Annotated in this window: 134 protein-coding genes and 3 pseudogenes (2 of these 137 running past the window's edge); 125 read left to right on the forward strand and 12 right to left on the reverse strand. The window is 35.1% G+C overall.

Annotated features, from left to right (window positions below):
* The 26 genes and pseudogenes from Ami3637_RS14675 to Ami3637_RS14800 form a co-directional block, all read left to right on the forward strand.
* A protein-coding gene (locus tag Ami3637_RS14675; protein WP_162363213.1) for an RHS repeat-associated core domain-containing protein crosses the window boundary here: on the forward strand, positions 1-4,240 show its 3' portion. It extends 1,688 nt beyond the left edge of the window; the window shows 4,240 of its 5,928 coding nt (coding positions 1,689-5,928); the start codon falls outside the window, past its left edge; it ends in the stop codon at positions 4,238-4,240.
* A gap of 24 nt (positions 4,241-4,264) precedes the next feature.
* On the forward strand, positions 4,265-4,528 hold the full coding sequence (locus Ami3637_RS14680; RefSeq protein WP_162363214.1) for a hypothetical protein: 264 nt from the start codon (positions 4,265-4,267) through the stop codon (positions 4,526-4,528).
* 67 nt (positions 4,529-4,595) lie between these two features.
* Complete coding sequence (locus Ami3637_RS14685; RefSeq protein WP_162363215.1) at positions 4,596-4,880, forward strand: hypothetical protein; 285 nt, start codon at positions 4,596-4,598, stop codon at positions 4,878-4,880.
* A gap of 12 nt (positions 4,881-4,892) precedes the next feature.
* Positions 4,893-5,408: pseudogene (locus Ami3637_RS14690) on the forward strand (RHS repeat-associated core domain-containing protein); the annotation flags it as partial.
* Between the two features lie 86 nt (positions 5,409-5,494).
* Positions 5,495-5,914, forward strand: a complete 420-nt coding sequence (locus Ami3637_RS14695) for a hypothetical protein (RefSeq protein WP_162363216.1) — start codon at positions 5,495-5,497, stop codon at positions 5,912-5,914.
* Positions 5,915-5,981: 67 nt separating this feature from the next.
* Complete coding sequence (locus tag Ami3637_RS14700; RefSeq protein WP_162363217.1) at positions 5,982-6,284, forward strand: hypothetical protein; 303 nt, start codon at positions 5,982-5,984, stop codon at positions 6,282-6,284.
* On the forward strand, positions 6,285-6,833 hold the full coding sequence (locus tag Ami3637_RS14705) for an RNA 2'-phosphotransferase (protein ID WP_162363218.1): 549 nt from the start codon (positions 6,285-6,287) through the stop codon (positions 6,831-6,833).
* A gap of 652 nt (positions 6,834-7,485) precedes the next feature.
* On the forward strand, positions 7,486-7,722 hold the full coding sequence (locus tag Ami3637_RS14710) for a hypothetical protein (protein ID WP_162363219.1): 237 nt from the start codon (positions 7,486-7,488) through the stop codon (positions 7,720-7,722).
* A 98-nt stretch (positions 7,723-7,820) separates the two neighbouring features.
* On the forward strand, positions 7,821-8,279 hold the full coding sequence (locus Ami3637_RS14715; protein WP_162363220.1) for a YdbT family protein: 459 nt from the start codon (positions 7,821-7,823) through the stop codon (positions 8,277-8,279).
* 934 nt (positions 8,280-9,213) lie between these two features.
* Complete coding sequence (locus Ami3637_RS14720) at positions 9,214-9,813, forward strand: hypothetical protein (protein WP_162363221.1); 600 nt, start codon at positions 9,214-9,216, stop codon at positions 9,811-9,813.
* Positions 9,814-10,345: 532 nt separating this feature from the next.
* A complete protein-coding gene (locus Ami3637_RS14725; protein WP_162363222.1) occupies positions 10,346-10,843 on the forward strand; it encodes a hypothetical protein in 498 nt (165 codons plus the stop codon).
* A 134-nt stretch (positions 10,844-10,977) separates the two neighbouring features.
* The gene (locus tag Ami3637_RS14730; RefSeq protein WP_162363223.1) at positions 10,978-11,454 is read left to right on the forward strand and encodes a hypothetical protein; all 477 of its coding nucleotides are present in this window, start codon (positions 10,978-10,980) and stop codon (positions 11,452-11,454) included.
* 190 nt (positions 11,455-11,644) lie between these two features.
* Complete coding sequence (locus Ami3637_RS14735) at positions 11,645-12,703, forward strand: hypothetical protein (RefSeq protein WP_162363224.1); 1,059 nt, start codon at positions 11,645-11,647, stop codon at positions 12,701-12,703.
* A 226-nt stretch (positions 12,704-12,929) separates the two neighbouring features.
* Entirely contained in the window at positions 12,930-13,259 is a 330-nt protein-coding gene (locus Ami3637_RS14740; protein ID WP_162363225.1) for a hypothetical protein, read from the forward strand.
* 278 nt (positions 13,260-13,537) lie between these two features.
* The gene (locus Ami3637_RS14745; RefSeq protein ID WP_162363226.1) at positions 13,538-14,188 is read left to right on the forward strand and encodes a hypothetical protein; all 651 of its coding nucleotides are present in this window, start codon (positions 13,538-13,540) and stop codon (positions 14,186-14,188) included.
* Between the two features lie 377 nt (positions 14,189-14,565).
* A complete protein-coding gene (locus Ami3637_RS14750; RefSeq protein WP_162363227.1) occupies positions 14,566-14,802 on the forward strand; it encodes a hypothetical protein in 237 nt (78 codons plus the stop codon).
* Positions 14,803-14,927: 125 nt separating this feature from the next.
* Positions 14,928-15,257 (forward strand): hypothetical protein, encoded by a 330-nt coding sequence (locus Ami3637_RS14755; RefSeq protein ID WP_162363228.1) that lies wholly within the window; start codon positions 14,928-14,930, stop codon positions 15,255-15,257.
* An 89-nt stretch (positions 15,258-15,346) separates the two neighbouring features.
* Positions 15,347-17,068 (forward strand): RHS repeat-associated core domain-containing protein, encoded by a 1,722-nt coding sequence (locus tag Ami3637_RS14760; protein ID WP_162363229.1) that lies wholly within the window; start codon positions 15,347-15,349, stop codon positions 17,066-17,068.
* Between the two features lie 27 nt (positions 17,069-17,095).
* On the forward strand, positions 17,096-17,383 hold the full coding sequence (locus tag Ami3637_RS14765; protein ID WP_162363230.1) for a hypothetical protein: 288 nt from the start codon (positions 17,096-17,098) through the stop codon (positions 17,381-17,383).
* A gap of 679 nt (positions 17,384-18,062) precedes the next feature.
* Positions 18,063-18,674, forward strand: coding sequence for an HNH/ENDO VII family nuclease (locus Ami3637_RS17665; RefSeq protein WP_243158032.1), 612 nt, complete (start codon positions 18,063-18,065; stop codon positions 18,672-18,674).
* 14 nt (positions 18,675-18,688) lie between these two features.
* Positions 18,689-19,156, forward strand: a complete 468-nt coding sequence (locus Ami3637_RS14775) for an ankyrin repeat domain-containing protein (protein ID WP_162363231.1) — start codon at positions 18,689-18,691, stop codon at positions 19,154-19,156.
* A gap of 1,856 nt (positions 19,157-21,012) precedes the next feature.
* Positions 21,013-22,341, forward strand: coding sequence for a Y-family DNA polymerase (locus Ami3637_RS14780; protein WP_330586681.1), 1,329 nt, complete (start codon positions 21,013-21,015; stop codon positions 22,339-22,341).
* Positions 22,338-22,757, forward strand: a complete 420-nt coding sequence (locus tag Ami3637_RS14785) for a YolD-like family protein (RefSeq protein WP_162363232.1) — start codon at positions 22,338-22,340, stop codon at positions 22,755-22,757. Before Ami3637_RS14780 ends, Ami3637_RS14785 begins: the two co-directional genes overlap by 4 nt.
* Positions 22,758-23,068: 311 nt before the next feature.
* On the forward strand, positions 23,069-24,232 hold the full coding sequence (locus Ami3637_RS14790; protein ID WP_162363233.1) for a PucR family transcriptional regulator: 1,164 nt from the start codon (positions 23,069-23,071) through the stop codon (positions 24,230-24,232).
* A gap of 172 nt (positions 24,233-24,404) precedes the next feature.
* Complete coding sequence (locus Ami3637_RS14795; protein ID WP_162363234.1) at positions 24,405-25,424, forward strand: ornithine cyclodeaminase family protein; 1,020 nt, start codon at positions 24,405-24,407, stop codon at positions 25,422-25,424.
* A gap of 22 nt (positions 25,425-25,446) precedes the next feature.
* Complete coding sequence (locus Ami3637_RS14800; protein WP_162363235.1) at positions 25,447-26,568, forward strand: aminotransferase; 1,122 nt, start codon at positions 25,447-25,449, stop codon at positions 26,566-26,568.
* Between the two features lie 152 nt (positions 26,569-26,720).
* Here the strand turns inward: Ami3637_RS14800 and Ami3637_RS14805 are convergent, their stop codons facing one another.
* Positions 26,721-27,902 (reverse strand): PucR family transcriptional regulator, encoded by a 1,182-nt coding sequence (locus Ami3637_RS14805; protein ID WP_162363236.1) that lies wholly within the window; start codon positions 27,900-27,902, stop codon positions 26,721-26,723.
* Positions 27,903-28,211: 309 nt separating this feature from the next.
* Here Ami3637_RS14805 and Ami3637_RS14810 point away from each other — a divergent pair, with 309 nt between their 5' ends.
* The 10 genes from Ami3637_RS14810 (at position 28,212) to Ami3637_RS14850 (ending at position 37,460) form a co-directional block, all read left to right on the forward strand.
* On the forward strand, positions 28,212-29,333 hold the full coding sequence (locus tag Ami3637_RS14810; protein ID WP_162363237.1) for an aminotransferase class I/II-fold pyridoxal phosphate-dependent enzyme: 1,122 nt from the start codon (positions 28,212-28,214) through the stop codon (positions 29,331-29,333).
* A gap of 13 nt (positions 29,334-29,346) precedes the next feature.
* On the forward strand, positions 29,347-29,487 hold the full coding sequence (locus Ami3637_RS17135; protein ID WP_202931061.1) for a hypothetical protein: 141 nt from the start codon (positions 29,347-29,349) through the stop codon (positions 29,485-29,487).
* A gap of 162 nt (positions 29,488-29,649) precedes the next feature.
* A complete protein-coding gene (locus Ami3637_RS14815) occupies positions 29,650-30,360 on the forward strand; it encodes an ornithine cyclodeaminase family protein (RefSeq protein WP_202931062.1) in 711 nt (236 codons plus the stop codon).
* Between the two features lie 76 nt (positions 30,361-30,436).
* On the forward strand, positions 30,437-31,738 hold the full coding sequence (locus tag Ami3637_RS14820) for a GNAT family N-acetyltransferase (RefSeq protein WP_162363238.1): 1,302 nt from the start codon (positions 30,437-30,439) through the stop codon (positions 31,736-31,738).
* A 615-nt stretch (positions 31,739-32,353) separates the two neighbouring features.
* Positions 32,354-32,644, forward strand: coding sequence for a GNAT family N-acetyltransferase (locus Ami3637_RS14825; protein WP_162363239.1), 291 nt, complete (start codon positions 32,354-32,356; stop codon positions 32,642-32,644).
* Between the two features lie 179 nt (positions 32,645-32,823).
* Positions 32,824-33,462 (forward strand): hypothetical protein, encoded by a 639-nt coding sequence (locus tag Ami3637_RS14830; RefSeq protein WP_162363240.1) that lies wholly within the window; start codon positions 32,824-32,826, stop codon positions 33,460-33,462.
* Positions 33,463-33,876: 414 nt separating this feature from the next.
* Positions 33,877-34,296, forward strand: a complete 420-nt coding sequence (locus Ami3637_RS14835) for a hypothetical protein (protein WP_162363241.1) — start codon at positions 33,877-33,879, stop codon at positions 34,294-34,296.
* A 135-nt stretch (positions 34,297-34,431) separates the two neighbouring features.
* Positions 34,432-35,799 (forward strand): hypothetical protein, encoded by a 1,368-nt coding sequence (locus Ami3637_RS14840; protein ID WP_162363242.1) that lies wholly within the window; start codon positions 34,432-34,434, stop codon positions 35,797-35,799.
* A 162-nt stretch (positions 35,800-35,961) separates the two neighbouring features.
* Positions 35,962-37,242, forward strand: coding sequence for a hypothetical protein (locus Ami3637_RS14845; RefSeq protein ID WP_162363243.1), 1,281 nt, complete (start codon positions 35,962-35,964; stop codon positions 37,240-37,242).
* Positions 37,239-37,460 carry a hypothetical protein gene (locus Ami3637_RS14850; protein WP_330586682.1) on the forward strand — a complete coding sequence of 74 codons (222 nt, stop codon included), beginning with the start codon at positions 37,239-37,241 and terminating at the stop codon, positions 37,458-37,460. The genes Ami3637_RS14845 and Ami3637_RS14850 overlap by 4 nt, the downstream gene beginning before the upstream one ends.
* A 306-nt stretch (positions 37,461-37,766) precedes the next feature.
* Here the strand turns inward: Ami3637_RS14850 and Ami3637_RS14855 are convergent, their stop codons facing one another.
* The gene (locus tag Ami3637_RS14855; RefSeq protein WP_162363245.1) at positions 37,767-38,009 is read right to left on the reverse strand and encodes a hypothetical protein; all 243 of its coding nucleotides are present in this window, start codon (positions 38,007-38,009) and stop codon (positions 37,767-37,769) included.
* Between the two features lie 146 nt (positions 38,010-38,155).
* On the opposite strand from Ami3637_RS14855, the gene Ami3637_RS14860 reads away from it, so the two are divergent.
* The 32 genes and pseudogenes from Ami3637_RS14860 (at position 38,156) to Ami3637_RS15005 (ending at position 64,876) form a co-directional block, all read left to right on the forward strand.
* Positions 38,156-38,590, forward strand: coding sequence for a hypothetical protein (locus Ami3637_RS14860; protein WP_162363246.1), 435 nt, complete (start codon positions 38,156-38,158; stop codon positions 38,588-38,590).
* Positions 38,591-38,858: 268 nt separating this feature from the next.
* A complete protein-coding gene (locus Ami3637_RS14865; RefSeq protein WP_162363247.1) occupies positions 38,859-42,512 on the forward strand; it encodes an ATP-dependent DNA helicase in 3,654 nt (1,217 codons plus the stop codon).
* Positions 42,513-42,795: 283 nt separating this feature from the next.
* Entirely contained in the window at positions 42,796-43,044 is a 249-nt protein-coding gene (locus Ami3637_RS14870) for a PF20097 family protein (RefSeq protein WP_162363248.1), read from the forward strand.
* A gap of 165 nt (positions 43,045-43,209) precedes the next feature.
* Positions 43,210-43,581 carry a hypothetical protein gene (locus Ami3637_RS17670; protein WP_243158033.1) on the forward strand — a complete coding sequence of 124 codons (372 nt, stop codon included), beginning with the start codon at positions 43,210-43,212 and terminating at the stop codon, positions 43,579-43,581.
* Positions 43,557-43,796 carry a hypothetical protein gene (locus tag Ami3637_RS17675; protein WP_243158034.1) on the forward strand — a complete coding sequence of 80 codons (240 nt, stop codon included), beginning with the start codon at positions 43,557-43,559 and terminating at the stop codon, positions 43,794-43,796. The genes Ami3637_RS17670 and Ami3637_RS17675 overlap by 25 nt, the downstream gene beginning before the upstream one ends.
* Before the next feature lie 169 nt (positions 43,797-43,965).
* Positions 43,966-45,330, forward strand: coding sequence for a protease inhibitor I42 family protein (locus Ami3637_RS14880; RefSeq protein WP_162363249.1), 1,365 nt, complete (start codon positions 43,966-43,968; stop codon positions 45,328-45,330).
* 135 nt (positions 45,331-45,465) lie between these two features.
* Positions 45,466-45,720, forward strand: coding sequence for a hypothetical protein (locus Ami3637_RS14885; RefSeq protein WP_162363250.1), 255 nt, complete (start codon positions 45,466-45,468; stop codon positions 45,718-45,720).
* 236 nt (positions 45,721-45,956) lie between these two features.
* Positions 45,957-46,196, forward strand: a complete 240-nt coding sequence (locus Ami3637_RS14890; RefSeq protein ID WP_162363251.1) for a hypothetical protein — start codon at positions 45,957-45,959, stop codon at positions 46,194-46,196.
* 112 nt (positions 46,197-46,308) lie between these two features.
* Positions 46,309-46,617, forward strand: a complete 309-nt coding sequence (locus Ami3637_RS19185; RefSeq protein WP_162363252.1) for a TIGR04104 family putative zinc finger protein — start codon at positions 46,309-46,311, stop codon at positions 46,615-46,617.
* Positions 46,618-46,966: 349 nt separating this feature from the next.
* Positions 46,967-49,918 carry an AAA domain-containing protein gene (locus Ami3637_RS14900; protein WP_162363253.1) on the forward strand — a complete coding sequence of 984 codons (2,952 nt, stop codon included), beginning with the start codon at positions 46,967-46,969 and terminating at the stop codon, positions 49,916-49,918.
* Positions 49,919-50,111: 193 nt separating this feature from the next.
* A complete protein-coding gene (locus Ami3637_RS14905) occupies positions 50,112-50,453 on the forward strand; it encodes a hypothetical protein (protein WP_162363254.1) in 342 nt (113 codons plus the stop codon).
* A gap of 215 nt (positions 50,454-50,668) precedes the next feature.
* Entirely contained in the window at positions 50,669-51,631 is a 963-nt protein-coding gene (locus tag Ami3637_RS14910; protein ID WP_162363255.1) for an immunoglobulin-like domain-containing protein, read from the forward strand.
* 518 nt (positions 51,632-52,149) lie between these two features.
* Positions 52,150-52,317, forward strand: a complete 168-nt coding sequence (locus Ami3637_RS19265) for a DUF4003 family protein (protein WP_456298125.1) — start codon at positions 52,150-52,152, stop codon at positions 52,315-52,317.
* A 6-nt stretch (positions 52,318-52,323) separates the two neighbouring features.
* A complete protein-coding gene (locus tag Ami3637_RS14920) occupies positions 52,324-52,512 on the forward strand; it encodes a hypothetical protein (RefSeq protein WP_162363257.1) in 189 nt (62 codons plus the stop codon).
* A 32-nt stretch (positions 52,513-52,544) separates the two neighbouring features.
* On the forward strand, positions 52,545-52,961 hold the full coding sequence (locus Ami3637_RS14925; protein WP_162363258.1) for a hypothetical protein: 417 nt from the start codon (positions 52,545-52,547) through the stop codon (positions 52,959-52,961).
* Between the two features lie 420 nt (positions 52,962-53,381).
* Positions 53,382-53,633: a PF20097 family protein gene (locus Ami3637_RS14930; protein WP_162363259.1), complete on the forward strand. Its 252-nt coding sequence runs from the start codon at positions 53,382-53,384 to the stop codon at positions 53,631-53,633.
* Between the two features lie 111 nt (positions 53,634-53,744).
* The gene (locus tag Ami3637_RS14935) at positions 53,745-54,209 is read left to right on the forward strand and encodes a GNAT family N-acetyltransferase (protein ID WP_162363260.1); all 465 of its coding nucleotides are present in this window, start codon (positions 53,745-53,747) and stop codon (positions 54,207-54,209) included.
* Positions 54,210-54,331: 122 nt separating this feature from the next.
* A complete protein-coding gene (locus Ami3637_RS18790) occupies positions 54,332-54,472 on the forward strand; it encodes a hypothetical protein (RefSeq protein ID WP_330586684.1) in 141 nt (46 codons plus the stop codon).
* Between the two features lie 21 nt (positions 54,473-54,493).
* Positions 54,494-55,213, forward strand: a pseudogene (locus Ami3637_RS14940) (MBL fold metallo-hydrolase); the annotation flags it as partial.
* A 66-nt stretch (positions 55,214-55,279) separates the two neighbouring features.
* A complete protein-coding gene (locus tag Ami3637_RS14945; RefSeq protein WP_162363261.1) occupies positions 55,280-55,765 on the forward strand; it encodes a prolyl-tRNA synthetase associated domain-containing protein in 486 nt (161 codons plus the stop codon).
* Positions 55,766-55,904: 139 nt separating this feature from the next.
* On the forward strand, positions 55,905-56,429 hold the full coding sequence (locus tag Ami3637_RS14950) for a GNAT family N-acetyltransferase (protein WP_162363262.1): 525 nt from the start codon (positions 55,905-55,907) through the stop codon (positions 56,427-56,429).
* 824 nt (positions 56,430-57,253) lie between these two features.
* Complete coding sequence (locus Ami3637_RS14955) at positions 57,254-57,601, forward strand: TIGR04076 family protein (protein ID WP_162363263.1); 348 nt, start codon at positions 57,254-57,256, stop codon at positions 57,599-57,601.
* Between the two features lie 90 nt (positions 57,602-57,691).
* Entirely contained in the window at positions 57,692-57,913 is a 222-nt protein-coding gene (locus Ami3637_RS14960; RefSeq protein ID WP_162363264.1) for a DUF2700 domain-containing protein, read from the forward strand.
* 20 nt (positions 57,914-57,933) lie between these two features.
* Positions 57,934-58,620: a GNAT family N-acetyltransferase gene (locus Ami3637_RS14965; RefSeq protein WP_243158035.1), complete on the forward strand. Its 687-nt coding sequence runs from the start codon at positions 57,934-57,936 to the stop codon at positions 58,618-58,620.
* A gap of 135 nt (positions 58,621-58,755) precedes the next feature.
* Positions 58,756-59,421, forward strand: a complete 666-nt coding sequence (locus Ami3637_RS14970; RefSeq protein WP_162363265.1) for a GyrI-like domain-containing protein — start codon at positions 58,756-58,758, stop codon at positions 59,419-59,421.
* Positions 59,418-59,654, forward strand: a complete 237-nt coding sequence (locus Ami3637_RS14975; protein WP_162363266.1) for a hypothetical protein — start codon at positions 59,418-59,420, stop codon at positions 59,652-59,654. Before Ami3637_RS14970 ends, Ami3637_RS14975 begins: the two co-directional genes overlap by 4 nt.
* A gap of 76 nt (positions 59,655-59,730) precedes the next feature.
* Positions 59,731-60,498 carry a metallophosphoesterase gene (locus Ami3637_RS14980; RefSeq protein WP_243158036.1) on the forward strand — a complete coding sequence of 256 codons (768 nt, stop codon included), beginning with the start codon at positions 59,731-59,733 and terminating at the stop codon, positions 60,496-60,498.
* A 136-nt stretch (positions 60,499-60,634) separates the two neighbouring features.
* Positions 60,635-61,405 (forward strand): hypothetical protein, encoded by a 771-nt coding sequence (locus Ami3637_RS14985; protein WP_162363268.1) that lies wholly within the window; start codon positions 60,635-60,637, stop codon positions 61,403-61,405.
* Between the two features lie 211 nt (positions 61,406-61,616).
* Entirely contained in the window at positions 61,617-62,558 is a 942-nt protein-coding gene (locus Ami3637_RS14990) for a hypothetical protein (RefSeq protein WP_162363269.1), read from the forward strand.
* 29 nt (positions 62,559-62,587) lie between these two features.
* Complete coding sequence (locus Ami3637_RS14995) at positions 62,588-63,226, forward strand: phosphodiester glycosidase family protein (RefSeq protein ID WP_162363270.1); 639 nt, start codon at positions 62,588-62,590, stop codon at positions 63,224-63,226.
* Positions 63,214-64,053: a phosphodiester glycosidase family protein gene (locus Ami3637_RS15000; RefSeq protein WP_162363271.1), complete on the forward strand. Its 840-nt coding sequence runs from the start codon at positions 63,214-63,216 to the stop codon at positions 64,051-64,053. Before Ami3637_RS14995 ends, Ami3637_RS15000 begins: the two co-directional genes overlap by 13 nt.
* 163 nt (positions 64,054-64,216) lie before the next feature.
* A complete protein-coding gene (locus tag Ami3637_RS15005; RefSeq protein WP_202931063.1) occupies positions 64,217-64,876 on the forward strand; it encodes an oxygen-binding di-iron domain-containing protein in 660 nt (219 codons plus the stop codon).
* A 335-nt stretch (positions 64,877-65,211) separates the two neighbouring features.
* On the opposite strand, the gene asrC is transcribed toward Ami3637_RS15005, so the two are convergent.
* The 4 genes from asrC to Ami3637_RS15025 form a co-directional block, all read right to left on the reverse strand.
* Entirely contained in the window at positions 65,212-66,174 is a 963-nt protein-coding gene (asrC, locus tag Ami3637_RS15010) for a sulfite reductase subunit C (protein ID WP_162363272.1), read from the reverse strand.
* A gap of 15 nt (positions 66,175-66,189) precedes the next feature.
* Entirely contained in the window at positions 66,190-66,987 is a 798-nt protein-coding gene (gene asrB / locus Ami3637_RS15015) for an anaerobic sulfite reductase subunit AsrB (RefSeq protein ID WP_330586686.1), read from the reverse strand.
* Positions 66,984-67,994 carry an anaerobic sulfite reductase subunit AsrA gene (gene asrA / locus Ami3637_RS15020; protein WP_162363273.1) on the reverse strand — a complete coding sequence of 337 codons (1,011 nt, stop codon included), beginning with the start codon at positions 67,992-67,994 and terminating at the stop codon, positions 66,984-66,986. The genes asrB and asrA overlap by 4 nt, the downstream gene beginning before the upstream one ends.
* Before the next feature lie 120 nt (positions 67,995-68,114).
* On the reverse strand, positions 68,115-68,783 hold the full coding sequence (locus tag Ami3637_RS15025) for a Crp/Fnr family transcriptional regulator (protein ID WP_162363274.1): 669 nt from the start codon (positions 68,781-68,783) through the stop codon (positions 68,115-68,117).
* Between the two features lie 160 nt (positions 68,784-68,943).
* Here Ami3637_RS15025 and Ami3637_RS15030 point away from each other — a divergent pair, with 160 nt between their 5' ends.
* The 23 genes and pseudogenes from Ami3637_RS15030 to Ami3637_RS15135 all read left to right on the forward strand — a co-directional run bounded on the left by Ami3637_RS15030 (position 68,944) and on the right by Ami3637_RS15135 (position 86,737).
* Positions 68,944-69,396 (forward strand): GNAT family N-acetyltransferase, encoded by a 453-nt coding sequence (locus Ami3637_RS15030; protein WP_162363275.1) that lies wholly within the window; start codon positions 68,944-68,946, stop codon positions 69,394-69,396.
* A gap of 67 nt (positions 69,397-69,463) precedes the next feature.
* Positions 69,464-70,257, forward strand: a pseudogene (locus Ami3637_RS15035) (AraC family transcriptional regulator).
* Between the two features lie 116 nt (positions 70,258-70,373).
* Complete coding sequence (locus tag Ami3637_RS15040) at positions 70,374-70,919, forward strand: DUF6144 family protein (RefSeq protein WP_162363276.1); 546 nt, start codon at positions 70,374-70,376, stop codon at positions 70,917-70,919.
* 54 nt (positions 70,920-70,973) lie between these two features.
* Positions 70,974-71,381, forward strand: coding sequence for a nuclear transport factor 2 family protein (locus tag Ami3637_RS15045; RefSeq protein ID WP_162363277.1), 408 nt, complete (start codon positions 70,974-70,976; stop codon positions 71,379-71,381).
* Positions 71,382-71,394: 13 nt separating this feature from the next.
* The gene (locus Ami3637_RS15050) at positions 71,395-71,739 is read left to right on the forward strand and encodes a cupin domain-containing protein (protein ID WP_162363278.1); all 345 of its coding nucleotides are present in this window, start codon (positions 71,395-71,397) and stop codon (positions 71,737-71,739) included.
* A 66-nt stretch (positions 71,740-71,805) separates the two neighbouring features.
* The gene (locus tag Ami3637_RS15055) at positions 71,806-72,483 is read left to right on the forward strand and encodes an LNS2 domain-containing protein (protein ID WP_162363279.1); all 678 of its coding nucleotides are present in this window, start codon (positions 71,806-71,808) and stop codon (positions 72,481-72,483) included.
* 55 nt (positions 72,484-72,538) lie between these two features.
* Positions 72,539-73,216 carry a YjgB family protein gene (locus Ami3637_RS15060; RefSeq protein ID WP_243158037.1) on the forward strand — a complete coding sequence of 226 codons (678 nt, stop codon included), beginning with the start codon at positions 72,539-72,541 and terminating at the stop codon, positions 73,214-73,216.
* A 28-nt stretch (positions 73,217-73,244) separates the two neighbouring features.
* Positions 73,245-73,751 (forward strand): GNAT family N-acetyltransferase, encoded by a 507-nt coding sequence (locus Ami3637_RS15065; protein WP_162363280.1) that lies wholly within the window; start codon positions 73,245-73,247, stop codon positions 73,749-73,751.
* Positions 73,752-73,842: 91 nt separating this feature from the next.
* Positions 73,843-74,223, forward strand: coding sequence for a BlaI/MecI/CopY family transcriptional regulator (locus Ami3637_RS15070; protein ID WP_162363281.1), 381 nt, complete (start codon positions 73,843-73,845; stop codon positions 74,221-74,223).
* Entirely contained in the window at positions 74,220-74,516 is a 297-nt protein-coding gene (locus Ami3637_RS15075) for a M56 family metallopeptidase (RefSeq protein WP_162363282.1), read from the forward strand. The genes Ami3637_RS15070 and Ami3637_RS15075 overlap by 4 nt, the downstream gene beginning before the upstream one ends.
* A complete protein-coding gene (locus tag Ami3637_RS15080) occupies positions 74,480-76,009 on the forward strand; it encodes a M56 family metallopeptidase (protein WP_162363283.1) in 1,530 nt (509 codons plus the stop codon). Before Ami3637_RS15075 ends, Ami3637_RS15080 begins: the two co-directional genes overlap by 37 nt.
* 50 nt (positions 76,010-76,059) lie before the next feature.
* Entirely contained in the window at positions 76,060-76,401 is a 342-nt protein-coding gene (locus Ami3637_RS18795) for a maltose acetyltransferase domain-containing protein (RefSeq protein ID WP_330586688.1), read from the forward strand.
* On the forward strand, positions 76,356-76,700 hold the full coding sequence (locus Ami3637_RS18800; protein ID WP_330586689.1) for an LbetaH domain-containing protein: 345 nt from the start codon (positions 76,356-76,358) through the stop codon (positions 76,698-76,700). The genes Ami3637_RS18795 and Ami3637_RS18800 overlap by 46 nt, the downstream gene beginning before the upstream one ends.
* Positions 76,701-76,897: 197 nt before the next feature.
* The gene (locus Ami3637_RS15090) at positions 76,898-78,025 is read left to right on the forward strand and encodes a cation:proton antiporter (protein WP_162363284.1); all 1,128 of its coding nucleotides are present in this window, start codon (positions 76,898-76,900) and stop codon (positions 78,023-78,025) included.
* 140 nt (positions 78,026-78,165) lie between these two features.
* Entirely contained in the window at positions 78,166-78,585 is a 420-nt protein-coding gene (locus Ami3637_RS15095; RefSeq protein ID WP_162363285.1) for a hypothetical protein, read from the forward strand.
* Between the two features lie 179 nt (positions 78,586-78,764).
* Positions 78,765-79,463: a TVP38/TMEM64 family protein gene (locus tag Ami3637_RS15100; protein ID WP_162363286.1), complete on the forward strand. Its 699-nt coding sequence runs from the start codon at positions 78,765-78,767 to the stop codon at positions 79,461-79,463.
* A 111-nt stretch (positions 79,464-79,574) separates the two neighbouring features.
* Positions 79,575-80,198: a manganese efflux pump gene (locus tag Ami3637_RS15105; protein ID WP_162363287.1), complete on the forward strand. Its 624-nt coding sequence runs from the start codon at positions 79,575-79,577 to the stop codon at positions 80,196-80,198.
* Positions 80,199-80,285: 87 nt separating this feature from the next.
* Positions 80,286-80,693 carry a hypothetical protein gene (locus Ami3637_RS15110; RefSeq protein WP_162363288.1) on the forward strand — a complete coding sequence of 136 codons (408 nt, stop codon included), beginning with the start codon at positions 80,286-80,288 and terminating at the stop codon, positions 80,691-80,693.
* Positions 80,694-80,725: 32 nt separating this feature from the next.
* A complete protein-coding gene (locus tag Ami3637_RS17680) occupies positions 80,726-81,706 on the forward strand; it encodes a hypothetical protein (protein ID WP_243158038.1) in 981 nt (326 codons plus the stop codon).
* A gap of 212 nt (positions 81,707-81,918) precedes the next feature.
* On the forward strand, positions 81,919-83,778 hold the full coding sequence (locus Ami3637_RS15120) for an APC family permease (protein WP_162363289.1): 1,860 nt from the start codon (positions 81,919-81,921) through the stop codon (positions 83,776-83,778).
* A gap of 135 nt (positions 83,779-83,913) precedes the next feature.
* Positions 83,914-85,161, forward strand: coding sequence for a D-alanyl-D-alanine carboxypeptidase family protein (locus Ami3637_RS15125; RefSeq protein ID WP_162363290.1), 1,248 nt, complete (start codon positions 83,914-83,916; stop codon positions 85,159-85,161).
* 186 nt (positions 85,162-85,347) lie between these two features.
* Positions 85,348-85,830: an RNA polymerase sigma factor gene (locus Ami3637_RS15130; protein WP_162363291.1), complete on the forward strand. Its 483-nt coding sequence runs from the start codon at positions 85,348-85,350 to the stop codon at positions 85,828-85,830.
* Positions 85,831-85,840: 10 nt separating this feature from the next.
* Positions 85,841-86,737 carry an anti-sigma-V factor rsiV gene (locus Ami3637_RS15135; RefSeq protein WP_162363292.1) on the forward strand — a complete coding sequence of 299 codons (897 nt, stop codon included), beginning with the start codon at positions 85,841-85,843 and terminating at the stop codon, positions 86,735-86,737.
* 62 nt (positions 86,738-86,799) lie between these two features.
* On the opposite strand, the gene Ami3637_RS15140 is transcribed toward Ami3637_RS15135, so the two are convergent.
* Positions 86,800-87,243: a MarR family winged helix-turn-helix transcriptional regulator gene (locus Ami3637_RS15140; RefSeq protein ID WP_162363293.1), complete on the reverse strand. Its 444-nt coding sequence runs from the start codon at positions 87,241-87,243 to the stop codon at positions 86,800-86,802.
* An 18-nt stretch (positions 87,244-87,261) separates the two neighbouring features.
* The gene (locus tag Ami3637_RS15145; RefSeq protein ID WP_162363294.1) at positions 87,262-87,585 is read right to left on the reverse strand and encodes a DMT family transporter; all 324 of its coding nucleotides are present in this window, start codon (positions 87,583-87,585) and stop codon (positions 87,262-87,264) included.
* A 151-nt stretch (positions 87,586-87,736) separates the two neighbouring features.
* On the opposite strand from Ami3637_RS15145, the gene Ami3637_RS15150 reads away from it, so the two are divergent.
* Positions 87,737-88,279 (forward strand): nitroreductase family protein, encoded by a 543-nt coding sequence (locus Ami3637_RS15150; RefSeq protein ID WP_162363295.1) that lies wholly within the window; start codon positions 87,737-87,739, stop codon positions 88,277-88,279.
* Between the two features lie 36 nt (positions 88,280-88,315).
* Here the strand turns inward: Ami3637_RS15150 and Ami3637_RS18025 are convergent, their stop codons facing one another.
* Positions 88,316-88,438, reverse strand: coding sequence for a hypothetical protein (locus Ami3637_RS18025; protein ID WP_279286676.1), 123 nt, complete (start codon positions 88,436-88,438; stop codon positions 88,316-88,318).
* 246 nt (positions 88,439-88,684) lie between these two features.
* Between Ami3637_RS18025 and Ami3637_RS15155 the strand changes: the two genes are divergently transcribed.
* From Ami3637_RS15155 to hypB, 24 genes are all read left to right on the forward strand, one after another.
* The gene (locus tag Ami3637_RS15155) at positions 88,685-89,170 is read left to right on the forward strand and encodes a type 2 periplasmic-binding domain-containing protein (RefSeq protein WP_162363296.1); all 486 of its coding nucleotides are present in this window, start codon (positions 88,685-88,687) and stop codon (positions 89,168-89,170) included.
* Positions 89,167-90,156, forward strand: a complete 990-nt coding sequence (locus tag Ami3637_RS15160) for a hypothetical protein (RefSeq protein ID WP_162363297.1) — start codon at positions 89,167-89,169, stop codon at positions 90,154-90,156. The genes Ami3637_RS15155 and Ami3637_RS15160 overlap by 4 nt, the downstream gene beginning before the upstream one ends.
* Before the next feature lie 166 nt (positions 90,157-90,322).
* Complete coding sequence (locus Ami3637_RS15165; RefSeq protein ID WP_162363298.1) at positions 90,323-90,583, forward strand: sugar ABC transporter permease; 261 nt, start codon at positions 90,323-90,325, stop codon at positions 90,581-90,583.
* On the forward strand, positions 90,580-91,062 hold the full coding sequence (locus tag Ami3637_RS15170; RefSeq protein WP_162363299.1) for a carbohydrate ABC transporter permease: 483 nt from the start codon (positions 90,580-90,582) through the stop codon (positions 91,060-91,062). The genes Ami3637_RS15165 and Ami3637_RS15170 overlap by 4 nt, the downstream gene beginning before the upstream one ends.
* Entirely contained in the window at positions 91,059-91,928 is an 870-nt protein-coding gene (locus tag Ami3637_RS15175) for a carbohydrate ABC transporter permease (protein ID WP_162363300.1), read from the forward strand. Before Ami3637_RS15170 ends, Ami3637_RS15175 begins: the two co-directional genes overlap by 4 nt.
* Positions 91,929-92,069: 141 nt before the next feature.
* A complete protein-coding gene (locus Ami3637_RS15180; RefSeq protein WP_162363301.1) occupies positions 92,070-92,858 on the forward strand; it encodes an efflux RND transporter periplasmic adaptor subunit in 789 nt (262 codons plus the stop codon).
* Between the two features lie 14 nt (positions 92,859-92,872).
* A complete protein-coding gene (locus Ami3637_RS15185; RefSeq protein WP_162363302.1) occupies positions 92,873-93,061 on the forward strand; it encodes a hypothetical protein in 189 nt (62 codons plus the stop codon).
* Positions 93,045-93,401, forward strand: coding sequence for a hypothetical protein (locus tag Ami3637_RS15190; RefSeq protein WP_162363303.1), 357 nt, complete (start codon positions 93,045-93,047; stop codon positions 93,399-93,401). Before Ami3637_RS15185 ends, Ami3637_RS15190 begins: the two co-directional genes overlap by 17 nt.
* The gene (locus Ami3637_RS15195; protein ID WP_330586942.1) at positions 93,389-94,123 is read left to right on the forward strand and encodes a hypothetical protein; all 735 of its coding nucleotides are present in this window, start codon (positions 93,389-93,391) and stop codon (positions 94,121-94,123) included. The genes Ami3637_RS15190 and Ami3637_RS15195 overlap by 13 nt, the downstream gene beginning before the upstream one ends.
* The gene (locus tag Ami3637_RS15200; protein ID WP_162363788.1) at positions 94,104-95,189 is read left to right on the forward strand and encodes an ABC transporter ATP-binding protein; all 1,086 of its coding nucleotides are present in this window, start codon (positions 94,104-94,106) and stop codon (positions 95,187-95,189) included. Before Ami3637_RS15195 ends, Ami3637_RS15200 begins: the two co-directional genes overlap by 20 nt.
* Before the next feature lie 112 nt (positions 95,190-95,301).
* Positions 95,302-95,817, forward strand: a complete 516-nt coding sequence (locus Ami3637_RS15205) for a MarR family winged helix-turn-helix transcriptional regulator (protein WP_202931064.1) — start codon at positions 95,302-95,304, stop codon at positions 95,815-95,817.
* A gap of 134 nt (positions 95,818-95,951) precedes the next feature.
* Positions 95,952-96,434: a GNAT family N-acetyltransferase gene (locus Ami3637_RS15210; RefSeq protein ID WP_162363305.1), complete on the forward strand. Its 483-nt coding sequence runs from the start codon at positions 95,952-95,954 to the stop codon at positions 96,432-96,434.
* 38 nt (positions 96,435-96,472) lie between these two features.
* Positions 96,473-97,183 carry a GNAT family N-acetyltransferase gene (locus Ami3637_RS15215; protein ID WP_162363306.1) on the forward strand — a complete coding sequence of 237 codons (711 nt, stop codon included), beginning with the start codon at positions 96,473-96,475 and terminating at the stop codon, positions 97,181-97,183.
* A gap of 118 nt (positions 97,184-97,301) precedes the next feature.
* The gene (locus Ami3637_RS15220; RefSeq protein WP_162363307.1) at positions 97,302-97,898 is read left to right on the forward strand and encodes a TetR/AcrR family transcriptional regulator; all 597 of its coding nucleotides are present in this window, start codon (positions 97,302-97,304) and stop codon (positions 97,896-97,898) included.
* Positions 97,895-98,668 (forward strand): flavodoxin family protein, encoded by a 774-nt coding sequence (locus Ami3637_RS15225; protein WP_162363308.1) that lies wholly within the window; start codon positions 97,895-97,897, stop codon positions 98,666-98,668. The genes Ami3637_RS15220 and Ami3637_RS15225 overlap by 4 nt, the downstream gene beginning before the upstream one ends.
* 279 nt (positions 98,669-98,947) lie before the next feature.
* Positions 98,948-99,586 (forward strand): cyclase family protein, encoded by a 639-nt coding sequence (locus Ami3637_RS15230; protein WP_330586691.1) that lies wholly within the window; start codon positions 98,948-98,950, stop codon positions 99,584-99,586.
* Positions 99,587-99,869: 283 nt separating this feature from the next.
* On the forward strand, positions 99,870-100,811 hold the full coding sequence (locus Ami3637_RS15235; RefSeq protein ID WP_243158039.1) for a nucleoside hydrolase: 942 nt from the start codon (positions 99,870-99,872) through the stop codon (positions 100,809-100,811).
* An 18-nt stretch (positions 100,812-100,829) separates the two neighbouring features.
* Positions 100,830-101,882, forward strand: a complete 1,053-nt coding sequence (locus Ami3637_RS15240; protein ID WP_162363310.1) for a biotin synthase BioB — start codon at positions 100,830-100,832, stop codon at positions 101,880-101,882.
* Between the two features lie 92 nt (positions 101,883-101,974).
* The gene (locus Ami3637_RS15245) at positions 101,975-103,060 is read left to right on the forward strand and encodes an ABC transporter substrate-binding protein (RefSeq protein WP_330586692.1); all 1,086 of its coding nucleotides are present in this window, start codon (positions 101,975-101,977) and stop codon (positions 103,058-103,060) included.
* 195 nt (positions 103,061-103,255) lie between these two features.
* Positions 103,256-104,134: an ABC transporter permease gene (locus tag Ami3637_RS15250; RefSeq protein WP_330586693.1), complete on the forward strand. Its 879-nt coding sequence runs from the start codon at positions 103,256-103,258 to the stop codon at positions 104,132-104,134.
* On the forward strand, positions 104,127-104,930 hold the full coding sequence (locus Ami3637_RS15255) for an ABC transporter permease (RefSeq protein WP_162363311.1): 804 nt from the start codon (positions 104,127-104,129) through the stop codon (positions 104,928-104,930). Before Ami3637_RS15250 ends, Ami3637_RS15255 begins: the two co-directional genes overlap by 8 nt.
* 15 nt (positions 104,931-104,945) lie before the next feature.
* Positions 104,946-105,974 (forward strand): ABC transporter ATP-binding protein, encoded by a 1,029-nt coding sequence (locus Ami3637_RS15260; protein WP_162363312.1) that lies wholly within the window; start codon positions 104,946-104,948, stop codon positions 105,972-105,974.
* Positions 105,975-106,506: 532 nt separating this feature from the next.
* Complete coding sequence (locus tag Ami3637_RS15265) at positions 106,507-106,674, forward strand: hypothetical protein (protein WP_162363313.1); 168 nt, start codon at positions 106,507-106,509, stop codon at positions 106,672-106,674.
* Positions 106,634-107,278 carry a hydrogenase nickel incorporation protein HypB gene (gene hypB / locus Ami3637_RS15270; protein WP_162363314.1) on the forward strand — a complete coding sequence of 215 codons (645 nt, stop codon included), beginning with the start codon at positions 106,634-106,636 and terminating at the stop codon, positions 107,276-107,278. Before Ami3637_RS15265 ends, hypB begins: the two co-directional genes overlap by 41 nt.
* Positions 107,279-107,337: 59 nt before the next feature.
* Here hypB and Ami3637_RS15275 read toward each other — a convergent pair whose 3' ends face one another.
* Positions 107,338-107,697 (reverse strand): winged helix-turn-helix transcriptional regulator, encoded by a 360-nt coding sequence (locus Ami3637_RS15275; protein ID WP_330586694.1) that lies wholly within the window; start codon positions 107,695-107,697, stop codon positions 107,338-107,340.
* Positions 107,698-107,826: 129 nt separating this feature from the next.
* On the opposite strand from Ami3637_RS15275, the gene Ami3637_RS15280 reads away from it, so the two are divergent.
* The 3 genes from Ami3637_RS15280 to Ami3637_RS15290 all read left to right on the forward strand — a co-directional run bounded on the left by Ami3637_RS15280 (position 107,827) and on the right by Ami3637_RS15290 (position 109,440).
* The gene (locus tag Ami3637_RS15280) at positions 107,827-108,228 is read left to right on the forward strand and encodes a pyridoxamine 5'-phosphate oxidase family protein (protein WP_162363315.1); all 402 of its coding nucleotides are present in this window, start codon (positions 107,827-107,829) and stop codon (positions 108,226-108,228) included.
* A 17-nt stretch (positions 108,229-108,245) separates the two neighbouring features.
* Complete coding sequence (locus Ami3637_RS15285) at positions 108,246-108,866, forward strand: DUF362 domain-containing protein (RefSeq protein ID WP_162363316.1); 621 nt, start codon at positions 108,246-108,248, stop codon at positions 108,864-108,866.
* Positions 108,867-108,972: 106 nt separating this feature from the next.
* A complete protein-coding gene (locus Ami3637_RS15290; RefSeq protein ID WP_330586695.1) occupies positions 108,973-109,440 on the forward strand; it encodes an FMN-dependent NADH-azoreductase in 468 nt (155 codons plus the stop codon).
* 223 nt (positions 109,441-109,663) lie between these two features.
* Here the strand turns inward: Ami3637_RS15290 and Ami3637_RS15295 are convergent, their stop codons facing one another.
* Both Ami3637_RS15295 and Ami3637_RS15300 read right to left on the reverse strand, forming a co-directional pair.
* Positions 109,664-111,109, reverse strand: a complete 1,446-nt coding sequence (locus Ami3637_RS15295) for a sensor histidine kinase (protein ID WP_162363317.1) — start codon at positions 111,107-111,109, stop codon at positions 109,664-109,666.
* A 4-nt stretch (positions 111,110-111,113) separates the two neighbouring features.
* Positions 111,114-111,809, reverse strand: a complete 696-nt coding sequence (locus Ami3637_RS15300; RefSeq protein ID WP_162363318.1) for a response regulator transcription factor — start codon at positions 111,807-111,809, stop codon at positions 111,114-111,116.
* A gap of 172 nt (positions 111,810-111,981) precedes the next feature.
* Here Ami3637_RS15300 and Ami3637_RS15305 point away from each other — a divergent pair, with 172 nt between their 5' ends.
* The 6 genes from Ami3637_RS15305 to Ami3637_RS17685 form a co-directional block, all read left to right on the forward strand.
* On the forward strand, positions 111,982-112,815 hold the full coding sequence (locus tag Ami3637_RS15305; RefSeq protein ID WP_162363319.1) for a hypothetical protein: 834 nt from the start codon (positions 111,982-111,984) through the stop codon (positions 112,813-112,815).
* A gap of 184 nt (positions 112,816-112,999) precedes the next feature.
* The gene (locus Ami3637_RS15310) at positions 113,000-113,569 is read left to right on the forward strand and encodes a PadR family transcriptional regulator (RefSeq protein ID WP_162363320.1); all 570 of its coding nucleotides are present in this window, start codon (positions 113,000-113,002) and stop codon (positions 113,567-113,569) included.
* Positions 113,566-114,297 carry a 4Fe-4S binding protein gene (locus Ami3637_RS15315; RefSeq protein ID WP_162363321.1) on the forward strand — a complete coding sequence of 244 codons (732 nt, stop codon included), beginning with the start codon at positions 113,566-113,568 and terminating at the stop codon, positions 114,295-114,297. The genes Ami3637_RS15310 and Ami3637_RS15315 overlap by 4 nt, the downstream gene beginning before the upstream one ends.
* A 202-nt stretch (positions 114,298-114,499) precedes the next feature.
* Positions 114,500-114,646: a hypothetical protein gene (locus Ami3637_RS18805; protein ID WP_330586696.1), complete on the forward strand. Its 147-nt coding sequence runs from the start codon at positions 114,500-114,502 to the stop codon at positions 114,644-114,646.
* A complete protein-coding gene (locus Ami3637_RS18990; RefSeq protein WP_334297057.1) occupies positions 114,583-114,762 on the forward strand; it encodes a hypothetical protein in 180 nt (59 codons plus the stop codon). Before Ami3637_RS18805 ends, Ami3637_RS18990 begins: the two co-directional genes overlap by 64 nt.
* Before the next feature lie 134 nt (positions 114,763-114,896).
* Positions 114,897-115,343, forward strand: partial view of a hypothetical protein gene (locus Ami3637_RS17685; RefSeq protein WP_243158040.1) — the 5' portion only. 375 nt of this gene lie beyond the right edge of the window; the window shows 447 of its 822 coding nt (coding positions 1-447); it begins with the start codon at positions 114,897-114,899; the stop codon falls past the right edge of the window.

Below are 115,343 nucleotides of genomic sequence, written 5' to 3' on the forward strand. Positions count from 1 at the left end.
AAACGAAACGGCGGATTATTACAGCTATGATAATAAGGGAAACCTCACAAGCTACAGTACACCTAAAGAGGATACACCGGAGAGCAGGCAGCTTTATACGAAAACCACCTGGTATGATCCTGCATACAACGTGAAGGTAGGAGAGGTATACAGAAAAGATCAGAATACAACAATTACGGCCATCAACATTCTGGACCCTAAAGGCAAGGATATCATAGAAACAGATATTTATGCTAACGGCGTATTCCAGAAAAAAGCCACCTTTGAGTACGATGCAAATCACAACCTGATTGCAAGTAGAATCTACGATACGGGGAGCAACAAGCTATTAAAGACAGAAACCTACGGATATGATGAAGAAGGTCTTTATCAGGTCAGAAGCACGCTGGAGAAGATACAGCTTGGTAAAGACCGAAAGGAAAATATCATCCAGGAATACCGGCATGACCGATACAGCGGAGAGCTGCTGTCACAGACCGACCCGAAAGGAAATGTGACCAAATATACCTATGACAAGCTGGATCGAGTTCTGGTTTTGACCAATCCAGATAGAACCACAATCAACTATGCTTATGATGATAAAAACAACATTCTCACCACTGTGGATGAAGCCGGAGAGTCGATAAAGTATTCCTATTCCCCAATTGGTAACCTTTCAGAGATTGGTTATCCAACAGAAGGCATTACAGCAAGGAAAAAGACCTATGATTCCTATAACCGTCTTATGACGGATGAAAATGCAAACGGTACAAAAGCCGTCTATTCCTACGACGGTCTTTCAAGACTGACAGCTGTTTCCCTTTATGACAAAACAGGCACGTTGTTGTCAAGAAAAGAAGTGGCCTATGACTTTGCGCACAGGGAAAAGAAAACAAATGCCATGTATACCAAGGTGAGTATCACACAGAAGGGAAAACTTTCTGGCAGGGAAACCTCTGGAGGAGCCATTCAAACACTTCAAGCAGCAGAAAGTGACCTTGTCAAAAACTACTATTACAACCGATACGGGGAACTGGAAAAAGAAGGTCAGATTTCGGATGAGGGCGAGCTTACAGAAAGCTATACCTACGACCTTGCCGGAAATGTACTGACATACAGGGATAAGCTGGGGCAGAAATCAAGCTATCAGTATGACATTTTTGACAACCTGATTAAAGAAACCAATCCAAAGAACCTTTCCACCGCTTATCATTACGATGGACTTTTCAACGTGGACAGGGTAACCGATGCAAACGGTATAAACTACCGCTACAAATACAATCAGGTTGGACAGCTGATTTCAGAGGAACTTCCCTATCAGGGGCAGGAAACCTCAGTAAGCTATGCAGAATATGACCGGACCGGAAATCTCATAAGAGATATCAACGCTCTGGGACAAAAGCAAGATTACAGTTATGACCCAAGAGGGCGCCTCCTTTCCGTAACCCAGTATGACCAGGGGAAAAAGGAAATCAGAACTCTTTATGACTATGATAAGGCAGGAAGACTTCTAACCGTCAGAAAGGGCGTGACAAAAGATGGAGATAATTCCTGTCAGAAGCTGAGATATGAGTACAACGGACTTGGCGACCTGCTATCAGAGACTGACGAGAGTGGAAACACTACCCACTATGAATACGATAATGAAGGTCAGCGTATCAAGCAGACTGACCGAAACGGAGTTATAACCAATTTCACCTATGATGGACTGGGAAGACTGACCCAGAAGAAAAACAATCAGGACCAGGATAAAAACGCCGTTACCTTTGAATACAACCTCCTTGGAAACCTGATTCGGACAACGGATGAAACAGGCACCACCGATTACAGCTACGATCAACTGGCAAGAGTGATACAGGAGCAGATTATAGGAAAGAATCAAGGGGAAACTGCAGGCTCCGGGATTGTGGTGAAAAAGTACGGATACGATAAACTTTCAAGAGTAACAAGCTTTGAAATTTACAACAACAGTACTCTTGAACAGGGGGTAGAATATGGATATAATGAGTTAGGACAGATGACGTCCCTACGGGAGGGCGGAGCAAACTACGGGTATGAATATGACAAGGTGGGACGGCTTGTAAAAGAAATTAATCCTGTGACTAATGTGGATACCACCTATACTTACTATACCTCTGGAGATGTGAAAAGTATCCTCACGGATCGAATGGAAAACAGCGCATTTGAATCCATTTCTACAGCTCCTGCCATAGAGGAGACAGAATACGAATATGACAAACTGGGTAACGTCCTTACTAAACTGGAAAACAAAGTAAGCTATACTTACAGCTACGACAGGCTGAATCGGCTTTCCACTGCAAGCCATGACAACATGACAGAGAGCTACAGCTACGACAAGTACGGAAATTTACTGAAGCAGCAGACTGCACTGAAGCAGCCCACAGGCTCCTCGATTAATCTCCTGACCACTACCACAGACTACAGCTACGATGCAAGTAATCGTCTGACAAAGATGCGGTATGATGAAGGTGAGGCTTCCTACAGCGTAAAGACCAGTACCTACCTTTCTTACGACAAGGAAGGAAACCTGACTGAAAAGAGCAAGTGGAATGAAAGCGGCATGTATGGCGGCAGTAAAGGGGAGACGGACTATTACCGCTACAACGGATTTAACCAGCTTTCTGAGTTTGAGAAAGATACGGGATTATCCCAAAACGACAAGTATTACTACTACTACAACGCCGGCGGACTTCGGGCAAAGAAGGTAAAAGAAGACCTTGGCGCAGAAAACGGTAGCGGAACGAGAAGTGCAGACCTAGATAAGAACTCCGATGTTTCCGGAATGGCAACTCAGCTCACTGCACCTAAAAAAGCGTTTACAACGAATTATTATTATAACGGGGGCAAGCTTGTTCTTGAAACAGACGGAGAAGGAACGACCACAGCAAAGACCCTCCACGGAATCCATCTCATCAAAAGAGAGGTCATGAACGTGCAGGGTATAGGCATGGCTCCCGCTCAGGGGAGTTCATGGGGAACTTCTTCTAATGCCACACCTGGCAGCACTGTGGATAAGAACGGCAATATGACCTACTTCTTTGTTCAGAACAGCAGGGGAGATGTTATAAAGCTGCTCAATGAAAACGGCGATATCATAAGGGACTATGAATATGAACCCTTTGGAAAAGAACAGGACGTTAAGACCAACGGCTACGGAGCAGATTATTTCGCTGCCAAGTGGAAGCAGGAAGTGGAAGACAACGCTATTGATAATCCGTTTCGATTTGGTGGAGAATACAAGGACGAAGAATCAGGGAACTACTACCTAAGAGCAAGGTACTACGATCCTGAAACACAGCGGTTCACACAGGAGGATACATATAAGGGCGATTATAAAGACCCAATGAGCCAGAACAGCTATGCTTTCTGCGGGAATAGTCCGATTAATAGCATTGACCCAACGGGGCTTAAAACTGTAAAAGCTCAGTCCAATGGTAAGGCACCTAAAGGTTTAAAAAAAGGTGATATAGTAAAGACAGCGGGTGGTAACTATAGGATTACGAGTGTTAATAAGGATGGTAGCTATAAATCGAAACTGGATAAGAAGAGCAGCTCATCATCAAATAAATCAACAGCTTCAAGTGGTTCTTCCAGGCGTAGTTCGGCATCTGTGCCTGTTACGGTTACTTTAAAAAATGGAACGACTGTAAAGGCAACGATTAAAAATGGAGTGACTACTCTAACAAATGGCAGTAGACCGCCAGCAGGAGCAGTTGTTCATACGGCTGGCGGAGACTATAAAATGACTGCTAACGGCGGTGTAAAAGTATCTAGAGTAACAACAAATTCAAAAAACACTGGAGCACTAATTGCAATGGGTGGCACCACTTCGGTATATACATCAGGAGCAGGCAGAGGATTATCAATCTCTGGAGAATCACTAATATCTGGAGCATCAAGTCTGGCAAGGAGATTTGCTGGAGTGGGGGTGTTTTTATATATTTGGGATAAATCTACGATTGTAGTTGATTCGGGAGATTATTATAACGGGATTGACTACTCTAAATCACATAAAGATTCTCGATTATTTGGTGAGCCAGGGGATATAAATGTTGAAGGGGATAAAAAAACAAAGATAGGTGAGGGTGGCAGAGCTAGTGATGAAAGGCACAATACTACTCATGGAAATCCGAAATTGCATACAAATCCGCATGACCATGAAATTACTTGGGATGAAAATGGAAATCCCCACTGGGGACCACCAATTAATTATCCTAACGGTGCGCCCGAATTTAAATAATATTGAGTATGAGGAGGTATTTAAATGGAAGATAAATTTGATTCAATACAAGAACTTTATGAAAATATTAGGCGGGGTGGAGAAGTTGAGTTTACGTATGACGGGAAAAAATATTCAATTACACACTCAGAGATAAACAGTGAAGAAAAAATATACGTAATGGAGCAGAATAATTATGATTCTTTAATTATTTTCTATTCAGCAGAAGAAATAGGTAAATATTGTATTGGGACAAAAAGGCTTGAAGATATAGCTACAAAGGTTCAAGTTACATTTAGATGCTTTTAAACTCAGCTTATACATTATCAACAGTAATTTAATCCTCCAGTGAATCCACCTGATTAAACGAGAGGTCATGAATGTACAGGGTACCGGACTGACAAAGACACAAGGGGGCGCCTGGAGAACTTCTGAAAGTGCCGTGCCTGGCAGCGCTATCGATAAGAACGGCAATATGACCTACTTCTTTGTTCAGAACAGCAGGGGAGACGTTATAAAGCTGCTCAATGAAAACGGCGATATTATAAGGGATTATGAATATGAACCCTTTGGAAAAGGACAGAACGGCTACGGAGCAGATTATTTCGCTGCCAAGTGGAAGCAGGAAGTGGAAGATAACGCCAGCGACAATCCGTTCTGATTCGGGGGCGAATACAAGGACAATGAGTCGGGGAACTACTACCTAAGAGCAAGGTACTACGATCCTGAAACACAGCGGTTTACACAGGAGGATACATATAAGGGTACATTGGGTAACCCAATGAGCCAGAACGGTTATGCATTCTGCTCTAACGACCTAATTAATAATATTGACCCGAGTGGGCATGAGAATGCAAGGTTGACCATGTCGACCATTCATAAGAAGAAGCCAGCGCCAAAGCCAAAACCAAAACCAGAACCAAAACCGAAGTCAATTCAGAAACCAGCACCAAAATCAACAACTAAGAAAGATAATGGAAACGGTACAGTAACAATAAAATACTATAGCCATGGCCAAACACAAACAATTACAGCAGATAAAAATGTTAATCCGAAGGCTATGGCACAAGGAGCATTGCGAAGGCGAACGAATATGCAAAACAGAACGCTGCAAACAGCATTGGCTCTTCATACTGTGGAACAAAAACTAAATCTGATTCTGCTACGACGCTTGGTAAAAAAACAGTAAACATTTATACAACCACACTTGCTAATAACGATAAGTATAAAAACACATTAAATTATCAAGCGGGATACTTTGGGATGAGTGTCGCAATGATAGCAGGTTCAGCCGCTTTGGAGGGTGGGAGCAACGTATTAGAAAATGCCAACTTTGCTCAAAAAACCTTTAGTAATACTTTTAGTCCAGAAGGTATTAAGAAGTATTCTGAGCTAGCAGGTCAACCAATAAAAACTATCGATGATTTAGCAGCAGCATTAAAATCTGGTAAAGTTAGTCCTTCTAATCTTCCTGTAGAGTACATTGTCAGAGATGGAAATACATTGATATTAAACACTAGAACTTCACAGGCATTGATACAAGCAGGAATACCTAGAAGCCAGTGGAGTACAATCAATCAAACTGGGAACGAGTTCTTTGAGGACTTGTTAACAGGTCAATTATCTAGAAACGGTCTCACATCTGCGGGCACACCAACGGTTAGACCAAGTGGGGTACAAAATAATGCAAATTAACAAATTATGGTCACTACCAATACTTTCTTCAGAAATTGAGGAAGGAGTTACTATCAGCAGCGATGGTATGGATATAATTCTAAGTTTCAAATGTGCATTTGAAAATGACAGGCAAAAGAATTATGAAATCAGATTTGAGTCCGTATTATGTCATATGCATACATCAGAACGATTCACTCCAAAAATGTTTGATTCTTATGACACCTTGGTAAGTTTGGAGGAATCTGAATGGCTTGATAATCTCAAAATCCTTAATTCTAGAGATTTTGATTTTTGGAAGCCCAAGCATTTTGTTATATATTTCGACGGTTCAGGGCAGTATCAATTTATAGCACGTGAATTCGTCGTTAGTGAAAAAGAGGTAGAATAAGTGAACTATCAAGAATTAAGTAAAGAAGTATCATATGCATTAAGACATGCACCTTGGGAATATGAGCTTGAACTAGATGATGATGGCTGGGTAGGTGTTGACCAATTACTGACAGCACTAAGGCTAAACCCCAAATGGAGCAAGGTTATAGTTTCTGATTTGGAACTTATGATATCTGAATCGAAGAAGAAAAGGCATGAGATTGCTGATGGTAGAATTAGAGCTTTTTATGGACATTCTGTACCAGATAAGATTCTAAAGAACGAAGCAACCCCACCTGCAATTTTGTATCATGGAACTGCGAGGAAGGTTAAAATTTCTATTTTGCAAGAAGGCTTAAAGCCAAAGCAAAGACAGTATGTGCATCTATCTCAAGATATTGAAACTGCAATGCTAGTTGGGAAACGTAGAGATTCTGATCCCATTATTTTTGTAATTGATGCTAAACTCGCTAATGAAAATGGAGTTAAGTTTTATCTCGGAAATGAAAAAGTGTGGCTTGCAGACGTTATTCCTCCACAGTATCTAAACACTATTGAAAATGAGTGATTATTGTTACATCCACCTAGTGTACACCTAAAAAACGGCTTAAAATAGCGGTTTTACAGCATTTCCGACCACCTACTTGACACACAAAGGGTCATCTCGACCACGTCATAAACATCTTACAATCGTCGGCGTCGCAGGCGATTGTGCTTTGTCGCAGGCGCAAGGCGACCACGCAGCTTTATCCTGCACAGTAATAATATTTTGAGCAGGCAGTGGTTTTGCCAAAAAGGCGAAGTGGAACGCTCGCCAAATTCGCCCCAAACAGGCATTACTAATCGCCAGTGGTATCCTTTTACTCCACTTGGGATGAGAAAACGCCACACAGGGCCAACGTGTGCGACAGGTGAGCAACGAAACACCTAAGCCAGTAACAGCAATGCTATCAGCAAATATTGGTTAAGCCTCTGCTGCTAAATCAGTCTTTCACAAAGCCCCAAAATCGGCGTTTATCATCCTCAGTGGCATCCCTTGCTGGACTTGGGACTAGAAAATGCGATACAGGGCGAACGTGGGGCACACAAAGGCAAGATTATCACTTAGACCAGTCACGCCAACGATTTAAGATTAGAATCAGAATTTCTTCCCAAAATCATGATTGAGTTCTTGATGAGCAAAAATTGGTACAAAGTTGAAAGATTAAGGAGGTTACCTAATGACAGTAAATGAATTGAGGGTTATCATATCAAAAAATAATAAAATACCAAGCGATTGTTATTCCCTTGATGGCGGACTGCCAAACGAGGCATTTTGTATCGCTCATTTATCAGGGAAATGGGAAGTTTATTATAGTGAAAGAGGTAAAAAATCTAATTTAAAGACTTTTGAAATGGAATCAGAAGCTTGTGAATACTTTTATGAACGACTTCAGAAAATGTTACGGTTAAATTGATGTGGATTCATAACTTTTATATAAGTATAAGTCATAAAAACTTCTGTATTCAAAATACGGAAAAACGCAGTTCAATCTGCATTCATTAGGAGGACTAAATGAGAAAGTATTACTATAAAATTTACATTCATCTAATCAGTGCATTGTCTTTCTTGTTAGGCATAGTTTTCTTTATTCTTATTACAGATGATAACCGAAGGATTTCTGATTATTTTCTTTTGGTTATAAGCACAATTGCCCTATTTGCATTTGTAGATAATATTTTAACTTTTTATGAAGTTAATAATGAAAGGGTAGTACTTAAGAGTCTAACGAGAAAAATAAGCATAACTTTCACAGAGGTTCAATGTATTGTTGAACAGCCAGCTGGAAAACTTGTTGGTCGATCAATAGGAGTCTTTGGGAAGGATAACCACAGGAAAATATTAATTACTGCGTGGACCAGAAACTATGAAGAACTAGTAGGTGTAGTTGTCAAAAAATATATAGAGATGAAGCATGATAATATTGATAATGTTGACGTTAGGGTTTTAGAATTAGTAAAGTATAAAGAATAGTTTACTTTATTAATTAAAAATAATCCAGGAAGCAACCCATTATATAATCAATCCACTGCTGATACAAAAGAAAAAACGAGGGATTTATTATCCAATTCGTTTAGGAAATAAAGGGAGATAAATATGTCAAAAAAAACAAATCAAAAAGCAAAGGTTGAATTTCGAAATACAATATTATTTTGTCTTATTCTTGATTGGGGTTTTCATTCATGATGTACGGCGGAACCTTCATAAAAGACGACCAACCATCTTTCTTTATTATTGGACTATTAATAACTGTATGTGTCATTAAACCTATAGTGGGGGATTATGCTATTTTAATAACTCTTGGATACAACAGGAAAAAAAGATTCCACTGTATTTTGGTATTTCTACAACATTATATTCGCTAATGTTTTTTATGATGTTTTACGATTTACTTGGTAACGATGCACTATTAAAAATGCTATTTGGTGTTGTTGGATTCATATTTGTAGGAGGGGTGTTCTATTATATAGATATGGTGTTTATATAGGTAAGTATAAGAATAAATCTGGAAAGCCTAATTATGCATTAATTGGTACAATTACAATCGCTGGAGGTATTATATTCAATAAATTTATGGACAGTCAAACACTGGATATTCAGAAATTCACAGTGGAAACGATAGCATTAATAATGGCATATATATTTGGATTGGGGGGATTTTACTAATTGAATATTTTATCTTTCCTAAGATTATCCGAAGGTAATTTGATTATATCATTAACGAAAAAATATTAATGTAGTCAATTAACCATCAATGCTGAAACTCTTCAATCGCAATGATGGGCAAATTGACCTTGAAACCGGTATTTACTACCACTTTATCTTGACTTAATATTAAAAAATCTTTAGAGCATATATAATAAAAGAACAAATTATCATTCTCAAATAAACAATTGAAGGATCTGAAATGGAAATTATAATTAAACAATCAAAATTAAAGTATAACTATGAATATAAGATATACTCTCAATCTAATTTATTGCTGTTAGGAAAGGCAAATAGAACAATATTTCCTTCTAAAAGAAAGATTGAAATATCGTACCCGAATGGTAATATTGTTTGCACTTTAAAACAAGAAAATGATTTTAAGTACATATTGAGCTGTATACCTATAATAAATCTGTTGAAAATATGCGCATGCCCTTATATTTTGTATTTTAATAACCAAAATAAAGGATATTTTATGCAACAAGGATTTTGGAATAGAGATATAGTGGGAATCATAGGTAATAACAAAATAGCCATAAAGGCTCATACTGGTAATTATATTTCGATTCATTTTAATAATGAGCAAGTGGCATTAGCTAAAAAGAATGTATATAAAAAGTTTGATGCCGATGAATATTTGGTAAATTATAATAAAGACCAAAGAATGGAAGTAATAAGCATAATATATATTTTGGTAGATATCATATGGTACACATCAGATGATACTCTGTATTCTAATAGCTTGGAGTATAAGATAGTTTTTAATGATGATTTTAATAAAAATTGGAAGGCCAAGTAATGTACAAGGCTAAAATCATTTAGTTGACAAGTGGAGGAACGGAGCAAAATTATTGCAAAAGAAGGATAATTGATAAGATTTTCCGTCCCTTATTCTATTCATGCTAAAAAATGTGATGCTAATAGAGGATGTATTATAATTAATATGATGAAAAATACTGCTAATAAGATGAGGCACTAAATTACTGTATTAAGTTCTCTTTTTATCATTTTGGGTTTTTTTATCTCTCTTGGGACAACTAATTTTCTTAAGTACCATATAATAGTAAAATTGGGTAGGTGCGAAGACACCAATCTCCCCCAAAATACCAGAAAGCAAACAACTGATTCCTAACGGATTATCGGCCGCAGTGGGTACTCTTTGCTGTATCAGAGGTTAAAACAGATCAAAAATCTAAGGTATGTGGCAACCATATCCTGAGGAAAGTGGTTGGCAATTACAGCAACAATTGATTATGCGACATCATCTGCAATTGATAAAGGGCAAAACTACTTATATGATAAACTAAAAATTAATTAGAAAGAGTGCTAAAATGAAGAGATTTATATTTAAGAGAAAAATACATATAGCAAATGTAATGTCAGTTTTAATTATTTTGTCAATATTTTTCATAATAAATATGATAGATAACAGACCAGAAAATTATATATTGATATTATTTGTATCTATCGCTGCTTTTAATTTGATTAATAGTTTTTTTGCCTGTTACGAAGTTAATAATGAAAGGTTAGTACTAAAAAGTCTAACGAAAAAAATAAGCATAGATTTAACTGATATTCAATGTATTGTTGAACAGCCAGCTGGAAAACTTGTTGGTCGATCAATAGGAGTCCTTGCGAAGGATAACCACAGGAAAATATTAATTACTGCGTGGACTAAAAACTATGAAGAACTAATAGATGTAGTCGTCAAGAAATATATAGACATGAAGCACGATAACATTGATAACGTTGATGTTAGGGTTTTAGAATTAATAAAGTATAAGAAAGAGGTGGTAACAAATTCCTTAGCTGATACATTTAGAAAGTAGGATGGTGATAAACATTGTCAAAAAGAAACGAAGATAAAAAGACTTTAGAAGGACTGTATTTTCATTTTTAATTTTTGATTGGGGATTTTCGTTTGTAGTGTGGGAGCTCTTTATAGTTTTAAGAAAAAATAGGCGTGGGTTTTATTATCGTAGCATTAAGCATTTGCATTATAAAGCCTATACTTGGATTTTTGGTAGGTGAGCATCAGGATTTTCCAGCTGAACGTGTGGGCTCATACTATTTGGGTGTATCCTTCGAGTTATATTCGCTTATGTTCTTATGGCTGTCTTACATGGTATTACATAATGATACAAATTTCTCAAATATATTTTTAATTGGTGGAATTTTGGGATACATTGTGATTATGATTGTTCTCGTATATTATCGGTTTAACGTGGCAATTGGTAAATTTAAGAACAGGTCGGGTGCTCCTAATTATAAGATAATTGGAATCATGACAATAGTAGGAGGATTTGCGTTAAATTATTTTACAGATAATATGGGGCAAGGCGTAAATGCAATCTTAATAACTTTTGGAACATTGGTGATATCCTATATATTTAGTATAGGTGGTGTTTTACTAATTGAACATATTTTTTCCCTAAATTAATAAAGAAATAAAGTCTTAATTCTTTGTTCAGAACAGCAGGGGAGATGTTATAAAGCTGCTCAATGAAAACGGCGATATCATCAGGGAGTATGAATATGAGCCATTTGAATAACAGTATAACTTATGCAAAGCATCAGGATGCTTATCATGTAGACCCAATGAAATATTTGGGAGAATAGGAAGAGGGAAAATGAAGAAGTATAGATTAGAGAAGGCTATATGCTTGCTTATTTCTGTGATTATCGTTTTTTCGGGTTGCAACACTGGTAGGGAAACACAAAAAGATTTAAATAGCAGTGAAACTTCAGAAAGTGCTGTTCAAAATCATTCCTCTGGAGATAAGACTTCCAAAAGTGCCATTCAGAGTAATACATTAAATAATAATTGCTGGAAAAATGTAAAAAAGTATTCTGCCTATATCGGTAAAACGATCTTTAAAGTGTCAGAAGAACATGGAAATATGAATTATAACTGGTATGGAGATACCAACCAATCTGCAAATGCGATGGACAATGTGATATTCTATTTTCCAAAATTGGTTTGGAATAATTCGACTTGTTCAGCAGTAGCTGTTGAGGGAGATAATATTTTATCTGACAAAGTGCAAAGTTTCGATTCCAAGGATATGGAGACTTATTTTGGAATAGGATATACCCATCACAATGCAGATGAAAGTGGAAAAGGTTATTATGAATATGATATTGATAATTTAAGAGTAATAATTTATGACACTCCAAAAGGGGGAATTGAGCCAGCAACAATGTATGTGCTTATAGAATCAATGGATGAGACTGCGGGAATTTCAGAGATAATGAGTAAAAACAGTGAAAATGCTAAGGTTTCTGAGCCACAGCTAAGAAAGGCAAGCAAATGGAATGGCGTTAGGGGATACATAAATAAAATTGGGAAAAGTAAGAAGGAAGTATTAGTTGATGGCGTTAGTTGGAAAGAAAATACAGCCTCTAACTATTATGAAGACCCGAACAGTAACATTGGATATACCTTTGATAAATCAGATATATGTTGTTACATATGTTTGCCTATGAATCTTTTAATGAGTGCACAAAATAATGGAAAATTAGAAATGGAAGACATTGCAGAACATTTTAATCTGCCTTTTTCATGGTTTGTTTATGAGGATGTTGGTTATCAATATTACTTTGAGGATATCGTCGTTGGCATCCCGTCTGATATTAGAGGGCAGGTAAGTGAAAGTGCAATAATATCAATATCAAAAAGAACCAAATAGTTGACATTTGAATAGTCGCAACGCAACAAAAAATTAGCTCTCCGGAGGCAGGGAACCTCGGGTATAATTGACTTAAGCAAAAATGAGGTGATTAAAAAGGGGGCTACGAGTATACCTACAAGTTGAAAGTTCCCACTGGGGGTGCGCATACACGTGTATATGGTCGGATTGGCGAAGACGGAACATTGATATTTGATTTGATAAAAAAGGACTGAGGTAGATTAATATGAAATTGACTCTTATTGAAGAACAATTTAACAAAATATTTGATTTTGAAGCATTACTTGAGCAATCAAAAAAATATATTGAAAAAGCATTGCAGAATAGTGAATCGAATTTTTTATCGGATGAAGCAAACATTGACGATGATTTGCTCAAAGAAATCAGGATTGAATACAATAAAACGAGCATTTTTATTAATAATGCTGAGAGAATGCCGTATTTTAGGTTGGAATTCTATTTGCATAAGAGTGCTTCAGTACGCCCTATGTATATTTATGAAATTGAGTTCAATTGTGAAGGCCAATTCGCTGATGAATATTTTCTTGAGTACTAATGTGCTACTTTGTTTTGAACAATAAAAAATGAATGTATGATTTAACATTATGAGGATGGACTAGACGAGTTCATCCTCATAGTTTTTGAGCTAACCACAGCTCCTGCTATAGAGCAGGCAGAATATGAACAGGAAATAGCCTTACTGGTAAGACACCAAATTCCTGGATAGCAACGTATTCATATCCAACAAATGGGGTCACATTCACCTACATTGGTGATCATATGAAATAATTATTATTCGTAACATACAACCCGTTAAATATGGAGGTAAATATCATGAAGCAAAAAGTAGCTATTTTGTTAATTTTACTAATAGTTTCACTGACTTTCGCTGCTTGTAGTACTATAACTTCGGCTAACCAAGCAACAGCGGACTCTGACAGTAGTAAGCCTATTAGTATACCTGAATTTTTCAACGATCTTGGGAAGACTCTTAATACATTGAAAAAGGAACATCCTAGGGATGAGATTCTTATTCAGAATGATGGATTGCCGGATTCTGCCACTGCAAGCTTTGGAGGATCTGAAGGTAAATATGCATATTTCTTTTTCGATGGTCAAGACACTAATTTTGAAGATGTCATGGGCAAATACGGAAATCAATTAAAATGCTCTGGTTTTATAACAACCGCAGACGTTCTTTCCCCAGAAATGGAAGATGACATGACTTTTTCGGATTTTTTATCATTGATAGGGGTATCCGATTATGAATACGGTTCTAAAGAAGGCTCAATACAAGGGTGGTTAAATTTTAAATACAACAATATGGTCGTATGGATAAACACAAATGAAGCCACCACACACGGTGGCTGGGAATTTACGGCTATAGAAAGAGTCAAAAAAAGTGCTCCGGTTGTTATTTATGATGAAGAAATATATCATCAAAACTATAACCTAGCTAATACGGCTAGTCCGAGTGAACAATAAAAAGTAAAAGATTGTAGTGTGGCTTGATAGCATAATAGAATATAAAATGCATTAAGATAGCAGATGGAGGGGTTAGGTTTATTATGCTGCTATATTAGAAGAAATACACAAAACCTTTGAAAACAGCTTAGATTCAACGCTTGTGTATGGTATAATAAACGCATGAAAAATACTTTATGCAAATGTTGAGTTTTGGCACATAAATACAGATCTTTTTAAAGAACTTTGTTTACTGATTAATAAAATAACAAGGAAAGAGCTTAAACTTAACTGTGATTGGTTATATCCTGAAGAAGAGAGCGAATTTCTTGGTAGAATAGAGCATTTAAAAATTTTACTAGATAAATGATTATTTCGAAGAATTGCAAATTATAATCTTGCTAAAAGTAGCAGCAAAGTTGTCAAGGGTGGTAGTAAGGCTGAAAACTACAGCACTTCAGAATTATTATCCTTTTAATGATGATGCATTAGGAGAAGTAAAAAGAGAATTTTTAATGCCTGGACAAAGAATTGTTAGATTTGGAAAAATGAGTGGAAAATATTTTGCTACAGAAGGAAATCAGTTGCAAGTATATTTAAGAACCCAAGATACGTGGATGAAGTTGCTAATTTAATAAAGCGATTATCAAAGGAACTGGTGGCGGCCGAGGTGCGGTCAAATAATTTATGAAACATCAAATGATGGAACTTACAAAATTATTGAGATTGTAACCGGACATAAATATTAAGGGGAATGGATATGAAAATGAAACATTTACTTTTAGAGGTTTATTGTGATTGTAAAGATAAAACCAAGCCTTTATACTGCACTCACGGAATAGGATGGCCTGGAAGTCATTGTTTTGAAAACAATTGCAAGTATCTTAGTTATACAAATTGCCCAAATGAAATTGCGTATGCAGGTACTACCGGTGTGGTTGAGAAAATAGAGCATTTTATAGGATTTGGCGGTGATATGTACCCAGAAAACTGTGATGAAGAAAGTGAAAGATTTCTTATACAGAAATGGCAAGAAATATGTGAGGAGAAAATTGCTGAAGCATACAAGCAATTTAAATCCAAATATTAAAACGCTCAACCCAGTGACAGCAATGCTTAATGCTTTAAAAAATTAATAAAGGAAACCTGACTGAAAAGAGCAAGTGGAATGAAAGCGACATGTATGGCGGCAGCAAAGGAGAAACGGATTATTACCGCTACAATGGATTTAACCAGCTTTCGGAGTTTGAGAAAGATACGGGATTATCCCAAAACGAGAAGTATTACTACTACTACAACGCCGACGGGCTTCGGGCAAAGAAGGTAAAAGAAGACCTTGGGGCAGAAAACGGTAGCGGAACGAGAAGTGCAGCCCTAGACAAGAACTCCGATGTTTCCGGAATGGCAACTCAGCTCACTGCACCTAAAAAAGCGTTTACAACAAATTACTATTATAACGGGGGCAAGCTTGTTCTTGAAACTGACGGAGAAGGAACGACTACCGCAAAGACCCTCCACGGAATCCATCTCATCAAAAGAGAGGTCATGAACGTGCAGGGTATAGGCTTGACTCCCACTCAGGGGAGCTCATGGGGAACTTCTTCTAATGCTACACCTGGCAGTGCTGTGGATAAGAACGGCAATATGACCTACTTCTTTGTTCAGAACAGCAGGGGCGATGTTATAAAGCTGCTCAATGAAAACGACGATATCATAAGGGATTATGAATATGAACCCTTTGGAAAAGAGCAGGACGTAAAAACCAACGGCTACGGAGCAGATTATTACTCCGCTAAGTGGAAGCAGGAAGTAGAAGATAACGCCATTGATAACCCCTTCCGATTTGGCGGAGAGTACAAGGACAATGAGTCGGGGAATTACTACCTGAGAGCAAGGTATTACGACCCTGAAACGCAGAGATTTACTCAGGAGGATACATATAAGGGTGATTATAAAGACCCAATGAGCTTGAATGCTTACGCATTTTGCAGCAATAATCCAATTGACAGGATTGACCCAAGTGGAAATAAGGACGCACCTGCTGGTTGGCATAAGGCACCAAAAAAGAAAGTAACAAAGGCTTCTTCTAGTAGTAGCACAAAGAAGAGTAGTTCTTCACGTAGTGCAAGCACGAAGAAAAGCAGCTCGTCAGGTTCAGGTAAGAATACCAATAAAGCAAAATCCGGTTCCTCAAATGCAAACAGTACAGGTAAGTTTAATCTCGGAGGAATAGGAACGACAAAGATTAGGAGCATTGGTTCAAAGTCAACGGCATCAACCAATGGTGGAGCAATCTCAATTAAAGCAAATACTGCATCTACGAGCACGAAGGTGAGGAATTCCGGTGGTAATAGCCCAAGCACTCCAAAATATCGATATTATTCAAATACAACGATAAAAGAGCTACCTTCGGAAAGCAAACTAACTAAGCTGGCAAAAATTGTAGAGGTAGATGTTGGAATGGGTACCGGACTTGAAGTTGGTGGCAAAGCTGGAGTTGCAACGGGTAAGTTAGGTGGTCACGTCGATGAGCTGTCTCTAAAAATTCAGGATGGAAATGCTAGCATTGGAAAAGAGATTAGCGGAGGGGCTAAAATAGGACTAATTGGTGATGGAAACGCAATGGAAGTCGGTGCCGATTATACAGTTTACAATAGCTATCTCCACAGTGATAATGCAGATCCATTAGTGGGTATTTATACAGATCCACATAGTCAAAAAGAGTCAACTTATGGCCTTACTGTAGGAAAAACAAGCATTATTGGAGCAACTAGTGGAAATAGTACCGATTTCAAAATACCAATAGGTGTCGGCGCTTATGCTGGAATTGGAGCGCATTGCTATGTTTCCATTAATGTTACCCATTTATCTGAATTTATAGATAGCGCTTTTGAGCCATAATAAAGAATTGTAGTTACAGACAAAGCTGTGAAAGAGAAAGTATTAGGAGATGAAGACATGAAAGAAAAAAGCTTTATTATAGTTGGAGTAATTGGTATTACGATGTTTATTGTTGGCTTCACCAGTTACTCAAAACTTCATACGATAATGTGCACTTTTGGTGAAATTTTATTTGGGTTATCTTTGCTCATGTTGGGGAAAAAAGTAAAAAACAAAAAACTTGCACTATTTATTAGGATTTTCTCATGGTTCATAATATTTGTTTCGGTATTGATGTTAGTCTGCTATATGTTTTTGTTTAACAAATTGAGGTAAGTATGGAAGATATAAAGGATTTGGCGATTATCTTGACATCGCTTTCTATAGCCCTGTTATTGTTTTACTTTAGGTATAAGTTTCCTCATTTTAACATGCATTTTAATTTTATTAATCACTTTGCAATAAATGATTTTAACTATGACAAAGAGTGCAAAATTCATTCAAAGGGGGACATCGAAAAATTTAAGAGAAGGGCAGTTAATTTACTGTAAAATTATCATTACTATAATAGCTCTCAATATATTTTTAATTATATATCTCTCTTGCCTTCTTCAATAATTCCGCCCACTAGAAATTTCAACAATTTCAGCAGATTACAAAATGCAGATTTGCCCAAGAATCAAAAGGGAGGTCACAGGCTTGGGCTACTGTGACCTTTCAAAAATATACAATAGGATTTCTGTAGAATTGATTTTTCTGAAACTGTAGGCAAGGGATTGTTTTCTCATCTGGTACAGGTCACGGCTTCACCATTGAATTTGTGAATTAAAAGGTATCTTCAATGAAATTATTTGGACTTATGTAATAATGGAATAGATAACCGAAGTCAATTCAGAAACCAGCACCAAAATCAACAACTAACAAAGATAATGGAAACGGTACAGTTACAATAAAATACTATAGCCATGGCCAAACACAAACAATTACAGCAGATAAAAATGTTAATCCGAAGGCTATGGCACAAGGAGCATTGAGGGCATTAACTGATACAGCACGAGTTGTATATGCAGATACGAAGGCAAACGAATATGCAAAACAGAACGCTGCAAACAGCATTGGCTCTTCATACTGTGGAACAAAAACTAAATCTGATTCTGCTACGACGCTTGGTAAAAAAACAGTAAACATTTATGCAACTACACTTGCTAATAACGATAAGTATAAAAACACATTAAATTATCAAGCGGGATACTTTGGGATGAGTGTTGCAATGATAGCAGGCTCAGCCGCTTTGGAGGGTGGAAGTGAAGCTCTTGGGGGAGCGGGTAATAAGACGGGTACAGAATTGAGTAGACCATATATAAGAAAAAGGGTCATTCAAGAGGTAGAAGCTAATGCACCTAAAACAGCAGATGGTAGATTTATTGACCCGAACACAGGTATGCCGATTGAGGGAAAATATGATCTGGGGCATAAGCCTGGAAATGAATTCTGGAGAGAAAAAGCTAAGGCCCAAAGTGAAGGTTTGACCCAAAAAGAATTCAATGATAGAATGAATAATCCGGATTATTACCAAATAGAAGACCCAATCTCTAATAGAAGTCATAAATACGAAATGCCAAAATAAGGGAGGCGTAGAAAATGGAAAAAATATTTAAAGCAATTTTATCTGAAACAGACTTAGATTCATTAAAAAAACTAATAGAATCAGGAGAAAATGTTGATGCGCAGGACAAGGATAAACGGACTCCATTAATTCATGCTGCTATAGATAATAAAATCGATCTAGCAAAAGTATTAATAGAAAAGGGAGCCAACATCAATATCCAAGATTCATTAGGATATACACCACTGCACTATGCAGCTCAAAACTATTACCTAGAGTTTGCAAAACTGCTTATTGACAATAATGCTAAAGTCGATTCTCAGGACATTCATGGCAACACACCTTTATTTAGGGCAGTATTTAATGCAAAGGGAAGAGGAGAAGTAATCAATTTATTGACTGAATGTGGAGCCGATAAAAATCTAGTTAATAATCATGGAATATCGCCATTGCAATTAGCTAAAACAATAGCAAACTATGATGTAGCGCAGTTCTTAGAGTGATTTGTTTCGGTATTCAATGGACCCTATGTGCACAGTAAAAATTTAAAAACATTTAAGCAGAGAAGTTAAACAAATGCTGTTTTTTCTTCTCTGTTTTTGTTTTGTATGCCATTTTGTATCTGCAAATCAAACATCATTCAGTTGACTATGTTAAACTCTTTTTCTTCTATGTCCTTCATTTTTGAGTAAATCGGACTTTAAAACTAATCATTTTTTTAGAGTTAATATCACACACAAATTAGCCAGGCGCCCCCGGACCAAATAATACTTACCCACCTTTGTCCACTTGGTTGTCAGAGGATGTAATTCCAGGAGAGAGACTCATCAGTTGAGGTTGTAGTTGTAGTTCAGTTGCCAAACAGGAGGAAAATCAAAGTGAATAGACGAAAAGAAACCCACACAGTAGTCATATTAGACTACTGGAACACGAAACTTTGCGAGATAACATTTGAAAATACACCAGCTGAGTTTCCAAAGCTCATGTGAAAAGTAAAGAAATATTGCAGCTAAAAAAAGAACCAGTATATGGACTGGAAAATGCTTATGGCTACGGTGGAGGTCTTGCCGTATGATTACTTGCAAAAGGATTCATCGTTAAAGATGTAAATTCTTCGTTTTCATATATTCCAAAGCAGCAGGGCGACCTTCTTGTGCTAAGGTAATTTCAGCATATATTGAATTTACTCTTGCATATGGAATTTAACTTTTCATTTTAGCCTAAATACTCAGTACCAAATTTTATATATTGAAAAATAAACATACGTTCTGAATAATGCAAAATATGAGAGGGTTTTCCAAGTGGATATTCTGCACATAGACGCAAATTCTGCCTATTTAAGCTGGACGGCAGTATCTTTAATGGAAAAAGGAATACCAAACAGATTGAGTATATATACAAGGACACGGAAAATTTCCGTATAATATAAGCATAGATGAAATTGGATTAGCAATAGGCATCTATGCTTCTTTTTTTTTTGATAGGTTTGATTGGTCAAAGGTGTCAAATTTAGGAGGTATGCTCTGCCACAAAGTATTAATCAACATACTTGCAAATCATTTGATGAAACAAGCTGGCCTTGCGCCTATGTAACCAACGAAAATGAACCGGCAGTGTAAGGATGTTGTATGTCCAGATAGTTGTGTTATGTTTAGGGTGACTTGGAAATGAGAGTTTTATTTTTGAAAAATATAGGAGAATCAAAATAGTAGTATTACGCTTGTAATAAGGACTTAAAAATAAAAGCATTTACATCCTTTTTATAAAGATATAAATGATGTAGAAATCCCCATTGCATATTAGCTCATGGTACCTGTTATATTAATATAACTTCTACACCTTTATCAGCTAAAAGAACGCTTGTTCTCTGGTTAGATGTTTGATATAATCATACTAGTTAAAATAGGAATGATAAGTTGTAATGTACTTTCAGAGGATTATCAGAGCGAGTTTATTTCACTTACTATAAAAGTGATGAACCTAAGGATATCATAAAAAATCAGATGAGAAGTAAAGAAACAATTGAATTTCTAAGCCCTTAGAAGCAACATAATGCAAGATTTAAAGGGATTGGAATTCTTTAGAAGGCAAGCGGATTTAAATGCTTTCACATAAAGAACTAAATTTAAATAAATAAATTTTAAGGAGGCGACCGGAGAATAAATATGAAGAACAGAATTTATTTTGCAATCGATTTAAAATCATTCTATGCTTCAGTCGAGTGTATGGAACGAGGACTTGATCCGCTGACCACAAACCTTGTTGTTGCTGACGCAAGTCGAACTGAAAAAACCATTTGCCTCGCCGTATCCCCTCTCTAAAAGCACATGGTATTCCCGGTAGACCCAGGCTGTTTGAGGTGGTGCAGAAGATTAAGGAAATAAATGCGGCACGGCAAAATAAGGCAACAGGACGAGCTTTTTCTGGTGTTTCCTTCAGCGATACTGAATTGAAATCCTCACCGGGTATTGCGCTAGACTATATTATTGCTCCGCCTAGAATGGCGCTTTATTTAGCGTACAGCACCCGGATTTACAATATATACTTGAAATACATTGCGCCCGAAGATATCCATGTCTACTCCATTGATGAGGTATTCATTGATGCTACAGATTATCTGAGCACTTACAATCTTTCGGCTCGTGAACTTGCCACAAAAATGATTCTGGATGTACTTAAAACAACTGGCATTACAGCATCGGGGGGAATAGGCACAAACTTGTACCTTTCCAAGGTAGCTATGGATATTCAGGCAAAGCATATTCCGGTGGATCAAAACGGTGTGCAGATTGCTGAATTGGATGAAATGAGCTATCGTTGCTTGCTGTGGTCGCATCGACCTCTAACCGACTTTTGGCGTGTTGGTAAAGGGTATGCCAAAAAGCTTGAGAAACAAGGTCTCTTTACTATGGGAGATATTGCAAGATGCTCTCTCGGTAATCCTAGCGATTATTACAATGAAGATTTACTATACAAGCTATTCGGCATCAATGCGGAGCTATTAATTGACCATGCGTGGGGTTGGGAGCCATGCACAATTGCCGATATTAAAGCCTATAAGCCAAGTACAAACAGCATTGGATCTGGGCAGGTACTTCAATGCGCCTATCCTTTTGACAAAGCGAAGCTAATCATGCGAGAAATGACAGATTTACTGGTACTTGATTTGGTGGACAAAAGGCTTGTGACCGACCAACTAGTTTTGACGGTTGGATATGATATTGAAAATCTGACAGACCTGAAGATAAAGGAATTATATAGTGGGCCAATCACTATAGACCATTACGGACGTTATGTTCCGAAAGCTGCCCATGGTACGGTAAATCTTGGCAGGCAGACCTCCTCGACCAAGCTTATTATAGATGCCGTCATAGAACTGTTTGAGCGCATTGTTAACAAAAATCTTTTGATCAGGAGAGTTAATATCGCAGCGAATCATATTATTGATGAGAGAAGCATTCAAAAGAATGATAGCTTTGAACAGCTTGACTTCTTTACTGATTATGTGGCTTTACAAGCAAAAAAAGAGAAAGAAGAAGCCGAGTTTAACCAAGAAAAAAAGATGCAAAAAGCTTTGCTCGAGATAAAGAGGAAATACGGCAAAAACGCAGTTCTAAAGGGGATGAATCTTGAGGAAGGTGCTACTACATTAAACCGGAATAAGCAGATTGGAGGGCACAAGGCATGACAAGGACATATGACGATATTATACATCTACCGCATCATGTTTCTACTACACACCCTCATATGGCAGTCAGTGACCGGGCAGCTCAGTTTTCTCCCTTCGCCGCCTTAACTGGCTATGATGCAGCAATCAAAGAAACTGCAAGACTGACTGATGAGAGAGTTGCCATAGACGAATATATGAAAGATGTTTTGAACAATAAGTTACGGATTATCTTAGATCGGATTAAAGAACATACCCAAATCGCAATCACTTACTTTCAGCCGGATGAAAAGAAGAATGGCGGATCCTATGTTACCACTTCTGGTACGGTTAAAAAGATAAATGAATATGAAAGGATTGTCGTTATGACCGATGATACAGAGATCCCTATTGATGAAATAAGCAGCATAGATGGGAATATATTTGAAAATATGTAGTAATTGCTGATAACTACTTTCAAAACAATATGAAGCATAATTCTTAGAAACGTGTTGTACTGTTTTGAATATGAAGAACGTAGAACATTCTTATATTTCAATATTTTTAACGTGTTGTACTGTTCAACACTAAAGATAAGCTGTATAAGATGTAGAAGAGAAAAATCAAGACCTTAATTAAGAAATAGAAAAATATATTACAGAAGAAATAGCAGATTTGGTATAATACACTTTAGTATATTAATTAAAAGGTGTATACCACCTAATGTTAAATAATAAGTCCTCAATTATACATAGTAGGAGATTAAGTTATGTCAATATATGTTAAAGACTTGTTTCAACTGGATATTTTTAAAAAATTTAAAATCGTTGCTGGTCAAAAGGGGCTAAATCGCAGGCTTGAAGCAGCTCAGGTATTAGATTTCGAGTTTGTTGATGATTATAAAGATAAAAGAGCCATCATGTTTGATAAAAATAGCTTTGTGCTAAGCAGTCTTCTGTTTGCAAAGGGCGACGAGACAATTTTAATGGAGGCTATGAAAAATTTGGTAGACTTCGGCATTAGTGCTTTTGCCTACAAAAATGTCATCTATAAACAGTTGCCAAAAGAAATTATTGACTTCGCCGATAATAATAATTTACCCATTTTAGAATTTCAAGATGAAGATGCCTATTTTGAAGATATTATTTTTAGCATAATGAATCTGTTAAAGGCAGACTCTAATATTAGTTTAATTGAAGAAAAAATAAAAGAAATCATCAATCAAGAACTTTCCAAGGAAGAAATAGAATCCAGAATTGATGCAATGAATCCTAATTTACAAAATAAAATACAAACATTTTATGTAGAAATAGGAGATGAGAAGAAAGTAATGAATTTACTTTTATCCTTTAATCCGCCGGAGAAGCTAGAGAGCAGATGTATTTTTTCAAAATACAAGAAGGATATTTTATTTATATTTTCTACAGATAAAGAAGATAGAAATTTACAGCATAAACTGGAGGATACACTATTTTATCTGGGATTAAAAAAAGATGATTTTAAAATTGCAATGAGTGAGGTCCATGAAGACAGAAGCAAAATAAAGATGGCTCTGGAAGAAGCTGTGCAGGCTGCAATTGTTGGTAAAATTGAAAATAAAAAGGTAATAAAGTATGAAGAAATCGGAATCTATCAAATTCTATTGCCTGAAATAAAATCCACATATCTGCAAAAATATATGAAAAGGTATTTAAATTCAATATTAAATATAAATGAAGGGGAAAGTGATTTAATTAAGACTGCGGTACAATATGTTTTGGCCGGGGGAGATTTAAATGCAGCATCAAATCGTTTGTTTTGCCATAAAAATACGGTGCGCTACAGAGTAAATAAGATACATGAATTAATTGATCCCCAAAGTAATAAAATGGAGTTTTTTGAACATTTAGATGTAGCTATAAAGATTTATTTACTTAATGAATATATGAATTAAAAAAGTAAAAGACAAAGCTTTTAAGGGCTTTGTTTTTTTGTTAATTATATTAATGATATTTTATTCATTGTATATTATACAAAAAAATGGACGCAGGTTTGTACAGCAGTTTAATGAAATAGAGAAATTATTAAACTATACTAAAATAAAAATACCGAAAGGTGGAATGAGTATGTTTAAGTTGAAAGTTTTATGTAAGGAAGAAACAGAGCAAATACTTGCAATGAATGCGGTTATTGATAAAGTGCAAGAAGTATATAAACAAAAAGCATTAGGAGAAACAGAGGTATTCCCACTTATTTTTCATGAGTTTACTCCCGGTGTTGCAGACATGGACATTAAATCAGGATGGTTAAAAGGCAGCGGCTTGTTTGGCTTGAAAGTAGTGTCCTGGTTCGGTGAGAATGTCAATAAACAAATACCTGCTCTGATAGGGACTGTTCTAGTATTTGATGATAATACTGGGGCACCAATTGGAATTCTGGATGGTTCATATATTACTGGAATTCGTACGGGAGCAGCGGGTGCTTTAGGGGCTAAATACTTGGCAAGAACTAATTCAGAAAAATTATTGCTGGTGGGAGCAGGGCATGTAGCGGCTTTTCAAATTGCAGCTATGTTAACGTTATTTCCAGATATAACGGAAGTAATGGTTTATGATGCTCTTGACTACACTTCTGCTGAGGCTTTTGTAAATAATATTAAGACAGAATTTTTAAACAAACTTGGAATAACCTATAATAAAGATTTGGAATTTAAAGCAGTTAAAGATATAAAAAGCGCTACTGAAAAAAGTGATATTATCATAACTGTAACACCGGCCAGAGAGCCCCTCATAATGGCTGAATGGGTAAAACCAGGGACACATTTTAGTTGTATTGGTGCAGATATGGCTGGGAAAGAAGAAATTGATCCGCAAATACTTAAGAGAGCAAGGATTTTTGTTGATGATGTAAATCAGTGCATAAATGTGGGAGAAATAGAAATTCCCATTAAAAAGAATATCATCACAAAAGAAGATATTGCAGGTGAAATTGGTGAGATTATAGCAGGCATAACAAAGGGAAGAGAGAATGAGGAACAAATTACAGTATTTGACGCAACAGGAACGGCTTTGCTTGATTTGATAACTGCAAAACTAGCATTTGAAGAAGCAGAAAAAAAGAATATAGGAACGACTGTAAATTTATAGATACAATTATGGAGGATTAAAAATGAAGATTAGAAATTTTAAAGTTGAACAATGGATGAATGAATATGAAGAGGATGCAGTGTATAATTTAGGAGAAACCTGCATTGATTCTATGACTTTAAGAGAACTATTGGAATTATCAGGGAAGAATCCGGAGGAGTTTTTAGTATCTTTGGGGGATGAAAGAATGACTTACGGATACATAGAAGGTTCACCTGAACTATTAAAAGGTATTGCAGGTTTATATGAAAATATTCAGCCTAATAATGTGATACCCACTCATGGGGCTATAGGCGCTAATCATCAAGTCATTATTTCCTTAATTGAACCAAAAGATAATATGGTATCTGTCATGCCGACTTATCAGCAGCATTATTCTATACCTGAGTCCATTGGTGCAGAAGTAAGACCCTTACAGCTTACTTTAGAAAACAATTTTCTGCCGGATTTAGATGTATTAAGAAGCCTAGTTGATAAAAATACAAAAATGATAACAATAAATAACCCTAATAATCCCTCTGGATCATGGATTCCTTTGGAGATCATGAAAGAGATAATAAAAATTGCGGAAAATGTGGGAGCATATATTCTATCAGACGAAGTATATAGGGGTATATCAGAAGATGACAGTTATATGCCTTCCATAGTAGATCTTTATGATAAAGGAATCTCTGTAAGCAGTATGTCAAAAGTTTTTTCACTTGCCGGTTTAAGACTTGGATGGATTGTATCAAAAGATCCAGAAGTACTTCAGGCATGTAAAATCAGACGGGATTATGATACTATAAGCTGTGGAAGGTTAGATGACCTGTTTGCAGGGATTGCACTTTCCAATAAGGATAAAATATTTGATCGAAACAGAAAAATACTTAATCACAATAGAGAAATACTTGATAAGTGGGTAAATGAGACAGAAGAAGTTCACTATATTAAGCCAGTAGCAGGAACAACGGCTCTTGTTTACTATAAGAAGAACATTCCTTCTTATGATTTGTGTGTACGATTAATTAAGGAAAAGGGACTATTATTTACTCCGGGTTCTTGCTTTGAATTAGAAGGTTGTGTGCGAATTGGATATGCATTTGATTCAAAGACTTTAAAAGAAGGTCTGGATAAATTTACGGAATTCCTGAAAGAGATTTAATTTTGGCTGGGCACAAGCTTTCTGTCGGCAAAAACATATCAGACATAAAGTACAGTCTTTGTTTGATTGGTTTGATTATTACAAAAACAAAAGAGACCTTCCAAGGTCTCTTTTGTTTTGCAATTAATAATTATATTTTAGAATGAAGCAGATTAAAAGCTTAAAAGCAGATTTCTGCATATATCAATTTGTACTGCAATGGTAAGTTGTTCCATTTGTTTTGGAATTTTATAGCTAAGATTTGTAATAGAACTTATTTTATCTAATCGATACCGGATTGTATTTACATGCTGTGCCAGCATTTTAGCAGTTGCACTAAAATCAAAACTAGAATCCACGTAGGCATTTAATGTTTCCATAAGGCATGAATTATTTTCAATATCATAAGTTTTAACAGGGTCCAGGGTGGATTCACAGAACTTCTTCATTTCATTGGTTTTACAAAGAGAAAAGATAAGTTTATAAGTACCTAAATCCACAAACCTTCTGTAAGAATATAAATCAGAACGGTTCATAAGAGCAGCATACATACTTTCTTTTAAACAATCTGCAAATTCGTTTAATGTAAAATGAACATCGCTGATACCAATTGCAGATTTATTATCTGGAAATAAGGTATTGAGGATATATTGAATGTTTTCATCCTTGTACTCTGTTGTAATCTGCTCTGAAGAACAGATGTAAAAGATACCCCGATTATGAAAAAGCAGGCGGTTTGAAGGACGATATAGTTTACTCTGAGTATATTGGCGAGAATACTTTATAAATTGCAGCCTGTCGAAAAAATCTCCACATTCAAGATAAATTGCAAAATACTGTTCTTCAAAAGAGGGATTTATCAGATTTACGTGGTACTTCGTTGAGGTTTCAGAAAGATCCTGATTGAGTAAAATATCAATCTCGTGGATCGAAAAATCAGTTTCTTTTAGCTGTTCAATATGTCTGTTGACGTTATATATTACATCTTCGAAAAATATATGTTGCGTAGTGGTAATAAGGATTGGGAAATTCTTGGAATCCGCATACCTTAAGGCAGTTTCAGGTATTTGAAGATGAAAGACGTTTTTAATGAGGAGACCACTTGCTCCTTTTGCAATTAAATGTTTAACAGCATCGTTGATTAAAAAAGGGTTGTCTTTTGTATAAAGAAATGTGGTCATTACAAATTGATATTCATGAAAATTGGTATGAAAATATTTGTTCTTTAGTTCAGATACAAGCTCATAATCCAATATGCCAGCAGAGGCAATTTCTCTGGATAAACCACCACTTCCAGCAATGAGTGTTACGTCAGGCTGAAATGAATTCATTAAATCTGAAACAGTATAAAACATATTACCCCTATGGCCTACTAAATAATTGTAGAATTATACAAATTAAAATTTCAATAGAATACTGAAATATAGCGGATTGTATTATAATTGTAAAATTATTTTTCTAAAAAAACAAGACTGGTAATAGATATATACAAAAATAATTAGTAATTTTTATATATTAGTACAAAAGTATCCCCCTTTAAAGAAGTAAATAGGACAAATATAATAAAGTAAAAGCATGTGCAATCAATTTCCAATAGTAAACACTTGTGACACGCCCTGATAATTAGGAATTTACACAGGGAATATAGTAAAGGAGAGAAAATTATGAGAATAAGTGATTTTAAGGTTGAAAGATGGCTAAATCCAAGATGCAACGGGGTTCCACATAACCTTGGATCCAGCTGTGTTAATGCACTGACGGTAAAAGAGTTTGCTGAACTTACGGGTCAGAAGTCTGAAGATCTATTAAATTCCATAGAAAATCTTGATCTCCATTATGGTGATTTTCAGGGTTTATTTAGACTGAAAAAAGCTATTAGCAAATTGTATAAAAATATAAACCCAGAGTTAATTCTTACTTCACATGGGGGTACGGGAGCAAACACAATGGTAATGTCGGCTTTTGCAGAACCTGGCAAAAATGTTGTGGTGATAACACCAAATTACCAGCAACATTATGCTTTTCCTAAATCAATTGGAGTTGAGGTAAGAGAGCTGCGAATGACAAAAGAAGATGGATGGCTTCCTGATCTTACGCGATTAAAAATGTTAGTAGATAAAAATACTTGTATGATAACAATGGCTAATCCTTGTAATCCTACCGGCACCTATTGTGGGGAATCCATACTACGAGAGATTGTAAGAATTGCAGATAGCGTGGGTGCGTACATTCTCTGTGATGAAATTTATCGTGGTCTGGATAATTTCTATATGCCTTCCATTGTGGATTTGTATGATAAAGGCATTTGCACCAGCAGCATGTCCAAAGTCTTTTCCATGGCAGGAACTCGTGTGGGATGGGTTGTAACCAATAGGAGAGAGGATTATGAAGTTTTGGAGAACTGGCGCTCCTATAATACCATTTGCGAGGGTGTTTTCGACGAGATGATTGCTGCAATCTGTCTGGAGAATAAAGATAAAATCTTAGAGAGAAGCAGAAACATTGTAAATGAGAATCGTAAAATTGTGAATGAATGGATGAAAGTTCAGCCGCATCTTAAGATTTATGGAGACAGCCATTCATCCATATCATTTGTAAATTATGATTATGATATAAGCAGTAAAGAATTTGGTGAAAAGGCATATGAAGCAGGAATACTGGTGTGTCATGGCGAATGCTTCGAAGAAGAAAAAGGCTTTAGACTTGGATATGGATGGGATAAACCAGAAGCCTTAAAAAACAGTCTTGAAGCTTTTGGTAATTTTCTTAAAACTTTAAGCGATTAAGGGGGAAAAGCTTATGGAAGTAACGATTTTGGGGCGTAAAGATTTAGAGAAGACAATAGAAATGCCCAAAGTAATTGAAAAAGTAATGGAAGCATATAAATCAAAATCCAATGGGAAGACCACAGTCTGGCCCTTGTATCTTATGATTTTGTAGACCAACAGGCTGTAATGGATATACGGTCTGGATGTGACTTTGATGAAAGTGTGCATGGATTAAAAATGCTTAACAATTTTCCTCTGAATAAGGAAAAAATATACCCACCTTTAATGGTATGCTGATGATTTTTGATTCTAAAACAGGGACCCCCTTGGAGTAATGGATGCAGCATATATTACTTGTATGCGTACAGGGGCAGCAGGGGCTATTGGAGCAAAAACACTAGCCAGGAGAGATTCAAGGAATCTATTTATACTGGGTGCGGGAAAGCAGACCATATATCAGATTGCAGCCACACTTATTTTGCTTCCTCAAATAAATAAAGTCTTTATTGCAGATCCAATTGATTATACAAATGCAGAAAAATTATCCCAAAGAATACAAGCCGATCTGGCAACGAATTTTGGAATTGAGAGAGCATACAGCATAGATTTTCAACCTGTTACAAATATGGAAGACTCCGTTGGTGAAAGCGATGTAATTATTACGGTTACTCCTTCCCGGTTGCCTATCATAAAAAAAGAATGGGTAAAGCCTGGAACTCATTTTAGTTGCATTGGTGCTGATATGGAAGGCAAGGAAGAAATAGATCCTGAAATTTTTCTGGGAGCAAAGGTCTTTGCTGACGATAAAGATCAGTGTATGAGAGTAGGAGAGATGGAAATACCTATTAAGCAGGAAAAAATTTCACCGGATGATGTTAAAGGAGAAATTGGCGATGTACTAACAGGAAAGATTTCAGGAAGAGAGTCTGACAGTGACATTACCATATTTGATGCAACTGGACTGGCAATCCTTGACTTAGTAACAGGGAAAGTGGCAATTGAATCTGCCAGGGCAAAAGGCCTCGGAATTAGAGCAGAAATATAATGTCAAGTAATAAATAAAATTGGAACCGGATTATGGGCATAAGTTGTGATTGCTATTAGAAATAGGAGGGAAGTAAATGAAAGTAGGGTTGCAAACGCAAAAAATATCAAGAAATATTCGCCAACTTGATTCAAATTTTATTGAAGAATATTTAACTATTTATCTTAATGCCTATCCAGCTTTTAAAAATATTGATGAAGAAGGGCGAGCACATTATAGAAAAGAGACTCTGAAATCAATGAATAATGAGAAAAATATTCATTTTATCGGCCTTTTTGAAGGAGAGAATCTTATTGCAACTATGAAGCTCATTGATTTTTCTATGAATCTTTTTGGAGAGATGCAGCCAGCGGTGGGGTTAATGTCATTGGCGGTGCATCCTCTGCATAAGAAAAAAGGGGCAGCATTGGAAATGGTTCGTTATTTTGAAAAATATACATATGATTCTGGTGCTCTCGTTGCCTTGCTGCTTCCTTTTCGAATGGATTTCTATAGGAAAATGGATTATGGATTTGGAAGTAAGCTTCATGAATATTGTATTTCAACGCTTCAATTACCTGGAGCTTCAGATATTTCTCATTTAAAAATTCTTAATTCAGAGGAGTTGCCAAAGATACTTGAATGTTATTCATCTTTCGTAAAACAGAACCATGGTATGCTGGAAAAATTCGCAGAAGAAGTTAGAAATATGGAGCTGGATACTTTAACAAGACGCATTGGATATATGGATGGTGAAAATTTAAAAGGTTATGTTGCTTTTCGTTTTGTGAGTGATAGTTCTGTGAATTATACAATTAACCGCATGGAAGTAGATGAATTAATCTATAGTGATAGTAATGTACTTAAAGAGCTGTTAGGATTTCTTAGGCTACAGGCAGATGAAGCGCAAACGGTTGTTATTCGTACTGGGGAGGAAGACTTTTATCATCTGTTAGATAATCCTCAGGACAGTTCTGAAAACTATATTCCATTTGGGAATTTACAAACTAATATTTCAGCAGTTGGAATAATGCATAAAATAATTGACCCAGAAATGTTTATCAGAATGACTGGATATCGATCGTTCCCAGACGAAGAATTAACCATGAAGATAATATATGAAGATGGAATGGATCATTTATCATCTTCTATTTCCTTAAAATTTGAAAAAAACAGCCATGTGGAGGGAAGCAAATGGACGATTATTCCTAAAGATGAGAAAACAGATGTTGTATTAGAGTGCAAAAAATCTGACTTATCATCTCTCTTTCTTGGTAGTTGTGATTTAGCATCAATGGTAAGGCTGGGAATTCTACAAATTAGTGATTTAGCATATTTAGAGCGCCTAAATCGGCTGTTTCATTGTAGTAAAAAACCTTGGACCAATACAGACTTTTAGTATAATTTAAAAGCGTTTTACAGATTTTTTTATAAGATGCTTTTATATTGATAATTAAGCGCGGTTAATACGAGCCCCTTAGAAGGAGTTTCAGAAAATAGGATTAAAAGTTCCTATTAAAGAACCTCCTTTTTTCATGCTTTAAAAAAGTGTCTATTTATGTCGAAAAACCAAGAGCAACAGTGTCACAAAAAGTAGAAAAAGAGAGGTATACTTAGAACATATGATTATTTAAAGTTTGTATTATAGCAATAATGCGCAGCTCGACGGGGTGTATAAATAAAATGGAACCGTTTACTTTCTAAGCTTTTATTAGGTATGTCAATAACTTTTTTACTCTATGTGATTAGAAAGGATTGTAAAATAAAATGTTAAAAAAATAAGCTTAATTATTTCAATAATCTTTATAATAGCAGGAATACTAATCATGATTTTACCAGGTTTGCCCAATATATCTGGATTAGCTGTTATCTTAATTGGGATAGTATCTTTTATTTTTATAAAAGTTGCTAAATAAGATAATTAGCAATAATGAGCAATTGAGCAAGTAGGTATTGTGGATATAATGGAAATTTAAGCAATGGTCAATTACTCTATATAGGGATCAAAAAACTAATGGTTGATGAGATTATTGTAGGGGATATTATAGTGCGAGATAATCACGATGGTACATATTTTCTAGGAGGACTCTGTGTGATACCTGCATACGAAAATAACGGCATTGGACAGGCAGCAATGAACTTTCTTGACAGGCAGTTTAAAGGCGCACATCATTGGTCACTGGAAACCCCCGCTGATAAAGAACGGAATCATTATTTTTATAAAAAATGCGGATTTCATATTACAAAGGAATATAAGGTTAGTACGGTTAATATTGTATTATTCGAAAAGAGTGTAACCGTTTAAAATTATGAGCAAATACTAAAGGCATAATCAGCAGTTTAAAGGGATTTCTGAACTTCCCATTATGTTTATGACACACACACTTAGTAGAAATTATAATATTGCCATCCATGATATTGCTTTATAAAAATGTATGAAAATAATGCTGTGGATAGTTTAACAAAGGGGTAAAGGGTTATTATATGAATTTTTTAGATTCTCATAAAATTGTTAGTGATTATGTTGATGCATTTGCTAGAGGTGTAGAAGAAAACGCAATGATCTTTCGGCCTATTTCATATCTTAATGGTATGGCTAAGGATGACATAATTAATGCTTACAAAATATTTTATGCACACACAATACTCTATGGATCTAGAAATAATGAGCAGATTCAGCAGTATGATAATCTGTTGAGGATGATAAACTCTTTTGTAAATGATGAAGTTTACTATGATGTAGCTAGATGTATAAAGCGTAATACTAATATATTCACTGGTAAGCTGAAAAAAAATATATCAAATGAGTTGAAGCAGTACTGTAAAAGTTCCACTGAAGTTTTAAATGTTCCAGATGAGGTAAATGAGGTTTTTATTTTCTATAATGATATGATAGAAGTCTTAAATCAATTATATGAATTTGAGGACGCAGGTAAGATAGACAGACCCAATTTGGTAATACAGTACTTCAAAATCGCATATGAGTATGCGAATATAGAATATAAGGAAGATGAATATATACCATTTTTCTATTCATTTGATTTAATGAGAAAGCATATTGATGATCCATATCTTGGTAAGTATTATACTCCATATAGGGATTATATTTTGGAAAATGACTAAGTAATTAACAAAAATATGTGAAGAACTTTTTCTGGAGAATTTTAAAGTAGAGTACAATATTTATAATTTTAAAAGGTATTTTAAATAACCAATGCAAGCAATAATTAATCTTCTAAAAAGGAGTAGATAAGACTTTGTATGTTATTTTTCACAGTTTGAAACAAATAAACGATATGATTGAAATTCTCATTATGTTTATAGGTCGAAGGATAACATTATTTATATTATTGAAGGTGTGACAATGAAAAAAGATAAAAGGCTTGAAATAGAGAAGTTTATCGTCCCCATTTATACCGTTTCTATCAAAGACACTGAATATAAGTTTGCAGCAGGTGAATTTAGCGTTTGAGTTTTTTCATTCTGAAATAATAAGCAATACATCTAAAACTATAAGGGATTTATGGGAGGACGTCTATGATTAATACTGATGAAGAAACAAAAAAAGCGCTTGATAAATTATTACTTACTTATAAAATACAACCCGTTGGATGGGGATATATTGACTGCATCTGCATAAAAGAGAATGTTTTTGAATTTATTAATTCTCTAACTGAATTAGGTATCAAAGTTACCGATATTACTTGGTGGTATCATTGTGTGATAGGAGAGAAGAAAGAAAAAGGCTGTCCGCATGGTGGTGGAGGACCAATGAGCAAATATTTCGATGGTTGGTTTAGCGAAATGTATCAAATTCCAAATATAAAAGTTAAGGATAACAAGGAAATAAATTCATATGTTTTTAATGAATGGCCCAATACAAGTGACTATTTACCCTGTTTGATTCCCGCTTTTTGGCTGGATGTACCAGATGACTGGAGAAACACAGTTAGATGAGTATACTAGGACATCAGTAGGCAAATATGACTTCTCATTATGTTTATGATAGACAAACGGGCAATAGCAATAATATGAAATTGAGCTTTAACTTTGAAACCGCATGAGGACATAAATGACAATAGGAGGATTCGCATGTCGTATAGTAACAAATTAATAAAAGAATTTAGAATAGATAATTCTAAAAAGGCATTTGTACACCCCTTGTTTCCTAATAAGCATGAAAAATCAGAGGAGGCATTAAATATTTATTTGCTGACACTTGGACACCTTTGGCTATACAAGATAGTTGAAGAGAATGGTAACAATATTTATCTGAATGAAATAATTAAGTATGCAGAAAAAAGAGAGTTAACACTATTTGAATGGGAATTGACCGAAGAAAATAAAAAAGATATTTTAGATATTTTATCTAAGTATCACATCCCATTTATAATGTATTTAGATGAAAGTTTCGAGCTATCAAAACACGATAAAATAGTAAGGCAATCAAAAGACAAAGAGCATCTGTATCATACATTAACTAGGGTTTTGCTTTTAGCAAAGTATCATTATCTGTTTCAACTAATTTCAGAAAATGAATTAAAAAAAATTGTGAACTGGGAGGATAAACAAGCTGTTATTAATGCGACCTTTTTAGGTGTATGGATGATCAAAAGGCAAAATGGTATTGAAATAACTCCTATTCCTGATTTTTTAGTCAAAATTGTTGAGAAAAACATGTCTTGTTACACAGAATCGGCAAGGCTACGATACTATCCACAAATTGATTATATCCTTAATAATATTTCAGATGTGGAAAGTGAATTAAGCGAAAACTGGTATCTCATACCCGATGACTCTCAAGTTTTGCTGTCAAAGTTTTTGTATAGTCTACGTTTAATCAAAGAGATTTCAATAAATCCCATTGGCTTAAATGGCATATTGTCAACATTTGTTACAAGGACTTTGTTTGATAATTTATGGCAAAGTAAATATTTGATAACTGAAAATAAAATTAATGAGTACAGGGTGTTTGCATTAGATCGAATGAGGTTACATGTGGTTAAGCGAAGCGATATGCCCGAAGTAAACAATATTGATGAGTTGCTAACAGAAATAGAGGGCGGTGTTTTTGATCCAATACCGATAAATGGAGACTATTTTACTAAATCTGCACGAGAATATGCAATACAGTTAGGGTTGAAAGATGAATATGACAAGTATTACGAGTATAACAGCGAGTTTATTCACGCTTCTTTAACAGCTGTGTATTCTGGAATAATGTGCAGATGTAGCAATCCAGAGCATAATATGCATTTGACTATTAATCCGAGGGGTTCCAACTATATAGATTGTGCTAAACATATCTTTGAAATAGTAAATATGCATATAGACATACTGAACGCATATTTTGATTATGAAATTTGTGCCAAGTTTAATTTACAACAAATATTTTTTAATAAATATTCAGATTATAAAGAATTTGTTCGTAAAGTGCAAAGCTCGAATACGCCTGAATAAATCGGGTTCTATTAGCATCTCTAGTGTCCCCATAATGGTATTTATTCTATGAGGGTATGAGCATAATTCATAGTGAATTCAGTTGTTCATTACGTTTATGATGGACGAGTATGAATAGCATAATAAGAAGCTATAACATAATAGATACATGGAGGTCATGCTATGAGTGTTACAAAAGAAATGGCTCAAACACTTTTTGATTTATTTTTGGTTTTTTCAAAAAAAGTCGCAATTGAATCACATAAGTATATTGGCTCTCATAACAGAATAACTGGGTATGATAAGTACCCTGTTATTAATATGATATTTCCCAAGGACAACCCAGAATATTTGAAGTATTATCAAGAGATACCGTTCTTAACACATGATATACCAAGATATGAATTAAGAGAATTTCCAAAAGAGAGAATTCAATATGGGGCGATATTCAATGGTTATAGCGATGACAAATTAAATATTAAGGTTATTGATGGGTTTAACGACTTGTTGGAATATATAAGCAATACTCCAGAACTGGAGAAATTGCTTGTTGAAGATAATAGAACTGATAGTATTCAATATCGGCTAAAATCCATGGCGTCAGGTATAGTAGAGAGATATCTGTATAGTATTAATGCAACGCATCTTATTCCAGAAGACTTGGAAAACCAGCTTAAACCTTTTATTGCAGAAACATTATTGAGATATATAGACACCACTTTAAAAATTGACATTTGTGTTCCGGTTTGTTTAGCAACATTTGAAGATGAAACTATAAAACTAGCTGAACAGGTAGAAATTGTTCGGATTCCAGATCATATTCAAAAATCGCGGAAACAAGCATGCACATATGAATCAAATAATGAAGATTGGTTGGCTGCTTGTGCTACTCATATGATTGTCTTACATGGCTATCACTTTAAGAATGATGAGTATACTTCAATAAATACAGTTACACGGAATTATCATGCGTATCCTCTACATCTAATAGATGACATTATGGCTGTTATACGAACTGTGACAGGATATACCATTGGATATGAACAGATCCTATCTCTTCCTATAGGTTGGATTGATGGATTCTGTGCGGATTTAACGCCTATATATGGAGCAAAATCACATTTTGTTAATGCAAGAGAAATTGAAAAATTTTGGATGCAATTACCTATTAGTTTCATTAATTCAAAACAAGCACAGGAAATTCAGAGACTATATTCTGTGGTTTTGTCATGTGATGGTGATAAAAGAAAAGGTAATTTATCTTTTGCACTAAAACGTCTCAATAGGTGTATGCTACGAGATGAAGATGATGATATGGCAATAGATGCAACAATTGGTTTAGAATCTCTCTTGTCAGGGGTACGAAAGGCGAGATTACTTATACTATTTCTAATAGAATGCCTGTTGTATTTACTCATGAGCATAGCGATGTGTACTCTCCTAAGGTCTGTAGGGCGGCAATGAAGAAGATATACAATTATCGATCAACAGTTGTTCATGGAGGAACATTAAAGGATAAAGATAAATACTTGGAAATTGGTGGATTAAAAATAGAAGTGGAAAAAATTGCAGTGGATTTTTTGAGATATACACTGCTGTTTGTCTTGCATAACCCAGAATATCTTGATGATGCAAAAAAGTTTGATGAATTTATTGACCTGACTATATCAGAAGGAAAATAGTTTAGCTTCCCATTATGTTTAATCTTTAAATAGTAATTATGAGAAATAAGTTTTGCTAGTATGAAGGCTGATATTTTATAGTGGTAATGTGAACTAGTAAATTTATAATTAAGAGATATTGGTAGGGTGTAATGAGAAAGATATATATATTGATTTCAATCTTAATTGTTATTGTTATTCTTGAGTCCACCTATATTGTTGGTTCAGGTAATGTGAACAAAAAGGACAATACAATAACAACATAAGACCACTAATATATGATATTAGTGGTAAAAATGAAAATTGGGAATTAACAAATGGATTTTACTATAATGATTCGAAATATAAATATTTTGAAGATGGAGTTATTAAATATACTGGAAATATTGATAACCTCAGAACTATTACTATTAAAATCATTGCAAACTCTCTAGATAAAGAAACTCTTTTATTAAATTTTGAGTCAACATACCATGATGCATCAATTTCACCCTCAAAAAATGATACTATTCTAAGTAACGGAAAATCTTCTGTGTTTTCTGAGGGTTCAATAGAAACATTTGATGTCAATTGCACATTTGAAGCAAACATAAAATATACAACTTTTGATAATATGGTTTATGAAGACAATATTCCACTTAGTGGAACAACAAAGCAGGTGTCCTGAATACTTTAGTCTTTAATCCATCAAGAGTAAATGTTGGAGGTGTAATTAAATGATAAAATTCTGTATGCCTGAATTACCTGAAAAGTATTGGGTAAACAACTTAACTTATAAATGTGAAAGTTGTGGGAGTACTTTTGAAGTGTTGATTCCAAATGGCAATGATATAGTAAAGTTTAAAGAAATTAATGGGTCTGAGATTAGATGGCTACCAACTTTTAGTAAGGGTGGATATATTGACTTGATGACTAAAATAATCGAAGGGCATAAGTTGAATGATTCAATTGATATGAAAAAGGCTACACTCTTCATTTCAAAGTTACAAGGATATATTGAAAAGTCCTCACATGGAAATGGTTTTGAGTTAAGCGTAGATAAAAGAATATGTCCTCAATGTAATTCGGAAAATCTTAAAATAATACAAGAAAATGTGTTGGTTAATCCTGAATTGCAATGGTTAAAGATATTATGTGATTTACTAAAATAATTAAGTGTAACTATGATAAAATGCCAGCAATATTAGGTAAGGGGTCAGTATGGCGTACGCCACTGATATATATTAATATTAGTTTATTCTTTGGCCAGACTTTAGACTTCCCATTATGTTTATAAAATCAAAAGGTAGTTTATTATGGGTACTTTAGCTTTTAAATCAAGAAGTATTTGTTACAGACCTGTATGAGATTTATTATTTCAATGTGGGACAATCACTTTTGTGATTTAGATTATTATCTAGGAAATGGAGGAGAGGGTTAATGGGTAAGATAATTAAAACGCAAACAAACAGTGTACAACACTTTTCAACAAGAATTCCATGGAAGGATAACGATTATACTGGGAGAATAGACAATAATCCTAGGTATAATGTAGCTGCTCAAGTAATCCCCAACATTGCATCGTCACGGGACTTGGAGTTTGAGGAAACAAATAAAGGTAAAAGCTATAAACAGGTAGGACCAGTAAAAATGCAAAACTGGATTACAGAGAACGCTGCGTTCATGAGTGATACCAAGCTTTATCTTAAAATGAACCATCCATATAAAAAAGGAAATGATAAGTTCAAGCATTTCGAAGAAACAACTTTTGAAATGAACCCGTATTCATTTTTATTGCGTCCCTTTTCATGGACTTTAAAGGATAATGCCAATGAGAAACAAAAGTATTACAATTTTTATTTTGACTTAGAAAAAACAGAAAAAATGCTGAACTGGTCAAGTTCGTGGGTTTCGCATGGAGAATCTCAAAAAGGGATTTTCGACTACTTCTTTTCCGGAATTAGCCCGCACAATTCATTGATATTTCCATATTACAAACAAGTTCCGTTTATCGATGATAATAGGCGTGTAATTGCTGGAATAGGAAATATAGTATCAAATGTAGAAATACATGAGTATGACTCTGATGGAAGCAATGACGAAAAAAACTACATTTGGGAGACAAATGCAGCTCATTCAATTAGAGTAGATGGGAAAGATGGCTTTTTAATGCCATACCTTGAAATTTCTGAGTATACAAAAAAACATCCTGATTTTGATGTATCTAGTGTCACATTATTTGAAGCGGCAGGCTTTAGATCGGAATTTTCATATGCAGCTGAATGGGTCAGCTACGATGCGGCTATTGATGTTCTCAATCAAGCTAAAATTGCATTGAAAAATATAGCTAAACTTGAGTTAAAAGAAGCCAATCAAGAATGGGTTAATGTTCAACTTGAATATGTAGATAACCAATTAAAAAGCGTTTGGAATCAACGTGGTATTTTTCCAGGATTAGGCTCAATTTTATCAGCTTTGGGTGTTAAATACGGTTTCGATGTTGCTAAACATGTGGATACTTCTGAAAATGACCTGATTTCTGAATTGAAGTTATATTTTTCAGGTGATAAAGAAACTGGGGACGAAAAATTGGATAATAGCTTAGCTGACAAAGAGGATGAATTTTTTGGCTTACTAAGAGATGAAATGAAAACTTGTTTCTTTGAACTTTTGTCTCGATTGAATCTTTCTGTCGAACAAGCTATTTATGCTTGGCGTAACCTGAAAAATTATGCATCTGAAATTATAGAAAACCCATATCTGTTATACGAACTTACACGAAAAGAAAAGGACGAACATCAAGTTACTATTTCTCAAATTGACAATGCAATGTTTGTGAATCTGTTGGTGGAAAATAAGTATCCTCTTAAGAATCCAACCAAAATGAGAACTGAAAATGATAAACGTCGATTTAGAGCAATGATGATATTTGTTTTAGTTCAAGCCGCAAATCAAGGTCATACTTTACTCAGTTATAATCAAATTATTGAAGAAATTAACAAATTACCATTAGATAATAAAACGGATTTTCAAACAGAAAAGATTGAAGGTGTTCTTACCTTCTTGCAGGAATGTGAATTGCACGTTGATGAAAAAAACACGTACATCAAGTTAAAAGAATATCAAGATTATAAGCAATTGGTAGTCGATATAGTGAATAGTCGTTTAGGTATTAGTTTATCAAGTGAACAAAACTGGAGAAAAATTATTGACAATCAATTTGGAGAACTTCAAGAAAATAATGAATCGAACGATGAACAGGCTCGTGATGAAAAGGCGACAGCATTAAGGGTTCTCGAATCATCTAAGATATCAGCCCTATTGGGAAGAGCAGGGACGGGTAAAACATCAGCATTGGGAATTTTTGCTTCTTCAAAAGAAATTAAGGCTGGTGGAGTACTGGCATTAACTCCTACTGGAAAAGCAAGAGTTCAACTTGAAAATTCATTTAAGAAGAATAGTGTTGAAGCTGAGTTTATGACTGTGGCACAATTCTTAAATCGCTCAAAAGGTTTCAGTTGGAACACAATGGCTTATAAGATGCCAAGCCTACCTAGTTCAAGTATTGCCAAAACAGTTATTATTGATGAAAGTTCAATGCTGACTGAAGATATGTTTGCTGGCATACTGAAGCTTGTTGATTCTCATGCTGAAAGAGTTATCTTCATAGGAGATCCAAATCAATTACCTCCAATAGGAGCAGGACGCCCATTTGTTGATCTGATTAATTTTTTAGAGAGTGCTTATCCTGAAAAGGTTGCATCATTGAAAACTGAGATGCGACAAGGTTCAGGCGGTGATGATTTAGCATTTGCACAAATATTTTCTAATTCGGATTCAGTGGATAAAGATATAATTTACCGTATTCAAGACAATCAAACAGATAATCGCCTTAAATATATTCAATACACCGATTTCGACGAGTTAGAAAAAGTGTTCTTTAAAGAATTGGTGGAAGTTACAAATATGACAAATGAAGATGATATTGATGGTTTCAATAAAAGTTTGGGAGCTACTGTAGGCCAATATACAAAATATCCAACTAGTGAACATATAGAAGACTGGCAAATTCTATCTCCAACTAAATTTATTGGTGCGGGAAGCTATTATATGAATAATCAGCTTCACCAAAAGTATCGTCAAGACATTGTAGATGAATGGAGTAAATATTCGTTTTCAAAAAACAGGCCTCAATCTGTACAAAATATTGTATACGGAGATAAAGTCATATCTAATGTAAATTGTGAGAAGGATTACTGGGATGGTTCATCGGGCAGAGCATATATTGCAAATGGTGAAATTGGCATTATGGTGGATTACCCAAGCCACTATGGCAAAAATGATAAGAATACTAGTTGGTACAAATTCCGTTTTTGCTCATTTGAAGGAAAAGTATTTTCATATACTAAAGCTGATTTTGGTGGTGATAATAGCGATTCTAATTTAGAACTTGCTTATGCCCTTACAGTTCACAAATCACAGGGTTCTGGCTTTGGCAAAACTATAGTAGTGATAAATGGCAAAAGTTCATATGTTACAAAAGAACTTTTGTATACTGCGTTTTCTCGCCAAAAAGAAAAACTAATTGTATTAAGTGATTTGTCAATTCAAGAATTAGTTCAGTATGCGAATGACTGGTATTCTGATACCAAACAGCGATATACAGACTTATTCAAAGTACCAAACATCATTGAGATAGAGTCTAGTAAACAAAAACGTTACTTTGAAGAAAAATTGATCCATAAAACGATTGGCGGTGAAATGGTTAGATCAAAGTCCGAAGTAATTGTGGCTAATATTCTCGATAAGATGAAAATTGAGTATTTCTATGAAGAACCATTAAATGTTGGTGGTAAAACTTATATTCCTGATTTTACTCTACGCTACCAAGGCAAAACTGTTTATTTAGAGCATCTTGGAATGCTAAGAGATAAATCATATAAAAAGCGTTGGGATGAGAAAAGAGCAAATTATGAAAGTGTGGGAATTTCAGAAACGCTTGGGAATTTGATTATTACTGAGGATGGATTAGATGGAAGTTTGGATGCAACATTAATAGAGAGTAAAATTCAAACATGGATAAAAAGTAGTTGATTTGTTCCCGTCTACCGATAGTGCTAGAATCGCAGTAGATATGTTTCCACGATCGAACATACTCAAATGACATACTTACTATCCTCTCGAGCCAACTAGTATGTGTAAACATCTCAACTTCTTAATTTAAAATTAAGTGTAGAAGATAAGGGCGCTCAACTTCCCATTATGTTTAATTACTATACATAAAATCCTGTAGGAAGTTGAAAATTTGCCTATTTAGAATAAAATTAATTTAAGCTAATAAACAAAATGATATTAATAATAAATTGTGAGGTAAAATATGATTTGTCCGATTTGTGGAAAAGAAATGACTAAAGGCGGTATAATCCTTAGCGGGATAAAACTAGATGGGGAATTTACATGGTATTCACAAAATGAGTTTGATAAAAAAGGGCTAAAAGACTGGCACAGAAGTAATAGAAAAAACATAGATGCTAAGAGAAGCTTAATGGGTGAAGAAAAGTTTAATGATGCGTATTTCTGTGAATCCTGCAATAAAATTGTAGGTATATTTACTATTAATATATAGTATTGCAATAATTTAAAATTCTGCTGTCCAAATATGACAAGTAAATTCGACTGCTCCTTTGAAAGTGAATGGTGTAAAGTTCTAATTATAGCTAAGGCCTAGCATAAAAGGTATTATCAAACTTCCCATTATGTTTGTGATGGATAAATACCAAATTTAAAAGCAATGAATTTAGAAAACAAGGAGATAAATGATATGAAATATCATAATAATAATACAGTTGCATCAGATCCAGTAAATATTACATTATCTCATAAAAAGCTTAAAATGTTACAGCCAGATTTATATGGTGTAATAGGACTTTTTAGGAGAAAAGTTAGAGCAATAATTGAAGAGCATATTTTTTACGGTGATAGTCAGCCTGCTATTGTGCTTTCTATACAACCATTGTTAATTGCTGCTTATTCTGATGAGTTAGATTGTATTGCAATGCTTAATTATCCTCAAGAATATGTGAAAGAATTCAACATAGAAGAAAAGATGAGATTGTTAACAATAAATACATATGGGGAATGCCACCTTATCAGAGGGACTTGATTATTGGAAAGAATGCTTTGGGTAATTGGTATGGATTTTATCCTATTATTGCAGAATTTGTATCGGAAGATATTGATAAAATACAAAAGAGAAAACAATCAATTAATGAAGAAACTTGGAGATATATATACGGTTTAGGATTAGAATACAAAAGTATTAAAAAGAATGTTTGGCGTGATGGAAGGCCTGTGTTCTCTGCAGACTCAGCAATTTGAAAATATTTAATTTGCGTAGATACCAACTTCCCATTATGTTTATGACAGTAGAGCATTTCTAGTAATTAAAGAAACATAAGATTATTAGCAGAATCAGATGATATATGTAAAAACGTGGGAACTTTTTCCTGCGGCGTTAGTCTAAATAATCGAAAGAGGTGACGAAAACATGAAAAGAATCATAACAGGAAGCATAATTATCATAATGATGTTCTGCGCAGGGACGGCAGCAGCATATGCGGATACAGATAAAAGCTGTTCCGTAAAACTGAACGGAACAAAGCTCAACGCTGCAGGCTACGACTCAGAGGGAACAATTTATTTGCCATTGAGAGCCATCGGAGAATCGCTGGGTTATCAGATTAGTTGGTCCGCTGCGGATCATACCGTGCATATGACGAAGGGAACCGAAAAGAAATCCCTCAATCTGGACACCTATATGATCTCAGAAGGAGATCATGACTACTATGGAGATTTCAAAAAATATGATGGAAGAGTTTACCTTAGCGGCGACTTTTTCAGCGACAGTCTCGGATTAAAGGTTACGGAGGACAGCACAGGCAAGCTGATCACAGTATCCAATGGAGGAGCGAAAAACAACATCATCATTGAAACCGTGAAAGACATTTCCAAAGGCGAGAAAATTGATATCACGCTCTATTACCCAAAGCTCAGTGGCCTTGCAAACCAGAAGGTACAGGATACGCTCAATGAGTTATTTAAAAAGGAAGCAAATGATGCAAAGCAGATGGGACTTGCGGGACTGGCAGATTTCCCGACAGGCTATGATACTCATTACCAGACCTACTTCGATTATCGGGTCAAATACAACAGCAATAACATGCTGAGCGTCGTATTCACCAATTATCAATTCACTGGTGGCGCCCACGGCAGCACATTGCAGACTTCCTATACGTTTGATCTTGCAACCGGCAAGGAATTTGCGATGAAGGATATTTTTAATACGGGATCGGATTATGGCGCCGTATTCAATAAGCAGATCAAATCGGATATCAAAGCGAGAGATCTCTATGAATTGACAACATTCTCGGCCATTGCTACGGACCAGGCATATTATCTTGACAGCACCGGCGTGACGGTCTATTTCCAGCAGTACGAGTATTTCCCATATGCAGCGGGAATTCAGACTTTCTGCATCAACTATCCGGACCTGGCAGATCTGCTGAAGCCCGAACTGAAGCTTACCGGCGGCACCAGCAATCAGACCGCGACGGTTTTGGTTGAAGGAAAGGACAACACATTAAAGGTTGGTGATTCCTGCAGCGTAACGCTGAAAGGAAACCCAACGACGGGATATTCCTGGCAGTATGACATCGCGGATGACAGCATCATCAGCCTGACGAACGAATCCTCGACTCCGGACTCTGCGCTCATCGGTGCAGGCAGCACCTTCAACTGGTCCTTCAAGGCCTTAAAGCCCGGAAAAACGACGATCTCCTTCAAGTACTACAGACCGTGGGAAGGAACTGCAAACTTCCTTCAGAACGTCGAATATACCATTATCGTCAAGTAACACTTCACATTGAAAAACCATAAACCCAAAGCGGACGCCTCTCTGAGGCGTTTCGCTTGTTCCTAATCATAAGATTGAAGCGCAGGAATGGGGAATAGCTTATAGTGCGGCTGTAACTTCAAAAGGAATGGGAAAGTGGATATTAAAGATAATGATGAATTACGAAATTTTGTAAAAAGGATAAGGTTAGAATTACAAAAAAATAATGAAATTAATCTAGCAAATGATCTTAAAAATTGGAATAATGAGAGTTTTACTAGTTCATCAGAATTTCTAGGGGAGTTAATGCTGTTATTAGAAAAAGTAAAGTTATCTATGCAAATATCAGATGTGAAAAAAAAAGAAATCATTGAATGTATACTAATTATTAGGAAAGCACTCACAGTATAAGATTCTATTTGTAAATTAATTGATCCGAAAGAATATAAGTTTGCTTTTATGTCTAAGAAAGCCATGAGTTCAACTGAACATCATGGCTAACGGATGGGAAGAATATATTTTGACTTCTTGATGAATTAAAGGATTGGGGCATTTATTTTGCAGTGCAGAAAGAGGAATGAATTTAAAACTTTCCATTCTATTAATGGTGGAAGGATAACATTATTTATATTATTGAAGGTGTGACAATGAAAAAAGATATAGGATTTGAAATTTGTTATTGGAATTTAAGTTATAGAAGAAAATTTATTAGAACCTTATGGATAACTCCATTTGCCATCTCTGTGAGTTTGTTGGTTTGGCATGTTTATCATTCCAAAATATTAACTGTTGGATACTTAATAATAATAACTGTAATTGGAGTCATTCAAGCGATATATGTATATAGAAAATGGAAGAATGAATTGCCGGAGAGAGCTAATTGTTGAGTAAAGAGTTTTTACTGATGAAAAATGAAGAATTCCAAGACAAAAGTAACTCCCCATTATGTTTATACTAAGTGCTAAAATATATATGACAAAAATAAAAGGCTGAAATTAAATGAAAAATCAACAATGTGTTAAATGCAATCATCATTTTTCTTATAAAGAAAGATTCTATGCCAGCTGGGTAAATAACTATATCACTTGTAAAGATTGTGGAGCCAAGTACAAAATCTTATTACCCCGTACAATGTTAGTATTTGTAATATTAATGTTTTTCTTGCTATTTCAATATTTCATTTGTAAATATTATGATATTCCATTTATAGTATTTTTCATTTTGTATTCACTGGTAGTATTATTGGTATATCCAATCTTCCTTCGCTACAGTTCTAAAAATATTGAACAGTACCAAAACAAGAATTAAAATTGTTCATTTGATGGGAAGTTTGTTCATTCACTATGATTTCAGAAAAAAGCAATATAGGGTGTGGATTAATGGAACTACATGAAAATGCTGAAAAGATGCTAAAAAGCAAGATACAGCATGCGCAATACCTAATGCTAAATTACTTTTGATCGAAGGAATGGGACATGATATGCCTAAGGGAACATAAAAATACATAGTTGAAGCTGTTGTTAGTCAGGTGAACGATACGGCTCAATTCAGGTTATGGGAAAGATATAATCCGAGACTAAATTTCCCATTATGTTTAAACTATATTTTAGTAGGCATTTTATATTAACACTACATAGTTGAATTAGAAAGGACCAAAATGTATAATAACTCAAAAGAAATGACGCAATATTTTAGAAGTGCCGTTGCAGCTCAGGCTAATAGGGGCATTGATTTTAAAACGGATAATTATTACATACTTGATCCCAAAGAAGTATTAAAAGGAAAAATTAATCCTATAATCTGTAAGAATTTATTTGTTGAAGCAAATAAGAATACTAATGAGAGTAAGAAAAATTCTATTGTCAACGTAATTATATGTGCTAAAACGATAAAAACAATTTTTGAGGCAAACGAGAAAGTGCAAGAGGAAATTGAGGAGCTTACTGGAGTGTACTATATACCTGCAATGCTTAATGATGAAGGTTTACTCTTATTCAATGAAGGAGATAAAAAGCTCCCTTGGTTTCCAAGGGAGTATTTATGGCCAATGGTTGAATCCAAACTAGCTATTGGAGATTCCAGTGTGGTTGACAATTCTATGAGCGACCACGTGGACCAAATTGAGAAAATAAAGTCTTGGATGGATTACGCTGATTTCTTTATGAAGTTTTATGAGTCTGTAACAGAATCAGAATTTGGAGAGAATTCGATTCGTAATTTAGATTCAAAAGAATCAGTATTTGAGTTAGAAAAAAATATGTATATCTTTATAGATAATACTGTTAACGCTACTTTTCATATCTTAAATTTGTATAATCACTTGCAGCAAGATGAACAAGAAAAATCTCTATATAATAATTTTATATCTACCGAAGAAACAAAAGTACATAAACTAATAGAAAATGAATGTTCAAAAATGCAAATTCATTGTGGGCAAATGAGTGGAGAACATTCTTTATCACCGTCCCAAAGAGAAGCAGTTAATCATTTCAATTGCATGGGTGATGGTGAAATTTTGGCTGTTAATGGACCTCCAGGTACAGGAAAAACTACTTTGTTACAAACAATAGTTGCTGATATGTATGTTAAAAGAGCAATTAAAAAGGAGAAAGCTCCACTCATTGTGGCTTCATCAACAAACAATCAAGCTGTAACAAATATTATTACTTCCTTCGGAAACATAAAAAAAATGGGGATATCAAACGTGGAAGAAAGATGGATTGAGGGAGTAGATAATTTTGCAGCCTATTTTCCATCAACATCAAAGATAAAAGAGGCAAATTCTAAAGGGTATCAATATACCAGCCAAAAAGGAGAATTCTTTGTTTCTGATATTGAAGATAAAAAGAATATTGATAAATCAATGGCAAAAATTCTACGCAATTGTAATGAATATTTTCAAGGTGAGTATAAAGATGTTATAGCTTGCCAAGCCAAACTACATGATGAGTTATTGTATATGGAAAAGAGTAAAAAAACATTGCTTTCTCTAGCACAGGAAATTTCCCAATATGATTTGAATGGTGAAAAAATTGATATGTATCTAGAAAGTTTGGCTTTACAGATTGAAGAAACTCAAAAATCAATTGATAGAATCTGTAAGAGAATAAGTGAGTGGGAAAAATGCTATAAAAGAATACCTCTCCTTTATAGATTATTGAAATTTATAAATAGCTTTTCTAGAAAAATACAAACAGAATTCAGACTCTTCATAAATAATCAAGAGCAAAGCTTTTTAAATGAATATATGGGCTTTGATGAAATCAGAGAAGAATATAGCCACTTGTATAATAAGTATAATAATATGCTTGTTGAACTTAGAAATAAAAAAACAGCAATTGAAAAAATAAAAGGACAGTATGATGAAGAATTAAAACACTTAAAGCAGCATAATATCGAGTTACATGGAGAAAAGGATGAAAAGTATAATCTTGAACTAGATTATATTAACAATTTGATTGATAAGAAACACAGGTACATAGAATTCTGGTTAGCGGTACATTATTTTGAGTGCAGATGGGTTAGTGGAGAAGACGAATTATCTGAAAAGCAAAAAGGTAAGAATTTCAAAAATGTTTTAGAAAAGTTCTATAATAGACTTGGAATGATTACGCCATGCTTGGTTATGACATTTTTCATGTTACCCAAACAATTCCTCGCTTTTGGAGATCAAAGAAACTTTTTCTTATATAACTATATTGATTTGCTTATTGTGGATGAAGCGGGACAAGTATCTCCTGAAATCGCTGCTGGAGCATTTTCTCTTGCTAAAAAAGCTATTGTTGTTGGAGATGTTTATCAAATAGAACCCGTATGGAGTGTGAATCGCGCACTTGACAAGGCATTGGCTTTGTCAAATGGTGCAATCAGTACTTTAGGTGAATTTGAACTACTTGAGCAAGTTGGATTAAATACTTCCTGTTCAAGCGTAATGAAAGTTGCTGCAAAATGCTGTAAGTATGAAAAGTTCAGTGAAAAAGGACTGCTTCTAAGGGAACATCGACGCTGCTATGATGAAATCATTGACTATTGTAATGAGCTGGTATATAAAGGTAATCTTCAACCAATGCGAGGGGAAGGTAAAAATGATGAAAAAATTGCAATTAAAAAATGGCCGCAGATGGGTTTTAAGCAAATAGAGACAGAATATTCTATTAGAAAAGGTAGCAGTAGAATAAATCGTATAGAGGCAGAACAAATAGTACAATGGTTGAGAAACAATTTTGATACTATTGAAAAGGCTTATCCTACAGAGGAAAAGGAAAATTTAGTTGGAATTATAACACCATTTAAGGCACAAGTAAAATGCATTGAATTGGAACTAAAAAAACAAATGCCAACAAATTATTCAAAAATAAGTGTTGGGACTGTACATACCTTTCAAGGTGCTGAACGGAAACTAATCATATTATCCACAGTGTATGGAAAACAAGAGGGCTGCTTTTTTATCGACGCAAATAAGAGTTTAATGAATGTAGCAGTATCTCGTGCTAAGGACAATTTCTTTGTCTTTGGTGATATAAATTGCCTGAAGGATACAGAAAACAGTGCTAGTGGATTATTAAAAAAATGTATTTACAAATATAGTATACAAGATACCACAGCATAGGTGATGAAAAGTGGTTTGATGATATAAAAAAGTAGAAGGCTGGTTGGCGGTTGAAGTAACACAACAAATTGTGTCATACCATTTGTAGCTACCAAAATTCAGGATTTTATGCGTAGGGTATTCAGTTTACATAAGCAGCTATCAGAAAGAACCTTAATTCTCATTAAGTTATAAAATTCAAAGGGGTAATTATATGAAAGAAGAAAAAGATAATACCGATTATATTGAAGATCTTGAAGAATGGCAAGATAATCAGTATAACCCAGGGCACTATTTAGGTGGTAAAATACCGGGAAATATACTTCATTGCGGAAGACCTAAAATGATCGGAATGACTCTTATAGGAATTGGTTTCATGACACTGTTCCCTTTTGTTTTAGGTATTATTAATGTCTTTCAGAGTGATGAGTCTCTTTTGCCTGTAGAATATATACTTGAATTTATTCATATAGCTGCCTTTGGAGCATTCAGTTTGGTGATGATTATAAACGGCATTAGAAAAATAATAGGGGGAACAAAAAAGATACCCAATTAATATCAATGATATACAGTTATGCTCTGTCTAAAGGATATGAAAATGTAAATTATATTAGTGAAAAAGAATTAATTGAAGGAACCTGTAGATTGTCATAATCTGAAATCAGCTTACAAAATTAGCTTCTCATTATGTTTAGAAAGCCACTTCTTTCAAATGTGAACTTGTTTTTGAACGCAAATTATTAATAATTAAAAGAGAAGAAATGTGGTGAAATGTTGAAAAAGATTATTACTGTAATAGCTCTGATAGCACTATCAATTCTCCTAGGTATATTAAGTCTTACTGTGTTGCCATGGGCCACTTTATTCATTGGACTTCAATTAGCACCTGCACCTCCAACACCTAAAATAACGCATGGAGAATTTCCGTTTCATTTAGTATATGAAATAGATGGAAAACAATATACTATTGATGATACAATTATTTGTGATTATGTTGGAACTGGTAATGACGAGGCACATGGGAAATACATAAAATGGGATGAACTCTTAGCCGCTGGAAATAAGATTACCAGTTTTAATTATAATACTGACGATAATCAATATGGAATTGAATTATTTGACGGTTTTATTAAAGGTCAAGGCGGTACATCAATTGTTTGTGATATTGGTAATCCCCAATATTACTTAGGATATAAGAAGTATATAGACTATAGCCCTGGACGTGTAAGCATATCCAGCCCTCTTGCTACCGGTGTAATTAGTGAAGATGAATTATGGGAAAAATACAGCATCAAAATTATTGAAGAAAAATTTTCTGACCCAATGATTGGTAATGAAATCTCAACGGAATCTGATTATGAAGATGTTGCTAGATTTGCAGCAAAAGGAATTATAGTTGATTCAGAGAAATCTTCATATTCGCCAAACACCCAACAAATTGTTTTTACATGGAAAAACACTACAACCAAACAATTAATATGTGAACAAAGTTTTTATATTCAAAAAAGAGTTGGTAACAAATGGAAAGATGTATACAGAGAAAAAGCAGTTGGCTTTTCACAGGAAGAAATAAATTTAGATCCTCATACTGAGCTTAAACGCATATACGATATCAACATTTATACTGAAAACATTCCTCTTGGTAATTATAGAGTGGTTACCCCAGTACTTGTTCCTATAAATGAAAAAACGTTCGATAGTAAAGTTATATGTGGAGAATTTGAAATAAAATAGTATATAAATGGAAGTAACGGATAGTTTTTAATTTATAAGGTGGAAGTCAGAAACTAAACAACTGCCCATTATGTTTATATTTTGGGATTAGGCATTAGATAATAATATTTAATAAATTAGGGGGCGAGAAAATATGGGCGCGGTATTCTTTATGATGATTATGGCAGTTTTGTTAAATCAAAGCTTAATTTAATTAAAAACTATTATGCGGATATATCCAATTACGAGACAAAAAAACTCTCCTGCAAATATAGTGTTCATACGAGAAAAGAGGGCAACAGCAAGCGTGGACATGACATGTCTATCTAGTATTAATTGATGGTCAAGTGTATGTAGAACAAGGTTTGAGCGGCAAATATATAACTGGTTATTCGCTGTCTGATGAAATGAATCAATATATTGTAACTACTGTTTTTTTTAATTGATTTTATCTTTTCTCTTGAATGACATCCGAACTTGGTTGTCTATTTCTCCGAACTAGCTTCTCATTATGTTTAGAACGGTTGTTAATATGTTCGATGCATATAAAGAAGGTTTTCATTGTACTAACCATGTCAGATTTGACTGACGGGCAGATCATTATGGAAATGAAGCGTTGCTATGATTTTCTAAAATCTGAGTTTTTCTCAGGCAATGCCGTACAATTCGTAAGTCATTTATTGAAAATTTGGAGAAGGCAATGCTAAAGACAAATGCAGGAGGACAGTAGCATTTTTGATGGTTTGAGGGAAAAGGAATATGGGTATTGCAAAAACGAAGAACTTGCAACTCTGGGTGTCCTTGCCATGCTTCCAGTAGATATTGATTCATTAATAAATGATGTTATACAAGTTGACAATTATCTTTCTACTATATCATTAATTGTAGAGCAACAAGCGTAGTTCGAGCTAAAATTCAAAAGGAGATTTTTATTATGGGATTAATGGAATTGATTGGTGAACTGATAAATCCAGGGGAAATAGGTACGGTCGAGAAAGTTAAAAGGGAAAAAAAGGTACGTCTACATATTTTAATTCTAAAGACTATTGTATCAATAGCAATTCTTGCAGTGATTTATTTTCTAAGCTTTGGAATTTCTTTTCACATGAAAGAAGCTTTATCATTCGTAGCTGCAATAACAGTATATAGTGTTGTCGGTTATTTTATTTTACCAAAACCAGATTATTCAAATGTTGGCTGGTTTGGGGGAATCTTTGATAATCCATTTAGAATCTCTGACGATATAAATAGAATGCTGGTTTTTGTTATGATAATATTAATGCCTGGTAGGTTGATTTCTACTACTATGTTATCGTGGATAGATTATTCAAAAAAAGGGGACTTACTATGAATATGATTTATCAAGACAATATTCCACTTAGTGGAACAACAAAGGTATTGGAACAATTAAAAAATATATAGAAAAATCAGTTCACATACATGATGAACTTGATTTGGGTTTATTCTCCTTAGTTGAAGAAAATTCCTTTTGATAATATTAAATAAAATATTGATTTGATACAAAAATCTGTAATTATAACCTATGTATGAAAAGCCAATTCTGTGAAGAGTTACGCGTAATGCTAAACCATGGTAGGTTAGAAAATGTGCGTTGCGCATTATGCTTAATTTATTATACATAAAACCCAGTAGGAAGTTGAAAACTTAATATTTGCTTATTAAAAAAATTATATGAAAATTAAAAATCTGCCTATTTAACATAAGATTTTTAAGCAAATAAATATATTTGAAATAAATTGTGAGGTAAAATATGATTTGTCCGATTTGTGGAAAAGAAATGACTAAAGGCGGTATAGTTCTTAGAGGAAAGCGAATATTTGGGGAATTTACATGGTATCCACAAGATGCGTTCGATAAAAAAGGGCTAAAAGCTTGGGACAGAAGTAACGGAAAAGTCATAGTTGATGTGGATATGAGCTTAATGGGTGAAAAAAAGTTTGATAATGCCTATTTCTGTGAATCCTGCAGTAAAATCGTAGGTATATTTACTACTAATATATAATATAGAGATTATCTAAAAAATTTTTTATGACTCTGCAGGATTCCCATTATGTTTAAAAGTCATTATAGATAAAATGAAAAACAAATTATTAATATTGGAGAAGATTAAATTATGAAATATAATGTTATGTTTTCCCATGCTACGCATGATGACATTGAAGATTTAATAGAAATTCAAAATAAGGCATTTTATGATGATTACATCAAGTACGGAGAATGCCCTGGGTATGGGCGTACATATGAAAGTATGAAACTCTCTGTTGAAAATTGTGCTGTATACAAAATAATGGTTGATGAGATTATTGTAGGGGATATTATAGTGCGAGATAATCACGATGGTACATATTTTCTAGGAGGACTCTGTGTGATACCTGCATATGAAAATAACGGCATTGGACAGGCAGCAATGAGCTTTCTTGACAGGCAGTTTAAAGGCGCACATCATTGGTCACTGGAAACTCCAGCTGATAAACAACGGAATCATTATTTTTATAAAAAATGCGGATTTCATATTACAAAGGAATATAAGGTTAGTACGGTTAATATTGTATTATTCGAAAAGAGTGTAACCGTTTAAAATTATGAGCAAATACTAAAGGCATAATCAGCAGTTTAAAGGGATTTCTGAACTTCCCATTATGTTTAATTGGATATCTAACAAAGACAATCACTATATTTCTAGATGGAGGACTCTTTCAAATGTACGAGTTAATTCAAGTTGGCAAAAACAGTTATTATGTTCAAAGCCCTGCAAAGATCGGTATTGTTAAACTCAACGAAACAGATGTATGTCTGATTGACAGTGGAAGTGACAAGGATGCAGGACGAAAGGTCAGGTAGACACTAGAAGCTAACAACTGGCGACTTATTGCAATATATAATACGCATTCCAATGCTGATCATATCGGTGGCAATAAATATTTGCAAAATCAAACTGGATGCAAAATTTATGCTCCGGGTATTGATTGTGACTTTACAAATCATCCGTTGCTGGAACCGTCTTTTTTGTACGGTGGATTTCCGCCAAAGGACTTGCGGCACAAGTTCCTGATGGCTCAGGAAAGCAATGCGGAATATCTTACGGAGAATGTGCTTCCAGAGGGTATAAGTGTTCTACATCTTCCTGGCCATTTTTTTGATATGGTGGGCTTCAGGGATGCGGATAATGTCGTTTATCTGGCAGACTGTTTGTCAAGTGAAGAAACGCTGCAAAAATACCAAATAGGATTTATTTACGATATTGCAGCATATCTTGAGACACTACAAATGGTAAAAACATTAAACGCAGCGATTTTCGTTCCTGCCCATGCAGAAGCAACAGAGAATATTGCTCCACTCGCTCAAATTAACATTGATAAAGTTCATGATATAGCGAATAAGATACTGGAAATATGCCAAGAACCGATTCAGTTTGAAAAGGTCTTACAGATACTTTTTAACGAATATAATCTTACAATGAATTTCGAACAATATGTATTAGTTGGCAGCACCGTGCGTTCTTATCTTTCATGGTTAAGAGATACCGAACGAATAGAAGTGCTTTTTAAAGCTGGACAATTACTTTGGAAAACCATTCAATAGGCCTGACTATTTATAAGATGCAAATAATTAAACAAAAATAATAATATTGAGAGGACTATATTAAAGATGAATATGGAAGATACTTATGCACTATTAGATTCATATCATATTGTCTATGAGCCGTATGAACATGATGCAGCATATACCATTGAAGATTTAGATGAAATGAATATTCCACATAAAGAATGGATTGTCAAGAATCTGTTTTTGCGGGACGATAAAAAAAGAAATTACTATCTTGTTACCATCCCAGGTTATAAAACAATCGACCTAAAAAAGCTCAGTGAAAAAATCCCAAGCCGTAAACTGAGTTTTGCCAATGAAGATTCCCTTTTTGAACTGTTGGCATTGAAAAAGGGACATGTAACACCTTTTGGGATATTAAATAATACACAGAAAAATGTCATTGTAGTATTCGATAAGGTCTTACAAGGACAGAAGATTGGTATTCATCCCATGGAAAATACTGCAACTGTATTTCTTGATTTTGAAAATGTTGTAAAGCTGATTGAGGAGTACGGAAATCCTGTTGTTATGTGCGATATTGATTAGCATTGATAAACTGTGCAGGCCAGCAATTATCCATGTTTGAACCTAAGACGATTTAAACTTCGCATTATGTTTATGTTGGGTAAGCTAGAAATGGAATACTGAGAAGTTAGTAAGGAAGATAAATTTGGGGAGAATGGACATGCAGTTTGAAACAAAGAGACTTATTCTCAGAGAATATACAATGGATGATTTTGATGAGCTATATGAAATCTTATCTGACGAGGTAACTATGGAGCACTATCCAAAGCCTTTTGATAAGGAGAAAGTAAGAGATTGGATTAAATGGAATATTGAAAATTATGAGATATTTGGATTTGGTCTTTGGGCAGTTGTGCTTAAAGAGACTGGCGAGATGATTGGTGATTGTGGTATCACAATGCAGATGATAGGAAGTAAAATCAAGCCTGAAATCGGATACCACATCCATAAGAAATACTGGAATATGGGATTGGGTAGTGAGGCAGCAGGAAAGTGTAGAGACTATATTTTTGAGAATACGCCTTTCAATATTATATATTCGTGTATGAAGTATTCCAATGTTGCTTCCTACTCTGTAGCAATTAAAAATGGAATGCAGAAGGTTGATGAATTTGAAGATGATATAAATACAATTACCAGGGTATATGCTATTTCTCGCAATGAGTGGCTGCAGTTAACAAAATAGTTCACAGGCTGACGATATTTCATAAAAATGAATGGCAAATGCAAATCTATTGTGTAATAAACTAATAGTATATTATACAGTTTCACATAATAATTGGGGGAATCATGGAAAGATTAATAAATTTTAAGTTGTCGACAGCTTTCAGTTTTCTATATGGGATATTAATTATTCTATTTTCATTTAATCGATGCACTGGTCTGGTAATTACGATATTATCAATTTGTTTATTTCCATATTTATTAGTTAATTTTAAGTATTTAATGAGTGATAAATACGAAATGCATATTACAAATTTATTGATAATAATTTTGATTATAGCTCAGTTAGCCGATAATTTTATTTCTATAATTCAACTTTTTATTCCCAGCTTAATTACATATACAATGGCGACGATAAAATCCCTATTGGTTATAATAAAGGGTGCTATGTTTTTCTTAATTAGCTTTCAGTTGATTAAGAAAAATTTAAATATAAAGTTAAAGCTACTTAAGATAAATTTCATCCTGCTTGGTATTTTTTATATAATATTAGGGAGTATTACTCAATTGTCTGTACTTTCATTTTTAGTGCAACGAGGAATAACTACAAATATTCTATTCATAGTATATATCTTTTCATATTTATTATATATCGTACTATTATTTTTATTTGGTATTCTCTTTAGAAATAGTAGCCTTTTGGAGTAAAATGGAAAATGATAAAATAGATAATAAATGATTATTCTCTTGGGGCTAACCCAATGGAAGTCCTGAAATTCGTTATGGGCACAATCAGATTATTTATATAATAAAACAGAATGATAAGTTTGAATTTGGAGGTTAATCATGAAAAAATGGTATAATGAGGAGTACGAATGGGAAATCGAGGTAACAGGGTTTCTTCGTGGCGATCATACAGAACACTATTGTAGAAACGGTGAAGAAATAGGAGATAAGTATACCTGCACCTATGGCTGTCCTGTAAATAAAGATGGACAGGGTATTTGCTCCAAAGTAATGCTGATTATGTTTCCAATCATGGAGGCGGTCAGAAGTGGTGGAGATTTAGAGAACATCGGCGGAAATGACAAATATAGCAAGGATATTGTATGTCCAGATGGCTGTGTTATGTTTAGGATGACGGCAAGAAAACTTGGAAATGAGAATTTTTATAAGGGCAAGTTTTATAAGTAAACTGGGGCCTTCTCACCTAACTCAAACTTCGCAGTTTGTTTATGTAAGACATTCAGATTATTTATATATAAGGGCAGGGTGATAGAAACTATGGACGAAAAAGACAAGGAAAGTACAAATATAAAGGTTGATGATAAAGACAACCAAAGTCCTGAAAAGAACAAAGAAGACAATTTGGCAATAGGAATGTGTCTTGGAATTTGCATTGGGTCGGGTGTAGGCCAGCTGCTGTTTAATAATATTAGTCTTGGCATATCCATTGGTATGTGTCTTGGACTGGTAATTGGTTCAAGCATAAAAAAGAAAAAGTAATTGTATTTGGAAATCAGAATGTGAGTATACTTGCCATAAAAATAGACTTATTGCATAGGAAAATAATGAGAGGAGAAATTGATATGCCTTCAGAATATGAATTACGACTTGAAACGGTAAAAGATTACAAAGAGGTTGAAAACCTTACGAGAGAAGCATTCTGGAACAAATACCGTCCGGGATGTACGGAGCATTATGTCTTGCACCGTTATCGTATGTTGCCTGAATTCGTAAAGGAACTGGATTACGTAATCGAGGAAGAGGGTAAAATCGTAGCCCATATTATGTACAGTCGGGCTGAGATTGAGGAGGATAATGGGCAGATCATCCCAATTTTGATTTTTGGACCAGTTAGTGTTCTACCTGAAATGCAGGGCAAGGGCTACGGGGGAATCATCATCCGTCACACCTTGAATAAAGCAGCGGAGCTTGGCTATGGTGCAGTGGCTATTACAGGAAATCCTGACTATTACCACCGTTTCGGTTTTGTCAGCGGAAGTTCAGTGGGTATCTATTACTCTGATATGCCACGAGAGGAAGAAGCCCCATTCTTTATGGTAAAAACACTTAAAAATGGTTTCCTTGATGGTATCACAGGCACCTATCACGATCCTAAAGGTTATAAAACCAGCGAAGATGAAGTTGAAGCCTTTGACGCATCTTTCTCACCCAAGGAAAAAAAGAAGCTGCCGGGACAGCTTGCATGAATAATCAATGAAGGAATTTCAGAAGTTGCCAAAAAACAAATTACAAGTACTATTAAATATGACAGACTGTTGTCTTATTAAGATAGCTATAATAAGTTATAATTAATTGTAATTTGCGAAAGAGAGGTCAATACGATGTCATTTGATTATAAAAAGGAATACAAAGAATTTTATATGCCTTCAAAAAAACCTACTATTGTTACAATTCCAAAGATGAATTTTATTGCAGTACGTGGAAAAGGAAATCCAAACGATGAGAATGGTGAATACAGACAAGCCATAGGGTTGCTGTACGGAATTGCTTTCACCATCAAGATGAGCTATAAAGGTAATCATAAAATAGAGGGATATTTTGAATACGTTGTTCCTCCATTAGAAGGCTTTTGGTGGCAAGACGGTGTACAAGGTGTTGATTATACAAGAAAAGACACCTTTAATTGGATTTCTGTTATTAGACTGCCTGACTTTGTTTCAAAAGAAGATTTTGAATGGGCCATCAAGGAAGCTGAAAATAAGAAGAAAACGAATTTTTCAAAAGTTGAATTTTTTACGTACGACGAAGGCCTTTGTGTTCAATGTATGCACATTGGTTCTTATGACCATGAGCCTGCTACTATCCAGGCGATGAATGAGTACGCTCTGGAAAATGACTATGAAATTGATATTTCACAAAAAAGACTGCATCATGAAATATACTTAAGTGACCCAAGAAAATTCGATATAAATAAATTAAGAACAGTTTTGAGACATCCGATAAAAAAGAAAAATGATTGTTTATCTGAGAAAGGAAAACCAATATGAATAAACGAGGCGCAGGCGTAATATTTTGCTTAATAGCAGCAATTTTGTTTTCAACCCGTTATATAGCAGCAGCAATATTTATGGCAGGTGGTTCGTCATGGAATAGTGATTTGTTTTCCGCTGGACTAAGCTATGTTGGAACAACTCTGACGACTCTTAGTGTCATTAGTGCAATTATCGGAATTGGATACCTCGTATGTGCAGAAGTATTTGAAATTTACAAGTTTAAATGAGGGTATAAGGAGTAAGCGTATTAATAAAAGAAAGATATGGATTTTATTATCTATAATTATTTTGGTTATGGTGATTATGAAATTTGGTTTAAATGAGAGCTTAACAGTCAGTTATTATAAGGTTGAAAGCAATAAAATACAGAATACTATCCGTATTGCCTTCATTACAGATTTACATAGTTGTTATTATGGAGAAGGCCAGGAAGATTTATTAAATTGTATATACGAACAGAATCCCGATGTTGTTCTGCTTGGCGGCGATATTGTAGATGACCGGCTACCTTCTAAAAATGCGGCCATTACACTTAAAGCGTTGGCAGAGAAATATATTTGTTACTATGTTTCTGGAAATCATGAGTATAGAAGCGGAAAGATTGATGAGATAAAGAAAATGATTTCAGGATACGGCGTTGTGATTCTGGAGGGGCAAAGGGATACTGTTAATATAAAACAACAATTGATTAACATATGTGGTGTTGACGATGCGGATGTTGGAAAAAGCAGCTTTTTTCAGCAAATTGTAAACACTGAAAAGCAAGCGGACTCAGCCTTGTTTACAATATTCATGGCACATCGTCCGGAATATATAAAGACTTATTTGCAATATGATTTTGATTTGATATTAGCTGGCCATGCCCATGGTGGACAATGGAGAATACCCGGAGTTGTAAATGGTCTGCTTGCACCCAACCAAGGTTTCTTCCCTAAATATGCAGGAGGAGAATATGAATTTGGTGATAAAACCTTTATTGTTAGCCGTGGACTTGCCAGGGAATCAACCCGTATTCCAAGATTTTTTAATCCACCAGAAGTTGTAATTGTTGATATTTCTTCAATAAACTAATATAGAATGGGCTAATTTAGTTAGTGAATTAAATGCAAAGGTCATATTTAGGAATATCAGTGAGTTTAAAATCATTTTTTAACCGGAGATAATTTAAATGAAAAAGAAATTATTTTTATTGCTGCTGACAGCGTTAATGTTGCTTGTGGGAAGTAGCTGTGGAGCACAAACACCAGCAAATGATAGTATTGAGAAAAATTTGAAAGAAATACTCAATGGATTTGATGAATTTGCTAAATTAAAAAATGGTACATTACAAACAAATTTTTCTATGACAGCTGAAAAAAATGCAGTTAAAACCCTTGATGGAGGAAATATATCCAACCTCTCAATTACTACTTTTATTTTAAACGGAAATGGCTATGATTACATAGAGGAAAGGAAAGACTTTGATGAAGAGTCTGGGAAGTATGGATATTCTGCAACAAAACAGGTGAAGGGAAAGCAGTTTTTTGCATTTCCAATTCAAAAATCAAAAAAAGAAAAATTAAAGTCCTATAAATGGGAAGATATTAGTGATATTAATCACAAATATTATGAACCAAATGGAATTTTAAGAATGATGGCAGTACGCCCAAAAGTACTTTGTAACCTTGAATATATTGCTGACATTACAAAAGAGAAGAAAGGTGAATTCACGAAATACATATTAACACCAAATGCTAAATTTACAAAATATCTAAAGGAAAATGTTTATCGGCCAGAAGATAATTATAATGAATTAGAGCATCGTGAAATTTATTGGATTGATGAAGATGGACTTTTAATAAAACATCAAACTTATGGTAAATGTGAGTATACAATTGATGGTATACCAGATACCTATGTTTCAGATATGATAACAGAATTGACGGATTATAATGATAAAAAACTTACGGAAATTGATGATTTGGGCACTTCATTCTAAGTAAACTTATATTTATATTCGTAAGTTACCTTTATCGGCTAGTTCAATGTTTGGTTCATTTGGTGAAAATCCAAGGTTAGACTATGAATATATCATTTATGTATATAAAGCTAATTATGAACAGGCAAAAACATTAGTAAGGAGTATAGAACGATAATTTAAAAAGATTAATTAAAAGAAAAATACAGACCGTATAGAAAGGAGTCCTCCTGTGACATATTATGATGAACAATTACGGCTTCTCCAGAAGCAGGTTGCGCAAAAAAAGCGGAATGAGTCCAAGCTAAAAGAATTATACGTTCAGCGTCAGAAACTGAGTACTAAAGTTGATGAGCTAAAGAACAGTATGTTAGACGAGAAGGATGACGTTGACCGTTTAGAGAATCAAAGCTTAGCAGCTTTCTTTTATGGCGTCATCGGCAAGCTAGATGAAAAACTGGACAAAGAGCGAAAGGAAGCTTATGCAGCCAAACTCAAGTATGATGTGGCCGCCCGTGAGCTTTCGGCAGTGGAGAAAGAAATCCAGTACCTTGAGACAGAAATGAAACAGCTGCTTGGATGTGAACAGCAATATGAAAGAGCATTAAAGGCAAAGGCAGATATGATTAAATCCACTGATTCCCAAGAAGCTTTGAAGATATTCCAGAAGGAACAAAATATTGCTTACATAGAAAGTCAGAAGAAAGAAATTCAAGAAGCTCTAAATGTTGGGCATACGGCACTTGCTACGACCAACAGGATTCTTTCCAGTCTTGACAGTGCTGCGGGCTGGGGGACGTGGGATTTACTTGGTGGTGGATTGATTACGGATTTGGCCAAGCACAGCCAGCTGGACGAGGCACAGAACCAGGTTGGAGAGTTGCAGGCTCAGTTACGACATTTTAAAACAGAGTTGGCCGATGTGACTATTAATGCAGATATTCAGGTCAACATTGAAAGTTTTCTGAGATTTGCAGACTATTTTTTTGATGGAATGTTAGCTGATTACGCGGTGCTGGATAAAATCAACCAGTCTCAAGCGCAGGTTAGGAATACTAAGGGCCAGATTGAAGGTGTCATGAATCATTTAAACTCCATGCTGAGTAATACTAATAAAGAGTTGGAATGCGAAAAAATAATGCTGAATGATTTAATCGTGGATGCGGCAATGTAAAGTTGGACAGGTATGAAGGAGATGCAGTAATGAATTTTAAACGTAAAATCTTACAGATATTAGTTGTTTTAATGATTTTTGCGGCCACTACAATAACAGCATTTGGAGCCCCGTCAGCGTATATTTCAGGGGCAAAGATAAAAGGATTTAATGCAAATTACATCATTATTGATATGAACGATAAAAATGTGCGTCCAATGATGCTTACTGCAGGAAATGTCTTATGTTCTGCGGATTCCGTCTCCAATATGGCAAAAAATAATGGATGTTTTGCAGCCATAAATGGCACGTATTTTTCTGCGTACGATGGTATTCCTATATCCTGGGGAACCATTATAAAGAACGGAAAGGTATTACATATAAGTAATGGCGGTGCTGTAGCAGGATTTACCAGTGATGGCGAGCTGGTTATAGACAGACTTTCTTTTAATTTTAAAGGTTATATTAATGATGAATATCGCTGTATACCCTGGAGGATTAACCATCCAAGTGATGAAGCAGATGCTATAACTATTTTTACCCCTGAGTATGGTGCGGTTGTAAAACTGAAAGGGGGCGCCAAGGCACCTGTAGTGGAAAATGGAAAGGTTTCATACATAGCTACTTCAGATTTTTATGTACCGGCAGGGGATTTGCCATCGTCTATAATTCTCAGGTGGCAAATTTAGTAGACGAGCGTTTTAAAGTTGGTGATGCTGTCCGATATGAAGTGGAAATAAATACTACATTTACCAAACAATCCACTTGGGATAATGTGATTCAGGCAGTAGGGGCAGGACCAAGCTTAATTATCAATGGTCAGATAACCGCAAATGGACAAGCAGAACAGTTTTTTGAAAATAAGATAAATGTAGGTAAGGCTGCAAGAACCTTTATTGGTGCAGGAGCAGATGGAAAAGTAAGAATAGGGACTATTAATTCTGCTACTATTAAGGAAGCGGCAGAAGTATGCCAGAATCTTGGACTTATAAACGCTATGTGCTTAGATGGAGGCGGTTCCATAGCCTTGTATCATGATGGAAAAAGTATATCCTCTGGCAGAAATGTAAACAATGCTGTTGGTTTTATTTATAGCAACGGGGCAGAGCTAATAAAATCAAGCAGGATAAAAGTACAGGTGGACGGAATTAATACCGATTTTGAAGCTTATAATATAGGCGGAAATAATTATTTTAAACTTCGGGATATAGCTATGGCAGTAAAAGATACGGATAAGAAATTTGATGTAAGCTGGGACAATGAGAGAAAGGCTATTAACTTGTTATCGAAAACCCCGTATACTGCTATTGGTGGAGAACTTAATTCATCAGATGGTACTGCTAAAGCCATATCAAGCACTAGCCCTAAGATTTATGTTGATGGTGAGAGTAAGCCTCTTACAGCATACAATATAGGTGGAAATAACTACTTCAAGCTTCGGGAAGTAGCTGAACTGTTTGATATTAAAGTGGACTATGATAACAGTTCTAAAACTATTATATTAAATACCAGATAAGTGAATGGATTAAGATTATATACAGATAAAAATTCTTTGTAAAATAGGTTGCTTGTGCAACTCCTCTTGGATTTAATCAGAGTTAATATAAATATATTGTAACTGCATCATTAAGATTCAATGGTGTTTACAAATCCAATGAAATAGGAGAGGAGTAATTTATATGCATTATCAATTATCCCAGAATTGCACAGTTTTAGGAAAGGTTATTCAAAAGCCAGATATACAGATATCTTTTTTATCCTATCTCTTAAGAGGAAGTAAGAATATTTTAATTGATACCGTTCCTGAACGGGCAGCAGAGAAGTATTTAGAGGAATTGTCTCAATGTATGGACTTGACCTGTTTGGATGCTATCATTTTAAATCATTCAGAAGAGGATCATAGCGGAGCACTTAGATTGCTGCTCCCACATATACCAGATATTCCTGTATATTGTACTTTAGCCTGTAAAGAACGATTGAAAGATATGTATCCTACAGCAAATATTTTGGCTATGGAACATAACGCTGAACTACAGTTAGGAGAATATCAGTTCCGTTTCATACATACCCCTGGATTACATTGGGATGATAATATGGTTACTTATTGTGAAAATGATCAGACACTGTTTTCCAATGATTTATTTGGCCAATATTTAGGCAGTGAGCCTCCCTTAGATAATTATATTTCTTCAGAACAACTTATTTACAATATGAAAAGATATTATGAGAAAGTATTTAGTCATGCTAGCAAAGAGGAAAAGAAGGTTTTAGCAGACATAATTAACCTTAAGCTTAAGGTTATAGCCCTGGACATGGTGTTATTTTGTCCCAACAAATGAAAGAAGTGCTGGAATTCTACAAAGAAGTATAGTTATTGGTGCTACCGTGATTATCATTTTTACTTAAATCTCGGTAGCTTTTTGCATCTTTACTCATTAGTTTTGACACAGTGTTAGCTTTTTTATTGAAAATGGCTACCATAAAGCTTCAACTTTCATAAAATACGGTAGCATTTGCCCAAAATGCTACCGGAGATTTTGTTTTTTTATAATTATAAGATCAAAAACTTATTCTCTTATAATTGCGTTGTCTAATCATCCCAATTAGCATAAAAAAAGGCTGTTGCAAAATATCGGTTCTTTTGCAGCAGCCCCTTCTTTTGTTAAACTTGCTATTAATATTTTATCCCATTCCAATAGACAGGAGAGTACACCACTGTAATTTCAGGCAGTGTCACATCTTTTAATGCCCATTTCATAAACTCGTCAAAACCTGTACGGTCTACGATATAACCGATATGTTCTTTACCGCCGGGAGCATCAGAGTCAATGTATTTTGCTACATAATCATATGTGTTTAAAATAATTTTAGTAATACTTTCTTCATCAACCCATTTCATGAAATCTTCGCCCAAACGGGGATTCTTTTTCCCTGTACGACCGAAAAGGGTCAGACGATAATATTTTTCTTCGCTTCTTGACCAGGCCATGTTAGGGCAACTTAAGACACATTCGCCGCAGCCGATGCATTTTTCTTCATTGCGTAAGGGCCGATAATTTTCGGTCTTCAATGCCTCTACAGATTTTTTCCTACAGACTTTTACGCAGGCACCGCAGCTAATACAGCGGGAAGGGTCTAAGTGAGGCAGTGTCATGCCCATGATACCAAAATCATGCATTCTTACTTTGATGCAGTCATTTGGACAACCAGTTAGTGCAATTTTAAAATGCAGATCATGGGGAAATACTGATTTTTCCATTCGCTGGGCAAATGCCGTTGTATCATAGCAGGCATAAGGGCAGACTCTGTTTCCAACACAGGCAGGAATGTTACGAGTACCTGCTGCGGGATATCCGCCATTGACGGTTTCCTGATTAATCTTAAGACCCTCGATTAATTCCTGTAATGCAGCATTTACTTCTGGAATTTTTTCAAAAGGAATGCCGGGAATTTCAAATCCCTGTCGGCTGGTAATATGAATGGTTCCATTACCATAGGTCTGGGCAATCTCTTGAATTTTGCTAAGGTACTCTACTTTCAAATGTCCTCCGGGAACACGTACACGAGAGGCGGTAAAGCCCCGTGTCTTTGTAACACGAAAAGCATTTTTTCTCAACATTTTAGTATTAATATCCATTTTTTCGCCTCCCTTTTAATCAATTAAAGTTTTTCCTTTTGTATAATTAAATACAGGACCATCCAGACAGACATAGACATCACCAATTTTGCAATGACCGCATTTCCCTAATCCACAGCACATTTTTCGTTCCTGTGAAATCCATATATTTTCTTCTGGAATACCTATATTGAGCAAAGCCTGTACAGAGAATTTCATCATTGCCGGGGGACCCACAACAATTGCTACGGTGTTGTTTTTATCATTCAGCCTTAACCCAGGTATATATTTTGTAACAAGGCCCACATTATAATTAGAGGTTTCATCTGCATTATCTACTGTAAGTATAACATTGGCAGTTTTTTTCCAGCATTCTATGTCATTTAAAAATAAAATATCATCTGGCGTTTTAAAGCCACAGATTACTTTCATATTTTTTACTGCTTTTGGATGTTTTGAGAAGTAATCAATAACCCCACGGACAGGAGAGAGACCTGTGCCACCTGCAATCACAACAAGCTCTTTGTTTTTGTAAAGGTTTACATCAAAACCATTTCCATAGGGGCCTCTTAGCAACAGAGTATCTCCCAGATAATTTTCGAAAACCTCGTCAGTAACTTTACCGACACGGCGTATGGTTAAGTCAATAAAGTCTTTTCCGATACCGCTTACAGAGATAGGTGACTCACCATATTTTGGTATAGATACTTCGAAAAACTGTCCTGGTTTTATTTCTCCTGTATAAGACATACGGAAGGTGTATTCAATATCTGTGTGTTTAATTATATCTTTGATTTCAGATGGAAAAGGGACATAATCGTTTTGTAACATCATTTGGACACCTCCTTCATTCCCTCGGATAATTTGTTGATACAGTTTGAAAAAGAAATATACTCAGGGCATATATCATCGCAGCGGCCACAGCCCACACACATATGGTAACCGTTGCGCTTTTTATAATCATACACTTTATGCAGAACTTTAAATCGCATTCTTTGCCCGTTTTTCTTACGATAGCTGCCGCCACCGGCTACATCTGTAAATCCGTCTACCATACAGGAAGCCCAGACTCTACGACGTTCACCTACCTTGCCATTGTCGCTGTAATACATATCCTGCATGGAAAAACAGGTACAGGTAGGACATACAAAATTGCAGCGGCCACAATTAATACATCGGCTATCATATTCATCCCATATCTTACTTTGTGCCACTGTAAATTCAAGATTTCCCGGAATGGAAACCTGGATTAGATTCTCAGTTACGTATGAAGGCGCAACGGGCTCTTCAGCAAGATTTAAATCTGAAAGCTGTTTTTTCCAGTCTTTATTTTTACAATTAATGCGATAGTTTTCACCGGATTTGTCAATGCTCATTTCATAGTTTTCACAGCGATTTGTTCCCATGCTTACACAAAAACAATTCTCAAAGGAATGTTCACATCCAATAAGTACAAACTTTACTTTACTACGAATTTGCTGGTAATAATAATCAGCAGGTCCGTTATGAAGGTACATATCATCTAGCCGCTTCATACCATGTAAGTCACAGCTTCTGAGAAACACAATGATTTCCTTTTGAGTAATGTCTGCTTCTTTTGTTGATCCTTCCGTGAAAAAGAATAAGGTTTGGATGACTGGCAGAACAGTCTCTTTAAAGGAATACTCAGACTTTTCATCGAAAACAATCTGATCAATTGAAGTAACTTCACCATAACGAATACAATCTGTGTCAGAGTAAATACCACCATTCTTAAAGCGCTTTGGTGCAAAAATAAGATATTGTTTTGTCAATTGGGCAATAAATAAATCTAATATGTCATTTTTTGCAACATACCCCATAAAAGAACACCTCTTTTCTTAATTTTATATTGATATAGCTTTTATTGTTAATAAATTCACATATATTATATAAATATTATATCTAATAAAAAAGAATTAAAATGTTGCAATTGCAACATTTTAATTCTTTTTTAATAAATGAAATCGATTTTTTTCAAAATCCAGGATTCCTTCTTGTTTCATATTATTTAATTCTCTGGTAAGAGCGCTTCTGTTGGCACATAAATAATCTGCAAGTTCTAATCTTCCTAAAGGGATTTCAAAATAATTACTTTGATGAAACTGCGCCTGAATAGACATATAGGTGAGAATTTTTTCCCGCAGGCTCTTTTTTGATGTTATTTCTATCTTTTCCATTAATTGTGTATTTTTATCAGCAATCAGCTGAACCATATTTTCGATTAAACGATGGTGAAAAATACATGACATATTGCACGAATGTAAAATCTTATGAAAGGGCATAAACAAAATTTTACAATTCGTTGCAGCATAAAAGGATACTACGGAATTTAACTGGCTCCCACACGCAAATGTTTCGCCGAACAACTCTCCATTTTTAATGAATGTCAAAATTGTTTTATTTCCCCAGATGTCTTCTTTTATCATGTGAATGGTACCTTCAAGGATAACTCCGATTGAATGGATTGAATCATTTGACAGAAAAACAAATTCACCTTTTTTATAATTCCGGATATAACTTCCCAAACAGGTCAGCATGGGCATTAAATCGTCTGCTTTGATACCATGAAATAAGGCAGTCTGGCTGATTTTGTTTATATGTTCCTTCATGAGACACCTCCTATATAGGTAGAATTATACATACAAACCATTAAGGTTTCAATCTGAACATTAACAAAACCTTAAATGGAAACAAGTAACAAGATATGATATGATATCAGCAGAGTGAAAACTACATGGTAAATGAATTAATATTTGAAAGAGGCAAAATATGTTGATTGAAAACCCTGTCAGAACACCAAATTTAATGAATGAATTAACAGCAGTTTGGCTAGATTCTGTCAAAGCAACACATACTTTTTTAAGTGAAGACAATATAGATGAATTAATACCTTTTGTTCAGACAGGACTTCAAACAATCAGTAAATTGATTGTTGCTTATGAACTTAATCGTGCTGTGGGATTTATTGGTATAGAAGATGATAAGATAGAAATGTTGTTTGTTCAATCGGATTGTATTGGGATAGGGGTTGGTAAAAGCCTCATTTCAGAAGCTATTGATAAATACAATGTACAGTATGTTGATGTAAACGAACAGAACCCCAACGCTGCAGCATTCTATCAACACTTCAATTTTATAACCTTTGAGCGTACAGATTTTGATGAACAGGGAAATCCGTTTCCCATCTTAAAAATGAGACTTGAATATAAGAAAGAAGTATAGTGCTGAATCATTATGGGAGCTGTGGAATATGATCACAAGTGAATTAATAAATAAAAGTATTGATTATATGGTGCAACACTTAAATGAGGACATTTCCATTGAAGATGTTGCGAATTATTGCCATTTTTCAAAGTATCATTATAGCAGAATTTTTAAAGCAGAAACAGGAGAAAGTGTCTACGCTTTTATCAAACGTTTAAAAATGGAGCAAAGTGCTATAAGGCTTAAACTTGAGAAAGATAAACATATCACTGAAATTGGAGTTGATTATGGATATAGTTCATCAAATTATAGCTCTGCATTTAAGAAACACCACAACCTTTCTCCTGTGGAGTTTAGGCATGGAACAAATGAAACTTGTGTGCCACATCCTTTTTATCCAGACAATCCTGTAAAATTCCAGTCGTTTGAAGAATATGATGAACAAATCCGGATCAGGGAACTGGATGATTTTGTAGTTATTTATGAAAGACATTTAGGAAACTATATTGAGCTTGGGAAAGTGTGGGCTGAATTCACGGAAAAGTATAGTGACTATTATAAAGAAAATACACTTTTGATTGAAAAGTTCTATGATGATCCCTCTATTACAAGTTTAGATCAATGTTTATACGATATCTGCATGACAGTGGATAATAAATGTTCTCTTCATAATGTAACAACCATACCAGGGGGAAGTTTGCAGTTTATCGGTTCAATGGATTGATACAAGACATTTTTACTGCTTTTCAAGGGATATTCAATATTTGGCTGTCACATAGCAGTTATGAAATGGATGAACGCTATGGATTGGATATTTACCGGAATATTGACAGGCAGAACCTACGTGTTGAAATGGATTTATGCATACCTGTTAAATAGAGCAAGAATTCAGAAGTAAAAACCCCGACTTCATACTATAATCAGTATTGAATTAACTATGATTTAGAAAACTCAATATTTATAGTCAGATAGGAAGAAAAGTGGAGGAGTTTAAAGTGTTTGATATAAGAAAAATTCAGGAACAAGTGATTTATGGTGCTGTCAAAAGTATGAGTAATGATGAAACAGCAGGAGAAATCGTATATGGAAAAGGTGAGGCTGCCAAAACGGAGGATAATCCTACATGGGTAAAATCAACAATGAAGCGATTGGAAAACAAGTTTGACAAGCAGTCTGTTAATCAGATTAGAATGCACTGCCAGTGTGGGTATGGAATGGATGAAAAATTAGCTTTAGTAAAAGAACTGGTAAAATCTTCATCAAACATGGAGGAATTGGGAAATTTGGACAAAGCTAAAGCGGCAGGGTTGTTTTGCTCCAATGGAGAGTTATATCTGAAATTTCCTTTTTGTCCCTGTCCCATGCTTGCAGAGGTAGACAGATTGGATACAGATACATGGTGTCAATGTACCACTGGATACAGCAAAGTACTTTTTGAAGAAGCTTTTAAGTGTAAAGTGGATGTGGAACTTCTGAAAAGTATAAAAATGGGAGATGAAATATGCCTTATGAAAATAATACCCCAAGGGCATATATGGTAATAGATATATTTATGTGTGAGTTATTAATTATGTTTACGAGTAGGAGCAGTATAGATGGTAAATAAAAATACTAGAAATATTTTTGAAAATTTTTTAGATTCATATAATGAGTGCTTTAATAAAAAAGATTTGGCTGCTTTAAGAGAGTTTTATGATACAAATGACAATGTTTTAATATATTTTGATAATCATAAAAATAACGATACCTATAGCTTAGAAGAACATCTGAAACTGATATCTGATTTTTTCGAAAAGGGCAAATCAACTGAGTCAGGAGCTGTTGAACCCCTCATTATAGAGAACTTAAATATCTTGCATAAAGGTGAGGCAGCCTGCTTATGTTTTATTTCAAGATATAAAAGTTTCCCCGTTCCAGCGGTTAGAAGCACTTTGTATCTGGAATGTACAAATAGTGTATGGAAAATCAAACATGCTCATTTTTCGTTTGAACCTGAAAAGTAAGGAGGACACCGTAATGAAAGATTTCCCACAATTTATGAAAAATCAACTAAACCATATTGATAGCAGTCAGCAAAATACTAAGGACATAGATGGATATTATTTTGAGGGAAAGGACGGAAGCCAAATGGCCTATTGGACGTACTATGCAGATAGAGATTCTAAAGAGCAGGTGCATCAATTTGATGAATATACAGTATGTGTTGCCGGACAATACGTGGAAATCTTTGATGGAATTGAACATGTCTTAAATCCGGGGGATGAAATCGTTGTGCCTAAGGGAACGCTTCATTATGGAAGAGTAAAGGCAGGAACAAGAACAATACATTGTTTTGGAGGAAAGAGAATTAACCATTTATAATCATGCTAATTTAGCCATAGGGGATTAGATGAAAAAGAAGATAAAAGAAATTTAAAAGGTGAAAGAATGAATATTATTTCCATAAGAGAGAACTCTCATTATGCACGAGAGTCAATAACAACATTGGATACTATGAACATTATGGATTTGAATATATTGCACAGGGATATCATCCATGGGGAGAAAGTTCAAGAGTCTATCAGGCCAAACTATAACAACCAGCATGTTAATTTGAAAGGCAGTAATATGAGAAAGATTTTAATCAATGAAAATAATCGTTCAGACTTAACCATCATGCTATTTGTTGAGGGAACTATCCTAAAACCCAAATCATGGTTATCCCTATATAATCACAACTCTTATATACCCATTGGAAATGCAGTGGAAATCATAAAGAAGTGGCAAGAGCAAGGCGCAAATATTATCTACTGTACTTCACGAAAGAAAAAACAGGCAGATGCTATTGCAACTCTTTTAAAAAAATATAGTTTTGATGGATCTTTTTTGGTATCCAGAGAGTCAAAAGAAAGGTATAAAGACATAGTAGAAATGGTGAAGCCAGATATTTTGATTGAAGATGATTGCAAAAGTATTGGTGGGGCGTGGCAAATGTGTATTACAAAAGTAAATCAGGAAATCAGGAAAAAGATTTTGTCTATTATAGTGTCAGAGTTTAAGGGCATCGATAATCTGCCTGCTGATATTGACAGCTTGAAAACTTTTAGTGCAAATTCAAACTTATAAATATTGTATAATGAATTCTTGGATTTGCAAATAAATATAATACAGGAGGATAAATATGATTAGCGTATTTAAAAAGAAAGCTTCTAAATGGGCAGTTGCAGCCCTGTTAATTACAGTTTTATTAACAGGATGTTCAGATATAAAAGGTCAGGAAAATACATCAAAATCTATTGATAATTCTGCTTCTGGCAGCACCCAGACTCAAAAAGAAAATGTTTCTCAGAATTCTTCGGGAAGTACTTCAACTAAGTCTGATCAAAAAGAACTATTGTCAGATATAATGGAGTCTGCCAAGGAGGGAAAGGTTATTAATTGTGATATTGCTGCAAATGAAACAGCAAATATATGGGATATTGAAGAAAAATGGGGAAAAGCAGATAAGACAGAAGAATGGATTCCGGAGGCAAAAGGGTGTTATACAACCTATTCAAAATCTAACATTGTCTTTGGATCAAATAAAGGGGGAGCTATTTTTGAAATCAGATCTTTTGACAGCCAGCTGAAAAACATCTCTCTTTCCATGGTAAAAGACGCTTTTGGAAAGCCAGAATATGCGGTTAAAACCAACAATCAGCAGATTGTGGGATATACTGCAGATACGGACTATAAATTACTTTTTGTATTCCCAGAACCTTCAAAAAGTAATAAAGATCCTAAGCTTGATCATTACTGTGTTTTATATCCCAAAGGCACTGTTAATATAATGTCTGGAGATAAGGGAAGAGAATGGTAAAATAAATTACACATAAAGGAAGTACTATATGATAATCAGAAAAGCAGAGATAAAAGACTTAAAAGAACTATTGGATATTTATAATTATGAAGTTGAACATGGAGTAGCTACTTTTGATTTGAAGCTGAAAACTCTGGAGGAATGGAAAGGATGGTTTAGCACACATAATGTGGATAATCATCCCCTGTTTGTTGCCGAAGTAAATAACTGCGTTGCAGGATATGCTAGCCTGTCATCCTATAGAGAAAAGGAAGCTTACAAGGCTACCGTAGAACTATCTATATATATTGGAGCGGATTATAGAAAAAAGGGGATTGCTTCTGCTCTGATGGCATTTATTCTGGAAGAAGCCAGAAAGGATGAAGGAATACACACGGTGGTTTCGGTTATTACGGCGGGAAATGAAGCCAGCCGAAAGCTACATGAAAAATTTGGATTTGAGTACTGTGGTACTATCAAAGAAGTGGGAATAAAGTTTGGAGAATACAGAGATATTGAAAATTACAGGCTGGGGTGTAGGCAGACCTTTCAGTAAAATATTACAAACAAAAGGTTGACAACTGTGTACCATAATGCTATTGTTTAGGTACACAGTTGTTTACTTTTTACAAAGGGGGGTTAAACATATGAAGAAAATCAATTTGTCAGACGGTGAGTGGAGCATGATGAACATATTATGGCAGGATGCTCCCAAAACGATTACCCAGCTTACAGCTGAACTGAAAGAAGCCAGAGGCTGGAGTAAACATACCGTTATAACGATGCTTGGACGAATGGAATCAAAGAATGTAGTAAGATATGAAGAAGGAAACAGAGCAAAGCAGTATTATCCCACGGTTGAAAGAACCGAAACAGCACTGGGAGAAACAGAAAGCTTTCTCGAAAAAGTCTATTCAGGGAGTATAGGACTGATGGTCAACACCATGGTTGAGAAGAACAGTTTATCAAAGGATGAGATTGATGAATTGTATGCCATACTGAGAAAGGCAGAGGAGGGAGCAAAATGATAAATACAATCATATCCTCATCTGCATTGATTGTGATTATACTTATTATCAGGTTTTCCTTGAAGGGGAAAATCAATCCGATGTTGCAGTATGGCCTTTGGAGTCTTGTGGCCCTGCGGCTGGCGTTCTTTAACCTGTTGAATTTACATCCTATAGAAAGTGCCTTAAGTGTCATGAATGTGGCAGAGGATGTTACAAAAACAATACAGGGAATTTCAACAGCAGGACAAATTACTGGGGGAATACCCAGACAGGGATGGACCATAATGTTATGCCTGTTATGGATAGTATGAATACAGGCTTTATGGCAAGCAGCAGCATTGGGGAAACTGCTGTTAACTGGCATCTTGTCATAATGATTGTCTGGGCTATGGGGACTATTGCTATAGGGTTATGGCTTTTTTATTCAAATTTAAAATTTAGCAGGAAGATTGCTGGTAAGCGGACATTTTTAATGTCTGTAGAAACCCACTATAAAGAAAATCCAGATAATAAAGAAAAGAACCTTACAAATAAAAGAATGACAAAGAAAAAGAAAAAGAAAATGTGTCTGCCCGTGTATGTGGTTGATGGACTGTATTCTCCATGCCTTATGAAATATAGAGGAGAAACAGGCATATATGTGACCTCTGACTTGATTAACCAAAAAGAAAAGTTACGTTATGCCATTAATCATGAGCTGTGCCACTACAGACATCATGATTTAATCTGGTCTATGGTTCGTGGCATATTCTTAGCTTCTTATTGGTTCAATCCTTTAGTATGGGTGGCTGCAGTTATGTCTAAAAGAGATTGTGAACTTGCTTGTGATTATGGGGTAATCAGGGTAATAGGGAAAGACAACAGATTGGATTATGGAAAAGCTTTAGTGGATTTAATAAGTAGCCAGGAACAAAAAAATAATGTTTTTCAAATGGCTACCACTATGTGGGGAAGCTCAAAAGGAATAAAAGAAAGGGTTAACATGATTGTGGAAAATAAGAAAATGAAGATTCCCACGTTAATTGCAATACTTCTTATTGCTACACTGTCTGTGGGATTTACTTTTACAGAACCACTTACTAATGTAAAGGATTTTACTGATCAGCAAAAAATGCAGATTACTGCTTTCGCCACTAAATGGGCAGATGCGGTTACAGAAAGAGATGCCAGGACTATTTATGGTCTGTGTCAAAATAAAGAACTCTATTTAACTATTGGAGGAGTAGCAGAAAACGGCCAGTTATGGATGGGGGTATCAAGCCCGTGGCCATGGAACAGAGATTATAAAATCAATATTCTGGATTCATCTACAATTGAGATTTATTACTATTTCAGAACATCAATACCAACTGTTTATGCAGCCAAGGAAATTGTAACCATTAGGGAGATAGATGGTAAATATAAGGCAGCACAAGATAGTTGGAAACAATTTGATAAGGTTGAATCTAAGAAAGATTTTGATGAGGCTTATAAATTTGGATTCCCTGAACTTGAAGATTTCACGGAGACTTACCAGTTTCAAGCAGATGATAATACGGATTATAACAAGGGTAGAAAAGAAATTCTTGAAAACCCGGCTACTGCAGCAATAGATCAGTTAAACCTTGCTGGTGCCAGGGTTAGTGGTATTTATAAGGATGCCTATGCAAAAAAAGCCCTGGTTAAATTTGAGTGGAAAGACGGTGAAGGTACGGTTTATTTAACCCAGCCTGAATTTACAACTGAAAAGGGGAACAAGAAGCAGGCCACTGTGTGGGTGGTTTCTAATGAAAAATGGGGAACGAAAACCAATGGAAGCATTTAAAGGAGGGAAAAAGAGAATTTTTATATTTAAAACGGAATGGAGGGAATCTTGTGGAAGAAGAAGAAAAGATATTTGCGGGTAAAATGTTTGATCCACGTAAAAAGGAGTTGAAGGCCATTAAGCACAAGGCACATCTGGCGTGTCAGAGATACAATACAATGAATGAATTTGATCCGGACCGTTTACCTATAATCAGAGAATTTATAGGAAGTATTGGAAACACCTACTATTTTCAGGGACCAGTTCAGTTTAATTATGGCTGTCATACTTTTATAGGAGAAAACTTCTTTGCAAACTTTAATCTGATGATTATGGATGACGCCCGTATTTATATAGGTGATAATGTATGCTTTGGACCAAATGTATCATTAATGGCTACTTCTCATCCCTGATAGCCCAGGAACGTATGGGTCTTGATGAAAGGGGAAATACCACAATGGCCGAATATGCAGAAGAAATTCATATTGGCAATAACGTGTGGATTGCCTGCAATGCTGTTGTATTAGGTGGTGTACATATAGGCAACAATGTAGTAATTGGTGCTGGCAGTGTTGTAACAAAAGACATTCCAGATAATTATCTTGCATTTGGCAACCCTTGCAGGCCGGTCCGCCTGATTACAGAATCAGATAGTAAAAAGGATTTAATTTTACAAGAAGATATCAAACATTTTGAATATAATATTAAATAAATGCTTGATTAAGATTTCTGCTTTCATTTAAAAGCAGAAAGTGGAAAGCAAAAAACATTTTATTTTTTAATAATTTATGATATAATTAGTAATAATATAATATACAGAAATTGGAGGAGCCTGTCACCAAAGGGATAAAATCTCTTTTTGGTTAGTAGGCTCTTTTTGTATTTTTTTGAAAAAGAAAGGAAACACGAATGGTTTTAATATTTCAATTAGCTATCATATTGATTGCATCTAAAGTTGCTGGAAGTTTGAGCGTAAGGCTTGGACAGCCCTCTGTTCTGGGCAAACTCTTAATCGGTATTGTACTTGGACCTTCTGTCCTAGGTCTTGTGGAAGGAACTGAAGTTCTAGGAAACTTAAGCGAGATTGGAGTGATACTGCTTATGTTCATTGCCGGATTAGAAACAGATTTCAAGGAATTTAAAAGGACAGGAGCAGCAGCCACATTAGTGGGACTCAGTGGAATTATTGTACCCTTTGGATTTGGACTAGCCGCAGGAAGTTTCTTGAACTTTTCTACCATAGGCTCCTGGTTTTTAGGATTATTACTTTCAGCTACAAGTGTGAGTATATCTGTTCAGACATTAAAAGAAATGGACCGGCTGAAGACTCGGGAAGGAGCTGCTATTTTAGGGGCAGCTGTTATTGACGATGTAGTGGTTATTATTGCGTTAGCATTCTTAATGAGCTTTACCAGCAGTGATGTTAATTTAAGTGTTGTTATCTTAAAGAAAGTATTATTTTTTGCAGGAGCTATTGCCATAGGGTGGAAAGGTGTTCCATGGTTCATGAATAAATTCACTTCTTTAAAAGTAACAGAAACGGTTATTTCCTCTGCATTAATCATATGTTTCACTTTTGCATATTTAGCAGAATACACAGGTGTTGCCGCAATCATAGGGTCTTATATGGCAGGAGTAGCTGTAAGTGCTACAGACTATAAAAGTGAAGTGCTTGAAAAGGTTGAAACTATTAGTTATTCAATATTTGTTCCTGTATTTTTTACATCCATTGGTGTTACAGCTCAGTTTACAGGAATAGGCAAAAGTTTACCTGTTATAATATTCATAAGCATAATTGCTATTCTTTCAAAGCTCATTGGAGCTTCAGCAGGTGCTAAAATATCTGGATTCAGTTGGAGAAGTGCGTTAGGCATAGGATCTGCCATGGTTTCAAGGGGGGAAGTAGCTCTTATTATGGCAACTATCGGCTTGGACAATAATTTATTAAGTTCGGATTTCTATGCGGTAATCGTTGTTGTGGTCCTTGTGACGACAATTGCTACTCCTTTAATGATGAAATGGTCTTTCAGCAATTAAAGAAGGAATCAGCGGATTATTTTTATATGGAAAATTATAGTAATATATAATATAATATTATTATTTATAAAAGAATGCCAAAATTATTCTCAAATACAAAGTGAAAATATGGATGGGATAGATTTTAAGGGGTTAAATTTATGCAGATTAAATGGGAAAAAATCAAAGTAATAGTTCTTATAGCTTGTATTCTGTTAGCTTTATTTGGGATATACCAGTTAATTAGCAGACTGTCATTTGTTGGGGATCGGAATTTTACTTTAGGTGGAGGGTATACCTGTGACAAAATGCCTTTTGATACCATGTCCTTTGAAATCGATGGTTCCAACAAATTTACTTATTACTATGGTAATGAGCAATTAGTAGACAATGGAACGTTTACTAAAGTTTCAGATGGTGTTTACAGCTTGAATTCTTCAACGTTTTTTAAAGATGAAAAGCTGAAATGCTACAAGAAATATCCCTCGGAAAGTGGTTTTAAAGTAAAGATTAACGGGGTGGAGTGCAAGTTTGTTCAGCAGACCAGCGAACCTGTTTATATAAATAAGAATACAGAGTAGGCACAAAAAGAACAAATAAAGCTTATAACTGCATATACACGGAAATCTGTAAAATAAGAAAGTCTTTAGGATTAATTTATAAAAACTTAAGATTTATCAGTTAGACTGGATATGAAAATCTGTTATACTTATAAAGTAAGTTATAAAAAATGTAGTATCTTGTAGATTAAGGGGATTTTATGAAGTATCAATCACGTAACTGGTTAAAAATAAGGAAATACTTAATGCTTTTTATCATTTTCAGCATTTTAGTTTTATCAGGGATAGTAATAACAATGCCATATTGGGATTCTATCATGGCATTGTTAAGTAATCCAGACAACATCAAGAATTTTGTTGAGAGCTACGGTATGTACGGAACGTTAGTTTTCATTGCCTTTCAAATTATTCAAATCGTAATAGCTATTATACCGGGAGAACCGATTCAGATTGCCGGAGGCTATATATATGGGACCTTTGGGGGATTTATTCTTTCAACAATCGGGATAATGACTGGCTCTGTTATAGCTTTTTTTATTTCTAGAAAATTCGGATTGCCAGTAGTAAAGTTATTTGTAAAACAGGACAAATTATTTTATTATAAGGATAAGTTTGAGAGCAAAAAAGGATTGCTGATTATTTTTATTCTTTGTTTTATCCCGGGCGTTCCCAAGGATATTCTTGTTTATGCAGCAGGGCTTACCCTGATCCGATTCCGGATTTTCTTTACTATTTATTTCTTCGCCCGTATTCCTGCCGGTATTTTAGCAAGCTATATGGGGGCACAGTTAGGACAGAATAATTTTGGAGGCTTTGTTCTTTCTGCAATCATTGCAGTGATTATGATTGGAACTGGGTATTTCTTTAAAGAGAAGATCTATAGGCTGCTTAAATCATAAATTATTTATTAAAATTAAATATTAATTATAAAATATATAACGGGAAAAGGTGTCATAGTGAGAAATCCTTTCATAGACTGGTATTGTCAGCAAAGTATGGAGGATTTATATATGTACGCATTTTTACTTGTGTTATCCCTAAATATTGATAGCTTTAGTATCGGATTGAACTATGGGTTAAGAAAAATTAAAATATCATTTTTAGCTTTAATAACTATAGTAGCTATGTCTTTAGGGATTCTATCTATTTCCTATTCAATCGGATATATCATATTTTCATTTATTTCAATTTTTGTATCTAAAATGATTAGTTCATTACTGCTTATTTCTCTGGGATGTGTATTACTAATACAGACGCTGATTAATATTCATTATCCAGTAGAGAATGAAGCGCTTACTATAAAAAAAATAAAAATTAAACCGCTGAATATCATAGTAAACATTGTGAGAGAACCCTCAAACGGAGATATGGACCACTCAGGGACTATTAATATGAAAGAAGCCGTATATATTGGTTTTGCTCTTTCAATGGATTCATTTGCTGTAGGTTTATCTTTAGCTGCATTTCAGATAAACTTAACCTGGTTTTTACTACTGACAGCAATCGTTAATATTATACTCCTAATGTCAGGAGAATTAATAGGAAAACTGGTAGGAAGTATTGTTTCAGGAGATAAGCTAAAATTAGTGGCCAGTATCATTATCATTTTTCTAGGTTTTACAAAGCTTTTATGATAATATGAACTTGTATAAGGGTTAATGTTTACTGCAAAGAAAAAAGGGTAAAAATATACAAAGGTATTTAGAAAGGATGAGTGAAGAATGAGAGAATTAGCAGGATTATTTGGTTGGATAACAGTCTGGGGTTTTTGCTTTGAGGTCTTAAACTATTTTATTAAGTTCATTAATAAAAAGTACATTTCTAAGTTGCCGAAAGAGAAAAAGAAACTGGTGGATTTATACCGTACGGTAATGAAATTTATCATTAAATTTCACAAACCTGTGGGTATTATAACAGTAGCTGCAGCCATTACTCATTTAATCCTTATGGCAGTGTTCGTGAGAATCAGTATATCGGGAATCATAGGGGTATCACTAATGCTGAGTTTACTGGCTCTGGGATTATATGGTGTATTCATCAATAAAAACAGAAATGGTAAATGGTTTAAACTCCACAGGGCTATCGCTTTTGTTCTAATCGTAATTATCATAATTCATGTGGCCGGTTAATTTACACATAATCTTTAAGGGGACTTTATCAGATGAACAATATAAATCTCAGCAATTCACATACTAAAAAGATAAGAGAAAGTTTTAGAAATTATATTGAAAAAAATTATCCTACACTTAAAGATAAAAATATAGTAGTCAGCGATGCATTTTATCCTTTAAGGCATGATATTGGTATAGGATTTTGGGATATTTTTAAAAACGAGAATTCCATAAAGCGATGTCAGATTCTTTTAGAACAACATCTGGAACAGAAAAAACGGTTAAAGCCCAAAAGTGATGCATCTACTTACATTGGTTCCATAAAAAAACTTAAAGAGCATATTGATATTAGTTATGGTGGTGTCCAGGGATTAATGAATCACACCGTATCCCATGATAATATAAAAACTGTGAAAAAGAATATAAAAAATCTGGACAAGATTAACCCAGAGATTCCTAAGCCTAGTTTTAAGGAAGTGGATTATTATTTAGATAAGTGGAATACGTTTGAAACTTATAAAATGCGGGAAAGTGCGCTGGATAATTTGTTTTTAAAGACGTATCCGGTTAATACTTCTATTGATGATGTATTAATTAAGGTTTCAGTATTAAATGATTTTTATAATACAAATATATTTAATCCATATAAAGTGGCAACACATATTGTTAATCTCAACATTGACAAGAGATTATATGCAGGTGATGCTTCACTTGTTGGTGACATTGCACGAGTTGATATCGACAATCAGGGGATTAATCCCTTTTATTCATTTGCATCCAAGTATTGTAATCATCATGTTCCCCATGAATTTCCTATATATGATATAACTATTGCCAGAATGTTAAGGCATTTTAAAAAGACCGATAAATTTTCTGTTTTTAATAAAAATGATTTGAAATCCTTTGCTGTTTTTAAAAAAATTTTAAAAGAGTTTCAAATGCATTATGATTTGACACAGTATAGCCTGAAAGAAATTGAAAAATATCTTTGGCAGCTTGGAAAGGAACATTTTTCACATAAAAATTATTAATATTTTTCAGACAGTTTTAACAGGCATAAAGACACTTATGCCTGTTTTATACTATTCATACTTCTAATAAGATTTAAATGATAAATCTTATTAGAAGTATGAATAGTAATAATACGGTGAAAAATAATAATGTTACGACTGCTTTTCTCTACATATTTTTATATATACAAATGATAAAAAAGTTGTATTCTTTTTTAATAAAAGGAGAAAAAATGATAAATAGGTTTTTAGATGTTCTGATTGGAAGGCCTTTAGCCAATGAAAAAGGCAGCAAAGAAAAATATAATGTTCCCTTTGGCCTGGCAATCATGGCTAGTGATGCCATATCCTCTGTAGCTTACGGAGCCCAGGAAATACTTTTCGTCCTTATTGTCCTTGGTGCCGCTTCTTATCAGTGGCTGACCTGGACTTCCTGTATGATTATAGGTCTGCTCGCCATATTGACCATTTCATATATACAGATTATCAATGCGTATCCACAAGGCGGGGGAGCTTACAAGGTAGCCAAGGAGAACTTAGGTTCCAAGGCCGGCCTCTGTGCCAGCGCGGGACTGATTATTGACTATATTCTTACAGTTGCCGTGAGCGCCAGTGCCGGTGCTGATGCTATCGTATCCGCATTTGAAAATTTGGGAATATACAAGGTGGAAATTGTTGTAACCGTAATCATTATTTTGACAATACTGAATTTGCGGGGAATCAGTGAATCCTCAAAAATATTTGCACTGCCTACTTATGTCTTTATTTTCAGTATGATTTTTATGATTGTTTACGGTCTTTTTAAATATTTTGTACTCAATATCCATCCGGAACCTATGTATTCTGTTCCTGACAGTACTGTTTCCAACATTTCAATATTTTTGATATTGAAAGCCTTTTCTTCCGGATGCTCTGCGTTGACCGGGGTAGAGGCAGTGAGTAACTCCGTTCCTAATTTTCAGGAACCAAGCCCGAAAAATGCCAAGATTGTCATGGTTTTACTGGCAGCACTGATATTTTTTATCTTTGGGGGAACTTCAGTCCTTGCGAAATTTTATACGGCTGTTCCTATTGTTAATGGACCTACAGTTGTATCCCAGATTGCTTTTGCAGTTTTCCATAAGGGATTTATGTATTATGTTGTCCAGTTCAGTACAGCAGTTATACTGCTCATGGCATGCAATACCGCCTTTACAGGTTTCCCTATGCTTATGTACATTGTGGGGAAAGATGGTTACGCACCAAAACAGTTTACTATTCGTGGCAAACGGTTGAGCTTTTCTGTAGGAATCGTAGCCTTATCTTTAATTGCATGTATTCTGGTTATTATTTTTAAAGCGGATACCCACAGAATCATTCCACTTTATGCCATCGGGGTATTTATCTCCTTTTCATTAAGCCAGTTTGGTATGGTAAACCACTGGAGAAAGTCAAAGGGGAAGAACTGGAAACATGGAGTTGTGATAAATGGTATCGGTTCAGTGGTCACATTTTTTGCAACCATCATCATCTTGTTTGAAAAATTTACGGAAGGGGCATTTATTGTATTAATCATCATCCCAATCATCATCATGGCACAGGTTAAGATTAAAGCTCATTATGATAAGATTGCCGCCGGATTAAGTGTCAGCAATGTGAGATTAAATAAAGTGGATTTTAAGATAAAATATGATCATGTCATAGTAGTTCCAATCGCTTCCTTGAATAAGGCGGCCATTGGTGCTCTGCAGTATGCCCAGAGTCTGGGGGGCAAGGTTATTGCACTGAACATTTCCACGGATATGGAATCCATGGATAAGTTAAAACACAGGTGGAACCAGTTAAATACGGATATGCTGCTGATTTCAAAATATTCTCCATACAGAGCTGTAGTAACCCCATTGTTGGATAATATTTACCAGATAGCAGATGCAGCGGAAGAGGAAGACGAAAAGATAACGGTCATCGTACCCCAGTTTATGACCCATGAACCTTGGGGAAGTGTTCTTCATAATCATACAGCATTATTTATACGGGAAAGTTTATTGAAAAAGGGTAACATTATTGTAGCTACTTATCCTTATAATCTTGACAAAAGTGACTATGCAGACTAAATCTGTCTTTACGGGTGAGCATTCGCCCGTAATTTTTTATTATAAAAAATGCAGTAGTTTATGATATTATATTTTTATATTGTTTTTTCAATAAAGAGGACAAAATAAATATTACAATTTAGGAGTGTATGAAGAATGAAAAAAATATTTCTGGTATTGTTAATAATATTAATTATATCAAATTCTATGGTTATTTCTCTGGCTGAAACGGATAAGGCACCTGCTCTTTCAGCTGAAACCGCAGTTTTAATGAACGCTTCCACTGGAGAAGTTTTATACAATAAACATATGAACCAAAAGATGTATCCTGCCAGTACAACTAAAATCATGACCGCTTTATTAGTCCTTGAAAATCTTGACCTTTCAAAAACAGTCACCATTGACAGGGAAACTGCTTTAACGGGAGAATGCCAGATCTATCTTTCAGAAGGAGAAAAAGTAACGGTGGAACAACTGCTATACGCAATGTTGTTAAAATCGGCAAATGATGCGGCAGTGGCACTTGCTAAGGAAGTTGCCGGGAGTGTTCCAAAGTTTGCAGATATGATGAATGCCAGGGCAAAAGAACTGGGAGCAAAGAATACAAATTTTGTTACACCGAATGGCCTGCATGATGATAACCACTATACCACAGCCTATGATTTGGCTATGATTACAAGAGAGGCTATGAAAAACAAAGAGTTTAGAAAAATTATTACTACTCTTAGATATACCATTCCAGAGACAAACAAAAGTAATATCCGTGAGCTTAAAAATCCGAATAAACTGTTGTATAGTAAATCAAAACTTCTTGTTAATGGAACTATTAAATCTATTAAGTATGATGGAGCAACAGGGGTTAAAAATGGATATACAAATGAAGCAGGGAGATGCCTTGTAGCGTCAGCCAAAAGAGGCGGCATTGAACTTATTTCTGTAGTTTTAAATACGACTGCCGATGGAAAGTTTGCAGATTCTATAGCTCTTCTGGATTACGGATTTGACAATTATAAAAGCATAGCTGCTGTAAAAAAAGGAGAATCTTTTGGAAAAATAAAGGTTAGCAAAGGAGCAGTAAGAAATGTTGAATTTGTTGCAGATAAATCATCGTACGTAACAACATCTGCAAAAAATTCTGATTCAGAGATTAATACAAAACTTGTGGTTGATGGCAGGTTACAGGCTCCCCTGGCTAAAGGACAAAAGGTTGGAAGGATTGAAATATATAAAGGAGACAAGCTCGTTGACAAGGTGGATGTTGTGACTGCAGCACAAGTTGATAAAGGGGGGATTCTATCTGGAATTGGTGTTCCTGACAAAATTTCTCATGCCTTAGGAATTGCTGTATTAATTCTAATTTTTTTATCAGCAATTTTACTCTTTAGACATAAGCGGGCAGTTTAATAAATAGAGCATTTGAGTAAGGGCATTCCTGATAAAAGGATGTCCTTATTTTAATAGATGAAATCTAAAAATATTTAACTATAAAAATTAATTTACAAATTCTAAAACTTTTCCAATAGTCGGCACGTCTATATAGTGCTAATAACCATGATACGTATCAGATTAAAGGCAAGGAGGAGGTTGGCAATGAGAAAAAACAATGTAGATAAGCTTATTGAAGATTATGTTATTAAACACCAGGAAAATTATTACAGACTGGCTTACAGTTATGTAAAGAATGAACATGACGCCCTGGATATAGTTCAGGATTCTATAGTAAAAGCCATGTCATCACAGCATTCACTAATCGAACCCGATTACATAAAAACGTGGTTTTACAGGATAGTTGTGAATACTTCACTGGATTACCTGAGAAGGCAGAAAAAAGTCATTGTGTCCGAAGAAGAGATTCTAACTTCTGGGACAGGAAAGCCGGATCAATATGAGGATATTGATCTTCATAAGGCAATGGACAATTTACCTGATAATTATCGGAGTATTATTGTACTGCGATATTTTGAAGACTTAAAAATTGAAGAAGTAGCTGATGTATTAGGCCAGAATGTAAATACGATAAAAACCAGATTATATAAAGCTCTTGAGAAGTTGCGCATTCAGATGAATGATTAAGGAGGAAATTATGACAGATAATAAGATGGAGAAATTAAAAGAGGAATATATGAATGTTCCCATTTCTGGGGAATTAGATTCTGTAGTAAGAAGGGCATTAAAAATAGAAAACAAAAGCAATATAAAAAAAGTTTATTTCTATAAAAGACTGGGAACTGTTGCAGCTGCAGTGGTAATTTGTTTGGTGGCTCTTACCGTTACAGTAAACAGTAGTCCGGCATTTGCAAATGAATTGTCCAGGACCCCAGTTATTGGAGGAATAGTAAAAGTTCTTACTTTCAAAGAGTTTACGGTTAAAGAAGACAAATTTGATGCTGATATAAAAGTTCCAGAAATACAGGGGCTAAAAAATGGGGATTTGGAAAGAAGTATTAACGAGAAATACCTGGAAGAAAACAAAAAACTTTATAAACAATTTATGTCCGATATGGAAGAAATGAAGAAGCAAGGCAGTGGTAACATAGGTGCCTATAGTGGATATGAAGTGAAAACAGACAATGACAACATTTTATCTGTAGGCCGCTGGGAAACAAAAACTGCAGCAGATTCCTATACGGTTATGAGGTATGATACAATTGACAAGAAAAATCAGATTTTATTAACCTTGCCAAGCTTATTTAAAGATGACAGCTATGTGGATGTTATCAGTGAAAATATAATAGCTCAGATGAAAGAACAGGTTAAAAGCGAAGATAAAGTGTATTGGCTTGATGATGGTAATACTATGCCAGAGGATATCTTCAAAAAAATTGACAAGAATCAGAATTTCTATATTAATAAGGATGGAAAGTTAGTAATTTCATTTGACCAGTTTGAGGTTGCACCAGGGTATATGGGAACTCCGGAATTTGTAATACCAACGGATGTTTTATCTAAGATTTTAGTTAGTAACCAGTATGTAAAATAGCCGGTTGATTTAGAAATAAACAGAATTAACGGCGGTTTGAATAAAAGTCAAACCGCCGTTTTTTAATATAGTTTTTCAGATAAGGAGTCACATAATGATTTAAAACTCTCGACTATGTTAATTCGTTGTTCTTGGGACATGAGTTTAAAGGCTTCGATTTCTGCCAGCTTTAGTTCTTCAAGAATAGTGTTAGCATAATGCTCTCCTTTTTCAGTAAAATGGATAAGCTTATTTCTTCGGTCCTTTGTATTTGTTTCTTTATAGATGTAATTATCCTTTCCTAAATCAGACAATATTTTAGAGACCGTTTGCTTTGGCAGAAACAATTTATTGCAAATTCCACTCTGGGTACAACCTGGGGATTGTTTTTTTATTTCATAGAGAATGAACAGGGTTGTATCCTGTATGCCATGTGTGACAGCCCACCGATGATATATATTGTTTATTTCAAACCATGAATGATAATAACAGTCAATTTGTTCCACGATGATTTTATTATTATTCATTTTTAAACCTTTCATAAATTAATGACTTATTCCACTTAAATTTAACCCAATAACACCTATAACAATAAAAAGTATAGATATTATTTTAAGTGCGTTTACATTTTCTTTAAAAACAAATACGCCAATTGCAGATATGACGATAATCCCTGCAGCAGACCAGACAGCATAGGCTACGCTGATGTCCATTTTCTTTAAGGTTATGGACAAAAAGGTAAAACTTATAATGTAACCTAAAAATGTTCCAATAGTAGGCAGCAATCTGGTAAAGCCCATAGACATTTTCATTAAAGTTGTTGCAGTAATTTCAAATCCAATTGCAAGAAATAAATAAATCCAAGACATAATATAACCTCTGTTTCTAATAAATTCGTCCATGATTGGACTAAATTATTGTAAAATAAAAAGAAGAATATGTCAATAATGGCTTAACAAACAAGAATAATAAAGGTAGAATATATAGGATATCAATCAAAATCTATGGAGGTAAAATTTAATGGATTCAATATCTTGTATCAAGGAAAGACGAAGTATAAGAAAGTATGAAGAAAAGAAAATTCCCCATGCATTAATGGAAGAAGTTGTAGAAGCTGCTTCCTATGCACCATCATGGAAAAATACTCAGATTGTACGGTATATAATACTGGAAGACAGAGAAAAAATTTTAAAGATTGCGCAGGACTGTGTACTGGGATTTGAATATAATTCAAAGACCATGGCAGGTGCGGCTGCTTTAGTCCTTGTTACTATGGTAGAAGGCCGTAGTGGTTACGAAAAAGACGGATCTTTTTCCACACCGAAAGGTGATAGATGGCAGATGTTTGATGCAGGCATTGCAACCCAGACGTTCTGCCTGGCAGCTCACGAAAAAAGCCTGGGATCAGTTATAATAGGCATTTTTGATGACGAAAAAGTGGAAGAAGTTGTGAGTATTCCAGAAGGTCAACAAGTAGCGGCTATTATTGCAGTGGGTTATCCTAAATTTATTCCGGAGACACCAAAGAGAAAAGCCGTTGAAGAACTGATTTCATATATTTAAACATACTGAAAATGACATAGAAAAATCCTCTTAATTTTAGTTAAGAGGATTTTTTTCGTTTGAATCTGATTTGTTGTCTGAACTGACATTCTGTGCACTATTGCCTGAATGAATCTGTCTACGTCTGGCAACTGCATTCCTGTGATTCATATTATTCATTTTATCACCCCATTAAAAGTATGAGCTATTTATCCGTTAAATATTCTATATTTTAGAAAAACCACAGATTAAGCCATATTTTCTGCTGAAGATGGTATTACATGGATATGAGTTCCAGATATTAGTAAAAAATTAATAATTTATTAGGATTTTCTTAGGATTTAAACTACTAAATATTAAAATACACATTTCCTATTTTTGGTATTGTATATTTGTTCAAGTTAGAAATATTAATGGAGGTATGTTATGAAAAAATGGATTGCGGTCCTATGTATTGTTGCTTTGGGATTTTCAGTGACAGGCTGTGGCCAGAAACAAGAAGCTTCATTGAAGCAAATGCTGAGTGAAAAATTATCGGGTGAAATAACAGTATCCTGTTATGACACCATGATGTATAAAGATTTCCTGGAGAATGCAGCGAAGGTTTTTGAAAAAAAACATCCCGGTACAAAAATTAATGTAGAAGGTTTTGCGCCTATGCCAGAAGTTAAAAAAATGGAAGATGGCAGTGTTATGACATCGTCAACGAATAATGAACAGGAGCAGGCTGATTATATCAGTAAGGTAAATACTGAATTGATGAGCGGGAAAGGTGCAGACATTTTAGCAATGGATGTCCTTCCATATTATAAATATGCAGACGGAGGCCAGCTGGAAAATCTGCAGAATTACATGGATGCTGACAGCAGCTTTGATATTAAAGATTATAAAAAAATATACTGGATGCAATGAAGTATCATGATGGCTTATATGTAATTCCTTTAGATTATACTTTTGATTATCTTACTTATGATTCTTCTCTCTTTAATGAAAATGAAAAACAAAATCTGCAGAAAAACAGCAAATATACATATAATCAGCTGATTCAGGCGGGCAAAGAACCTTTTCAGCGTGCAAATCGAAATGCAGCAGAGCCAGTCAGAATGTTTGAAGAAGTTGCAGATTATGGTATGCTGAAAGAACTTATGTCTATGAATTATGAGAAATATATTGATATGGAAAACAGAAAAGTAAATTTCACTGATGGGAATTTTGTGAACCTGTTGGAAACAGTAAAAAAATATGGAGAAAATGGCTATATCAGCCCTCAAATAGATTATAACAAGCTGACTGAGGAAGATTTTCGAAAAATGGAACAGCAAAAGGCATTTTACAGAACCAAGGATAACTTATTTCTATTAAATGAAGCTTTTAAAAGCGTAGGAGCAGAGTCATCAAGTCCTTTTAAGGATATAGATACAGGCGCAGGGGATGAGAGCAATGATAAAATACTGGGTTTACTGACAAATCAGAAGGGTAATGTTAATTTTAAATATATGCAGGCTTATGGAATCAACGCAAATTCAGAAAATAAAGCTTTAGCATGGGCCTTTATAAAGTATATCATGAGTGATGGCGTGCAGATGTCCGATTATAGTCTGCCAATTAATAATGAAGCTCGCATGAAGAAGGCTAAAATTGACATCATGGGGTTAACATTCAGCGAAAAACCTATGGAACAGAGTAAGGATTTAACAGCAGAACAGAAAAAAGTATATGATATTTACACCAAATCCATAGAAAATCTTTCTGATAATTTAAACTACTATCCAATTAAAGATGATACCATTAACCACATGATTGAAAAAGAAGCAGATAACTATTTCAATGGTTCCAAAACAGCGGAACAAGTTGCAAGTACTTTGCAGGAGAAAATAGAATTGTATTTAAATGAATAAATTTCAAAATATAAAAAAACTAAATAACTTATCTGGATTATACAAATCAGGTAAATCAGCAAAAAAGTATCAGATCAATCCCGCCTTCTTCTTTTTATTTATGGGATTCGCGGGATTGATTCTCTTTTACATATGGCCGTTTTTTGTGTCCTTAGGATACGCCTTTATGAGTAAACCAGTAAATGGTTCCTTTGTTGGTCTGAAGAACTTTATTGATTTGTTTCACAATAAGCCGTATCTTTTAGGACTGAAAAACACATTGATTTTTATTGGCATCAGTGTGCCCCTTGGAATGGTTTTATCTTTGATGGTAGCACTGCTGATCAGCAAGATAAAGAGGCATAAGGAGCTGTTTGTTCTGATTTTTCTGATTCCACTTGTGATTCCATCTGGATCTATGGTTTTTTCTGGAAAGCATTGTTTATGAATCAGGGATATGTCAACAGAATATTAAATGGTATTGGTTTAGAGAGTATTAACTGGCTGGAAACTTCGGCAGCCCTTTATGTCATTGTGCTGATCTTTATCTGGAAGAATCTTGGGTACAACATGGTTTTATTTATGGCGGGCCTTCATAATATTCCAAAGGAGCACTATGAGGCAGCAGCAGTTGATGGAGCCAATGGAGTTCAGACTTTCTTCCACATAACCCTGCCCGGGCTGGTACCCATGATTGTGCTTGTTGTAATCATGTCAATAATTAATTCTTTTAAAGTATTTAAAGAGATATACCTGATAACGGGGAAATACCCTCCTGAAAGCATTTATATGCTTCAGCATTTCATGAACAATATGTTTTACTCTCTTAATTACCAAAAGCTGACTACGGCTACCAGCGTAATGGTGCTGATTATTATACTGCTAGTTCAGTTTCTGTTCAGATTTGAAAGGAGGCATGGTTCATGAACCGCAGATTACAGGATCGGGTTATTATAGGAATTCTCTCCTTTTTGGGAATTTTGTTTCTGATGCCTTTGATAGTGACCATAACAAATTCCTTTATGACGGGTAATGATATCCTTTCACATTACACTACATCACTTTCAGTTTTTGATCTGGTAAGTGGAATAAAGGAAAAATTTATACAGATTCCATTAATTCCAAGCCAGATTACATTTTCACAATACAAAGAGGCTCTGATTAATCAGCCTGCATTTTTGATTTTACTGGTAAATTCTCTTAAGATTACAGTGCCGGTGGTGGTGGGAAATGTACTGGTTTCTGTATTGACATCATACGGATTTACCATTTGGAATTGGAAGCATAAAGAGAAAGTGTTTTTTATTTATATTGTAGTCATGCTCATGCCACTGCAGGCAGTCTTAGTACCTAATTATATTGTGGCAGATAAACTGGGTCTGACAACCAGTTATCTTGCCATCATTCTGCCTGGAATATTTTCTCCATTTGGTACATTTCTGCTCAGACAGACCATGAAGGGGATACCTAAGGAGTATTTTGAAGCAGCTCAGGTGGATGGAGCAAGTAGCTTTTATATCTTTTGGCATATCGTGCTGCCACAGATGAAATCTGGGATTGCAGCTTTATCTATGCTGGTATTTATTGAATACTGGAATATTGTTGAACAGGTAATAATTTTTATAAAAGAATATTACAGAGAACCACTTTCTGTATGTCTTTCTTTAATCCCCTCTGAAAATATCAGCTTGATTTTCGCCATTTCGACGGTTTATATGGTTTTACCCCTTTGGTTTTTAACCATTGGCCAGAAAAACCTGGAAAAGGGAATTGAATTATCCGGAATAAAATAAAAGCAGGAGTATAGAAAAATAAATGAATAACTCGGATCATGTAAAAAAATAATTAATATCAAAACTGTAGGAGCAATACTGATAATCTTGATCCTGATTTTCACCTTTGTTTCCAAAACCGTATATAATTACAACCTTCCTGTGGTAACTGCAACAATGCCGCTAAAGGGGAAGCTGGATAAGACAGAGGTGGTTAAAGGAATTGCAGAATGGGGAGAGGTGGTTGAAGTATATACTGATACAGGAGGAAACGTGGAAGAGATTTTTGTTAAACAGGGGGATTCTGTTCGGAAGGGACAACCGATAGCCAGATTATCACTATCGGAAGAAGAAATATCTAAAAACAGAGAAAGTGCGTATGAATTAGAACAGGTAGATATGGACATTAAAAATGCTGAGGAAGATTGCAGTGATTTAAAGAAGTTATATGAGCAGGGAGCTGCTCCCCAAAATGATTATGAAAAAAGAGAGAGAGAGTTAAAGTCACTTTATATGAAAAAACAAAAGCTGCTGCTGGATAATCGAAGCCTTTCAAAGTCTTGCTCCCTAATTGTTTATGCACCTGAAGATCTGGTGGTTTCAGAAATATCGGTACATAAAGGTCAGAAGCTTAACAGCGGTGAACTTGTGGCAAAATGTGGAGTGTCCCAAAGTTTCAAAATAAATTGCAGTGTTGCTTTAGACAATAATTTCGTAGAAGAGGGAGATCAATGTAAACTTGAAAATTCATCCTATCATTTTCAAGGAACTGTTAAGGAAATAAAAGCAAAAGAGGGAAAGAAAGAAGTTTCTGTATGGATTCAATCAGATAAAGTAAAAACAGGGGAAACCTTCGACGTTAAATTTGAGAAAAGAGCACTAAATCTCACACAATGGTACCAAACGGTGCACTTAACAAGGACAGTAATGGATATTTTCTCTATCAGATAAAACAAAGAAAAGGCATGCTTGGCAAAGAGTATTATGTAGAAAAGCTGAAAGTATATATTGGTGATAATGATAATGAAAATACAATCATTACAAAGGGAATTACATTTTTTGAACCAGTTGTGCTGCTTTGTAACAAAGAATTGTCAGCTGGAGATACGATAATACTTGAAAATGAGGGTGATTTCTTTGCAGAGAAAAATTAGGGCTATTTTGTGGATGCTTGCAGCCACATTTCTTATGGGACTTTTGATTCTGTCTATACATGTAAAAATGATGAACTGTGAAGAGTTTCTTCTGGTGACACCAACTACATCTCAATCGTCTGTAATTAGTACGGAGGCACTAGAAAAGATTAATGGTAAATTAATTCTTCTGACTTATGGAATTGTTTCTAAGGAGAATCTGCAGGTTTTAAATTCAAATTATGATGGAAACTTAATTAAAACCAACTATACTTACCCATTTATTATGCACCAAGAATTTCTTAAGGGTTCTTTTTTACAGAGCAGGATCAAAAACAGGGGAAAAAACTGGCTGTTTTAAATAAAACTTCTGCTTATGAAATGTTCGGAAGTATAAATATATGTGGAATGAAAATGAAAATGGGTCAGGGCGAATATACGATAACAGGTGTACTTGATGATAAAATTCAGGAAAAAAACGTTTACACTCCTGCTTCCTGCTGGGAAGAAAATACAAATTCCTTCCTTGTAGGATTAGAGAGAAATGTCACGAGAGAACAGATAAAAAATGAATGTAAGCCTGTAGCATCGGAGGAGAATGGATATAGTTTCGTTTATTTTGCAGATCTGACAGGACTGGTTTACAGCGTATTTTTTATTGGATTGAAGCTTACAGCAATCAGTGTTTCTATTTTCCTTTTTACCAAAAGTCATTATTGTTTAAGGGAAAAAATCAGATATTGCAGGGGTTTGTTTAAAAAATTTTATCTGGGTGACATAATCAGGAATTATCCAGGAGCAATATTAAAAATACTTTTAGTAGTGGCTGGAATGATATTGATGGTTACATTAATTTTAAATCTATTCTTTAGTTTTACCTCATATATTCTGTTCTGTAGTGATCACATAGCTGTCCTGCAGTTAAATGATTCCTCAGCTTTTGGGTTGATTACTCAGAATTTAAAAACAAGTATTTATTTATCATTTTTCTTTATAACAGGATTTTTCATTGATATTTGTTTGTTATTGACAGAAGGACTACATTCATTAGGAGACAGGAATGATGGCGAAAATACAGATTAAAAATTTAAAAAAGATTTATCCTGGCAATGTTACAGCGGTACATGATTTCAATTTGGAAATAGAAGATAAAGAATTTATTGTTCTGGTGGGGCCTTCAGGCTGTGGTAAATCCACTATGCTTCGCATGATTGCAGGACTGGAGGATATAAGTGGGGGTGAATTGTACATTGGTGAGAAAAAAGTAAACCATGTGGTGTCAAAAGACAGAAATATCGCCATGGTATTCCAGAACTATGCTTTATATCCCCATATGACAGTTTTTAAAAACATGGCCTTTGGTCTTACTTTAAGGAAAGTGCCCAAGGAAGATATTAAACAAAAAGTGCTGGATGCAGCTAAAATATTGGGGATTGAACAGCTGCTGGACAGAAAGCCGAAGGCTCTTTCAGGAGGACAGCGTCAGAGGGTGGCACTGGGGAGGGCTATGGTGAGAAATCCTGAAGTATTTCTGCTGGATGAACCTCTTTCAAATCTGGATGCCAAACTGCGAAACCAAATGCGCACAGAAATTCTGAATCTGCATAAAAGGCTGGGGACTACCTTTGTTTATGTGACCCATGATCAGACTGAAGCCATGACTATGAGTGACCGCATGGTGGTAATGAAGGATGGATATATTCAACAGGTTGGAACTCCACAGAATCTTTACAATAAACCATGCAATATGTTTGTGGCAGGATTTATAGGTACACCTCAGATGAATTTTTTTACTGGCAGGATTGTTAAAAGAAATGACATATACGCAGCTGAGTTTGAAGGACATCTAATTAGACTTCACAATAATAAATTTGAAGAACTAGCACTCTATGAGGGAAGAGAGGTTATGTTTGGCATACGCCCTGAAGATTTCTCCATTCAAAAGGAGTGCAGTCATTCTGTGAAAATGAAAATAGAACTAATTGAGCATATGGGGTCAGAGATGTATCTGCACTGTATGTTAAATGGAAATAAGTTTATTGTGAGGACACCGGTTTTAGAAGAGTGCAAAGCTGGCAGTTTTGTTCCTCTGGCATTCAATGGTAACAGACTGCATATCTTTGATAAGGATACTCATATGGCAATTTAATAATAGGTGGAAGTTCAAACAGATAGGAGGTATAATTATTTATAGATAACTCATAAAAAGGATGGATATGGATTAAATCTTTATCTAATAAAAAGGTAAACGGAAGAATCAAATGAAAGATTATAAAAACAAAATGACTAACACTGAAAATGTAGTTTTAAGAAATGCTAAATATCATGAATTAGATGAAAAAGCAAATATTATCTATAAATTTGTTACCACTTATAATGATTACATTAAAACAGCTCATGATTATGGCACAGGAGAAATCATTAACATGGTTGAGGTACACACTCTGACTGTTATTGAGGAAAATCCCGGCATCACTGTTACGGATGTGGCATTACATTGGAATCGTACCAAAGGAGCTGTATCACAAATCGTTGCAAAATTGGAAAAGCGAGGTTTGATTTTCAGAAAAAAAGAAGATGGCAATGCAAAAAATGTTCATTTATACGTTACTGACAAAGGAGAATTTCTAAGTAAAGCACATAAAGCGTATGATATAAAAGAACTTACCTGGGCTGATAAAATGTTGCGTCAAGGCTTTACAACGGAAGAGATAGTCATATTCTATAAGATTATGGACCGATATACTGAATTATTGGATTTGCCTCGTCCTGAATAAAAGCAGCAGATTTTTGATTTATATAGAAAAGTTCTATTGACACAATATTATTTAGAACCTATACTGAATATAGTTTACATACTAAACTATATTTTGTAATAAATATGAGTTCTTAGAAAGGTGGTAAAAAATATATGATTATCAGAAAAGTTGAAAAAAATGATTTGGATGGGCTTGTAAAATTAGAAAATCTTTGCTTTCCCAAAGAAGAAGCAGCCACGAGAGAGTCCTTTGAATACCGGATTGCTGCATTTCCGGAAAGCTTTTATGTAGCTGTAGAAAAGGACGAAATCATTGGAATTGTCAATGGATGTGTTTCTGACAACGTAACAATCAGTGATGACCTTTTTGAGCCGGAAGGTGGACATAACCCTAAGGGTAAAAATCAGATGATTTTTGGATTGTTGGTAGACCCTGCGTACCAGAAACAGGGAATTGCTGCAAAATTAATGAACCATTTTATGAATGTAGCCAGACAGGCAGGACGTGAGAAGATGGTTTTAACCTGCAAAGAACATTTGATTAAATACTATGAAAAATTTGGATATATAAATCAAGGAGTCTCACAGTCTACACACGGGGGTGCAGTCTGGTATGATATGGTGGCTGACTTATAGATTCTTTTAAAATAAAATGAAGAAGGCGTTATACAAACATGTTAGGTGAATTACATAAATCACAGGCACTGCAATATTTAGAGCAGGAATTATTACTGAATATGGGAATGATTGAACCGATTCACCGTGATACGGCAGATATTCTCTATGCACAAAAAGATGGTGTGTTATTATTTGAGAAAAAGAGTGGCGCCTATATGATATCGGTTGATTGTCCGGACCTTGCACAAAAACTTATTAAGAGCATTACTGATGCAAAGCTTTTTGCTGTTCACCAATCATTTTGTCTGCCGATTATTCAAAGCAAATTTGTTTTTAAGAACCAATTCAAATGTTCCCAGGCGGTCTATCTGAATAAAACATTGATACCTTCAGACGGGAAAATAAAGATATATAAATTGAATCATACTCATATTCCCGTGATTTTGGACAACTATCATGCAATGGATGACCCGGACTATATAACCAGACTTATTGAAAGCGAACAGATATATGGAACATTTGTAATGGGTAATCTGGCCGGATTTATAGGAATGCACCCAGAGGGAAGTATAGGAATGTTAGAAGTCCTGCCTGATTTCAGAAGGCAGGGGATAGGCTATGCTCTGGAAAGTTATATGGTAAATCTTATGATGAAAAAAGGATGGATACCATTCTGTCAGGTATTTGAAAATAATACTAATTCCATTGCGTTACAAAAGAAATTGGGATTCGAGCTATCAAATCAATATTTATATTGGCTGTTTTAAGCAAATCACAGATTCATCTTTCAAAATGTTTATAATCTTCTTGATATAAACATTTTTTATGTTAATATCTGAATGAATATATAAAATATTCATTCATTATGTTTGGGAGTTAAATAAAATGGAAGATAAAAAAGAGAGTATTTTTAAATGTGGAAAAGAGCTATTCAGTTTAAAGGGATTTAAAGATACAAATGTTTCAGATATTACCAAAATGGCAGGTGTAGCGGTAGGCACATTTTATAATTACTATTCGTCCAAAGAAAAGCTGTTTTTAGAAATTTTTTTGAAAGAAAATGAGAATCTTAAGAAAAGCTTTGAGTCTGCTGACATAGATAATGATCCCTTAAAAGCGGTCAAACAGTTAATGTCCTTAAATTATAACGGCATAAACTCTAATCCTATATTAAGAGAATGGTATAACAAGGAACTCTTTAGCAGATTAGAGAAGGAATTTTTTCATGAAGGTGGCATTAAGAAAATTCAAGAGCTAATGAATAGCAACACGGTAACATTAATCAGAAATTGGAAGCTTGAGGGCAAAATCAGAAAGGATTTGGACGATGATTTAATACTTGCTATTTTTAATGCAATACCATATATAGATATTCATAAGGAAGATATTGGAATGCAACATTTTCCTCAGCTCGTAGATTACTTGACAGAATTCATTATGAAAGGATTAACTGATTGCTCAAATCAGGAGGTCAATAAATGAAAAAGGTTACTGTATTTCTCGGAAGCCCTCGAAAGAAGAATACTTATCAGATAGTCAGAGAATTTGAAGAGAATTTAAAATCATATGCAGAAATTGATTTTGAGTATGTTTTTTTAAAAGATTATTACCTTGAAAATTGTAAAGGATGTATAACATGTTTTAATAAAGGAGAAGAATGCTGTTTAATAAAGGATGATCTAAGTTTATTGATTGACAAAATGAACAATTCTGACGGAGTGATTTTTGCTACCCCTAATTATTCATTTCAGGTAACAGCTCTCATGAAAACATTTTTGGATCGCCTGGGTTTCCTTTTTCATCGACCACGTTTTTTCAATAAGGCCTTTACAGCAATTGTTGTCCAGGGAATCTATGGAGGATCGGATATTGTAAAATACCTGGAGTTTTTGGGGAGGAATTTGGGGTTTCATGTGTCAAAGGGATGCTGTTTAACTGCATTAGAGCCCAGAACTTCTCTTGAACAGCAAAGAATGACTAATAAAATTAAAAAGGCATCAGCCAGATTTTACAGGGAACTGATGAGGCCTTCTCCAAACCCTTCCTTTTTCAGACTGCTTATGTTCAGGTTAGGGCGTACAAATATAAAGATGATTTTAGATGAAAAGTTCAGGGACTATGAATATTATAAAGAGAAGGGCTGGTTTGAGTCTGATTATTATTATGAAGTTTCCTTAGGAATGATAAAAAGGCTGGCAGGCCGTGTTTTTGATTTATTAGGAAAACAAATGGTCAGGCGTAGAGGTTCCTGAAAAATGGCAGATGGGTTAATTGAATTAAATATGAGTGTAATTCTTGAAATTACTATCAGAATTCAATATAATATCACTGATGGGCAGTATAAGAATTTTCAGCCCGGATGATTTACATACAAGTTGATATTGTTTAGTAGTATGAACTGATAAACTGTTCTTGAGGAAGTGGGGAGTTGTGATAAATTACTGACATAACAGATAATTTTTGATTTTATAGGTTTATTTAAATGTAAAAAACAAAAGTAATCAAGAAAGCGAGATGTTATTATGAAAGTCATGGATTTAACACATACAATATCGGAAAATATGCCAGTTTATCCTGGGACGGAAGGTCCTCAGTTAAAAACGGCAAATACTTATGAAAAAGATGGCTTTAAAGAAACTTTACTGACCATGTTTTCTCATACGGGAACTCATATGGATGCGCCAATGCATTTATATTCACACAGGACGGCATTGGATGCTTTTCCTATAGAGCAATTTGTAGGCAAAGGGTTAGTAATTGACTGCAGTGATTTGTCAGAGGGACAAAGAATAACTATGAGTTATATTGATAAAGTAAAAGAAAAGGCAGATCAGGCAGAATATCTTTTATTCTACACAGGTTGGGATCAGTATTGGGGTACAAGCAGCTATTTTGGAGAATATCCATATATTACAGAAGAGATAGCGGAATATTTAATCCATAGTAATAAAAAAGGTGTGGGATTAGACGTAATAGGGTTAGATCCCATCTCAGATGAAAATCTGACATTACACCGAAAGCTTTTTTCAGATACGGATATAGTGATTATTGAAAATCTTCACCATCTGGGAGAGTTAGGAAATGAGATTTTTACATTCTGCGCCCTGCCTCTTAAATATGAAAATGCAGATGGAGCACCTATTCGGGCTATTGCTATTTTATCCGAATAATATTAGGTTACTGTAAGCGTACAGTAAAGAATGAATAAAAGAAAATATAGAAGATGTAAGATAAGTACAAGTAAAATACCCAGGTACTGGGTTGTTCACTACTTGTGCTTATTTTTTATACTTGGAATATCATTAGGTAAAAAAACATAAGAAATCAATAATTTTTACCAAAATCACTAGAGAAAGTAATATTACATCATAATGAATGCTTATATAATAAAAAAGTAAAAGAGACAATCTACTATTAGATGATGTCTAATATACATTGAATGACCGAGTATAAATGGATCTGCAAGTGGAATCAATTAAATTTGAATATACTGATTTGACAGAAGGAAGCAGAGGAGAACAGGCCTATATGAATATTATTTTTGATTGTGATAATACCTTTGGTGTAAAAGGGTGTGATGTTGATGACGGATTGGCACTGTTATACCTTCTTGGCAGTGACAAAGCCAATTTGCTGGGAATTACCAATACATACGGAAACAGTGATATAGAAACAGTATATACAGCTACCCATAAAATGCTTGAAGATATTGGCAGAACGGATATTCCTCATTATAAAGGATGTCCCAGACCGGGCGAAAAACAGAGTGAAGCAGTTGATTTTCTGGTTGATATGGTTAATCAATATGCCGAAAATGTTTCTATCATTGCCACAGGTTCACTGACAAATCTTTATGGAGCCTGTCAGAAGGACGAAGATTTCCTTAATAAAATCAACAGCATAAGTCTTATGGGTGGTCTGACGGACCACTTATATATAAACGACACCATACTGGATGAACTGAATTTTTCCTGTGATCCAGCTGCAGCTTTTCAAGTTCTGACAAAATCCAGAAAGGTAGGAATAGCCACAGGAAATAATTGTCTGGGTGCTTTTTTTTCATATAAAGATCATGTAAACCGCTTTCAGGTTTCACCTGAACCAATTGCACGCTATCTTTATGAAAAAACTGCTTATTGGTATGAACATAACATGACAAGTTATGGATTGGATGGTTTTTACAACTGGGATGTTACAGCTGCGGCTTATTTACTTGACCCAGAACTTTTTGAAAGCAATAAAATGGCAATTACACCTGATCTTGAGTCCTTGAAAAGTGGCTTCTTAAACGGAAGAGGAAAAGAAATCCTGATAGATTTGCCTAACATCCGGGACCAGAAACAATTTCAGGAGAAAGTATATAGTAACTATATGAAAGTAAAAATAAAGGTTTGAGTAAAAGGGAGGAGCATAATGAAAATTAATACACAATTGGACAAGATACTGGAAAAGGCGTGGAGTGATATTCCCCTTAACCGGGAAGATTGCAAATATCTGCTGACCATTGATGAACGAAGCTTTGAATCGGGTCTGCTGAGAGCCGCTGCGGCCAGTATAGTCAGAAATAAAAATGATAATTCTGCTATTATTTTAGGTCAGATTGGAGTTGATGTAACGCCCTGTCCCGGAGGCTGCAATTTTTGTACTTTCGGTGAGGACCATACAGATTTTAAGGAAAGCCATCTCAGTGACTATGAACTGGAAGAAAAAATCCGGGATTTCTGCAAGTATGACGATTTATATGGGCTGTATTTGATGACAATGCATACCTATGATCTGGACCGGTTTTTACAGACCATAAATAAAGCCAAAGCTCATGCTCCAAAGACTACTCAGATTTGGGCCAATGTGGGTGACAGTAGCCTCGATGCTTTCAGGGAAATGAAGAAAGCCGGCGTTACAGGAGTATATCATGTCTGCAGGATAGGTGAAGGGGTTGAAACCAAGCTTAATCCGGATGACCGAATTCAGACAATGAAAAATGCTCTTGATGCAGGACTTGAATTGTATACTTGCTGTGAACCTATTGGGCCGGAGCATACGGTTGATGAGTTAGTGGACAATATCTTTATTGGTATTGAACTAGGTATAACTCAGCATGCAGCTATGCGAAGAGTGGCCGTCCCAGGTTCACCTCTGGCAAAATACGGGCAAATCAGTGAACTGAGGCTTGCACATATAGTAGCGGTTATATCCCTTTGTTCTTTAACTGTGCCAACTATGGCCTATATGGGAGTACATGAACCAAATGAGCTTAGCTATGCTGCGGGAGCCAATATCATTACAGCAGAGAGTGGGGCAAATCCAAGGGACAATCAGGCAGATACATCAAAAAACAGAGGAATGGACATGGCCCTCTGCAGAAAGATGTTGTTTGAATGTGGTTTTAGCAATATCAGAAAAGGTGATGAGAGCAAGATTCCATTAGATTTAGATTATCTTATTAAAACAGATTCTTTGGTATAAAGTAATGGATAAGAGTTGCAATATTTGAATTTCAGAAAGGATATAAAAGGATGAGGAAAAGGTTTAAAGTAGCCGTATTTTTAATAATGATTATGTCACTTCTTGCATTCCCGGCATGTTCAGGCAGTCAGGATAAAGCTTCCAACGAGAATAAAAAGTTTGATGTCAATGCAGATTTTAACGATATTCTGAAACAGGCAAAGGGTACTACTGTAAATTTTTATGGATGGGGCGGAGATGAACAGCGTAATAAATGGCTGGATACTGTTGTAGCACCTGCTTTGAAAGAAAAGTATGATATTAAATTAGAGCGGGTACCTATGGATATCGACCAGATTCTTGCAAAGCTTTCTGGAGAAAAACAGGCAGGAAGCAAAGAAGGTTCTATTGATATGATTTGGATTAATGGTGAGAATTTTTATTCTGCTAAAGAGAATGGTCTGCTGTTTGGCCCTTTTTCAGATAAATTGCCAAATTACCAGAAATATATTGATACTAATGCTACAGAAAACCAAAATGATTTTGGATATCCGATTAAGGGATACGAGGCTCCTTACGGAAAAGCTGAGATGGTTCTTATAAACAACAGCGCTGTAACACCGGAAACACCTAAAAATACTGATGAACTTATGGAATATGTGAAGAAATATCCGGGAAAGGTGACCTATCCCGCTTTGCCGGATTTCACAGGAAGTGCTTTTGTTAGAAATATAATTTATGATAAGGTGGGGTATGAACAGTTTATGAATATGAAAGCCGACAAGGCTACAGTCAAAGCTGCCATTCAGCCAGCGCTGGAATATCTGAGAAGCCTGAATCCTTATTTGTGGAATCAGGGAAAAAGTTTTCCTGCTTCTTCTACAGAAGTGACCAATATGTTTTCCGATGGTGAACTGTATATGACTATGAGTTATGAACCATATTCTATATCTGTAAATATTGATAAGGGGATTTTCCCTGACACGTCCAGAAGTTTTTTGTTTGACAAGGGGATGATTGGAAACACAAACTATATAGCTATAGCAGAGAATTCTCCTCATAAAGCTGCAGCTATGGTAGCTATCAATGAAATTCTTTCTGCTGAGATGCAGGCAAGCCAGTTCTCTAAACTGAAAATTCTGCCTGTAGTAGATTATAACAAGTTGTCTGCCGATGAAAAAATCTTTTTGATAAGGTAGATGCCGGAAAGGGAACGCTGTCTCAGGATGAACTTTTGAGTAAGCGGGTACCTGAAATGCCGGGGAAACTGATTCCTATCATTGAAGAAATCTGGCAGGAAGAAGTTGTTGGCAAATAATATAAGGAAATATTAATTCAGGGCGTTCATGGTTTATTTTACAGATAACTCATGAACGACCTTTTTAAAATTTAAGGTGAAAAAGTATGAAGAAGATAAAACCTTATCTGCTTTTATCTCCGTTATTCCTGTTAGGGATTTTTTCTTTCTAGGTGTAGGAAATGCTCTGGTTCAGAGTCTGGGATATATTCCTGCTTTTGGTATGACGGATATTACATTGAAATATTACTATCAAGTATTAAGTGAGCCGGTTTTACTGTCATCTGTCAAAGTCAGCCTGATTATATCTGTGATATCTTCTTTCTTGGCGGCCTTTTTCGGGGTGCTTCTTTGTGCTGCCCTTGTAATCAATGGCAAAGTAAGGAACAAAACCCTTCAGATCGTTAAGATTCCTATACTGGTTCCCCATTCGGTAGTTGCTCTGTTTATTATCGTGTTATTTTCCCAGAACGGACTCCTGGCACGTATTCTTTTCCAAGTGGGATTTATAGATTCTCAGGGAGATTTTCCTATGCTTTTATATAACACAAATAGCATAGGAATCATCCTGGCATATCTTTGGAAGGAAATACCTTTTGTGGCTTATTTTGTTCTGGCTGTCATGCAGAGCATCAATACAACTCTTGGGGAAGCAGCTGAAAATCTGGGAGCATCGGGCAGCAGATCATTTTTTCATATAACATTGCCTTTATGTATGCCTGCTATAAACAAAGCAGTCCTCATTATTTTTGCCTTTTCATTTGGTGCATATGAACTGCCATTTCTTCTGGGTGCAACAATTCCAAAAGCATTGCCTGTTCAGGCATATGTGGAATATATCCATCCGGATCTTCAGCATCGGGCCTATGCGATGGCTATGAACGGAGTGATGCTGCTTATTACATTAATCCTATCTGTTATTTATTATCTGATATCTCGTAAAACAGAACAAATGAGTGGTGAAAAGCATGGATAAAAAAAAGCACAGAATACTACGTATAATTGCATTTACAGCATGCACTTCCATAATCGTACCTCTTCTGATTCTTCCCTTTTGGAGTTTTACCAGCCGCTGGCCGTGGCCGGAATTGTTGCCAAAAGGATTAACAATGCGTGGTGCAGAGGAAGCACTTTTCCAATCTGCTGATATATTGAATGTACTTTTTTCAAGTATCATATTGTCTATGACGGTTGCCTTACTGGCAGCTGTGATAGGTGGGATGACAGCCAGAGCCCTTGTTTTTTATGATTTTAAAGGCAAAAGTTTTATATCCTTCGCTACAATTTTACCGATTATTATACCAGGAACAGCTTTTGCTATGGGTATTCATGTGGTATGCATTTATCTGGGACTTGCAGATTCTTTTCTGGGTGTTGTGCTGGTACACCTGATTTATGCATTGCCCTATACCATTAATATAATGATGGATGTCACGGCCATGCTGGGAAATGGTTTGGAGATTCAAAGCCAGGTACTTGGTATATCTCCTTTGAAATCCTTTTACCATGTTACTCTGCCGTTGTTAATGCCAGGAATAATTTCATCTGTCAGTATGGCGTATATCATATCATTCAGTCAATACTTTATAACGCTGATGATTGGAGGGGGTAAAGTCAGGACTCTGTCTGTGGTCATGGTTCCTTTTATTCAGGGTGGTGACCGTACCATTGCCTCCTCATATGCACTTTTATTTGTTTTATCAACCTTAGTGATTTTTATATCACTGGAAATGATTATTAAAAAATTAACAAATCAGATTAATGGAATTTAAGGCTGGAGGATTAAAATGGAACTTTCTTTAAAAAATATATCTGTAACTCTTTCCCAAAAACAAATCTTGGATTCAATCAGTCTGACTGTGGAGGATGGGGCATTTATCTCATTATTGGGGGCTTCTGGCTGCGGAAAAAGCACATTACTTAAAACAATTGCTGGGATTATTACTCCTGCAAGTGGATCTGTATTCTTAAATGGTAGCTGTGCAGATCATGTACCATCTCATAAGCGTGGGACTGTTATTGTATTTCAGGATCTCCGCCTTTTTCCACATATGACAGTGATGGAAAATATTGCATTTCCTATGAAAATGCAGGGGGTAGTAAAAGTCAAATATCTGGAGACTGCAGGAAAACTGCTTGAGAAGGTGCAGCTTCAGGGATTTGAACAACGAAGAATACGGGAAATGTCAGGGGGACAATTACAAAGAGTGGCCCTTGCCAGAGCATTGGCAGCAAATCCAAATGTACTTTTGCTGGATGAGCCCTTCTCCAGCTTAGATGAAAATCTTAGGCAGGACATGAGGCAACTGGTACTCAAACTTCAGAAAGATTTTAAGATTACAACTATATTGGTGACTCATGACAGGCAGGAAGCATTGAGCATGTCTGATAAGATAGCGTTAATGATGAACGGAAAAATCCTGCAGTATGACACCCCGGAAAATATTTATAATTTCCCCGCCAGCCGGGATGTTGCCGATTTCTTCCAACATGCCGCCTATTTGGATGGAGCGGTGGAAAATCATGTTTATAAATGTGAGATAGGCCAGTTCCAGGTGGATAAGCCAGATGGGCACTATCAGGCTATGTTTCGTCCAGGCTCTGTCTATGTAGATAAAATGGGATCAGAAAAGAACTTTCAGATATGTGAGATGCAGTATCGGGGAGAGGACTACAAAGTGAGACTTGTAAGTGAAAAAACAGGTTTAATGTTAACTGCTTTTATTGCATCATCATCTGAACTGCAAACAGGGGATATGGTTTCTATCGGTATTATTAAAGATAAAGTACTTTTGTTTCCATATAGCTCGTTTTAGGATTAGAGGGATTCTTAGCCAAAACATTACCCTTAGGGTAATGTTTGAAAATTTTATTAAACAATAAAGGGCATGAATATTTTTTAAACAGCGCAAGAAAATAACACATGAAATTTTAAAATATCGAAAGGCGAAATTCTTATATTTGCTGGAATGGTTCCCTAAAATAAGCAATTTTAAGCGTGTATACATGAAAGCAGAACTTTATTTGTTAAAAATTTAATTATTGTGGTGACAGTTATTGACATTACCCTTAGGGGGAATGATTATAATTAATATAGAAACGTTTTTATCATGTTGTCATCAAAAGGGATGATAACAACTACATAAAAAAGATGAGTGGGCCGATGAAGGAAGGCCTGAAAAGATGGGGAGGATTGAAGTGAATATGAATTTTTTAAAGCAAGAAAAGTCGTGCCATTATATTTGGTACCACAAATTTTTAACATGAACTGCAGGGAATGAGTCTGAATCTGATATAGATGTACTAAATAAGAGGAGTCTTTAATATATAAAAATAAAGACAATAAAAATGTATGGAATTTATCAGTTACAGATCATTATTAAAATGATGAATGCCTATATTGTAAAGAATCTGATTTGGATATTAATATCCGGAGATGAATGTTATATTGATTATTTTGATGGAGAATATGAAAATGAGAATTATATTAGAGCAGGAAATTTTAAAAGAAAATAAAGACCAGGCAGATAAAAACAGAAAGTGTTTTAATGTTAACAAAGTTCTGGTTATAAATTTAATCGGTTCGCCGGGAGCAGGAAAAACTACTGTTCTTGAAAAGACCATAGAAAAGCTGAAAAAAGATTACAGAATTGCAGTAATAGAAGGGGATATATATACTACAAAGGATGCAGAAAGAATTCAGAATTGTGGGGTTGAAGTTGTACAAATTAATACAAGTGGCGTGTGCCATTTAAGTGCTAAGGCAATTGAATCTGCAGTTCAGACTGTTGACTTAAAAAATACAGATATACTGTTTATAGAAAATGTGGGAAATCTTATATGCCCTGCAGAATATGATCTTGGTGAAGATGCGAAGATTGCAGTATTAAGCACTACTGAGGGTGATGATAAGCCTTCCAAATATCCAATGATATTCCAGGAGGCACCTGTGGTACTTTTAAATAAATGTGATCTTCTTCCTTATATTAATTTTAACATGGAAACTGCAGAGAAAGATTTAGCTACTATTAATAAAGACGCTAAGGTCATTCATATGTCAGCCTTTAATGACAGTGATATGGATCAGTGGATAGAATGGATCAAGGATCATGTAAAATAGACTTTAAAATGTAATGATGTGAAGAGTTAAAAAAGAACGTTTGAAATAACGTTCTTTTTTTATTCTTCCTTTTCTTTGTTCTTAAATTGCTGCTGATATTGGATTCCCCATTGAAACATAGCATCCATTATGGGTTTGAGGCTGTACCCGGTTTCTGTCAGAGTGTATTCCACTCTTGGAGGTACTTCTGCATAGACTTTTCTATTAAGCAAACCGCATTCTTCCATGGAACGAAGATTTGCAGTCAGGACTTTTTGTGTAATACTCCCAATGGATTTTTTTAATTCTCCAAATCTCTTTGTACCGCTTAATAAGTCCCTTAATATTAAAACTTTCCAACGGTCGCTAATCAACATCAGTGTGGTCTCCACTGGACAAGATGGTAATTCTTTTTGCATGATATCCCTCATATTCTTCATTAGTATCCCACAAGATACTACAGCACAAAAATGTGCTTACTTTACGAAATATACTTATAAGAATTAATATAATGAAAAAGGCAGTTAAAGTCAAGACTGTTATCTTAGTTTATTATGGAGGTATTAAAAATGAATAATGTTGTAAGTTTTTTAAAGGAAAATCCAGTTCAATTTTTGGCTACTGTGGGTCATGATGGAAAAGCAAAGTGTCGTCCATTTATGTTTTGCTTTGAAAAGTATGGAAAGCTATGGTTTTGTACAAATAATACCAAAGATGTATATAGAGAAATGCAGACCAATCCTTACGTGGAAATCTCAGTATCAAGTCCCTCATTTGCATGGATTCGAATAAGCGGTAAAGCAGTTTTTGAAGATGATATGAAAGTAAAGGAGGATTGCATGAATATTCCCATTGTGAAAAATCAGTATCAGACTGCAGATAATCCTATTTTTGAAGTCTTCCACTTGAAAGAAGCAAGGGCTGTAATCGCAGATTTTTCTGGTAATCCTCCGGCAGAGTATATTTTATAACCGTGAAAGGAATTAAAATGGAAACAAAAGAAGTATTTGAAATACTTAAAAATGATATTCATTCTACAGTCTTTGCTGTAGTTGATGAAAAGGGATTGCCAAAAACCTGTGTAATTGATGTAATGTTATGTGATGAGAATTCTATTTATTTTATAACTGCTAAAGGCAAAAAGTTTTATGAACGGTTAGTAGATAAGGGATATGTGGCAATAAGCGGAATGACGGGAAATGACACCCTTTCCATGATTGCAGTTTCTGTATACGGCAAAGTACGAAATGTAGGTACAGGACTTTTACCTCGTATTTTTAAAGAGAACTCTTACATGGAAAAAATCTATAAAAATGAGGCCAGCAGAACCGCTCTTACCATTTTTCAGCTTTACACCGGAGAAGGTGAAATCTTTGATCTGACTCAGATTCCTCCCGTGAGAAAAGCCTTTTCATTTGGAGATTGTGAAGTTTCTCCTGTTGGATATTCTATAAATGAAAATTGTACAGGGTGCAGAAAATGTATACAGAAATGTCCAGTAGAATGTATTGAGCAATGTGGTAAGCGGTTCACCATTAAAACGGATAATTGCATCCGGTGTGGAAACTGTTATGAAAGCTGTGATTTCAGAGCTGTGGATAAAAGATAAGCTTTTACGTTTGAATGAATATTCTCTGGTATAACAGCAAATTATATCTATAAGCGACTTAGGATATAAGAAGTCAACTATTTAATTTTTATGGAAGGAAATATTCATGAATAAAGTATTGTATATTAAAGCTAATGCTAAAACAGAGGGTGAATCGCGGACCTTTATGATTTCTGACAGCTTTGTACAGGAGTATAAAAGACAAAATCAAGATGATGAAATAATAACGTTAGATTTATATAAGGAAGGTATTGGATTTCTACCCGTTGGACAATTGAATGAACTTCATAGCCCCAAACCTGGAGAGGGTAAAGATCATCCTATTTTAAAATACGCTTTTCAGTTTCTTGAAGCAGACAAATATATTTTTGCCGAACCTTTATGGAATCTAGGCGTACCAGCTGTATTAAAAGCTTATATCGATTATATCTGCGTAACAGGGATTACTTTTCATTATACTAAAGATGGACCTGAAGGATTATGCACTGGTAAGAAAGCAATTAATATAACCACTCGAGGAGGAAAATATTCGGATGGTCCATTCAAAGAACTGGAAATGGGGATAAATACCTGAGGACCATTTTAGGCTTTATGGGTATTGAAGATTTTACCACAATTAATGCGGACGAGCTTGACGTTATAGGAAACGATGTAAAAGCCATCGTTGAAGCTGCCACTGCTAAAGCTCTAGAAGTTGCAAAGACATTTTGAAAATCCAAGGCAAAAGAAAACCAAGGTATTCAGTAGAGGAATACCTTGGTTTGTTATTTGGATTTGATAATTGAAGTCAGATAAGGCTAAAGAGGTAGTTCAATGATGAATAATGCCCCACCAGAATCATGATTTTGAGCGGTTATTTTTCCATTATGCTTTTCAATAACATTTTTACTGATTGCCAGTCCCAATCCAAAGTTGCCTTTTTTACCTTTATAAAAGCGTTCAAATATATTAGGCAGTTCATTTATTTCAAACCCAGGGCCATCATCGTATATTTTAACCCACAGCAAATTTTTATCTTGTGAGACTAGTTCTATGGTTACAGTGGATTGTGCGTATCGTATACAATTACTAATTATATTGGTAATTGCACGTGAAAGTTTTTCTTCATCTCCTCGTATTTGTATCTCAATATCAGGAGCCTTTGTTAAAATTTTGATGTTGTTGTTTATGGCTATCCTGTTTAATCGATCCACAATACAGCTTACCAGCCTGATAAATTGCAGTTTTTCAAAATGAAAACTTTCCTCAATGGTTTCCAGCCGGGAGAGGTAAAGAAGTTCTTCCAGCAAGCGGGTCATTCGCTTTGTTTCATCTAAAATAATATGAACAGCCATATCACTTTCCACAACATTATATTTGATGCCTTCTGCATAGCTTTGTATGGACATAAGAGGTGTACGAAATTCATGGGATACGTTTTGTAAAAAGGTTTTCTGGGCTTTATCATAAGTCTCCAGTTTTTCCGACATAAGGTTTATGCTGTTTACAACTTCCTGCAACTCATCATATACCGGGGTTTGAATCTGATTCCCAAAATTCCTTTCTGCTATAGCTTTTATGTGCTGATTTAAGGAATCAAAAGGCTCTGATAGTTTCTTTGAAAGTCTGGAAGATAATATAACAGCAATCAAAGATGTAAAAAGCAGAATAATCAAAAGTATACTGTTGATTTTATATTGAAGCTGATTAACCTTTTCCAGACTGGAAAAAATGATAATCCAGCCTAAATCAGAGTCATTCTTCTGAGATACTTGCCTTACTACGGCAATATAGTCAATTCCTGACACCTTAAGCTTAATATATTCCTGGTTGCTGAAATTTCCGGAAGATTTTTCTATTTGACTGATAAGCTGATTATTCAATATGGATGATCCATCCTCTTCTCTAAAAGGTGCTGGAATGACGTTTTTATTTTTATCAAGTAAAATGTATTCTGCATTTAATATGGAAAGGGGTTCTTTTAAGGAACGGTTCAATTTAAAGTAATAACTGAAAACTTTTTCCCCTTTAGAATTATCCTCAATAAAAGCCGGAGGCTTTGCTTGTGGGGGAAACAATGAAGGACCATGGTGCAGGGCAATATTTACCGTACGTGATGTAATCTTATCCAGCTGAGAAATAATATCGTTCTCTATGTACATACGAACTGCAAGATTAAATATAATGGAAACCAGAAGAATTAACATAATAAGAATAATTAGATTATATTTAAATACTTTCCATTTTATGGTATTACTTTTCATAATATTATTCCTTATCTAAAAGTTTAAATCCAAATCCCCAGACGGTTTCGATTTTTAGTGAGGAACCTGAATCGGACAGTTTCTTTCTTAATCTTTTCACCATGTCATCTGTGGCCCGGGTTTCTACTTCATTTTCAAATCCCCATACTTTATCAAGAAGCTCATTTCGACTGACTGGATGATTTCGGTTGTTAGCCAGGTAGAAGAGCAGTGAAAACTCCATCATGGTCAGCCCCATATCATAATCCCCTACAAAAGCCTGTTTGTTATCTGAATCCAGGAGAACATCAGAAATTTGTATTTGATTTTCTGAATATGAAATGTTTTTATCAAGTTCAATCCGGCGAAAAATACTCTTTACCCGGGCAATAAGTTCCATAGGACTGAATGGTTTTGTGAGATAATCATCACTACCTAAAGTTAACCCAGCTATTTTATCTGGTTCCGTATCTTTAGCAGATACAATAATAATTGGCACACTGCTTTTTTGCCGGATAGAAGAACATACCGAGTATCCATCGATTTCAGGCATCATTATATCAATAATAACCATATCCGGCGCTTTTCTATTAAAGGCCTCCATAATAGAGCTGCCATCATTGAAGGATTCCACTTGAAAACCTTCCTTAATAAGAAAAGACTTTATGATATTACAAATATTTATTTCATCATCAGCAATATAGATTAAATGATTTTTCATAATATAATAACCACCTCTTTAATGAATTTTAACATGAATAAAAAGCAAAATCTATTTTTAATAATTTTTGCCTCAATTTTGCCACAGTTTTGCGGAGATTTTCAGCTTTGATACAGGTAGAATATGGGTATAGTTAATTGAACTATAGAAAGTTTAAAAGGAGTGATGAGTAATGAAATTAAAAAGTATAGCTAAGAGATTATCTGTATTGACAATGGTGGGAATCGTTGCTTTAGCAGGGGCAGGAAATGCTTTCGCAGCAGACAGAAGCAATTGTACCCAAAAAAATATGGGACATGAAAATAAAATGGCAAATTTTCAAAATATGTCTGATGCATGTAAATCTGCAATAGATACACTGGTTCAAAAAGGAACCATAACCCAGGAACAAGCAGACGCCATTACAGCCAGTATGCCGGCAAAGGATGGCAAAACAGCATTTTCTGGAGAAAAAAGAGGACCTTTTACTAAATTAGTAACCGATGGTACGATAACCCAGGAACAGGCAGATGCTATTATGGAAGCTATGAAGACAGCTAAAGATACAGATAAAACGAAGACTGATATTCTGAGTACATTGGTAACAGCCGGGACCATCACTCAGGCCCAGGCAGACGCAATCACGGCCAGTATGCCGACTAGGGATAGCAAAACAGCATTTTCTGGAGAAAAAAGAGGGCCTTTTACTAAATTAGTAACAGAAGGAACTATAACTCAAGCCCAGGCAGATGCCATTATGGAAGCTATGAAAGCAGCTAAAGATACAGATAAAACAAAGACTGATGTCTTAAGTGCGCTGATAACAGCAGGGACCATCACTCAGGCACAGGCAGATGCAATCACAGCTGGTATGCCAACTAAGGGTGATAAAACAGTTGCAACAGGAGAAAAACACAGTCCTTACAGCAAGCTGGTAGCTGATGGAACAATTACCCAGGCACAGGCAGACGCCTTATGGGATGCTGTAAAAACGGCCTTAGATACAGCTAAAAATTCTGAGCAGTAAAACAATAATTTAAATATCGGTAAATACCAAAGCCTCTGAAATTTTGTTTCAGGGGTTTTCTTTTATATGAAAATGAATTGAAAACAAAGAAAAATTTCAGATAACCGATAAATAATGATTGACTTTCACACCAAACGATGTATCATTATGATATATATTAATGATACATCATTTGGAGGCAGATATGAAAGAAAATACTGGAAAAACAAAATATGTTTTACTTGGATTGCTGAATCGTGAACCACAAACCGGATATTCCGTAAAAAAAGCTATTGAGTACGAATACAGTCATTTCTGGCAGGAAAGCTACGGGCAAATTTATCCTACACTGAAGGCTCTTGTGAAAGAAGGTCTTGCAGAAAGTGTGGAATCAGAGAAATCAAAAAATGGCAGGGGACAGATCACTTACATGATTACGGAAGCAGGAAAGGAACAGCTTAAAAAGTGGTTATTTGAAGCTCCTGACGTTGAAAAAATAAGATATGAAATTCTGCTGAAAGTTTCATTCGGTGCAAGCAAAGAACCTGAAATTATTTTAGAGCATTTAGATGAATTTATTAGAAGAAATGAGCGGTTAATTGGGGAAATGAATGGTTTTCTGGATTATTTCCATGATACCGACCAATCAGCAGGAGTTATGGATAGTGACAGTCAGTTAACCGCCTTGTGTGGAAAATATTTGTATACTGCCATGAAAGAATGGGCCCAGGAATCAAAGAAAATTATAATGAAAAGGAAGGAGGAAGAAATATGAGACAAAAAATAAGAAAGGGTGTACTCACTTTAACCGGGTTGTTCTTTCCAGTGTTATTTCTGTGGCTTTCTCCATTTATCATTGTTATAGCGGCTTCCCATGGAATCATAAGTGCCAGTGCTATAATGTTTGGAATTTTATTCCTTATTTCATTAATTGGAAGCCGTCTTTTCTGTGGCTGGCTTTGCCCTGCAGGAGCTATACAGGATCAGGTTGCCAAAAGTAATGATAAACCATGGAATAGCAGGGGGAAAAATCTTTCAAAGTATGTCATATGGATAATATGGTTTTCATTTATTATTTTCTTGTGGATTCATCATAGAACTTTCAAAATAAATCTTCTTTATTTATGCGGGATAAATAAATACATTGTAATAATCTATTTTATAGTTGTAATGCTAATTTACTTATTCACCCTTTTAACAGGTAAGAGAGGCATGTGTCACAGTTTATGCTGGATGGCCCCTTTTATGATAATCGGTGAGAAGGCTGCTGATTTTTTACATATTCCAAGATTTCGTCTAAAGGCTAATAGTGAAAGCTGCATTGCCTGTGGGCAGTGCAACAGGCAATGTCCAATGAGCTTAAATGTATGTAAAATGGTAAAAAACAATGATATGGAGCATTCAGAATGCATATTCTGTTTGGAATGCGTAGATGTGTGTCCTAAAAAGTCCATTCAATACGGAATCAGAAAGAGCAATAAGGCAGATAAGCGGCAAGATTGATTTGACTTGTCTTAATATACAGGAATATAATGAATTAATCTGATTGAGAAGGTGAGAAAATGTGTATTAACAAAAACAAGCAAAATGATGGTTTGCTCCATGCAAAGCTGGTGGTTTAGCGACGTTTGTATGGAGTAGTTCAGTCGCTGATAAACATGCTGGCTTTGCAGTTTGAATAATAAAATTCAGGGAGTGAAGCTACATGAAGTATTTAAACGCAACTCTGGTTATCCCAGATACCCTGCTGGAAGAATTACAAAATTATATTCAGGGGGCTATTTATATATCCCAGTTAAAACGGAACAACGTAAAGGCTGGGGGGAGAACTCAGGGTATAGAAAAGAAATAGACATACGAAACAGAAAAATCATAAAGGCATATTCAGAAGGCGTTCCTATGGAGGAAATTGCAAATTTTTATTGCCTTTCAGTATATGCTATTCGAAAGATTATTTATCAAAAATAAAAGCCAAAAAGCTGCTGTTCAGGCAGCTTTTTAATTTATACAAAACACTTCAGAAATGTAGTGTATATTGAGAATGCAAGGATAATCTGATAAGATTCAGAGGAAAAGTTCATTATCAAAGCGAGGGAGTTTTTATGGATAAAATGAGAGAAAAAGTTTTATGTGGATTTGCTGAAGCAGACATCACACCACTTATACCTGCTTCTTGTGAATTAGTAGGATTTAACAGATTCGATGAAACGGCAAGGGGAATATTACACAGATTAAAATCTCAGATACTTATTTTAAAATCAGCCAGGGAAAATAGTTGTCTGATTACAATTGACAGCATTGGCTTTACTACTGAATTAACGGAATTGTTACGTGATGGCGTTGCAGATAAACTGAAAACAGAGCGGCAAAAGGTAATGGTATGCTTTTCGCATACTCATTCTGCACCCAATGCTGCAGCAAATGATAACGCATATTTCCGTTTTGTGAATGACAAAATATTAGGGATGGTTGATGAAGCATATGGGGATTTAACTCCTGTAAAGGCTGCATGGGGAATTGCCGAAAATAAAATAGGTATTAATCGCCGT

Source organism: Aminipila terrae, from assembly GCF_010120715.1.
GTDB lineage: Bacteria > Bacillota > Clostridia > Peptostreptococcales > Anaerovoracaceae > Aminipila > Aminipila terrae.

Bases quoted from the DNA above. Each gene is read 5' to 3' on its own strand.
- Ami3637_RS14680 (WP_162363214.1), top strand. From the start codon at position 4,265: ATGGAAGATAAATTTGATTCAATACAAGAACTTTATGAAAATATTAGG.
- Ami3637_RS14685 (WP_162363215.1), top strand. From the start codon at position 4,596: ATGAATGTACAGGGTACCGGACTGACAAAGACACAAGGGGGCGCCTGG.
- Ami3637_RS14695 (WP_162363216.1), top strand. From the start codon at position 5,495: ATGATAGCAGGTTCAGCCGCTTTGGAGGGTGGGAGCAACGTATTAGAA.
- Ami3637_RS14700 (WP_162363217.1), top strand. From the start codon at position 5,982: ATGGATATAATTCTAAGTTTCAAATGTGCATTTGAAAATGACAGGCAA.
- Ami3637_RS14710 (WP_162363219.1), top strand. From the start codon at position 7,486: ATGACAGTAAATGAATTGAGGGTTATCATATCAAAAAATAATAAAATA.
- Ami3637_RS14715 (WP_162363220.1), top strand. From the start codon at position 7,821: ATGAGAAAGTATTACTATAAAATTTACATTCATCTAATCAGTGCATTG.
- Ami3637_RS14720 (WP_162363221.1), top strand. From the start codon at position 9,214: ATGGAAATTATAATTAAACAATCAAAATTAAAGTATAACTATGAATAT.
- Ami3637_RS14725 (WP_162363222.1), top strand. From the start codon at position 10,346: ATGAAGAGATTTATATTTAAGAGAAAAATACATATAGCAAATGTAATG.
- Ami3637_RS14735 (WP_162363224.1), top strand. From the start codon at position 11,645: ATGAAGAAGTATAGATTAGAGAAGGCTATATGCTTGCTTATTTCTGTG.
- Ami3637_RS14740 (WP_162363225.1), top strand. From the start codon at position 12,930: ATGAAATTGACTCTTATTGAAGAACAATTTAACAAAATATTTGATTTT.
- Ami3637_RS14745 (WP_162363226.1), top strand. From the start codon at position 13,538: ATGAAGCAAAAAGTAGCTATTTTGTTAATTTTACTAATAGTTTCACTG.
- Ami3637_RS14755 (WP_162363228.1), top strand. From the start codon at position 14,928: ATGAAAATGAAACATTTACTTTTAGAGGTTTATTGTGATTGTAAAGAT.
- Ami3637_RS14760 (WP_162363229.1), top strand. From the start codon at position 15,347: ATGTATGGCGGCAGCAAAGGAGAAACGGATTATTACCGCTACAATGGA.
- Ami3637_RS17665 (WP_243158032.1), top strand. From the start codon at position 18,063: ATGGCACAAGGAGCATTGAGGGCATTAACTGATACAGCACGAGTTGTA.
- Ami3637_RS14775 (WP_162363231.1), top strand. From the start codon at position 18,689: ATGGAAAAAATATTTAAAGCAATTTTATCTGAAACAGACTTAGATTCA.
- Ami3637_RS14785 (WP_162363232.1), top strand. From the start codon at position 22,338: ATGACAAGGACATATGACGATATTATACATCTACCGCATCATGTTTCT.
- Ami3637_RS14790 (WP_162363233.1), top strand. From the start codon at position 23,069: ATGTCAATATATGTTAAAGACTTGTTTCAACTGGATATTTTTAAAAAA.
- Ami3637_RS14795 (WP_162363234.1), top strand. From the start codon at position 24,405: ATGTTTAAGTTGAAAGTTTTATGTAAGGAAGAAACAGAGCAAATACTT.
- Ami3637_RS14800 (WP_162363235.1), top strand. From the start codon at position 25,447: ATGAAGATTAGAAATTTTAAAGTTGAACAATGGATGAATGAATATGAA.
- Ami3637_RS14805 (WP_162363236.1), bottom strand. From the start codon at position 27,902: ATGTTTTATACTGTTTCAGATTTAATGAATTCATTTCAGCCTGACGTA.
- Ami3637_RS14810 (WP_162363237.1), top strand. From the start codon at position 28,212: ATGAGAATAAGTGATTTTAAGGTTGAAAGATGGCTAAATCCAAGATGC.
- Ami3637_RS17135 (WP_202931061.1), top strand. From the start codon at position 29,347: ATGGAAGTAACGATTTTGGGGCGTAAAGATTTAGAGAAGACAATAGAA.
- Ami3637_RS14815 (WP_202931062.1), top strand. From the start codon at position 29,650: ATGGATGCAGCATATATTACTTGTATGCGTACAGGGGCAGCAGGGGCT.
- Ami3637_RS14820 (WP_162363238.1), top strand. From the start codon at position 30,437: ATGAAAGTAGGGTTGCAAACGCAAAAAATATCAAGAAATATTCGCCAA.
- Ami3637_RS14825 (WP_162363239.1), top strand. From the start codon at position 32,354: ATGGTTGATGAGATTATTGTAGGGGATATTATAGTGCGAGATAATCAC.
- Ami3637_RS14830 (WP_162363240.1), top strand. From the start codon at position 32,824: ATGAATTTTTTAGATTCTCATAAAATTGTTAGTGATTATGTTGATGCA.
- Ami3637_RS14835 (WP_162363241.1), top strand. From the start codon at position 33,877: ATGATTAATACTGATGAAGAAACAAAAAAAGCGCTTGATAAATTATTA.
- Ami3637_RS14840 (WP_162363242.1), top strand. From the start codon at position 34,432: ATGTCGTATAGTAACAAATTAATAAAAGAATTTAGAATAGATAATTCT.
- Ami3637_RS14845 (WP_162363243.1), top strand. From the start codon at position 35,962: ATGAGTGTTACAAAAGAAATGGCTCAAACACTTTTTGATTTATTTTTG.
- Ami3637_RS14850 (WP_330586682.1), top strand. From the start codon at position 37,239: ATGAAGAAGATATACAATTATCGATCAACAGTTGTTCATGGAGGAACA.
- Ami3637_RS14860 (WP_162363246.1), top strand. From the start codon at position 38,156: ATGATAAAATTCTGTATGCCTGAATTACCTGAAAAGTATTGGGTAAAC.
- Ami3637_RS14865 (WP_162363247.1), top strand. From the start codon at position 38,859: ATGGGTAAGATAATTAAAACGCAAACAAACAGTGTACAACACTTTTCA.
- Ami3637_RS14870 (WP_162363248.1), top strand. From the start codon at position 42,796: ATGATTTGTCCGATTTGTGGAAAAGAAATGACTAAAGGCGGTATAATC.
- Ami3637_RS17670 (WP_243158033.1), top strand. From the start codon at position 43,210: ATGAATTTAGAAAACAAGGAGATAAATGATATGAAATATCATAATAAT.
- Ami3637_RS17675 (WP_243158034.1), top strand. From the start codon at position 43,557: ATGCCACCTTATCAGAGGGACTTGATTATTGGAAAGAATGCTTTGGGT.
- Ami3637_RS14880 (WP_162363249.1), top strand. From the start codon at position 43,966: ATGAAAAGAATCATAACAGGAAGCATAATTATCATAATGATGTTCTGC.
- Ami3637_RS14890 (WP_162363251.1), top strand. From the start codon at position 45,957: ATGAAAAAAGATATAGGATTTGAAATTTGTTATTGGAATTTAAGTTAT.
- Ami3637_RS19185 (WP_162363252.1), top strand. From the start codon at position 46,309: ATGAAAAATCAACAATGTGTTAAATGCAATCATCATTTTTCTTATAAA.
- Ami3637_RS14900 (WP_162363253.1), top strand. From the start codon at position 46,967: ATGTATAATAACTCAAAAGAAATGACGCAATATTTTAGAAGTGCCGTT.
- Ami3637_RS14905 (WP_162363254.1), top strand. From the start codon at position 50,112: ATGAAAGAAGAAAAAGATAATACCGATTATATTGAAGATCTTGAAGAA.
- Ami3637_RS14910 (WP_162363255.1), top strand. From the start codon at position 50,669: ATGTTGAAAAAGATTATTACTGTAATAGCTCTGATAGCACTATCAATT.
- Ami3637_RS19265 (WP_456298125.1), top strand. From the start codon at position 52,150: ATGCATATAAAGAAGGTTTTCATTGTACTAACCATGTCAGATTTGACT.
- Ami3637_RS14920 (WP_162363257.1), top strand. From the start codon at position 52,324: ATGCAGGAGGACAGTAGCATTTTTGATGGTTTGAGGGAAAAGGAATAT.
- Ami3637_RS14925 (WP_162363258.1), top strand. From the start codon at position 52,545: ATGGGATTAATGGAATTGATTGGTGAACTGATAAATCCAGGGGAAATA.
- Ami3637_RS14930 (WP_162363259.1), top strand. From the start codon at position 53,382: ATGATTTGTCCGATTTGTGGAAAAGAAATGACTAAAGGCGGTATAGTT.
- Ami3637_RS14935 (WP_162363260.1), top strand. From the start codon at position 53,745: ATGAAATATAATGTTATGTTTTCCCATGCTACGCATGATGACATTGAA.
- Ami3637_RS18790 (WP_330586684.1), top strand. From the start codon at position 54,332: ATGTACGAGTTAATTCAAGTTGGCAAAAACAGTTATTATGTTCAAAGC.
- Ami3637_RS14945 (WP_162363261.1), top strand. From the start codon at position 55,280: ATGAATATGGAAGATACTTATGCACTATTAGATTCATATCATATTGTC.
- Ami3637_RS14950 (WP_162363262.1), top strand. From the start codon at position 55,905: ATGCAGTTTGAAACAAAGAGACTTATTCTCAGAGAATATACAATGGAT.
- Ami3637_RS14955 (WP_162363263.1), top strand. From the start codon at position 57,254: ATGAAAAAATGGTATAATGAGGAGTACGAATGGGAAATCGAGGTAACA.
- Ami3637_RS14960 (WP_162363264.1), top strand. From the start codon at position 57,692: ATGGACGAAAAAGACAAGGAAAGTACAAATATAAAGGTTGATGATAAA.
- Ami3637_RS14970 (WP_162363265.1), top strand. From the start codon at position 58,756: ATGTCATTTGATTATAAAAAGGAATACAAAGAATTTTATATGCCTTCA.
- Ami3637_RS14975 (WP_162363266.1), top strand. From the start codon at position 59,418: ATGAATAAACGAGGCGCAGGCGTAATATTTTGCTTAATAGCAGCAATT.
- Ami3637_RS14980 (WP_243158036.1), top strand. From the start codon at position 59,731: ATGAAATTTGGTTTAAATGAGAGCTTAACAGTCAGTTATTATAAGGTT.
- Ami3637_RS14985 (WP_162363268.1), top strand. From the start codon at position 60,635: ATGTTGCTTGTGGGAAGTAGCTGTGGAGCACAAACACCAGCAAATGAT.
- Ami3637_RS14995 (WP_162363270.1), top strand. From the start codon at position 62,588: ATGAATTTTAAACGTAAAATCTTACAGATATTAGTTGTTTTAATGATT.
- Ami3637_RS15005 (WP_202931063.1), top strand. From the start codon at position 64,217: ATGCATTATCAATTATCCCAGAATTGCACAGTTTTAGGAAAGGTTATT.
- asrC (WP_162363272.1), bottom strand. From the start codon at position 66,174: ATGGATATTAATACTAAAATGTTGAGAAAAAATGCTTTTCGTGTTACA.
- asrB (WP_330586686.1), bottom strand. From the start codon at position 66,987: ATGATGTTACAAAACGATTATGTCCCTTTTCCATCTGAAATCAAAGAT.
- asrA (WP_162363273.1), bottom strand. From the start codon at position 67,994: ATGGGGTATGTTGCAAAAAATGACATATTAGATTTATTTATTGCCCAA.
- Ami3637_RS15025 (WP_162363274.1), bottom strand. From the start codon at position 68,783: ATGAAGGAACATATAAACAAAATCAGCCAGACTGCCTTATTTCATGGT.
- Ami3637_RS15030 (WP_162363275.1), top strand. From the start codon at position 68,944: ATGTTGATTGAAAACCCTGTCAGAACACCAAATTTAATGAATGAATTA.
- Ami3637_RS15045 (WP_162363277.1), top strand. From the start codon at position 70,974: ATGGTAAATAAAAATACTAGAAATATTTTTGAAAATTTTTTAGATTCA.
- Ami3637_RS15050 (WP_162363278.1), top strand. From the start codon at position 71,395: ATGAAAGATTTCCCACAATTTATGAAAAATCAACTAAACCATATTGAT.
- Ami3637_RS15055 (WP_162363279.1), top strand. From the start codon at position 71,806: ATGAATATTATTTCCATAAGAGAGAACTCTCATTATGCACGAGAGTCA.
- Ami3637_RS15060 (WP_243158037.1), top strand. From the start codon at position 72,539: ATGATTAGCGTATTTAAAAAGAAAGCTTCTAAATGGGCAGTTGCAGCC.
- Ami3637_RS15065 (WP_162363280.1), top strand. From the start codon at position 73,245: ATGATAATCAGAAAAGCAGAGATAAAAGACTTAAAAGAACTATTGGAT.
- Ami3637_RS15070 (WP_162363281.1), top strand. From the start codon at position 73,843: ATGAAGAAAATCAATTTGTCAGACGGTGAGTGGAGCATGATGAACATA.
- Ami3637_RS15075 (WP_162363282.1), top strand. From the start codon at position 74,220: ATGATAAATACAATCATATCCTCATCTGCATTGATTGTGATTATACTT.
- Ami3637_RS15080 (WP_162363283.1), top strand. From the start codon at position 74,480: ATGGACCATAATGTTATGCCTGTTATGGATAGTATGAATACAGGCTTT.
- Ami3637_RS18800 (WP_330586689.1), top strand. From the start codon at position 76,356: ATGCTTTGGACCAAATGTATCATTAATGGCTACTTCTCATCCCTGATA.
- Ami3637_RS15090 (WP_162363284.1), top strand. From the start codon at position 76,898: ATGGTTTTAATATTTCAATTAGCTATCATATTGATTGCATCTAAAGTT.
- Ami3637_RS15095 (WP_162363285.1), top strand. From the start codon at position 78,166: ATGCAGATTAAATGGGAAAAAATCAAAGTAATAGTTCTTATAGCTTGT.
- Ami3637_RS15100 (WP_162363286.1), top strand. From the start codon at position 78,765: ATGAAGTATCAATCACGTAACTGGTTAAAAATAAGGAAATACTTAATG.
- Ami3637_RS15105 (WP_162363287.1), top strand. From the start codon at position 79,575: ATGTACGCATTTTTACTTGTGTTATCCCTAAATATTGATAGCTTTAGT.
- Ami3637_RS15110 (WP_162363288.1), top strand. From the start codon at position 80,286: ATGAGAGAATTAGCAGGATTATTTGGTTGGATAACAGTCTGGGGTTTT.
- Ami3637_RS17680 (WP_243158038.1), top strand. From the start codon at position 80,726: ATGAACAATATAAATCTCAGCAATTCACATACTAAAAAGATAAGAGAA.
- Ami3637_RS15120 (WP_162363289.1), top strand. From the start codon at position 81,919: ATGATAAATAGGTTTTTAGATGTTCTGATTGGAAGGCCTTTAGCCAAT.
- Ami3637_RS15125 (WP_162363290.1), top strand. From the start codon at position 83,914: ATGAAAAAAATATTTCTGGTATTGTTAATAATATTAATTATATCAAAT.
- Ami3637_RS15130 (WP_162363291.1), top strand. From the start codon at position 85,348: ATGAGAAAAAACAATGTAGATAAGCTTATTGAAGATTATGTTATTAAA.
- Ami3637_RS15135 (WP_162363292.1), top strand. From the start codon at position 85,841: ATGACAGATAATAAGATGGAGAAATTAAAAGAGGAATATATGAATGTT.
- Ami3637_RS15140 (WP_162363293.1), bottom strand. From the start codon at position 87,243: ATGAATAATAATAAAATCATCGTGGAACAAATTGACTGTTATTATCAT.
- Ami3637_RS15145 (WP_162363294.1), bottom strand. From the start codon at position 87,585: ATGTCTTGGATTTATTTATTTCTTGCAATTGGATTTGAAATTACTGCA.
- Ami3637_RS15150 (WP_162363295.1), top strand. From the start codon at position 87,737: ATGGATTCAATATCTTGTATCAAGGAAAGACGAAGTATAAGAAAGTAT.
- Ami3637_RS18025 (WP_279286676.1), bottom strand. From the start codon at position 88,438: ATGAATAATATGAATCACAGGAATGCAGTTGCCAGACGTAGACAGATT.
- Ami3637_RS15155 (WP_162363296.1), top strand. From the start codon at position 88,685: ATGAAAAAATGGATTGCGGTCCTATGTATTGTTGCTTTGGGATTTTCA.
- Ami3637_RS15160 (WP_162363297.1), top strand. From the start codon at position 89,167: ATGAAGTATCATGATGGCTTATATGTAATTCCTTTAGATTATACTTTT.
- Ami3637_RS15165 (WP_162363298.1), top strand. From the start codon at position 90,323: ATGAGTAAACCAGTAAATGGTTCCTTTGTTGGTCTGAAGAACTTTATT.
- Ami3637_RS15170 (WP_162363299.1), top strand. From the start codon at position 90,580: ATGAATCAGGGATATGTCAACAGAATATTAAATGGTATTGGTTTAGAG.
- Ami3637_RS15175 (WP_162363300.1), top strand. From the start codon at position 91,059: ATGAACCGCAGATTACAGGATCGGGTTATTATAGGAATTCTCTCCTTT.
- Ami3637_RS15185 (WP_162363302.1), top strand. From the start codon at position 92,873: ATGCTTGGCAAAGAGTATTATGTAGAAAAGCTGAAAGTATATATTGGT.
- Ami3637_RS15200 (WP_162363788.1), top strand. From the start codon at position 94,104: ATGGCGAAAATACAGATTAAAAATTTAAAAAAGATTTATCCTGGCAAT.
- Ami3637_RS15205 (WP_202931064.1), top strand. From the start codon at position 95,302: ATGAAAGATTATAAAAACAAAATGACTAACACTGAAAATGTAGTTTTA.
- Ami3637_RS15210 (WP_162363305.1), top strand. From the start codon at position 95,952: ATGATTATCAGAAAAGTTGAAAAAAATGATTTGGATGGGCTTGTAAAA.
- Ami3637_RS15215 (WP_162363306.1), top strand. From the start codon at position 96,473: ATGTTAGGTGAATTACATAAATCACAGGCACTGCAATATTTAGAGCAG.
- Ami3637_RS15220 (WP_162363307.1), top strand. From the start codon at position 97,302: ATGGAAGATAAAAAAGAGAGTATTTTTAAATGTGGAAAAGAGCTATTC.
- Ami3637_RS15225 (WP_162363308.1), top strand. From the start codon at position 97,895: ATGAAAAAGGTTACTGTATTTCTCGGAAGCCCTCGAAAGAAGAATACT.
- Ami3637_RS15230 (WP_330586691.1), top strand. From the start codon at position 98,948: ATGGATTTAACACATACAATATCGGAAAATATGCCAGTTTATCCTGGG.
- Ami3637_RS15235 (WP_243158039.1), top strand. From the start codon at position 99,870: ATGGATCTGCAAGTGGAATCAATTAAATTTGAATATACTGATTTGACA.
- Ami3637_RS15240 (WP_162363310.1), top strand. From the start codon at position 100,830: ATGAAAATTAATACACAATTGGACAAGATACTGGAAAAGGCGTGGAGT.
- Ami3637_RS15245 (WP_330586692.1), top strand. From the start codon at position 101,975: ATGTCACTTCTTGCATTCCCGGCATGTTCAGGCAGTCAGGATAAAGCT.
- Ami3637_RS15255 (WP_162363311.1), top strand. From the start codon at position 104,127: ATGGATAAAAAAAAGCACAGAATACTACGTATAATTGCATTTACAGCA.
- Ami3637_RS15260 (WP_162363312.1), top strand. From the start codon at position 104,946: ATGGAACTTTCTTTAAAAAATATATCTGTAACTCTTTCCCAAAAACAA.
- Ami3637_RS15265 (WP_162363313.1), top strand. From the start codon at position 106,507: ATGTATGGAATTTATCAGTTACAGATCATTATTAAAATGATGAATGCC.
- hypB (WP_162363314.1), top strand. From the start codon at position 106,634: ATGAGAATTATATTAGAGCAGGAAATTTTAAAAGAAAATAAAGACCAG.
- Ami3637_RS15275 (WP_330586694.1), bottom strand. From the start codon at position 107,697: ATGAAGAATATGAGGGATATCATGCAAAAAGAATTACCATCTTGTCCA.
- Ami3637_RS15280 (WP_162363315.1), top strand. From the start codon at position 107,827: ATGAATAATGTTGTAAGTTTTTTAAAGGAAAATCCAGTTCAATTTTTG.
- Ami3637_RS15285 (WP_162363316.1), top strand. From the start codon at position 108,246: ATGGAAACAAAAGAAGTATTTGAAATACTTAAAAATGATATTCATTCT.
- Ami3637_RS15290 (WP_330586695.1), top strand. From the start codon at position 108,973: ATGAATAAAGTATTGTATATTAAAGCTAATGCTAAAACAGAGGGTGAA.
- Ami3637_RS15295 (WP_162363317.1), bottom strand. From the start codon at position 111,109: ATGAAAAGTAATACCATAAAATGGAAAGTATTTAAATATAATCTAATT.
- Ami3637_RS15300 (WP_162363318.1), bottom strand. From the start codon at position 111,809: ATGAAAAATCATTTAATCTATATTGCTGATGATGAAATAAATATTTGT.
- Ami3637_RS15305 (WP_162363319.1), top strand. From the start codon at position 111,982: ATGAAATTAAAAAGTATAGCTAAGAGATTATCTGTATTGACAATGGTG.
- Ami3637_RS15310 (WP_162363320.1), top strand. From the start codon at position 113,000: ATGAAAGAAAATACTGGAAAAACAAAATATGTTTTACTTGGATTGCTG.
- Ami3637_RS15315 (WP_162363321.1), top strand. From the start codon at position 113,566: ATGAGACAAAAAATAAGAAAGGGTGTACTCACTTTAACCGGGTTGTTC.
- Ami3637_RS18805 (WP_330586696.1), top strand. From the start codon at position 114,500: ATGAAGTATTTAAACGCAACTCTGGTTATCCCAGATACCCTGCTGGAA.